Annotated in this window: 85 protein-coding genes and 12 pseudogenes (1 of these 97 cut by a window edge); 38 read left to right on the top strand and 59 right to left on the bottom strand. The window is 67.6% G+C overall.

Annotated elements, in window-relative coordinates:
• Nucleotides 1–372 (top strand): hypothetical protein (locus AB5J50_RS50845; protein ID WP_369265261.1); only part of this gene is annotated, 372 nt, incomplete at its 5' end.
• A gap of 509 nt (nucleotides 373–881) precedes the next feature.
• Nucleotides 882–1,082 (top strand): hypothetical protein, encoded by a 201-nt coding sequence (locus AB5J50_RS50840; protein WP_369265753.1) that lies wholly within the window; start codon nucleotides 882–884, stop codon nucleotides 1,080–1,082.
• Here the strand turns inward: AB5J50_RS50840 and AB5J50_RS50835 are convergent.
• Nucleotides 986–1,330: a hypothetical protein gene (locus AB5J50_RS50835; protein ID WP_369265748.1), complete on the bottom strand. Its 345-nt coding sequence runs from the start codon at nucleotides 1,328–1,330 to the stop codon at nucleotides 986–988. The genes AB5J50_RS50840 and AB5J50_RS50835 overlap by 97 nt on opposite strands.
• Before the next feature lie 147 nt (nucleotides 1,331–1,477).
• Here AB5J50_RS50835 and AB5J50_RS50830 point away from each other — a divergent pair.
• Nucleotides 1,478–1,633: pseudogene (locus AB5J50_RS50830) on the top strand (IS110 family transposase); the annotation flags it as partial.
• A gap of 319 nt (nucleotides 1,634–1,952) precedes the next feature.
• Complete coding sequence (locus AB5J50_RS50825) at nucleotides 1,953–2,129, top strand: hypothetical protein (protein WP_369253717.1); 177 nt, start codon at nucleotides 1,953–1,955, stop codon at nucleotides 2,127–2,129.
• Nucleotides 2,130–2,391: 262 nt separating this feature from the next.
• On the opposite strand, the gene AB5J50_RS50820 is transcribed toward AB5J50_RS50825, so the two are convergent.
• Both AB5J50_RS50820 and AB5J50_RS50815 read right to left on the bottom strand, forming a co-directional pair.
• Nucleotides 2,392–2,601 (bottom strand): zinc-ribbon domain-containing protein, encoded by a 210-nt coding sequence (locus tag AB5J50_RS50820; RefSeq protein WP_369265260.1) that lies wholly within the window; start codon nucleotides 2,599–2,601, stop codon nucleotides 2,392–2,394.
• Nucleotides 2,580–3,191, bottom strand: a complete 612-nt coding sequence (locus AB5J50_RS50815; RefSeq protein ID WP_369265259.1) for a zinc-ribbon domain-containing protein — start codon at nucleotides 3,189–3,191, stop codon at nucleotides 2,580–2,582. Before AB5J50_RS50815 ends, AB5J50_RS50820 begins: the two co-directional genes overlap by 22 nt.
• Before the next feature lie 201 nt (nucleotides 3,192–3,392).
• Here AB5J50_RS50815 and AB5J50_RS50810 point away from each other — a divergent pair, with 201 nt between their 5' ends.
• On the top strand, nucleotides 3,393–4,280 hold the full coding sequence (locus tag AB5J50_RS50810; protein ID WP_369253723.1) for a hypothetical protein: 888 nt from the start codon (nucleotides 3,393–3,395) through the stop codon (nucleotides 4,278–4,280).
• A gap of 338 nt (nucleotides 4,281–4,618) precedes the next feature.
• Here the strand turns inward: AB5J50_RS50810 and AB5J50_RS50805 are convergent, their stop codons facing one another.
• From AB5J50_RS50805 to AB5J50_RS50795, 3 genes and pseudogenes are all read right to left on the bottom strand, one after another.
• Nucleotides 4,619–8,977, bottom strand: coding sequence for a hypothetical protein (locus AB5J50_RS50805; RefSeq protein ID WP_369265258.1), 4,359 nt, complete (start codon nucleotides 8,975–8,977; stop codon nucleotides 4,619–4,621).
• A gap of 411 nt (nucleotides 8,978–9,388) precedes the next feature.
• Nucleotides 9,389–10,312 carry a hypothetical protein gene (locus AB5J50_RS50800; protein ID WP_369265257.1) on the bottom strand — a complete coding sequence of 308 codons (924 nt, stop codon included), beginning with the start codon at nucleotides 10,310–10,312 and terminating at the stop codon, nucleotides 9,389–9,391.
• 470 nt (nucleotides 10,313–10,782) lie between these two features.
• Nucleotides 10,783–10,973 (bottom strand): annotated as a pseudogene (locus AB5J50_RS50795) (2-(5'-triphosphoribosyl)-3'-dephospho CoA synthase); the annotation flags it as partial.
• A gap of 613 nt (nucleotides 10,974–11,586) precedes the next feature.
• Here AB5J50_RS50795 and AB5J50_RS50790 point away from each other — a divergent pair.
• Nucleotides 11,587–13,005: a DUF2637 domain-containing protein gene (locus tag AB5J50_RS50790; protein WP_369265256.1), complete on the top strand. Its 1,419-nt coding sequence runs from the start codon at nucleotides 11,587–11,589 to the stop codon at nucleotides 13,003–13,005.
• A gap of 67 nt (nucleotides 13,006–13,072) precedes the next feature.
• On the opposite strand, the gene AB5J50_RS50785 is transcribed toward AB5J50_RS50790, so the two are convergent.
• Entirely contained in the window at nucleotides 13,073–13,663 is a 591-nt protein-coding gene (locus tag AB5J50_RS50785; RefSeq protein WP_369265255.1) for an N-acetyltransferase, read from the bottom strand.
• Between the two features lie 255 nt (nucleotides 13,664–13,918).
• Here AB5J50_RS50785 and AB5J50_RS50780 point away from each other — a divergent pair, with 255 nt between their 5' ends.
• From AB5J50_RS50780 to AB5J50_RS50770, 3 genes and pseudogenes are all read left to right on the top strand, one after another.
• Complete coding sequence (locus tag AB5J50_RS50780) at nucleotides 13,919–14,233, top strand: CU044_2847 family protein (protein WP_369265254.1); 315 nt, start codon at nucleotides 13,919–13,921, stop codon at nucleotides 14,231–14,233.
• A gap of 4 nt (nucleotides 14,234–14,237) precedes the next feature.
• A complete protein-coding gene (locus AB5J50_RS50775) occupies nucleotides 14,238–18,650 on the top strand; it encodes a trypsin-like peptidase domain-containing protein (protein WP_369265253.1) in 4,413 nt (1,470 codons plus the stop codon).
• Nucleotides 18,651–18,962: 312 nt separating this feature from the next.
• Nucleotides 18,963–19,155 (top strand): annotated as a pseudogene (locus tag AB5J50_RS50770) (IS5/IS1182 family transposase); the annotation flags it as partial.
• A 70-nt stretch (nucleotides 19,156–19,225) separates the two neighbouring features.
• On the opposite strand, the gene AB5J50_RS50765 reads toward AB5J50_RS50770, so the two are convergent.
• The gene (locus tag AB5J50_RS50765; RefSeq protein ID WP_369265252.1) at nucleotides 19,226–19,711 is read right to left on the bottom strand and encodes a TrmO family methyltransferase; all 486 of its coding nucleotides are present in this window, start codon (nucleotides 19,709–19,711) and stop codon (nucleotides 19,226–19,228) included.
• 39 nt (nucleotides 19,712–19,750) lie between these two features.
• Here AB5J50_RS50765 and AB5J50_RS50760 point away from each other — a divergent pair, with 39 nt between their 5' ends.
• Nucleotides 19,751–20,020, top strand: a complete 270-nt coding sequence (locus AB5J50_RS50760; RefSeq protein ID WP_369265251.1) for a hypothetical protein — start codon at nucleotides 19,751–19,753, stop codon at nucleotides 20,018–20,020.
• Nucleotides 20,021–20,052: 32 nt separating this feature from the next.
• Here AB5J50_RS50760 and AB5J50_RS50755 read toward each other — a convergent pair whose 3' ends face one another.
• The 12 genes from AB5J50_RS50755 to AB5J50_RS50700 form a co-directional block, all read right to left on the bottom strand.
• A complete protein-coding gene (locus AB5J50_RS50755) occupies nucleotides 20,053–21,060 on the bottom strand; it encodes an NAD(P)H-dependent glycerol-3-phosphate dehydrogenase (protein ID WP_369265250.1) in 1,008 nt (335 codons plus the stop codon).
• A 190-nt stretch (nucleotides 21,061–21,250) separates the two neighbouring features.
• Complete coding sequence (locus AB5J50_RS50750) at nucleotides 21,251–21,886, bottom strand: class I SAM-dependent methyltransferase (RefSeq protein WP_369265249.1); 636 nt, start codon at nucleotides 21,884–21,886, stop codon at nucleotides 21,251–21,253.
• Complete coding sequence (locus tag AB5J50_RS50745) at nucleotides 21,883–23,013, bottom strand: YcaO-like family protein (RefSeq protein WP_369265248.1); 1,131 nt, start codon at nucleotides 23,011–23,013, stop codon at nucleotides 21,883–21,885. Before AB5J50_RS50745 ends, AB5J50_RS50750 begins: the two co-directional genes overlap by 4 nt.
• 28 nt (nucleotides 23,014–23,041) lie before the next feature.
• Nucleotides 23,042–24,277, bottom strand: a complete 1,236-nt coding sequence (locus AB5J50_RS50740) for a TfuA-like protein (protein WP_369265247.1) — start codon at nucleotides 24,275–24,277, stop codon at nucleotides 23,042–23,044.
• Nucleotides 24,278–24,440: 163 nt separating this feature from the next.
• The gene (locus AB5J50_RS50735; protein WP_369265246.1) at nucleotides 24,441–24,563 is read right to left on the bottom strand and encodes a hypothetical protein; all 123 of its coding nucleotides are present in this window, start codon (nucleotides 24,561–24,563) and stop codon (nucleotides 24,441–24,443) included.
• 174 nt (nucleotides 24,564–24,737) lie between these two features.
• Entirely contained in the window at nucleotides 24,738–25,601 is an 864-nt protein-coding gene (locus tag AB5J50_RS50730; RefSeq protein WP_369265245.1) for a class I SAM-dependent methyltransferase, read from the bottom strand.
• On the bottom strand, nucleotides 25,598–25,807 hold the full coding sequence (locus AB5J50_RS50725) for a hypothetical protein (RefSeq protein WP_369265244.1): 210 nt from the start codon (nucleotides 25,805–25,807) through the stop codon (nucleotides 25,598–25,600). The genes AB5J50_RS50730 and AB5J50_RS50725 overlap by 4 nt, the downstream gene beginning before the upstream one ends.
• 5 nt (nucleotides 25,808–25,812) lie before the next feature.
• A complete protein-coding gene (locus AB5J50_RS50720) occupies nucleotides 25,813–25,935 on the bottom strand; it encodes a hypothetical protein (protein WP_369265243.1) in 123 nt (40 codons plus the stop codon).
• A complete protein-coding gene (locus AB5J50_RS50715; RefSeq protein WP_369265242.1) occupies nucleotides 25,932–26,447 on the bottom strand; it encodes a hypothetical protein in 516 nt (171 codons plus the stop codon). Before AB5J50_RS50715 ends, AB5J50_RS50720 begins: the two co-directional genes overlap by 4 nt.
• Complete coding sequence (locus tag AB5J50_RS50710; RefSeq protein ID WP_369265241.1) at nucleotides 26,444–27,310, bottom strand: ATP-binding protein; 867 nt, start codon at nucleotides 27,308–27,310, stop codon at nucleotides 26,444–26,446. The genes AB5J50_RS50715 and AB5J50_RS50710 overlap by 4 nt, the downstream gene beginning before the upstream one ends.
• Nucleotides 27,311–27,336: 26 nt before the next feature.
• Complete coding sequence (locus AB5J50_RS50705; protein WP_369265240.1) at nucleotides 27,337–27,738, bottom strand: hypothetical protein; 402 nt, start codon at nucleotides 27,736–27,738, stop codon at nucleotides 27,337–27,339.
• A gap of 91 nt (nucleotides 27,739–27,829) precedes the next feature.
• Complete coding sequence (locus tag AB5J50_RS50700; protein WP_369265239.1) at nucleotides 27,830–29,050, bottom strand: helix-turn-helix domain-containing protein; 1,221 nt, start codon at nucleotides 29,048–29,050, stop codon at nucleotides 27,830–27,832.
• Between the two features lie 131 nt (nucleotides 29,051–29,181).
• Between AB5J50_RS50700 and AB5J50_RS50695 the strand changes: the two genes are divergently transcribed.
• Nucleotides 29,182–29,856 (top strand): HAD family hydrolase, encoded by a 675-nt coding sequence (locus tag AB5J50_RS50695; protein WP_369265238.1) that lies wholly within the window; start codon nucleotides 29,182–29,184, stop codon nucleotides 29,854–29,856.
• Between the two features lie 215 nt (nucleotides 29,857–30,071).
• Here AB5J50_RS50695 and AB5J50_RS50690 read toward each other — a convergent pair whose 3' ends face one another.
• Both AB5J50_RS50690 and AB5J50_RS50685 read right to left on the bottom strand, forming a co-directional pair.
• On the bottom strand, nucleotides 30,072–30,467 hold the full coding sequence (locus AB5J50_RS50690; protein ID WP_369264915.1) for a GNAT family N-acetyltransferase: 396 nt from the start codon (nucleotides 30,465–30,467) through the stop codon (nucleotides 30,072–30,074).
• Between the two features lie 39 nt (nucleotides 30,468–30,506).
• Entirely contained in the window at nucleotides 30,507–32,105 is a 1,599-nt protein-coding gene (locus tag AB5J50_RS50685; RefSeq protein WP_369264916.1) for an ISL3 family transposase, read from the bottom strand.
• 372 nt (nucleotides 32,106–32,477) lie between these two features.
• Between AB5J50_RS50685 and AB5J50_RS50680 the strand changes: the two genes are divergently transcribed.
• Nucleotides 32,478–32,747, top strand: coding sequence for a transposase family protein (locus tag AB5J50_RS50680; protein ID WP_369265237.1), 270 nt, complete (start codon nucleotides 32,478–32,480; stop codon nucleotides 32,745–32,747).
• Nucleotides 32,748–32,815: 68 nt separating this feature from the next.
• Here the strand turns inward: AB5J50_RS50680 and AB5J50_RS50675 are convergent, their stop codons facing one another.
• The 4 genes from AB5J50_RS50675 to AB5J50_RS50660 are packed head-to-tail and all read right to left on the bottom strand — an operon-like array spanning nucleotide 32,816 to nucleotide 36,124.
• Nucleotides 32,816–32,971, bottom strand: coding sequence for a hypothetical protein (locus AB5J50_RS50675; RefSeq protein WP_369265236.1), 156 nt, complete (start codon nucleotides 32,969–32,971; stop codon nucleotides 32,816–32,818).
• A gap of 12 nt (nucleotides 32,972–32,983) precedes the next feature.
• Complete coding sequence (locus AB5J50_RS50670) at nucleotides 32,984–33,592, bottom strand: tetratricopeptide repeat protein (protein ID WP_369265235.1); 609 nt, start codon at nucleotides 33,590–33,592, stop codon at nucleotides 32,984–32,986.
• A gap of 60 nt (nucleotides 33,593–33,652) precedes the next feature.
• Entirely contained in the window at nucleotides 33,653–35,695 is a 2,043-nt protein-coding gene (locus AB5J50_RS50665) for a tetratricopeptide repeat protein (protein WP_369265234.1), read from the bottom strand.
• 3 nt (nucleotides 35,696–35,698) lie between these two features.
• Entirely contained in the window at nucleotides 35,699–36,124 is a 426-nt protein-coding gene (locus AB5J50_RS50660; protein ID WP_369265233.1) for a hypothetical protein, read from the bottom strand.
• A 199-nt stretch (nucleotides 36,125–36,323) separates the two neighbouring features.
• Between AB5J50_RS50660 and AB5J50_RS50655 the strand changes: the two genes are divergently transcribed.
• The 3 genes from AB5J50_RS50655 (at nucleotide 36,324) to AB5J50_RS50645 (ending at nucleotide 39,016) form a co-directional block, all read left to right on the top strand.
• Nucleotides 36,324–37,838 (top strand): ISL3 family transposase, encoded by a 1,515-nt coding sequence (locus AB5J50_RS50655; RefSeq protein ID WP_369265232.1) that lies wholly within the window; start codon nucleotides 36,324–36,326, stop codon nucleotides 37,836–37,838.
• Between the two features lie 393 nt (nucleotides 37,839–38,231).
• A complete protein-coding gene (locus tag AB5J50_RS50650; RefSeq protein WP_369244424.1) occupies nucleotides 38,232–38,381 on the top strand; it encodes a hypothetical protein in 150 nt (49 codons plus the stop codon).
• A gap of 149 nt (nucleotides 38,382–38,530) precedes the next feature.
• A complete protein-coding gene (locus tag AB5J50_RS50645) occupies nucleotides 38,531–39,016 on the top strand; it encodes a GNAT family N-acetyltransferase (RefSeq protein ID WP_369265746.1) in 486 nt (161 codons plus the stop codon).
• An 82-nt stretch (nucleotides 39,017–39,098) separates the two neighbouring features.
• Here AB5J50_RS50645 and AB5J50_RS50640 read toward each other — a convergent pair.
• From AB5J50_RS50640 to AB5J50_RS50625, 4 genes and pseudogenes are all read right to left on the bottom strand, one after another.
• A pseudogene (locus AB5J50_RS50640) lies at nucleotides 39,099–39,210 on the bottom strand (ATP-binding protein); the annotation flags it as partial.
• A gap of 5 nt (nucleotides 39,211–39,215) precedes the next feature.
• Nucleotides 39,216–39,581 (bottom strand): hypothetical protein, encoded by a 366-nt coding sequence (locus tag AB5J50_RS50635; protein ID WP_369265231.1) that lies wholly within the window; start codon nucleotides 39,579–39,581, stop codon nucleotides 39,216–39,218.
• A gap of 47 nt (nucleotides 39,582–39,628) precedes the next feature.
• Entirely contained in the window at nucleotides 39,629–39,784 is a 156-nt protein-coding gene (locus AB5J50_RS50630) for a hypothetical protein (protein WP_369265230.1), read from the bottom strand.
• Nucleotides 39,785–41,234: 1,450 nt separating this feature from the next.
• A complete protein-coding gene (locus AB5J50_RS50625) occupies nucleotides 41,235–41,423 on the bottom strand; it encodes a hypothetical protein (RefSeq protein WP_369265229.1) in 189 nt (62 codons plus the stop codon).
• 45 nt (nucleotides 41,424–41,468) lie between these two features.
• Between AB5J50_RS50625 and AB5J50_RS50620 the strand changes: the two genes are divergently transcribed.
• The 6 genes from AB5J50_RS50620 to AB5J50_RS50595 all read left to right on the top strand — a co-directional run bounded on the left by AB5J50_RS50620 (nucleotide 41,469) and on the right by AB5J50_RS50595 (nucleotide 46,200).
• Nucleotides 41,469–41,693 (top strand): MarR family transcriptional regulator, encoded by a 225-nt coding sequence (locus AB5J50_RS50620; protein ID WP_369265228.1) that lies wholly within the window; start codon nucleotides 41,469–41,471, stop codon nucleotides 41,691–41,693.
• Entirely contained in the window at nucleotides 41,693–41,896 is a 204-nt protein-coding gene (locus AB5J50_RS50615; RefSeq protein ID WP_369265227.1) for a hypothetical protein, read from the top strand. Before AB5J50_RS50620 ends, AB5J50_RS50615 begins: the two co-directional genes overlap by 1 nt.
• Before the next feature lie 90 nt (nucleotides 41,897–41,986).
• Nucleotides 41,987–42,433, top strand: coding sequence for a hypothetical protein (locus AB5J50_RS50610; RefSeq protein ID WP_369265226.1), 447 nt, complete (start codon nucleotides 41,987–41,989; stop codon nucleotides 42,431–42,433).
• Nucleotides 42,434–42,791: 358 nt separating this feature from the next.
• Nucleotides 42,792–43,259 (top strand): hypothetical protein, encoded by a 468-nt coding sequence (locus AB5J50_RS50605; protein ID WP_369265225.1) that lies wholly within the window; start codon nucleotides 42,792–42,794, stop codon nucleotides 43,257–43,259.
• 122 nt (nucleotides 43,260–43,381) lie between these two features.
• Entirely contained in the window at nucleotides 43,382–45,766 is a 2,385-nt protein-coding gene (fxsT, locus tag AB5J50_RS50600; RefSeq protein WP_369265224.1) for an FxSxx-COOH system tetratricopeptide repeat protein, read from the top strand.
• A complete protein-coding gene (locus tag AB5J50_RS50595) occupies nucleotides 45,763–46,200 on the top strand; it encodes a hypothetical protein (protein ID WP_369265223.1) in 438 nt (145 codons plus the stop codon). Before fxsT ends, AB5J50_RS50595 begins: the two co-directional genes overlap by 4 nt.
• An 865-nt stretch (nucleotides 46,201–47,065) precedes the next feature.
• Here the strand turns inward: AB5J50_RS50595 and AB5J50_RS50590 are convergent.
• From AB5J50_RS50590 to AB5J50_RS50580, 3 genes are all read right to left on the bottom strand, one after another.
• Complete coding sequence (locus AB5J50_RS50590) at nucleotides 47,066–47,344, bottom strand: hypothetical protein (RefSeq protein WP_369265221.1); 279 nt, start codon at nucleotides 47,342–47,344, stop codon at nucleotides 47,066–47,068.
• A 123-nt stretch (nucleotides 47,345–47,467) separates the two neighbouring features.
• A complete protein-coding gene (locus tag AB5J50_RS50585) occupies nucleotides 47,468–48,070 on the bottom strand; it encodes a hypothetical protein (protein WP_369265220.1) in 603 nt (200 codons plus the stop codon).
• Nucleotides 48,071–48,420: 350 nt separating this feature from the next.
• Nucleotides 48,421–49,170 (bottom strand): transposase family protein, encoded by a 750-nt coding sequence (locus tag AB5J50_RS50580; protein WP_369265219.1) that lies wholly within the window; start codon nucleotides 49,168–49,170, stop codon nucleotides 48,421–48,423.
• 604 nt (nucleotides 49,171–49,774) lie between these two features.
• Between AB5J50_RS50580 and AB5J50_RS50575 the strand changes: the two genes are divergently transcribed.
• The gene (locus AB5J50_RS50575; RefSeq protein WP_369265218.1) at nucleotides 49,775–50,293 is read left to right on the top strand and encodes a hypothetical protein; all 519 of its coding nucleotides are present in this window, start codon (nucleotides 49,775–49,777) and stop codon (nucleotides 50,291–50,293) included.
• Between the two features lie 294 nt (nucleotides 50,294–50,587).
• On the opposite strand, the gene AB5J50_RS50570 is transcribed toward AB5J50_RS50575, so the two are convergent.
• On the bottom strand, nucleotides 50,588–51,778 hold the full coding sequence (locus AB5J50_RS50570; RefSeq protein WP_369265217.1) for a DUF6236 family protein: 1,191 nt from the start codon (nucleotides 51,776–51,778) through the stop codon (nucleotides 50,588–50,590).
• A gap of 749 nt (nucleotides 51,779–52,527) precedes the next feature.
• On the opposite strand from AB5J50_RS50570, the pseudogene AB5J50_RS50565 reads away from it, so the two are divergent.
• A pseudogene (locus AB5J50_RS50565) lies at nucleotides 52,528–53,679 on the top strand (IS256 family transposase); the annotation flags it as partial.
• Nucleotides 53,680–53,794: 115 nt separating this feature from the next.
• Here the strand turns inward: AB5J50_RS50565 and AB5J50_RS50560 are convergent.
• Nucleotides 53,795–54,098, bottom strand: a pseudogene (locus AB5J50_RS50560) (transposase family protein); the annotation flags it as partial.
• 144 nt (nucleotides 54,099–54,242) lie between these two features.
• Here AB5J50_RS50560 and AB5J50_RS50555 point away from each other — a divergent pair.
• Nucleotides 54,243–54,989 carry a VWA domain-containing protein gene (locus AB5J50_RS50555; protein ID WP_369265216.1) on the top strand — a complete coding sequence of 249 codons (747 nt, stop codon included), beginning with the start codon at nucleotides 54,243–54,245 and terminating at the stop codon, nucleotides 54,987–54,989.
• Nucleotides 54,990–55,180: 191 nt separating this feature from the next.
• Here the strand turns inward: AB5J50_RS50555 and AB5J50_RS50550 are convergent, their stop codons facing one another.
• The 3 genes from AB5J50_RS50550 to AB5J50_RS50540 form a co-directional block, all read right to left on the bottom strand.
• Nucleotides 55,181–56,320: a methyltransferase domain-containing protein gene (locus tag AB5J50_RS50550; RefSeq protein WP_369265215.1), complete on the bottom strand. Its 1,140-nt coding sequence runs from the start codon at nucleotides 56,318–56,320 to the stop codon at nucleotides 55,181–55,183.
• 10 nt (nucleotides 56,321–56,330) lie between these two features.
• Entirely contained in the window at nucleotides 56,331–57,197 is an 867-nt protein-coding gene (locus tag AB5J50_RS50545; RefSeq protein ID WP_369265214.1) for a radical SAM/SPASM domain-containing protein, read from the bottom strand.
• Between the two features lie 284 nt (nucleotides 57,198–57,481).
• The gene (locus AB5J50_RS50540; RefSeq protein WP_369265213.1) at nucleotides 57,482–57,766 is read right to left on the bottom strand and encodes a hypothetical protein; all 285 of its coding nucleotides are present in this window, start codon (nucleotides 57,764–57,766) and stop codon (nucleotides 57,482–57,484) included.
• Between the two features lie 93 nt (nucleotides 57,767–57,859).
• Between AB5J50_RS50540 and AB5J50_RS50535 the strand changes: the two genes are divergently transcribed.
• Nucleotides 57,860–58,660: a Scr1 family TA system antitoxin-like transcriptional regulator gene (locus AB5J50_RS50535; protein ID WP_369265212.1), complete on the top strand. Its 801-nt coding sequence runs from the start codon at nucleotides 57,860–57,862 to the stop codon at nucleotides 58,658–58,660.
• Nucleotides 58,653–58,853, top strand: coding sequence for a DUF397 domain-containing protein (locus tag AB5J50_RS50530; protein WP_369265211.1), 201 nt, complete (start codon nucleotides 58,653–58,655; stop codon nucleotides 58,851–58,853). Before AB5J50_RS50535 ends, AB5J50_RS50530 begins: the two co-directional genes overlap by 8 nt.
• 294 nt (nucleotides 58,854–59,147) lie before the next feature.
• Here AB5J50_RS50530 and AB5J50_RS50525 read toward each other — a convergent pair.
• The 4 genes and pseudogenes from AB5J50_RS50525 to AB5J50_RS50510 form a co-directional block, all read right to left on the bottom strand.
• A pseudogene (locus AB5J50_RS50525) lies at nucleotides 59,148–59,693 on the bottom strand (DUF3710 domain-containing protein); the annotation flags it as partial.
• Between the two features lie 186 nt (nucleotides 59,694–59,879).
• A pseudogene (locus tag AB5J50_RS50520) lies at nucleotides 59,880–60,671 on the bottom strand (caspase domain-containing protein); the annotation flags it as partial.
• The gene (locus AB5J50_RS50515) at nucleotides 60,583–61,044 is read right to left on the bottom strand and encodes a hypothetical protein (protein WP_369265210.1); all 462 of its coding nucleotides are present in this window, start codon (nucleotides 61,042–61,044) and stop codon (nucleotides 60,583–60,585) included. The pseudogene AB5J50_RS50520 and the gene AB5J50_RS50515, both read right to left, overlap by 89 nt.
• Before the next feature lie 156 nt (nucleotides 61,045–61,200).
• Nucleotides 61,201–62,381, bottom strand: a protein-coding gene (locus AB5J50_RS50510) for an IS3 family transposase (protein ID WP_369265209.1) whose coding sequence is annotated in 2 segments (ribosomal slippage) — nucleotides 61,201–62,114 and nucleotides 62,114–62,381 — 1,182 coding nt in all. Because the reading frame shifts where the segments join, the coding sequence is not laid out codon by codon here.
• 221 nt (nucleotides 62,382–62,602) lie between these two features.
• Between AB5J50_RS50510 and AB5J50_RS50505 the strand changes: the two genes are divergently transcribed.
• Entirely contained in the window at nucleotides 62,603–63,394 is a 792-nt protein-coding gene (locus tag AB5J50_RS50505) for a DUF4277 domain-containing protein (protein ID WP_369265208.1), read from the top strand.
• 7 nt (nucleotides 63,395–63,401) lie between these two features.
• Here the strand turns inward: AB5J50_RS50505 and AB5J50_RS50500 are convergent, their stop codons facing one another.
• The 7 genes from AB5J50_RS50500 to AB5J50_RS50470 form a co-directional block, all read right to left on the bottom strand.
• Nucleotides 63,402–65,141, bottom strand: a complete 1,740-nt coding sequence (locus tag AB5J50_RS50500; RefSeq protein WP_369265207.1) for an MOSC domain-containing protein — start codon at nucleotides 65,139–65,141, stop codon at nucleotides 63,402–63,404.
• 305 nt (nucleotides 65,142–65,446) lie between these two features.
• Nucleotides 65,447–66,313: an alpha/beta fold hydrolase gene (locus tag AB5J50_RS50495; protein WP_266638199.1), complete on the bottom strand. Its 867-nt coding sequence runs from the start codon at nucleotides 66,311–66,313 to the stop codon at nucleotides 65,447–65,449.
• 825 nt (nucleotides 66,314–67,138) lie between these two features.
• Nucleotides 67,139–67,966, bottom strand: coding sequence for an alpha/beta fold hydrolase (locus AB5J50_RS50490; RefSeq protein WP_369265206.1), 828 nt, complete (start codon nucleotides 67,964–67,966; stop codon nucleotides 67,139–67,141).
• A 262-nt stretch (nucleotides 67,967–68,228) separates the two neighbouring features.
• A complete protein-coding gene (locus AB5J50_RS50485) occupies nucleotides 68,229–68,627 on the bottom strand; it encodes a nuclear transport factor 2 family protein (RefSeq protein ID WP_266656211.1) in 399 nt (132 codons plus the stop codon).
• A 303-nt stretch (nucleotides 68,628–68,930) separates the two neighbouring features.
• The gene (locus AB5J50_RS50480; RefSeq protein ID WP_266656213.1) at nucleotides 68,931–69,056 is read right to left on the bottom strand and encodes a hypothetical protein; all 126 of its coding nucleotides are present in this window, start codon (nucleotides 69,054–69,056) and stop codon (nucleotides 68,931–68,933) included.
• 87 nt (nucleotides 69,057–69,143) lie between these two features.
• A complete protein-coding gene (locus AB5J50_RS50475) occupies nucleotides 69,144–69,602 on the bottom strand; it encodes a nuclear transport factor 2 family protein (protein WP_266638202.1) in 459 nt (152 codons plus the stop codon).
• Between the two features lie 388 nt (nucleotides 69,603–69,990).
• Entirely contained in the window at nucleotides 69,991–70,725 is a 735-nt protein-coding gene (locus tag AB5J50_RS50470) for an SDR family NAD(P)-dependent oxidoreductase (RefSeq protein ID WP_369265205.1), read from the bottom strand.
• Between the two features lie 88 nt (nucleotides 70,726–70,813).
• Between AB5J50_RS50470 and AB5J50_RS50465 the strand changes: the two genes are divergently transcribed.
• The 3 genes and pseudogenes from AB5J50_RS50465 to AB5J50_RS50455 form a co-directional block, all read left to right on the top strand.
• A complete protein-coding gene (locus tag AB5J50_RS50465; RefSeq protein WP_369265204.1) occupies nucleotides 70,814–71,410 on the top strand; it encodes a TetR/AcrR family transcriptional regulator in 597 nt (198 codons plus the stop codon).
• A 268-nt stretch (nucleotides 71,411–71,678) separates the two neighbouring features.
• A pseudogene (locus AB5J50_RS50460) lies at nucleotides 71,679–72,172 on the top strand (trans-aconitate 2-methyltransferase); the annotation flags it as partial.
• A 265-nt stretch (nucleotides 72,173–72,437) separates the two neighbouring features.
• A pseudogene (locus AB5J50_RS50455) lies at nucleotides 72,438–73,448 on the top strand (IS701 family transposase); the annotation flags it as partial.
• Between the two features lie 369 nt (nucleotides 73,449–73,817).
• On the opposite strand, the gene AB5J50_RS50450 reads toward AB5J50_RS50455, so the two are convergent.
• From AB5J50_RS50450 to AB5J50_RS50430, 5 genes and pseudogenes are all read right to left on the bottom strand, one after another.
• Nucleotides 73,818–74,585: a transposase gene (locus AB5J50_RS50450; RefSeq protein WP_369265203.1), complete on the bottom strand. Its 768-nt coding sequence runs from the start codon at nucleotides 74,583–74,585 to the stop codon at nucleotides 73,818–73,820.
• A 35-nt stretch (nucleotides 74,586–74,620) separates the two neighbouring features.
• Nucleotides 74,621–74,950, bottom strand: coding sequence for a hypothetical protein (locus tag AB5J50_RS50445; protein WP_369262155.1), 330 nt, complete (start codon nucleotides 74,948–74,950; stop codon nucleotides 74,621–74,623).
• A 100-nt stretch (nucleotides 74,951–75,050) separates the two neighbouring features.
• Nucleotides 75,051–75,737 (bottom strand): annotated as a pseudogene (locus AB5J50_RS50440) (ISAzo13 family transposase); the annotation flags it as partial.
• 18 nt (nucleotides 75,738–75,755) lie between these two features.
• Nucleotides 75,756–77,114, bottom strand: coding sequence for an IS4 family transposase (locus AB5J50_RS50435; RefSeq protein ID WP_369265202.1), 1,359 nt, complete (start codon nucleotides 77,112–77,114; stop codon nucleotides 75,756–75,758).
• Nucleotides 77,115–77,183: 69 nt separating this feature from the next.
• Nucleotides 77,184–78,134: pseudogene (locus AB5J50_RS50430) on the bottom strand (ISAzo13 family transposase); the annotation flags it as partial.
• A 138-nt stretch (nucleotides 78,135–78,272) separates the two neighbouring features.
• On the opposite strand from AB5J50_RS50430, the gene AB5J50_RS50425 reads away from it, so the two are divergent.
• The 4 genes from AB5J50_RS50425 (at nucleotide 78,273) to AB5J50_RS50410 (ending at nucleotide 86,003) form a co-directional block, all read left to right on the top strand.
• Nucleotides 78,273–79,523 (top strand): IS701 family transposase, encoded by a 1,251-nt coding sequence (locus tag AB5J50_RS50425; protein WP_369265201.1) that lies wholly within the window; start codon nucleotides 78,273–78,275, stop codon nucleotides 79,521–79,523.
• 246 nt (nucleotides 79,524–79,769) lie between these two features.
• Nucleotides 79,770–80,159 carry a trypco2 family protein gene (locus AB5J50_RS50420; RefSeq protein WP_369265200.1) on the top strand — a complete coding sequence of 130 codons (390 nt, stop codon included), beginning with the start codon at nucleotides 79,770–79,772 and terminating at the stop codon, nucleotides 80,157–80,159.
• A 35-nt stretch (nucleotides 80,160–80,194) separates the two neighbouring features.
• Nucleotides 80,195–85,432 carry an AAA family ATPase gene (locus AB5J50_RS50415; RefSeq protein WP_369265199.1) on the top strand — a complete coding sequence of 1,746 codons (5,238 nt, stop codon included), beginning with the start codon at nucleotides 80,195–80,197 and terminating at the stop codon, nucleotides 85,430–85,432.
• Between the two features lie 268 nt (nucleotides 85,433–85,700).
• On the top strand, nucleotides 85,701–86,003 hold the full coding sequence (locus tag AB5J50_RS50410; RefSeq protein WP_369265198.1) for a hypothetical protein: 303 nt from the start codon (nucleotides 85,701–85,703) through the stop codon (nucleotides 86,001–86,003).
• 109 nt (nucleotides 86,004–86,112) lie between these two features.
• On the opposite strand, the gene AB5J50_RS50405 is transcribed toward AB5J50_RS50410, so the two are convergent.
• Together AB5J50_RS50405 and AB5J50_RS50400 are read right to left on the bottom strand one after the other, a co-directional pair.
• Entirely contained in the window at nucleotides 86,113–86,382 is a 270-nt protein-coding gene (locus AB5J50_RS50405) for a hypothetical protein (RefSeq protein ID WP_369265197.1), read from the bottom strand.
• The gene (locus AB5J50_RS50400) at nucleotides 86,379–86,588 is read right to left on the bottom strand and encodes a hypothetical protein (RefSeq protein ID WP_369265196.1); all 210 of its coding nucleotides are present in this window, start codon (nucleotides 86,586–86,588) and stop codon (nucleotides 86,379–86,381) included. Before AB5J50_RS50400 ends, AB5J50_RS50405 begins: the two co-directional genes overlap by 4 nt.
• A 378-nt stretch (nucleotides 86,589–86,966) precedes the next feature.
• On the opposite strand from AB5J50_RS50400, the gene AB5J50_RS50395 reads away from it, so the two are divergent.
• On the top strand, nucleotides 86,967–90,560 hold the full coding sequence (locus AB5J50_RS50395) for a choice-of-anchor D domain-containing protein (protein WP_369265195.1): 3,594 nt from the start codon (nucleotides 86,967–86,969) through the stop codon (nucleotides 90,558–90,560).
• Nucleotides 90,561–90,605: 45 nt separating this feature from the next.
• Here AB5J50_RS50395 and AB5J50_RS50390 read toward each other — a convergent pair whose 3' ends face one another.
• The gene (locus AB5J50_RS50390) at nucleotides 90,606–91,058 is read right to left on the bottom strand and encodes a hypothetical protein (RefSeq protein WP_369265194.1); all 453 of its coding nucleotides are present in this window, start codon (nucleotides 91,056–91,058) and stop codon (nucleotides 90,606–90,608) included.
• A gap of 206 nt (nucleotides 91,059–91,264) precedes the next feature.
• Between AB5J50_RS50390 and AB5J50_RS50385 the strand changes: the two genes are divergently transcribed.
• The gene (locus AB5J50_RS50385) at nucleotides 91,265–91,645 is read left to right on the top strand and encodes a hypothetical protein (RefSeq protein WP_369265193.1); all 381 of its coding nucleotides are present in this window, start codon (nucleotides 91,265–91,267) and stop codon (nucleotides 91,643–91,645) included.
• A 154-nt stretch (nucleotides 91,646–91,799) separates the two neighbouring features.
• Here AB5J50_RS50385 and AB5J50_RS50380 read toward each other — a convergent pair whose 3' ends face one another.
• Complete coding sequence (locus AB5J50_RS50380; protein WP_369265192.1) at nucleotides 91,800–93,239, bottom strand: NF041680 family putative transposase; 1,440 nt, start codon at nucleotides 93,237–93,239, stop codon at nucleotides 91,800–91,802.
• Between the two features lie 157 nt (nucleotides 93,240–93,396).
• Nucleotides 93,397–94,041: a hypothetical protein gene (locus tag AB5J50_RS50375; protein ID WP_369265191.1), complete on the bottom strand. Its 645-nt coding sequence runs from the start codon at nucleotides 94,039–94,041 to the stop codon at nucleotides 93,397–93,399.
• A 392-nt stretch (nucleotides 94,042–94,433) separates the two neighbouring features.
• Between AB5J50_RS50375 and AB5J50_RS50370 the strand changes: the two genes are divergently transcribed.
• Both AB5J50_RS50370 and AB5J50_RS50365 read left to right on the top strand, forming a co-directional pair.
• Entirely contained in the window at nucleotides 94,434–94,853 is a 420-nt protein-coding gene (locus AB5J50_RS50370; RefSeq protein ID WP_369253779.1) for a hypothetical protein, read from the top strand.
• Nucleotides 94,854–94,896: 43 nt separating this feature from the next.
• Nucleotides 94,897–94,930, top strand: partial view of a transposase gene (locus AB5J50_RS50365; protein ID WP_369265190.1) — the 5' portion only. Its footprint extends 734 nt past the window's final position; only the first 34 of its 768 coding nucleotides appear in the window; the start codon lies at nucleotides 94,897–94,899; its stop codon lies beyond the right edge, outside the window.

The raw sequence follows: 94,930 nt of genomic DNA, 5'->3' as shown, positions 1-94,930 counted from the left end.
CCCGGTCTGCGGGCCGACCCCGTGATCACGTTGGAGACGATGGACCTCGAGGTGAGCCCCAAGCGGCTGCGCCTCCTGACCGCGATGCGTCACGACTCCCGCCTCGGCGCGGGCGCGGTCTCCCTTCTGATCCTGGCCGCGATACTCGGATGCGCGGCCAGCATCGGCGCCCTGGCCAATTGGGTGGGCGTGGGCCCGATGGGCTGCATGATCGCTGCCGGTGCGGCCGCTGTCGTGGCCATCGGGGTGATCATCTTCGTCTTCACGAGCAAGGGCGCCAACCACGCTCCGGAGACCAGGCCTCCGGTCGGCAAACCGGCCAGGGCCTCCAAGGCCGTCAAGAAACGCAAGAACCGCAAGCGCCGCCGGTAAAGCACCATCCCGGCAGGTGGGGCCGGAGCAGCGTCCGCTGCTCCGGCCCCACCTGCTTTTGCGTGCGCGTCGCACAACGGCCGCGACGGCGCCGGTCGGGCACCTTTGGGGCCGACCGTCCCTGGCCAACGCCATCGCCCTCCCCGCACGTCACAGTCGACAGGCCCATCGCCACCGACTGGCACGCCGACCCCGCCCCCTTCCCCGACTGACCCCCCGAGCCGGGCACCTCGACTGCGCCCGGTGACGGCCACACCGCCGGCCGGGAGTGCGTCGGTGATGAAGACCGGGGCGGCCGGCTCCCCGCCCAGCAGTCGCCTGCTGCCCACATTGGGCACCGTGATGTCGGGTGTGATGAACGGGAAGATCCTGAAGTGGTCCGCTGCCTGCTCGGCCGGGCTGCTCACCGCCGGGACGTCCAGGTGGCGGGCGATCGCCTCGGCGATCCCGCGCACCGTGATGCCCTCTTCGATCGCGGCGTACAGTCGCCGGCGTAGCCGGACGCGCCCGTGTCGCAGGCGATCCCGATCCGCCTGGGGATGAAGCCGGTCCTGTCCCGCGTGCTGTGCGTGACCGGCGGGGTCGCGACGAGCGCGGTCCGCGCCGCGTTCGGTTACCCCGGAGATCGCGCGGGCGACGGCAGAGCGGGGGCCGGCGTCGATCGCCGCGTCGCGCTCAGCGTCGCCGATGGGTCCGGCCAGCGCCGATGAGCGCCTTGCCCGTGCCGACCAGCACCTCGCCGAGCACTTGCGCTGTGGCCAGGTCGGCGGCCAGCGCGTCGGCGAACCTGCCGACGTCGATGGTGTTGTTTGTACGCGAGGTGGATGATCGCGTCGGTTCCGGCCGCGGCCTCGCATAGACCGTCCAGGTCGTCGACGTCGCCGCGGCGCGCCTCGGTACCCATGGCGTTGAAGGCGTCGGACCGTGCGAGGCCGACAACTTCGTGACCGGCCTGCATCAGCTCGGGCACCATCCGATGTGGCGGCCAGCACCGGTGACGATCCACGGCGAACATGCCCTAGAGGCGGCAACCCGCAGCGAACGCGGTGTTCCTGTCCGCGTTCGCTGCCCTGGCCGGCCGGGGCGCCTCCCGCGGCGGGCCCAGGATCCCGCCTCCCGCACCTACTGCGACCGATGCCGGGCCTGCGGAAAGACCTACGCCCAAGTCCTCCTCAGCCTCGCCCCCCACCGCGTCAGCGTGCTGTTCGCCATGCTCCGCGACGGCGCCTTCTACGAACCCAGAACCCCGCGCCTCGCTTAGCGAAGGGCACAGAAGCTCCCCGGTGAGCAGGGTCAGTACCCGATCCGGGCCACCCGCTCGCGCTCAGGGCGATCGGCGTGCGCGACGTCCGCGCCTCGGCGAAGTGGTACGGCGGCTCCGTCGGGGCTCTCGGTCAGCACCGGTCTCGCCGGCCGGGCACCGCGAAGCCCTCGGCCGTGTCGGTGACGCAGCCGAAGCACGGCCCGGTGGTCCGCGGCCGAACGGAGGGACGCCGCGTACCGTGCCCTGCGAGCCGATGAGCCTCACCTCCTGTTCGTTGTGTCGGCCTTCTGGCGCGGTCGCGCAAGTGTTTTCACATGTGAAGCACGAAGCGCCCTGCGCAGGAGTCGCGGTCCCCGGCGACCACGATCTCGTCCTCTACAACCACCCCCGTCACGACCGGGTCCGCACCAGCGGTGACAGCGTCTTTGCGGATCTGTCCGCGATTCCCGACGACATCCACTTCGTGGCCGTGATCACCAAGCATCGATCTTGAAGCCCAACCCACCGCTGTCTTCGGTCAGCGCGCGGAGATCATCGAACCCTCCGGCACCCGTCTGTCCTTCGAACCGACCCTCTTCGTCTCGGGCGAAAGCGTCACCATCGCCATCGAGATCTATCGGCACGGTGCGGACTGAACAGCGTGTGATGTCGGCCAGGGCTACGACACCGGCCTGGCAGGCCCTCACGGACTACAGACATCATCGAGGCCTGACGCCGGTGTCCGTGCGTGTGTGTGGGAACTCGGCCTGCCGGGATCACGGCCGGGGGCGGCTCTTGCGCGGCGGGTGGCACACCGGGCAGCGTTTGCCGGTCCCGCCGCGGCGGGAGCGCTGATCGGGCGTGGCTTCCCAACGTCCCGGGCAGCCGGGCTTGGAGCAGGCCCATCGGCACGGTTTGGTGGAGCTCGGCCTCAGTTCCTTCCCGGTCAAGTTCGGTTCGTCGATCACTGCCTGCTGTGGGTCCATTCCGGGTCCAAATCGATGAGCAGGCCCGGGTCCAGCCCGGGCAAGTACAGGTCGAAGCGGTCCTGACCGCGCCCGGGCAGGCGGAGGCGGTGGTCCAGTTCCACGCTGAGCCCGGAGGCGGGCTCGACGAGTATGGCGACGTTGCACTCGAAGGGGGAGCGGGCATGGCCGGTGCAGTCCGGGCACCCGCGTCCATTGGTGCGGTTGGCGAGCGTCGCCGGCCAGAAATGCCCTTGAGCGCACTCCCACTCGCACAGGTCATGAGACTGCGGGCACAGGGTGTCCGGACCACGCTCGGGACGGCTGAGGTTGCGGCGGAACTGCCGTGTCAGAGCAGGATTCAGATCGGCCAGCGATTCTCCCGGACCGGGGGCCCGGTTGCGGCGCTTCCAGCACTCAGGGCACCCCGAGGGTTTGACGGTACGGGTCCGAAGCTGCAACCGGGCGGGCCACTGGTGACCGCATCCTTCCGCCGGGCAGCGCCACTGGCACCGGTCCGTGGAGGACAGCGGCATGTCTTCCAGCGCCATACCCGGGCTGGACAGGTTGGACACGAACTCGACCTTCAGCCGAGCCCGAACTGCAGCCACCTCGGTAGCACTTCGCCGTTTACCCATGGCTGCAGATCCTGACAGCCGTCACTGACAATGGCCGTCCATGGGCCGGGTGTGCTGCCGGGTACCCACAGCGGCTGGAGAGAGCCAAGTCCCGTACCGAGGAAGCACGTTCGTGTCCGGGTGATTTCATGTAATGGGCAGACTGCAGGTACATGCCGTGTTAAAGATGCCTGTGTGCGTGTAACACGGGTGCTGATTGAAGGCTTCAGAGGTTGGGGACACCTTGATGTGCGTCCCGGCAGCCATGTGTTGGTGGCGGGGGTCCCCCGTGCAGGACGCACCGACCTGATCACCGCTCTTGCCCGGGTCCTGGATCCGGATGCCGCGCGTGGCGCCGCACTGTCCGATCTGCATCAGCGGCCGGTCATCCCCGACGGCGCCGACTCTGCACCGGCTGAAGCGGACGATGACGTGGCCGAGGGACGGGCAGAAGCCGTCGTTGAAGCCGCCCCAGCCGCCGATGTTGTCGGCGCGGAAGGTGCGGCAGAAGAGGACGCGTCTGGCGACAACGGCGCCACACCGCGAGCTCCCTCTGCGGTGCTGCAGCGGGTGAAGGCCGCCCAGGTCGAGGTGACACTGACCGATTTCGATCCCGATGTGCAGCAGTTGCTCGATGGGGTCCTGGAGCCACTGGAGGACTCCGGGTGCGCGAGTGAGGATCCTGATGCGTCGGCGGATGCTCCGCTGTGCGCGCGGCTGGCCTATCGCCTGAGCTATGACGAGGAAGCCGAGACGCTGGAGTCGGTGGTGTACTTCCCGGCGCGCAGCAACCCGGCGCTCGGCCAGTACTCCCGGGTTCCGGCCGCCACCCGGCGGATGCTGCCGGTGGTCACCCTCGATGCCGGCCAGCCCGTGCAGTTGCGTGCCGGTGCTGGCTTGCGGCGCATCCTCGACGAGCGGGACGCCAAGGCCGGTGCTGCGGCGTTTGATGCGCTGGCCCAGGCCGTCGCGAAGGCCGTGTCAGCACTGTCGGCCACCCCGGCTGTGGCTGAAGCCGTCAACACGGTACTCGTGGTCGGCCGGGACAGGGGAACGGCTCGGCGACGCCCCGGTCCCCGCTGAGCAGGTCGGCTTTCGCGCCGAGGATGGGTCGGTGGCCGCGTTGCTGCGAACCCTGCGCGCAGCGCTGGATCTGGACGCAGGCGGCATGCTGGGGCTAGCACAACACGACAGCACGGTCAGCGCGGTGTTGTCCATGGCCGAGACGATCTTGCTGGCCACAGTAGCCCGGAGCAGTGGTGCTGGCAGATGACTTTGGTGACCAGTTAAATACTCCTGCCACCGAGCATCTGGCGGCCCTGCTGCGCGCCCGCTCCGGGCAGGTGTGGCTGTCCAACCCGGGGCCGGAGGCCGCTCGGGACTCCGAGCCCACCGAGGTCGTTAGCGAGGCTCTTCCTCGCCTACAGCGTAGCGTTGCGTTGGCTCCTGCCAAGTACCTGGGGGGTCCATTGGAAATGAGCTACCTCGCGACCGTAGCAGACGACAAATCCCGCATCCGTTGCCGAAATGCACCGTCCTTCGGCTGGCAGCGCCAATTGCCACACCTGCTGTCCGTTTTCCAGATTCCAGACAATGGCCGTGCGGTCTTCGCTGACGGTGACGACTGCGAGAGTGCCCTCCGGCAATGCCAGGGTGGCTAGGTCGTTCACCGGACCGTTGTGGCCTCTGAGGGTGTGGATGCGCTCGCCGTTGTCCAGGTTCCAGACGATGGTGGTGCCGTCATCTCCGGCGGTGACGGCTGCGAGGATGTTTGTAGGCAACTTCAAGGCGGCCACGGTGCGCACCGGCTTCACGTGGCCGCCCTCGAGGGTGCGGATGCAGTCACCGTTGTCCAGGTCCCAGATCATGGCAGTGCCGTCGCTGTGGGCGGTGACTGCCACAGGCGGGCCGTGACGCGGCATCAAGGTGGCTACGGCATTCACCGACGTCTTACGGCTCTTGAGGGTGTGAATGCACTCCCCGTTGGCCAGATTCGAGACGATGGCGGTGCCATCGTCACTAGCCGTGACTGCCACCCGAGCATCATCACGAATCCCGGTGGCAACATCATTCAGCCTGGCGGAGTGGCCCGGGAGAGCTCGGATGCGCTGTCCGGTGTCCAGGTCCCAGACGATGGCGATGCGATCATCATGAGCAGTTACCGCCACCCGGGTTTCGCCGTTCAACACCGAGGTGGCTACCGCGCGCACCGAACGCGCGTGGCCTTCGAGACGTCCGAGGCGCTGGCCGTTGTCCAAGTTCCAGATGATGGCCCTTTCGTCGTCGCTGGCAGTGACCGCCACGCGGGTGCCGTCACGCAGCGCTCCAGTGGCGACTCCGTGCACGAACTTCGTGTGGCCTTCGAGCGCGCAGCGGGGTTCGTTGGTGTCCAAGTTCCACACGATGGCAGTGCGGTCGTCGCTGACGGTGATCGCCAGGGGTGTGCCATTGGGGAGCTCCGAAGTGGCTACGGCGGTCACGGACTTTGTGTGTGCTTCGAGGGCACGCCTGCATTGGCCAGAGTCCATGTCCCAGACGATCGCGGTGTGATCGGCGCTGACAGTGACTGCTACAGGTGTACCGTCGCTCAGTTGAGTGGTGGCGACACCATTCAGCGACTCCTGGTGCCCTTCGAGGGTATGGATGCGCCGCCTGTTGTTCAGGTTCCAGACGATGGCGGTCCGCTTGTCGGTGGTGGTGACCGCCGCGGGGACGCGGTCAGGAAGTACTGCGGTGGCCACGGCATGCACCCACCTGGAGGGAACCTCGAGGGTGCGGCGGCGTCTGCAGTTGTCCAGCTTCCAGACGAGGGTAGCGCCGTCGGCACTGGCGGTAACCGCAACCCGGATGCCGTTCGGCTGCACCAAGGTGGCCACGGCCACTACTGATTTCTCGTGTTCTTCAAAGGAACCTCGAGATCTTCCGGTATCCAGGTTCCAGACGATCGCGGTGTGATCGTCGCTGGCAGTGACCGCCACCGGAGTGCCGTCAGTGAGTACCGCGGTGGCCACGGCGTTCACCGAGTTGGAGTGGCCTTCGAGAGTGTGAACTCGCTGTCCGGTAACCAGATTCCACACGATGGCAGTACCGTCGCCGCTGGCAGTGACCGCCACCGGAGTGCCGTCAGTGAGTACCGCGGTGGCCACGGCGTTCACCCAGTTGGAGTGGCCTTCGAGAGTGTGAACTCGCTGTCCGGTAACCAGATTCCACACGATGGCAGTACCGTCGCCGCTGGCAGTGACCGCCACCGGAGTGCCGTCGCGTAGCTCCAAAGTGGCCACGGCGATTACCCATTGCCTGTGGCCCTTGAGGATGTGGAGGAGGGCTGGATCTGCGGTTCGGTTGGTGGCCCATCGCGGTTCGGCCAGGTTGGTCCGGTCTGCTATTGGGAGGGTGGCGAAGGTGTGAGCCAACTGGGGTTGCTGCCAGCAGACTGCATCGAGAGCCAGGAGGTCGCGGCGTGCTTTGCGTTGGTGGCGCTCGGGGTGGTGTGCGGTGGTGGTGCGGTAGATGCGGGCGTGGAGGATTGCCTGTTCGGTGGCGGCGTGGTGGAGGTGGGGTGTGAGCGTGTCGGGTTCAGCGCGTAGGAGGTAGCACGGGTTTTCGAGGAGTTGGTCGAGTGCCTCGGCGTTAACGGCGGCGGCGTGATCGGCTGCGTGCCGTAGGAGGTAGGGGTGGGCCTGGGCCCAGTTGTGCGAGGCAGTGTCAAGCAGCGCGGTGTAAAGGGTGGCCGGGTCGGTGAGAGGGGCGGTGTGGTCGGTGAGTGCTTGGTGGAAGTAGCGGTAAAGGAGGCGACGGTCGGTATCGGGGGTGGTGCGCAGGTAGAACGCGGCTTTCGTGAGGGCACGACGAGTGTTCTTGAGGTTTGGCGGTAGCTGCTGCTGGGCGCGCTCGGGTGCATGTGCGCAGGCGGCTTCGTGGATGAGCTCAAGGGGCATACCTTGGCCGCGGGCCTGGCCAAGGACGGCGAGAACCGGATCCGTCCAGGGCTCGGCGCTGGCGAGCGTTCTTTGCTCGAGATCGAAGACCTCGGTAATGCTGCGGGGCGGGTCCACGATCGCTTCCGGGCAGGCCAGGAGATGGTTGGCATACAAGGCAGCGACGAGGAAGGCTCCGCTGTCGCTGTATCGCGCGAGCTGGTCGGCTATGCGGTCGAGTTCGTCGGGCGTGCAGCGCCGATCTAGGAGCCGATCGAGGTACTCGCGAAGGTCGCAGGCGAGGTGAGCAAAGTCGTCTTCGTTGACGGGATCGAGATCGAGGACGCGGTCGCGGTGTTGGACAAGCTGCTGGTGCAGGGTAGGCAAGGTGTCCCACCACGGGCGGGTGCCGATAGTGACGCGGCAACCGGAGCGCGGCCCGCCCCCGGTCGTGCCTGACAGCGGGAACAGGAGTTGGTCGAGGATGATGGCGGGATCAGCCGCCTCGTCCAGCGCATCAACGATCACAAGTACGTCACCAACGTTGTCTAGGCGACGCATGAGGGCTTCTGGGGTGTTGGGCACGGGCTGGGCGTGCCGACCGGTGTCGCAGTCATGATCGTCGTCGGGTTCGCCGCCGGGTGTCGCCGCAGGGGCAGATGCGAGCTGAAGGTCGAGCTGCCTGTGCAGTGTCTCGGTAACTTGTTCGAGGTCGCGCTGGCGGGCGTGGACGGCGAGCACGACGTCGGGCTGGTGGGGGCGGAACGTAGTGACGACCGAGCGGACCTTGGCCCGCAGCGGCTCAGGAATTTCCGGGTGGGTCATGCAGGTGATCACACCGAGCAGGGCAGATTTACCGCTGCCCGGGCTTCCGATGGCGACCAGCAATCGATCCTGGGTTCCGTCAGTGTTGTCTATCCACGCCCTGATGCGCTCGAGCTCGGCCTTGCGGCCAGAGAACTGGATGGCATCGGCGCGGGCGTTGCCTGCGGCGTGGGCGGCGAAGTGCAGCGGGTCCAGGCCCGGGTCGCAGTTTAGAGCGAACTCCAGGAGTGAGTTACGGAGTCTGGCTACCAGCTGTGCGTGGGGGTCGGTGCTATGGGTCGGATTAGGGAGGAACGGCTGGGGTTCCGATACGGCCTGCGCGTGCGGGGTACGGACGACGGACTGACCCAGTCCTTTGTCCGCGCGATCGGACCGCTTCATCTCCCGGTCGATTGCTTTAGCGAGGGTGTCGACGGGGACGTACTCCTGGTCGGGAGAAACATCAAGGAGACCCTCGGCGAGGCGATCCAGGACACTGGTGGCGGCGGTAGTGAAGCGCGCGCCGTAGGTGATCTGGTCGCCGGCGCAGGCCGCGATCACCCAGAGGTTGCGGTGGGCATCCTGAGGCCGTTGAGCGAGCTGTTCCTGGAAGTACTGCTCGGTGATGGCATGGCCGCCCCCGCACACGTCCAACAAGAGCAGCACCGGTCGTCCGCCTTCCTCGGCAGTCTCCAGGAGATGGGTGAAGGGCAGGCACGTATCGCCAAGGGCCTCCGGGTCGCCGCCCTTGCAGACCAGATACAGGACGCCACTGGCCGACGCCCGGATGCCGTGTCCAGCAAAATGCATGATCAGCGGCTCACTGCGGGAAGCGTCACGCAGGTCTTTCCAGGCCTTGCGTAGAGCGTCGCCGTCGGGCTCCTCCAACGGTGCGCTAGCGAAGATCACGCCGTTGTCTTGCAGCGAGCGGGCAAGTTTTTCCACGGCGTCGCGAACGGCGGGAAGCGGCCCGAAGATGACCCGTCCAGCAGCTCGGTCCTCCTCGGTAAGGTATGCCTCGGGGAAGTCGCCCACTCCTGCCACCAGCGCCCGCACCATGGGTCTCAGCCTCCTCACGGTCGATGCTTTTAACGCATCGCTCGCTGCCGCGAGCCGGACATGAAAAGTCGGGGACTCGATCGGTCGTGTCGCCAGCCAGGCGTAGACCGCTGAACTACTCGTATCGTTTCGGGCGCGCTGCTGGCTGCGGTCCGGTTACCCCGATCATTTCAACGGTAGGACGCTGGCCTGGGATGCTGCACCTTCGCGCCCAAGCGACTGGGGCATCGGCACCGTGCAGACCCGTGGCCATCGTGAGACGCCCATCGTCCACGCATCGGCGGCCAAGCTTGCATTTCGCGGAGCCGCAAGCAGAGGCCTTCCGCGAGTGTGGTGATCGTGGTGGGCGACGCTGCATGCCTTGGCGAAGAGTCCTGAGGACCGTGTTTCCTTTCCACCCCAAGGCGTCGATCACTGCTCGTTGCCGTTCGATTCTGGAGGGTCATCGCCTGGGTAATCCAGGTATGCGGTGAGGGCAGTCGCCGTCAGCCCATCGGCGAGGTACCCGCCGAAGGCGTGGAATCCCAGGCCGGTGTCCGTGGTCTCATCTTGATCAATGGGGAACACGTCTGAGAGCCCCGGTGGGATCGCGACGATATCGCCGACATCTGCGATGTTCACCCACCGCCGCACACCGGCGGGCCGTGTCCCCCGCCCGGCACGCAGTGCGGGGTCCAAACGCCGTGCCAGCCCCGGCAGTCCCAGGGGGGAGCCCACCGTCAGCAACAGCTCAACGTCCAGATCCGAATAGGCCTCATCGAGGAGGGTTTCGTAGACGACGACGGAGCCGAGCGAGTGTGCAACTACAACGGTCGGTCGATAGTCGCGGATCGTCTTGCCCACGCGCTCGCGTGTGAGCCTGCGCCTATCAGGCCAGGCAGTGTATGCCTCAACGTCTCGCAGAAGCGCGACCATGATGCGTTCCAGCACACCCACCGTATGCTCTTGCATCGTCTGAGCCAGCCAGCCGCCACGCTTCCTGACCAGCCATCCCAGCATCTGGCGCAACGGTACAAGCCCGATATTCTGGGGGTCTTGGGGCGAAAAGGCGCCTGCTTCCGCCAGCCATTCAGCGGCCTCAGCACGCTGTTTGCGTGTGAGGTCCTCGAAACGCGGATCGACATCGGTGGCGTGCGCCTGGGCGGGCGGCTCGGTACGGAGCAGGTCTGCGTAGTAAGCCATCACCACCTCGGGACTCGCTTGCCCCAGCCGTGCCTTAGCCAGTCCTTCCGCCAGCTTCGGACGACACTCCTTGGCTTTGAGGCACGCTGCCTTCTCGGGCGTCGCCCCCGGGACGTGGTTGAAGATCCCGTGCACCAAGACCACCGGCTTCATCCCATGCCCCCTTCCGAGCAGGCGGCTCCTGACCGGGATGTAGACCAGGACTCCGTTCTCCCAGCTTCCCTGGAGCAGGGGAGCCACGCTCGTCGTACACGCTGGCCTCTCGCTGGGTAGGGTGCAGGAATCACGCCAGCGGCCCTGCAAGACGTATGGGCGGGGCCTGGACGTCGGCTGGGCGCACGGCAACTGCGGCCAGCACAGTGTCCGGCGAGGCCGTCAGGTGCAGGCCGCTGTCCAGATGGATCGGCCACTTCGGCGCCACGTGCGCGGATGACACCTCACCATCAACGAAGCCACGCGCATCCGCGCGCAACGGAGACCGTCTTCCCCCCCAAGGCGCCACAGCGAGCAGTTCAGCTCACATTCCTCGTCAACGAACATCGTGCCCGGAAAATCCCGCCGGCCATGGAGCCGCACCTACGGCACTGACTCAGTGCTGGTCTGATGCGGCCCGGGCCGCATCAGAGGAGGGCGTCGAGCCGGGCGTACGGTTCGGGCGCCCCAGCCGAGCGGACGCTGGCGAGCGGGTTCAACACCCGTCGCACGTGCGGGAATCCGGCGCGCGTCTCACCCCGCGCCCCGGCGGCACCGTACTTCGCCGAGACGGACGACCCCGAGGCGGCCGCCGGTTGGCGTGCGCCGCGATCCGCTTGGCGCCTGGGCCTAACGCACGGCTCAAGCAGTTACATGGTGTGGGTACAAGCCCCCCGCCACGTGAGGTCGGTCGTCTCGGAGACCACGTCGCAGGACGCGGATGTCGCCGCCGTCGAGGGAGTGGGAGATCTGAGGCCGCGCTAGCCGTCGGGCTGGTCCTGCAGAAGCTGGACAGCAGCCGCAGGCCCCGGCCAGGGCGTAATCCACACCTCGGACTACTCAAGGCACGATCGCCCTGGACTTTGGCCAGTGCTTCGCAACCTCATCAGTCCGGCCATCAAAAGCGCTTGAGAGGACGCATTCCCGGGCGGTGACCCGCCAGCGGATCCCAACGCCACTCCCCCGACGCCATCACATAAGCGTTCTCACTGCAAATGCGGCAGTCTCATCCAACCTGCACGATTGCAGGTCATACGGCCCGCACAGGTTCCAAAGTCCGTCGCAACCTATCTGCGGCACCGCAGGCCAGAGGCGCACAACAACCGCAACCCCGATGAAACCTCACACCGCATCCAGCAGGTCAACCGGACGCTCGATGTCTCACTGGAATTCGAGACAGAACAACTCATCAACCACGTCCTGCACCCAACCGACGGCAGACAAGCACACGGCCTATGACCAAGCCAGTACGCCTCGGCCGGGCACACCGTCTGCTGATCGCGACGGTCGTCGCCGGTGCGCTCGTCATCGCGGGAATCGGCTTCGCCGGTTCATACGCAACCGTCCGTGAGCTCGCCATCAAGAAGGGCTTCGGGAACTTCTCGTACGTCTTCCCGATCGGTATCGACGCGGGCATCTGCGTCCTGCTGGCCCTGGACCTGCTCCTCACCTGGATCCGCATCCCCCTCCCGCTGCTGCGCCAGACGGCGTGGCTGCTGACCCTCGCGACGATCGCGTTCAACGGCGCGGCCACCTGGCCGGACCCGCTGGGCGTCGGCATGCACGCCGTCATCCCAGTCCTGTTCGTAGTCTCGGTCGAGGCGGCCCGCCACGCGATCGGCCGCATCGCCGACATCACCGCCGACAAGCACATGGAAGGCGTCCGCCTCACCCGCTGGCTGCTCTCCCCCATCCCGACGTTCCTCCTCTGGCGCCGCATGAAACTGTGGGAGCTGCGCTCCTACGAGCAGGTCATCAAGCTGGAACAGGACCGTCTCGTCTACCAGGCCCGCCTCCACTCCCGCTTCGGCCGCGCCTGGCGCCGCAAGGCCCCCGTGGAGTCCCTGATGCCCCTGCGCCTGGCACGCTACGGCGTCCCCCTGGCCAAAACGGCACCCTCGGGCCTGACAGCGGCGGGCATCGAACCCGCGCTGGCTGCAGGCGCATCCTCCCCCACGGCAGGCGGCAACGACCCATCCATGAAGAGCAACCCCCCGCCCAACCCGGTGCCCGAGGCTGCAGGCCCGCCACAGCACAGCCCCTCCCCCACCGACAGCCGAGCGCGGCCGGCGGAGCATCACATACCCCCAACGGCCTCGCGATTCCACCGCTTGCACACCAACGAACACAACAACTCGACCGCGGCCGATCCCCCTCTCACCAATGGCCAGCAGACAACACCCGCCGCTGCCTGGGCTCCCCCTGCGCAACAAGAACCCAGCCCGAAAGAGGACCACTTCGCGCCCATCGAAAAGAGGCACGAAGACAACGAGGCAACTCAGGCCGGTGAACTGAGCCCGGTCGACCGCTACTACATGGCCTGGCACGACTTCCAGCAACAGCACCAAAGAGAACCAGACGGCAGCGAACTCTCGGCCCGCCTCGCAGAAAACGGGATCCTGGACCGGGAAAACCAGCCGATCAAACCAAGAACGCTAGCCCGCTACTTCCTCCAATTCCGCATCTACACAACGTGGGCTCAGCACCGCACCATCACCGACAACCCATCCATCGACCAACTCGCCAAAGAACTCGCCCAGCGCGGCATCACCGCCCAATACAACAAACCCATCCACACAACCAACCTGGAAAAACACCTCAGCAGCTTCGAACGCCGCTGGCAGACACTCACCGCCCGCCAACACACATATTGATCTCCCCCTGTACGACCGGACACTGGACGAAGGGCCCCTTCTCACGTGTGCGAGAAGGGGCCCTTCGTCATCTGTGGACCAACGGGAGGACGAGAGCGTCGTACAGTGGCGCGTCCGGGAAGGGCAGCACCTCACCGAGCCACTCGTAGCCCCAAGCCTCATAAAGTGCGCGCACCTTGGGATGGTCTCGCTCAACGAGCAGCGTCACCCGCTCCTCGGGCCGCCCCTGCAGCAGCTCGTCATGGATCTGTCGTGCGGCGCCGGTACCGCGAACCTTCTCGACGACCATGAGCTCAGAGAGCGCGAATGTCCGGGCCCCGGTCTCGCTGGTCGCACCATCGGCGGCCGGCGTGCGCAAGCCGCTCCACCAGCGAGTGGTTTCCTGCAGCGTGCAACCGTAGGCGTAGCCAATCGGGCTGTCGTCGAGGTAGCCGACGACAGCGGCGAAGCCGGGTATTTCGGTGTTCCATCCGAGCCGCTCGTCGAACCGCGCGACGCTGCGGAAGTCCGCACCGAGCCGGTGTGGTCGGCTCAGGGGCAGGCGGTGAAGCGGCCGTCCCAGTACAGTCCGCCGCCGAAAGCGAGGAGCGGGACCGGGGCGCCGCTTGGCCTTCGGCGGCGGACTCTGTGGGAGGCCGGCATTCTCCTTGCGAGTCATAACCGGGGCGCCAGAAGGGCTCAGACAGGGCGTCATGCAGCCAGGGGAGTGGACCCGACCACAGAGAAGCGATCAGGCATCGCTGTTTCATGCGTGATCGGCTAAGACATTCGATGTGGTCAGACTCCCACTCAAGGCCTGGCCCTCGCTTTCGTTGCGGCACTGCTGTCGTACAGCGCTCGGTGCGGCATATGTCAGACATGAGATTGGTGGCCGGGATCGCTGGTGACCCAGACGACAGGCGGAGGAGGCGTCTTGGCACCGCTAATGCGTATTCCGTTGGAGGGCGGCGGCTGCGTTCTGGTCGAGGCACCCACAGCAGTGGAAGGGCCGGTCAAGGCCGGCCGTATCGGCGATGCCATTCACGAGGCAACGGGCACTCTGCAGCAAGCCCTGGAACCGGTCACCGAGGCTGCGCGCGCGGCACTGGACCGGCTGCGTAAGGCCCGGCCCGACGACGTGACGGTCGAGTTCGGGGTCGACCTCGCCTTCGCGACCGGGGCCGTGATCACTAGGAGCCAGGCCGGCTGCCACCGGAAGGTGACCGTGTCCTGGAAGAGCCCGGCCTGATCCCATGAACGGCGCGCAAGAGAGTTCGTACGACGGCATGGCGTCGGATCTGCCCGCTGCCGTGGCCAAGGTCCTCGGGCCGGACGGCAGAGCGGCCGGTGCCGGGTTTCTGGTGGCCGAGGGCGTGCTGGTCACCTGTGCGCACGTCGTCCAGGCCGCGGGGGGCGGGCCCGGGCAGCAGGTGCAGCTGGCGTTCCCTCACGTGGAGGGTGCAGACGGGCTGGAGGGGCTCGTTGTGGACCGGCTATGGCGTGTCCCCGAGGACGAGGACGTCGCCGTCGTCCGGCTGGGCAGAACGCTGCCCGGCATGCGGACGCTGCCGCTGGGCTCGGCCAAGGGGTGCCGGGGTCACGACGTGCGTTCGTTCGGGTTTCCCGCCCAGGCCCCGTCGGAGGGACACTACGGCTTCGGCAAGGCGGGGGAGCTGCTGCCGGCCTCCGCGAGGAGAGGCGCGCATCTGCAGCTGACCGACGCCAATGACCTCACGACCGGGTTCAGTGGCGGGCCGGTGCTGGATGAGGTGACTGGCCTGGTCCTCGGCATGCTCACCGAGATCACCGCCCCGGACGCATACGAGCGGGGACAGGGGGTTGCCTACGTCACTCCGACGCAGGTCCTGCGGCAGATCATCCCAGAACTGGCCGAGAAGGAGGTATGCCCCTACCTGGGACTGGAGCCGTTCACCGCCGACCACGCACAATGGTTCCACGGCCGGAAGGACGCAGTACGGCAGGTTGTGACCAACCTGGCCCTGCAGCGACGGCTGACTCTGCTGCTCGGGCCATCCGGATCGGGCAAATCGTCCCTTATCCAGGCCGGGGTGCTTCGTGCCCTGGCGGAGGGGGAGCTGCCGGGCAGCGACCTGTGGCTGCCCGTCCTCGTGCGGCCCAGGCAGGATCTGCTCGCCGAGATCGGGCGCGCCGGACTCCCCGGGGCCGCCGCCGACGGGATCGCCGCGGCAGCCACCCGCAGGCTGGCGACCGAGCCTGCATATCAGCGCATCTTGCTGGTCATCGATCAGTTTGAAGAACTCTTCATCCAGACGACCAACGGTCGATTGCAGCTCCGCATGGCCGCCGCCGACCAAATCACCGCAGCGACCGAATCGGACGCCAAGCTCAGCGTGATCCTGGTCATGCGCGACGACTTCTATCCCCAACTGGCCGCCCTGGCACCCAAGCTGCTGGACTTGGCAATGCCCGGGCTGCTGAACGTACCCGGCACCCTGAGCCAGCACGACCTGCACGACATCATCACCCTGCCCGCCCGCGACGTGGGACTTCGTTTCCAGCCAGGACTACCCGAACAGATCATCACCGACGTCCTGGCCAGCGCCCCGGAGGCGGCCGTGACCCGTCAGGCCTCCGTCACCGCGCTGCCCCTGCTGGAGCTGACGCTCCGCCAGTTGTGGCGCCGACGGAAGGACGGCTTCCTCACTCACGAGGCCTACCGGCGCATCGGAGCGGTCAGCGGCAGCATTACCACCTGGTGCGACAGCGCGCTGACTGAACTTGCTCCCGATCACCGGCCCATCGCCCGGCGGGTTTTGATCTCACTTGTGCACCCGGCCGACCCCAGCCGCAACGTCCCCCCCGTACGTGCACAGGTCCCCATCAACGACCTGCGCGACCTGGCCACCGACCCCGGTCACACACCTGGCGGCGCCAAAGCCGTCGACGACGTCATCGCCGCCCTCACACACCATCGCATCATCACCACTCAAACCCTCCGCACGTCCCAGGACGTCGATGAGCCTGGCGGGCGGCCGGCGGCTGAACTGATCCATGAGGCTCTTATCCGTGACTGGGGCGCACTGCGCGCCTGGGTCGACCAGGACCACCGGTTCCAGGACTGGCTCAACCGCACCCGCGACCGGCAGGCCCGCTGGGCTGCGGAAAAGAACCCGGGAGACCTGCTCGGCGGAACAGCACTCGCGGAAGGCCTTGACTGGTCACGGCAGCGTCGAGTACCGGACGACGTCGCAGCGTTCCTCTCAGCCAGCAAGCAACGCCAGCAGGCCGTCACTCGGCGCACCAGACGCATCAACTCGGTCCTTGCGTCCCTCCTGGTCATCGCACTCATCGCCGCAGCGGGCGTCCTCTGGCAATGGCGGACGGCAGTCGACGAACGACAGGCCGCCCTGCACCGCCTGTCCCAACAGCTTGCCGCCCAGTCCACTGGGCTGATCAGTACAAACCCGGAGCTCGCTTCGCTGCTGGCCATTCAGGCTTACCGCACGAGCCCCACTTCCGAAGCCATCTCAGTCCTGCAAACTGCCGCGGCGCTCCCGCCGAATCGGCCCTTGAGCAGCGACTACTCGGTGGATTCGGTCGCATTCAGTCCGGACGGCCGTATCCTCGGCACCGTCAGTGACACGGTGCGGCTGCGGGATGTGGCTACCGGCAAGCCCGTCATCAGTCTGAAGGGAGACCCGAGTGGGATTCGTTCGGTGGCGTTCAACCGCGATGGGACGGTGGCTACCGGCGGTTGGGACAACATCGCACACGTGTGGGATGGCCACACTGGCGAGATCCGTAGAAACCTGAAAGGGCATACCGGGGCAGTGAATTCGGTGGCGTTCAGTCCTGATGGCCACACGCTCGCCACCGGCAGCGCCGACCACACAGTGCGGCTTTGGGATGTCGTAACTGGCAGGCTCATCAGGATCCTGAGGGGCCACACGGGCGAGGTGTATTCGGTGGCGTTCAGCCGCGACGGCCACACCCTCGCAACGGGCAGCGCCGACTCCACGGCGCGGCTGTGGAATGTAGGCACTGGCAAGCCCATCGGCACCCTGATCGGGCACTTCGGCCCGGTGTATTCGGTGGCCTTCAGTCCTGATAAGCGCACCCTCGCCACCGGCAGCGCCGACAAGACAGTGAGGCTCTGGGGTGTCGCCAGCGGTACGACCCGCACCGCCCTGATCGGGCACACGGGCGAGGTGTACTCGGTGGCGTTCAGTCCTGATGGCCACACGCTCGCCACCGGCAGCGCCGACCTCACAGTGCGGCTTTGGGATGTCGCCAGCGGTACGACCCGCACCACCCTGGCCGGGCACACAGGCGAGGTGTACTCGGTGGCGTTCAGTCCTGATGGGCGCGCTTTCGCCTCGGGCAGTGCCGACATGACAGCAAAGCTCTGGGACCTGGGCGCTGTAGCGACCCGCACCATTTTGTCCGGGCATACCGACGCTGTGGATGCGGTGGCGTTCAGTCCCGACGGCCGCACCCTCGCCACCGGCAGCGCCGACCTCACAGTGCGGCTTTGGGATGTCGCCAGCGGTACGACCCGCACCACCCTGGCCGGGCACACAGGCGAGGTGTACTCGGTGGCGTTCAGTCCTGATGGGCGCGCTTTCGCCTCGGGCAGTGCCGACATGACAGCAAAGCTCTGGGACCTGGGCGCTGTAGCGACCCGCACCATTTTGTCCGGGCATACCGACGCTGTGGATGCGGTGGCGTTCAGTCCCGACGGCCGCACCCTCGCCACCGGCAGCGCCGACCTCACAGTGCGGCTTTCGGATGTCGCCACCGGTGCGACCCGCGTCAAACTGGCCGGGCACACGGACAGGGTGGATGCGGTGGCGTTCAGTCCCGATGGGCGTTCGCTTGCCACGGGCAGCGCCGACGAGACAGTTCGGCTGTGGGATGTCAGCACGGGCAAAGCCCGTAGCGTCCTCACCGGCCACACCGACGCCGTGGATGCGGTGGCGTTCAGTCCCGATGGGCGTTCGCTTGCCACGGGCAGCGCCGACAAGACAGTTCGGCTGTGGGATGTCAGCACGGGCAAAACCCGTAGCGTCCTCACCGGCCACACCGACGCCGTGGATGCGGTGGCGTTCAGTCCTGACGGCCGCACCCTCGCTACGGGCAGCGCCGACAAGACAGCGAAGCTCTGGGATCTGGGCACTGGCAGACTTAACACCACTGCCCTGACGGGGCACACTGACGCAGTGGATTCGGTGGCGTTCAGTGCCGACGGCCGCGCGCTCGCCACCGCCAGCGTTGACCACACGGTGCGATTGTGGGACGTGGGCACTGGCAAGCTCCGCACAGCCCTGATCGGGCATACCGGCGCTGTGGATGCGGTGGCGTTCAGTCCCAACGGCCGCACCCTCGCCTCCGCCAGCGCAGACTTCACGGTGCGGCTATGGGATCCGGGCACTGGTGTGCCCCGCACCGTCTTGTCCGGTCATACCGGCACTGTGGATGCGGTGGCCTTCAGTCCCTACGGCAGCACCCTCGCCTCCGCCAGCACTGACAAGACCGTGCGGTTGTGGAATGTAGTCCTCTCCACACCCACGGGTGCGATCCAAAAGATTTGCCGCACCGTCCGCCGTGACCTCACCACTCAGGAGCGAAACACATATCTGCCAGGCCGATCAGTGACGCCCTCATGTCCAACCCAGCACCACTAGGCCGTCTTGTTTGGGTCAGCCGGTCGTTGGTCCGAGTGTGCCGATAACCGATGCGCAGTAGGCGCGAACCGAGCCGTTACTCCCGGACCGGACGCAGAAGCGCGGTGGCCGGCGGAGGGATTACATGGAGGCGATCGACGCAATCGCCTTCAAGGTCCAGACCGGACATAGTGGGCCCACCTGCCGGAGAGGTACGGCAACCGACGAGGTGTCTCCAACCGGTTGCGGATGTAGGCCGTCGACCGCACCTGGGAGCGGGTCTTCACCGCGCTGATGGCCCAGGCCGACGCTGATGAGGACCTGACCTGGGCCGTGTCGGTGGACTCCACGATGGTGCGAGCTCACCAGCACGCGGCCGGGGCCCGCAAAAAGGGGCCCCGGCCGACGAACCGGCCGACCATGCCATCGGCCGGTCCCGCGGCGGGTTGACCGTCAAGATCCACCTCGCAGCCGATGCCCGCTGCCGCCCCTCCCGTTCGTTCTCACCGCCGGACAGGCCGGCGATGCGTCGCGGCCCACAGATCCCAGGTGAACGTCGGAGTCAACACGCGGTCCAGGCACCCACCGGCACTTGCTCAGCTCTCGCGCACATCCCTCCAGTAGTCCTGGAGCATCTCGGTCGGCCACGAGGGCTGTGTGACAGGGCCGCGAGGGAGCATCTCCTTGAACACGGCCACGAAGTCGACGATCGGTGTGCCGTCGACGGCGTCGAGGTCCGTCACGTGGAGGTCGCACCCGTCCACTCCGAGCAGGCGCGGGAATGACGTCGCGATCCGGGCGGGGCGCCGGTGGTTGCGGTGTACGAACGTTCCGGTCGCCGGCCACTCCGGGTTGTTGCGAGGGCTGCGGGCATGCAGCGCGACGTCGCTGGGCGAGCCCTCGGAGAAGTACCAGGTGACCTGGAGGTGCGAGAACTCCTCGATCCCCTTCAACGTGTCGAGGGGGTAGTCCGGGCGCAGCCGGATGATGGATTCCACGCCGCCCTGGAAGTCGTCGCCGACCTTCAGGTGGCCCCCGACAACCGTGGCGACGATCGGCACCTCGATGGACTGTGCGGTCACAACTGCCCCTTCTTCCCCTCCAGATGGGATGTCCGGTACGTGTCCGCACCGCGCACCCCCATCGTCATGGCGCGGTCAGGCTACTCGCCTCAGCACGGCCTTGGCTCGTTCGTCAGCGGCAGCGAGGTCACCTTCGACCACGCGACGTTCAGCGGCAGCGAGGTCACCTTCGGCGGTGCGGAATTCAGCCGCGGCACGGTCACCTTTGACCGCGCGGCGTTCAGCGGCGGAACAGTCACCTTCGACCACGCGGTGTTCCTCGGGACCGCGTTTGTCTGGGGCTTTTGCCGTGCTTCTCGCCTCCCCTGACGGCGTACCTGACGGGTACGCACCCGCACCGGTCAGATGCCGTAGCGCTCCGGTTTGGGGGTGCGGGACATGAGCTGGCTCGCGGCGTCTAGGACGGTGATGTGGCCGTCGATGACCGCGGCGACGACTTCGGTGATCGGCATCTCGACGGCGTTGCGGCGGGCCAGATCGAGGACGGCTTTGCAGGACTTGACGCCCTCGGCGGTCTGGCGGGTAGCGGCCGTGGCTTCGGCAACGGTCATGCCCTGACCAAGGTGTTCGCCGAACGTGCGATTGCGGGACAGCGGCGAGGCGCATGTGGCGTGGAGATCGCCGACGCCGGACAGTCCGGAGAAGGTGAGCGGGTCGGCGCCGAGGCTCTCACCAAGGCGGGCAGTCTCGGCAAGGCCGCGGGTGATCAGGAGGGATTTGGCGTTGGCGCCGAGTCCCATACCGGTGGCGAGACCGACAGCGAGCGCGATGACGTTCTTCACGGCCCCGCCGAGCTCGCAGCCGGCGACGTCGGTGGCGGTGTAGGGCCGGAAGTACGAGGTGAGGCAGGCGGCTTGAAGCGTCTTGGCGGCAGTCTCGTCGGTGCAGGCGATCACGGAGGCGGCGGGCTGTCGGGCGGCGATCTCGCGGGCGAGATTGGGGCCGGAGATGACCGCGACGCGCTCTTCGGGGATGCCGGTCACCTCGGTGATGACCTGACTCATGCGCAGCCCGGTGCCGGTCTCGATGCCCTTCATGAGGCTGACCACCACAGCACTGTTGGGGATGAGGGGTGCCCAGGCGGTCAGGTTGGCGCGCAGTGTCTGGGCGGGGATGGACACGATGACGTGGCCGGCGCCGTCCAGGGCCTCGCCCGCGTCGGTGGTCGCGCGGAGCGAGTTGGGGAGGGCGACGTTCGGCAGGTAGGCCGGGTTGTGGTGGTGGGTGTTGATGGCGTCGGCGATCTCCGGCCGCCGGGCGTGCACCGTGACGGCGTTGCCGGCGTCGGCCATCACCATCGCCATGGTGGTACCCCATGATCCGGCGGACAGCACCGCGATCCGGTTCATCCTGCTCTTTCTCCTTCAATGGTGTCCGGCGAGCCTAACTGGCAGCCGAGGGAGCGGGTGGTGCGGGACGCAGCGTGACGACGACGGCGCGGCGGTCATCGAGGCGGGGCAGCATGCGGTGGGCCTCGGCCAGCATGTTGTCGGTTTGGTCGTGACCGACCTCGCGGCGCAGTTCGTCTTCGTGGCTGATCTAGAGCCGGTATACCCGGCGCCACAGCTCCGGTTCGTCCCGCCGTCTGTCGATGCACTCGATCGTGAATCCCGCCGCACGTGCCTGTGATCCGATGGCGTGGCGGACACCGACGGGCAGGACGCGGGTCATGACGGCGCGACCGCCAGGGGCGAGGACGCGGTGGAACTCTGTGAGAGCCGCGACGCGATCACTGGCGTTGAAGAGGGCGTCGACGCACACCAGGCCTTGAACGTGCCCGTCGGGTAGTCCGGTGGATTCCAGGCTGCCGACACGGAATCGGGCGTGGTCGATCGGGACGAAGTCGTGCCGGCGCTCGGTGGCGAGCCGGACGGCGGTGGCCGAGATGTCGATGCCGACGAGCTGCACGTTCAGGGCGCGGGCCAGCCACAGGCCGACGCCGCCGGTGCCGCAGCCGATGTCGGCGAGGACCTGGCCGGGACGTAGCTGCAGGCGGCCGGCCAGGGCGCCCAGGAGCGTCCAGTCGCAGGAGCTGTTGGGGGCAACTTCGGCCGGGTAGGCGTCGCCCATCGCCTGCGCGTACAGCCGGGAGACGAGGGGGCTGGCGGCGCGGGCGGCGTGGAATTCGTCGTAGTGCGCGGCCTGTTCGAGTTCGCGGTCGGTGAAGGCGGTCATCGCGCAATCGCCCTCCGCGTGCGTGAGCGGGCGCCAGGCGCGACGACCTTCACTGCGGCGAGTGGCTCGTCTGGGCCGGACAGGGTGACCGCGATCGGCTCGTGGCCGGTGACGGCCTCAATGCGTGTGGCGACGTCCTCGACCTGCTTGGCGAAGGTGCTCTCGGCTGCGGCGGCTCCGTTCGCCGGTTTCCAAGGGGTCATGGCGGCCGCGGTCTGCGGAGTCGGCAGGCTCGTGTCGAAGACTTCGTCGCGGGAGGCGAGGTCGTCGCGGGTGCCCGCGATGCACGTGAGGCGGGACTGCGCGGCCTCGGTGATGGCCCGGGTCAGCGCGATGGCCGCATCGGTGTGGCAGCCCGAGCCGGCGAACCAGGCCGGGTAGTCCTCGGACCACAGGTACGCCAGGCACACCGGGATGCCGTACCGGCCCTCCACCACGGCCAGTTCGAGCAGGACGTGCCGGTCCTGGAGGCGGTCGATGAGGGCGCGGGCGTACGGGTCGTCGACAGTGACCTGGTCGACGAGGTGGCGCAGGGCGCCGTCGGCGGTCTCGTCCGTGTGGAGCACGTCGCGCTCGATGACTTCGTACATGGCGTGCAGCAGCGCCTCCTCAGGGGTGTTGCCGCAGGCGAGTCCGGTGCTGGTGGTGCGCAGGACGTGGGGGGTCCACATCGTGCGGGGTGCCCGGGAGATGAGGGACGTGGGCACGAGCATGGGCCGGCCGGTGGTGAGGCCGGTGCCGGCCGTCCATTCCAGCGGGAGGTACGCGAGGCCGGGGTGAGCAACGCGGAGGGGCAGGGAGAGCAGTGGGTAAGGCGGGTTGAGGTCCTGGGCGGTGCCGTACTGATCGACGGGTAAGGGCTGTTCGGCGTGCCACAGCTCAATCGCCTCCATGGTGGCCGAGATCGCGGCGAGGCGGTCGGTGGCGCCTTTGCCCTGGGATGCGGCGAGGGTGTGGGCTCCGGGGCGGATCGCGGTCCACACGGGCAGGCCGAGGTGGTCGAGGCCGGTCAGGTCGGCGACGCGGGTGATGCCGTAGCGGGGCAGGCGGGGGGCGAGGACGCCCCAGGTGTCGTCCGGGGTGCGGGCGCGGACGGTTCCGTTGAGCCGGATCGTGTCAGTGGGCATCGGTGACTGCCTCCATCGCGGTGCAGGCCTAGATCTGGTCGTCGAGGACTCCGGCCATGAAGATCTTCACGGTGTCAATGGCGTGCGCGGCGCTGCGGAAGCCGCGGGCGGCGGCCGCGTCGTCCAGGGCGGCGGGCGGGCACCGCCACAGCTGCTGGAGGGTGCGCTGGGCCTCGGTGTCCTTGATGGTCTCGGGCAGGAAGCCGGGGATCGTGTGTCGGGTGTCGTCGTTGGCGGCGAGGTAGCGGGCCAGGGACGTGCGGTCGGGGGCGCTCTCGTTCGCCAGGAGCCGCTTCACGGTGTTCTCGTCCTGCACGTCGACGGGGATGCGGAAGACGACGTGGAGGGGCGGTGTGCTGGTGGCGTTGCCGGTCAGGCGGGCCATCCGCTCGGGCAGCGGCATCCCTGGCTCGCCGTCGTCGGGGTGGACAGAGAGTTGGTCGAGGTGGTCGTGCCACACCTGGGGGAAGTCGGGGTCGAAGATCTGCTGGTAGGCGATGCGCAGCGCGGTGGGCAGTTCCAGGCCGTCAACGTGCTCGGTCGCGAAGTGCGCGTGCCAGCGCCGGAAGTACGGTGTGTCCCAGTGCAGGGCGTCCGCCCGGGCCTGGAGCGCCGGCTCCAGGCCGGACAGGGCGGCGCGCAGGGCCTTGAGAGCGTCGAGACGCTTGAGGTCGCCGAAGTACGGGTCCACGGTGCGCCGTTCGCCGATCCAGACGGTGAGGGCGGTGGCGTGGTGGCTGCGGCAGATGGCCCGGACTGCGGATTCGGTGCGCTGCGGGTAGTACACCGCGCGGAACTCTTCCAGCAGCACGGTGGCCATGGCGGCGGAGACGACGCCGTCCTGCTGGGCGAGGTCGAGGACGTAGCGGAGGTTGACGAGCGGCCACGTCAGCGCCTGCCGGTCACCGTCGGGCGCTTGGCCGACGGCCACCTCGTCGTCGCCGGTGAGTTCGCCGCTCAGATATCGGCGAAAGATGCCGCCGACGCCGCGCATGCCGAAGCGGTGCAGTTCGGCGGCGCGCAGGGCGCCGATGCTCGCGGCACCCAGCACTCGTATACCTCGCGCGAGGGCGGCGAGGATCTCTTTGTGCCGCAGGGCGGCCGCCTGGTGGTAGAGGCCGTCGATGAGGACCACCGTGTCGGTGTCGGCGATCGCATGGTCGAACAGATCGCCGTGGCGCACCGGGGGCAGCCGGCGTACGGAGGGGTCGCTGAATAACAGTTCGTCGGGGTGCAGGGTGGGCCCGACGTAGACATGGATCATGAGGGGCTTCCGTTCGGGGTTGGGAGAGGGAAGTGCCCCTCGGATCTGCTCCGAGGGGCACTTCCGTGGTGCCGGGGCCCGGACCCGGCGGATGTCACACGGGTGGCGCCGCCAGGCCGGGCTGACACCTCAGATCAGCCCTCGCACGATGGCGAGGAGCGCGTCAGGGACCTTCGTCCTCGACGTCCTCGATGCGTACGGCGCTGGTCTGCTCGGTGAGCGTGGTGACCGTCTCTGCGCGCACGGGCCTGGCCTGTGCGGCGAGTTCCGACTTCGAGCGATCCATGGCTTCCTCCCCTCTTCTTCTTGTGCGGCAGTCGCGAGCGGGCGCTCGCGACTGGTGATGCCACGGACCGGTGCGGACCGGATCCGCCTGCCCGTCCTTGCGGACGGGAGGTCTGGTCGTGCCGGCCGCGCCGCCGCCTGCCGGCCAAGGAAGGGGAGCCTGACGGCGGCGCGGTCATCCGCTGACCTGGGGCGAGGATGAACAGGCCAGCGGGGTCGGGGAAGCGAGGCGGCCGCCGAGCACGCCCGCGCGTGCCCCTTGGCCGGCTGACCGGCCCCCGGTCTCGGGTGGGGAGCCAAGGCCGGAACCCGGCGCCGGGGCGCAGCTCTCGGGGGAGCGAGCATCGCCGCCGGCGCCAGGCGTCTGGACACCTCCCCCGTGACCGTCGGGCGGCCCGGGGATGGTGTGGCCGTAGCCGCGCAGCACGATGACGTGGCGCTGCTGGCTGAGTTGGTGCGTCTCGCGGTGGGCCCAGCCGGAGCCGATCGCGGCGGCCTGTGGTTGGGTGAGTCCGCGACGGAACGCCTCGACAGCGGTATCCGGCCCGGCTTCGTCGGTGGGCTTGCCATCGGTGCTCCGCGGGGCGGGGCGGACGCGGACGAGGGCGTAGAAGGTCCCGGTGGGCTTGAGCCAGCGGCCCACGTCCGTCAGCAGGCGTCCGTGTTCCAGGAACGGAAAGGCGTACCTGCAGGTGACCAAATCGAGGCTGCCCGGCTCCAGTTCGCGCGGGATCGGCTCGGCGTTGATGTCCCACTGGGCGTAGGACAGTCCGTCACCCAGGCCGGCGGCAGTGGCTTGCCGCAGCGCTTCGGCGGAGAAGTCGTAGCCCGTCACGCTCAGGCCCCAGGCGCCGAGCTGCCGCGTCCATTGGCCAATACCGCAGCCGAGGTCGACAGCCCTCATACCCGGTCGCGGCCGGACTTCGCGGTGGAAGTGCTCGGCCTCCTTGTCGCTGACAACCTGAGGGTGACCGGTGGTGAACCAGCGGTCCCAGTCCGCTGCCGACAGCCTGGGGGCACTCTGCGCTGGGGCGCTCATGTGTCGGTCTCCGTCGCCTCGTCGAGGACGCGGCGCAGCCGAGCCACGTCGAAACGCCTGCCGACGACCTCGCCGGCGGGCACGCCGAACAGGTTCACCGGCGAGGGCTCGTCGGGCAGCTCAGGCATGAGCGCGGACAGTGCAACCTGCGGATCACGGGTCCGCAGCCGCTCGGGCGGCAAGCGGTGGGGGGATGCCTCAGCCATGGCTCTCAACTTCCGTACAGGACAGCGGGGACAATGAATCCGACGACCGCGAGGACGATGAGGAGCTGGAGGGCCCACTGGCGCCAGCCCCAGCCGCGCTCGTCCATCCGCCGGATCGGGCCCTTCACCGGGACTCCGGGATGATCAGGTCGACGAACGAGAAGTGGTCGCCGAACCACAGCAGTTCACGCTCGTACAAGGCATCGTCCGGGCTGATCACATCGCGAGAAACGGCGATCACGCCGTCCGCAGCCCCCTGGCGCAGAAGGAGCCGAACGGCCAGCCATCCGTTGCGGTCCTGCGGTGCGGGAGCGCCGTCCAGGCGGGAAGCCGTGTCGTGGAACTCGTGCCTGACGTCCCAGACGCCCTCGGCGTACGTGCGCAGCCGTGCGAAGTCCGGTTCAGGGTCGCTGTTGGAGATGGCCAGCGTGTAGAGGATCACGCGGAGTGTGCGGGTGCGGCTGGGCCCTTCCACGGCAGTGCGCAACAGGTTCTTGCGTAACCGCATCAGCCGCAGCCGGGGGTCGGGCTGGACACGGTTCTGGGCCTGGTTCATCCACCGGGTCATCTCGTTGTCCTGGTCAATCCAGCCCGGGGCGCCGCCTGCTGCTGTGGCACCGAGCGGCGGGAGATGGGTCATGCGGGCACCTCCCCCGGCAGCAGGTGGGCCCGGACCGTCTTGCCGCGCCCGTTCTCGGAGAGGATCCAGCTCACGTCCGCCCCGAGCCGGCGGACGTCCCACAGGCCGCTCCCCTTCTCGCCGCGGATGGCGGCCGCGCAGTCGGGGAACTCGGGACTCGGGTCGCCGACATCGATGAGCAGCTCGTCCTTCTCGGTGACGGCCAGGCGCACGTCTATGTGCGCGCTCGTCCCGTCGACGGGAGCGGCGTGGACGACGGCATTCTTCGCGAGCCTTGCCAGGACCTCGACTGCGGCGGCGTTGTTCCCAGTCCAGTTCAGCAGGGTCAGACGCGTGTAGGCGTCCGTGCGGACCTGCCGCAGGCTCTCCGGGCGCAGCGTGTACGAGCGGGCCCAGTGGCGGTCGACGGGTGCGCAGATGGGGCTGGGGGTCGTGTCGGTCAGGCCGTTGAAGTCGCTGTGCAGGCGTGTGTTGCCGTGCCGTCCGGCGTGGGGATACGCGGCGAATGCCGGGAGCCCGAGGAGCCACACCCGTAGTGCGGTCCGGTCTCCGGGGTGCCAGGCGATCTCCTGCTCGGCGGGGGCAACGAGACCAGTGTCTTCGCCATTCGTGAGGATCTGCTCGACCGTGCGCCAGCCGGTGCGGCGGTAGCGCGGTACGTCGAGCGGCGCCAGGTCGTACACCTCCTGCACGACCGTCCAGCCCTGCCGGAAAGCGAAGTCGCTCAGCACCGTCAGCGCGCTGAGCGCGATCTTCGAGTCGCAGCTGCTGGTGTAGAGCACCACACGGGCATGGCCGGGGACCGTGCCGACGACCTTGTGGGACGGGGCGGCGGGGGTCGCGATGGGGGTGGCATGGGTCATGCCCTCAACTCCAGGATTCGGGGAGGTCACGGCTTGCCTCCCTCGTCATCCGATGTCGCCGACGGACCCCAAGCTGCCTCCAGCTCTCGGCGCAGTTCGGCGGCCTGGGTGAGTCCGTGCGAGCGCTGGATCAGCCAGAACGGGCCAGGCGGCGCCTCCTTGTGATCCGGTGGCAGCAACACGGTCATCCCTCGGCCGAATGCCATCGTCTGCGGCATCCGCCAGCCAGCAGCGGCGCCCACCGGGACGAAGAAGTACAGCGAAGGGGCGGCCGGGTACGGGTCCACCGTGATCGCGCCGGGATCGCTCATGTTCTCGATCGCCCGTAGGCCGAGGAACCGGGACACCTTGATGACGTCCCAGTCGATGCCGGCGAGCGCGAGGCGCATCTCGGCCGCGCACGCGAGCCCTGCCAAGTCCTTGATCATCCGCTACCCGTCCTTCACTGCGATGGCGTGAAGGTACGGCCGGTCTGGCGCAGCGGACGGAACTGAGAGTTCTGCGGAACTGTGGGTTCAGTCAGACGAGTTGGAGACGCTCGGCAAGCCCGGTGACCTGGCGGCGGAAGGTGGGGCGGACTCGCTTCTGCAGCCCCAGGACGATGTCCCGGGCGAGGGGACTTCGTGTGAAGTCCTCGGGAGCGAGGTCTTCGAGACCGAGCAGGTGGACGAGGACGGCGGCGTCTTCGCGGCGCAGATCGTGGCAGCGGGCCGCTTCCAGCCCGAACGTGAACTGCCGTTCCCGGCTCGGCAGTCGGCTGGTGTCGACCTGGTCCGCCACGCGCAGCCCCTCAGTGGCCTCGCCCGCGAGCATCTCGATGCTCATCGCGTGCAACGCAACGTTGGTGGGGCCGAACACCGTCCAGTGTGCGTTTCCCTCCCCCGCCATCTGGGCAAGAGGGACGGCGCGCTGTTCCAGGCGCCGACGGGCCTCCCACCAGTTGCGGCGGCGGGCGTCGGAGACGACGGCGACCAGTTCGAGGGCGCCCTCGACCGCGCGAGACTCGGCTGTGGCGGGGGCCCGGCGCAACTGCTCGACGGCCAGGAGCGCGACCGCCTTGGCCTCTTCGACGGCGCTGGGCTCGCTGTGGGAGAGCAGGACGTGGCCGAGGTTCCATGACGCGGTGGCGATCCGGACGGGGTCGTCGGCGTCCTCGGCCGCGCGCATCGCGCGGTCGGCGACCATGAGAGAGAGGTCGAGACGGCCGGTCCTACGGCAGTACGAGCGCAGTAAGCCGTACAGGTCGGCGGCCACACGCAGCACTTCGCGCCGCGCGGCGGGATCGCTGCCGTGCCGGTGTGCTCGTACGGCGTACTCGACGTCGGCGATGAGGCTGGGCAGGATCTGAGCTGCCTTCGTGAACCGATCCTTGGAGGCCTGCCAGATCTGCCAGGCCTGCTCGACCCGCTCGCGCAGCAGCGCGGGGTGTGCCGGAGCAGTGTTGCGTGCGGGCCCGTGTCCCATCAGGGCACGGGCGACCTCCGGCGCTGCGGTGTGGGGCGCCGCGGGTTCCTCGATCGGGTCCTCGGTGAGCAGGGCGGCTACGGGCACGCCCAGCTCAGCGGCGAGGCGGACCAGCACTTCGGCAGAGGGAGTCTTCTCGCCAGCCTCGATCAGGCGGAGGTAGCGCTCGGTGATGCCGCACAGCCCTGCGACGACGGCGACGGAGCGGTTGCCGTTCGCGCGCCGGTAGTGCTTGGTCCTGCGGCCGATGGGCAGGCTCGGCGAAGTCGACGTCACGTCCGCCCCCTTTCCCGGGCATCTCTCGTACCGTCAGCGTAGGACGCAGACAGCGGCAGCACGTACGGTCTGCACGCGTTCGCGTGACATCTTGGGAGCCGGTCACGGCTGGGGAGTTGGGGAGGCACATCATGGCCCGACTGGTCCTGTGGGACATCGACCACACCTTGATCGACACGCGAGGTGTGGGCCGCGAGCTCTCGGCCGCCGCCTTCGCGCGGACCACCGGTCAGCCAATGCGCGAGCAGGCGAAGATCGACGGCATCACGGAACAGGTGATCTTCCGGGAGACCGCCCGGCTTCACGGCCTGGCCACCAGCCGGCCGGACTTCGAGCGCTTCGCTCACGCCCTCACCGAGGAACACCTCAAGCACATCAATGACCTGCGAGAACGCGGACACGCTCTGCCAGGCGCGGCCGCTGCCCTGGACGCCCTCGACGCCGATGGCGTCCGGCAGACCGTGGTGACCGGCAACGTCCGCGCCGTCGCCGAGATCAAGCTCCAGGTGTTCGGCATCGACAGCCGCATCCTGTGGGACCTGGGCGCCTACGGAGAGGACAACGACGCGCGCGCCGAGCTCGTCCGCCTGTCCCTGCAGCACGCGCACGTGAGCGCCGAGACCGCCGTGCTAATCGGCGACACTCCGGCGGACGTCGAGGGTGCCCACGCCAACGGGGTACGGGTGATCGCGGTGGCCTCGGGGCGCAGCGATGAGACCACCCTTCGGGACGCCGGCGCCGAGACAGTTCTCTCCGACCTGCGCGACACCGAGCTGCTCGTCAAGCTCGTACGCAACGACGCTTGATCAACCGGTCCCGCTGGCGTACACGGGCCAGCTGAGTACGGCCTACGCACCGAACTCATCGAGCAGCTGGCCGCATAACTCTCAATGGGCTCTGGTCCACTTCCTGTGGTGCAGTTACTCCCGGTGACGTCTGAGATTGGGTCAGGGGTCTGGCGAGGGCTTGCTGATACTGCTTCTGACCCTGTGCATCCTGGCCCAGAGCCTGGTCCACCCTGCTACAGGGCGATCAGTCCGGCTGTCGTCTCCTTGAAGCCGCAGGCATCGAAGTAGAACGAACGAAGGTGCTCCTCGAAGTCAACGTGGAGCCACTCGCACTTCGCGGCACGAGCTTCGTGAGCAGCAGCTGCGACCAGCGCGCCTCCAACACCGCTCCGCTTGCGATGCTGGGCGACCACCGTGTCCAGGACGAAGGCGTGAACTCCGCCGTCCCAGACCACGTTGACGAAGCCGATCAGCGAGCCGTCTTCCCAAGCGCAGACCCAGCCGAGGCTGTGGCGTTCAAGTCGTTCTCGCCAGGCAGTCTGAGTGACCGGGTGGCCGAAGCCGCCAGCATGCAGCGCGTTGAGGGCGGTGTTGTCGAAGTCGCCCCGCCACTCGTACTCGATCGTCACTCCTCGATCGTAGAGTCCGGGCCAGGTCCAGCAATCAAATTACGGAGCGAGGAGAACTCGCTTGCGGAGGAGTTCGAAACCAGCGCGGCCGAACATCTGACGCTTGAGCATCTTGATCCGGTTGACGTGGCCTTCGACGACGCCTGAGTTCCAGGGGAGTGTGAGGCCGGCGATGACGGCGTCGAGGTCGCGTTCGAGGTGCTGGGCGAAGTGCCGGAGGCTGGGCAGTTCGGTAGTGGAGGTGGCCGCTTCGATCCAGGTCGGCAACTGGTCGCCTTGGAGGTGGGCGACCATGTGGCCGAAGGAACGCACGTGCTCGGAGAGTGCTGTCAGTTCGGGGCAGTTGGCCAGGACGGCTTTGAGCTGGAGGCGGTCGACTTCGGGCAGGGCGTCGGGGTGGGTGAGGATCCAGCGCGTGACGGCGCGGGCCGACGGCGGGCGGGGGCCGACCGGTTGGGGCTTGCCGCGAAGCGTCCTGCTGACGTAGTCGCGGACGCTGGCGTAGCCGCGGGGATAGCCCTGTTCCTTGATCTCCTCCCATAGTTTCCAGGCGTTGGTGCAGCCTTCCTGCCAGCGCTGATCGAGGTAGGGCTTGTAGGCATCGAGCCTGGTCGCACGGTTTTGCCACTGACCGGTGAACATCTCCTCCGGGCTGGTGGCGCGGGAGAAGCGCAGGATCGTGTTGAGGGTCATCCCGAGCTGCCGGGCGACGGACCGCTTACTGTGGCCGGCGGCGAGGAGAGCGTGGATGGTGGCGTGCTTGGTGCGGGTGCGCTCGGCGAACCGGTGCCCTGTCGGCCAGGGCGATGACGTGGTTGGCTCTGGTTCCTCCTGGGGTTCCTCCGGCTGTTCCGGCGCGGGACGTAAGCAGCTGCGGTGCCGGTAGACGCACTTCTCGGCGGCTTCGCCCAGGTTGTGCCAGAGATGCCACCGGTCGGCGACCTGGAGAGCCTGCGGGGCTCCGCGGGTCGCGCCCTCGGCAAAGAAGGGAGCCCGGTCACGGCAGACGATCTCGATGCCGGGCCGCTCGGCGAGCCAGGCCGCGAGCGTGTCCGCCTCCCGGTCCGGAAGAAGGTCGACCGGTCGACGTGTCTCGACGTCGACGAGCACGGTTCCGTAGACACGGCCCTTGCGCTGGGCGTACTCGTCCACGCCGACCACACGGGGTGCTGCGGTGGCGGGGTCCGGAAGCGAGGCGATCAGCCTCAGCAGGGTGTTCCGGCTGACCGAAACCCTGAAGGCGTCCGTCATCCGGGCGCCGGCTCGGCCCGCGAGCGCAAGACCGACCGACACCAGCGTCGACCGTAGCCGCTCGGTCCGTCGCCCGAACCTGCGAGTGAGGCCCGGTACTTGCTCAGCGAAGGTCTTGCGCTCGCAGGATTCTTCCTCGCAGACGAACCGCCGCACCCGCAACGACACCACCACGAACTTGCCCGCCGTCGGCAGATCACGAGGGAATCGCAGGTAGGAGCCGTGTATTCGCCCTGACCGACATCCACATCCCGGACAGGCCGCCTTCCCTGCGGTCGTACGGGCCCCGACTCGCACGACCGCGTCGGTCACCTCGACCGACTCCACCAACACGCCCTCGACCGAGGAAAACAGCAGCTCGTTCAACTCCGGCAGCACTTCGTTCACGGCGAAGGACTGTCGACCACGCCACCAACCAGCCGGGCGATTTTCGGGCGAACTCACCCTCCATCACACGGAGATCAACAGTCACCTTGCGTATGCATCCACAGGAAGTGGACCAGAGCCCCTCAACGAGAGTCGTTTGTCCATAAGTTCGGATGTCATCCGCGGGCCTGTTGATCTCCGAATGTCGGTGAGCTTTGGGTTCTGGCACAGATCTTGGGGAGTCGTCGCGGAAAGTCACCTCGGTGTTCGATTGTGAGAGGCGGCAGTGTGTGAGACCGCGTGCGCCTTGCCGTATGGCATCCGAAAGTCACGCTTCGTCAAGTCTCTCGTCGTCGCTGCCGTGGTCGGCCGTGGACGGTGATGGTGCTGGTCATGCTGACCAACGCATCATTCTGGGACTCGCTCGTGTTTGACGGAATCGACGACGTGGATGTCGAGGCGGTGACGGCCACGTTCGGCACGGTCGAGGTGGCAGCAAGAGGTCGGGCGGCTGGGGCGCCGTGTCCGGACTGCGGCCGCTTCTCGGACCGGGTGCACGACCGCTATCACCGTAGGTTGAAGGACCTTCCGCTCGCTGATGATGAGGATCCTTGGAATCGGCCAGGGTCGCTCTTCCCTTCACATCGTTGGATCTTGAAATGAGTGGGGAAGCTGAGGGGCGAAGAGCACGTGTGAGGGCCCGGCGGCCGAAGGCCGCCGGGCCCTGGTGATCAGTACGCGATCGTCACTGACTGGACGAACGCGCTCACCAGACTCGGCATCGCCTGAGGCAGCATGCAGAGCGGCGGTTGTTCAGAAGGCAGATGCTCCGTCAGGCGAACCTGGCCGCCGTCCTTTTCCGGCTGAACGGTCGGGATTTCACCCACCGCTGGGGATCGTCAGCCCGCACTACCTGAGTTCACAGCACATTGCTGCTGCCAGCGGGCGAGGTTGTTGCGGGTGGTGAGGGTGTAGGGGTGGTCGGGGCCCAGCACCCGCACCATGTGCTCCAGCAGGTCGGCGAAGGCCGCTGCCGCGCCGGCCGCATCTCCGGCCTCCCCCCGCCAGTCGGCGAGGTTGCTTCGGGTGGCGAGGGTGTGGGGGTGGTCGGGGCCCAGCACTCGGATCGTGTGCTCCAGCAGGTCGGCGAAGGCCGCTGCCGCGCCGGCCGCATCTCCGGCGTGCCCCCGCCAGTGGGCGAGGTTGCTGCGGGCGGTGAGGGTGTCGGGGTGGTCGGGGCCCAGCACCCGCACCGCGTGCTCCAGCAGGTCGGCGAAGGCCGCTGCCGCGCCGGCCGCATCTCCGGCGTGCCCCCGCCAGTGGGCGAGGTTGCTGCGGGCGGTGAGGGTGTCGGGGTGGTCGGGGCCCAGCACCCGCACCGCGTGCTCCAGCAGGTCGGCGAAGGCCGCTGCCGCGCCGGCCGCATCTCCGGCGTGCCCCCGCCAGTGGGCGAGGTTGTTGCGGGCGGTGAGGGTTTCGGGGTGGTCCGGGCCCAGCACCCGCACCATGTGCTCCAGCAGGTCGGCGAAGGCCGCTGCCGCGCCGGCCGCATCTCCGGCCTCCCCCCGCTAGGAGGCGAGGCTGCTGCGGGTGGTGAGGGTGTCGGGGTGGTCGGGGCCCAGCACCCGCACCGTGAGCTCCAGCAGGTCGGCGGTCGCCGCCGCAGCCCCGGCCACGTCTCCGGCCTCCCCCCGCCAGTGGGCGAGGTTGCTGCGGGTGGTGAGGGTGTCGGGGTGGTCGGGGCCCAACACCCGCACCCGATCGGCGAGCAAGTCGGCGAAGGCTGCTGCCGCACCGGCCGCATCTCCGGCGTGCCCCCGCCAGGAGGCGAGGTTGTTGCGGGCGGTGAGGGTTTCGGGGTGGTCCGGGCCCAGCACCCGCACCATGTGCTCCAGCAGGTCGGCGAAGGCCGCTGCCGCGCCGGCCGCATCTCCGGCCTCCCCCCGCCAGTCGGCGAGGCTGCTTCGGGTGGCGAGGGTGTCGGGGTGGTCGGGGCCCTGCACCCGCTCCCGATCGGCGAGCAGGTCGGCGGTCGCCGCCGCAGCCCCGGCCACGTCTCCGGCCTCCCCCCGCCAACGGGCGAGGTTGTAGCGGGCGGTGAGGGTGTCGGGGTGGTCGGGGCCGAGGTGGTGGCGGGTGGTGCCGGCCAACTGCTGGAAGTGGGCGATGGCGGCAGCGACCTGGCCGGATGTGCCCAGGCTGTTGCCGGCCCGGAACAGCACCGAGTGGGCGTCCGGCTGGTGGAGGGCGGTTTCGACGCAGGCGGTCAGGGCGGTGGTGCAGGCCCGCAGTGCCTGAATGAGGTCCGTGTCGCGTTCGGGGTCAGGCCAGGCAGCTGTCAGGGAGTCGGCGGCCGCGTGCGCGGCCTGCTCGTGCCGGCTGGGGGTGAGCATGTCGCGGGTGGCGCGCTGGACCATCTGGTGGACGCGCACCGCCGCGCTCGAATCGCCCGGCTCGCCCGTGCGGGCGGGGGCGTGGAGGAGACTGAGGCGGTGCAGCGCCCGCAGCGCACCGTGTGCGTCGTCGGCACTCACCTTTTGCTCCTGCGCTGCGCCGGGGCTGGTGGGGGTGCGGTGAGCTGCGAGGTAGCTCAGGGCGGGTGAGCAGGTCAGGACGTCGGCGGGGATGCCGTTGGGGTCGAGGTAGGAGGCGAGTTGGAGCATGGGGCGGGCCAGGCCGGCGGGGCGCAGCCGGTCGGCGTATTCCACGGACAGCGACCAGGCCGCGGCCATGGTCCGGCTCTGGCCGTCGGGCAGGACCTCGGGGCTCAGCCGGGCCAGGCTCTGCGCCCGGTCGGCCAGCAGGGTCCGGTAGGCGGCGCAGCTGGTGCCTGCGTCGATCATGTATGCGGCGGCCTGCGACAGGGCCAGCGGCAGGCAGCCCAGATCCTGGGCCAGTGCGGCGATATCGGCGGGAGGTTCGGTGCGCTCGTCGGTGGCCAGTGCGGTGTTGAGGTAGTCGGTGGCCTCGGCGGGGGTGAACTCTCCCACCTCGATGCGTTGGCGGCCGGGGGTGAACAGGGCGGCATCGCGGCGGCGGGTGGTGGCCAGGGTCCGGCCGTGCGGGCTGGCGGGCGGCCACAGGCCGCCCAGGTCGACCGGGTCGGCGATGCCGTCCAAGACCACCAGCCACCGGCATGGCCGCGGTTCGGGTTTCGGCTCCAGCCAGGCCAGGAACCGGGCGGCGGCTTCGTCGGGGTCCTCGACGGCGATGCCCAGCACCTCCGTTGCTGCCTGGGCGTAGAGGGCCACGACCGCGGTGCGGGTGCCGGCCGTGACCCACACCAGCACATCCAGCTCACCTGCGGACCATGTGGTGCGGACGTAGTCCGCGGCCAGCTGTGTCTTGCCGACCCCGCCCAGACCGGCCAGCACTCCCCCCGGCAGCACCGGCCGCGCGGGGCCGACCACCGTGGTTCCGCCGCCCGCCAGCATCTGCTGCAGCCGTGCCGCCTCGGCGCGGTCTTGGAAGCAGCCCGCCCGTGGCGGGAGCACGCCGACCTGATGCGGCCATGCGGCCCGCGCCGGTGGCGCACTGTGGAAGTGGTTGTGCTGGGTGTTGTGGTCACCGTCCTGTTTCGCCGTCGGCCCGGCATAGCTGTCACCGGCCACGGGTCAGGAACCGAACGTGTTGTGCTGCGTGTTGTAGTCGCCCAACTGGATTGCGGTGGGGCCATGGAAGGTGTTGCCGTAGACCGCACGCGCACCGGGCTCGGCCGCCGCGGCGGCGGCCTCCACCTCCGCCACCGCCTTCTCCAGCGCCGCAGCGAAGCCGGGGTCCTGCTCGGCCTGTTCTTCCAGGGCCAGGCGAAGGCGCGTGCGGGTCCGCTCCGTTGGCCCGTCCTGACCGGAGCCGGCCTCGGTGAGGGCCTGCTCCAGCGCGGGATCCGCGCCCAGCCGGGTCACCACGACGTCGTGCAGGCGGTCGACGCCCGCATCCAGTGCCTGGTCGACCGCGCCGTCGGCACGGCCGGCCACCCGGCGTGCCTTGCGCACGGCCCACGCGATGACGTAGCCGACCGCCAACTCCACACCCGTCACAACAACCCCCCGCCCTGGCAATCGGTCCACTACCGACCGTAGACCCCCCCCATCAGGCCAGGGGGCGAAATCACCCATCCGCACTGCTTGGAGGACGACGTCGCACTCATCCCCACTCGCGCCAGACGCAGGGGCGTGGAACCCCCGGGGCGTCGGGGCGCGAGCTGTTCCGGGTTGCCGACGAAATGAAGGCTCCGGAGTGACGGAACGCCGGGTCACTCGTCGCCCCACGCGCTCCGGAGTTCAACGGAGCGGGGAGATCCATCGAGCAGGTCTGGGGTCACTAGAAATCACCGGGTGGCCGTTTCCATCGAGCGCCATCGCTGAACAGGGCTTCGTGATTCGGCTGACGGTCCGGCGTTTTATGTGTGGGGTGGGGGACTGTCCGCGTCGGACGTTCGCCGAGCCGTTCTCCAGGTTGACAGTCCCGTACGCACGGTTCACCACCCGGCTCAACCACGTCCTGGAGCGAGTGGGGCTCGCGCTGGCCGGGCGGGCCGGTGCTCGGCTGGCTGCTCAGCTGGGCTTCGGCGCGGGACGGATGACCTTGTTACGCAGGGTCATGGCACTGCCCGATCCGCAGTTCAGCACGCCGCGTGTGCTGGGCGTGGACGACTTCGCGATCCGGCGCGGCCAAACCTACTCCACCGTCTTGACCAGCGTCGAAGACCATCGCGTGGTCGATGTCCTCCCGACACGTGCAGCCGGGCCGCTGGCCGCGTGGCTGGTCCGTCACCCAGGAGTGGAGATCATCTGCCGGGACCGGGCAGGCGCCTACGCCGAGGGGGCCCGGCGCGGCGCCCCCGACGCTCTGCAGGTCGCTGACCGGTTTCACTTGTGGCAGGGCCTCGGCCGGGCCGTGGAGACCTGTGTCGCCGCCCACCGAGACTGTCTGCGCAGCCCGTCGACCAGCGGCACACTGCCGGAGGCGACCTGCCCGGAGTCCGGCCGGCCGCTGAGCGGCTCGGGACCTCTCGGCCGGCGGGCCGAACGTAAGAAGGCCGCGCACACCCTGGTCCACGAGATGCTCGCCCAAGGCCACTCACGCCGGGCGATCGCCCGGCACCTGGGCTGGGGCCTGAACACCGTACTCCGGTACGCGAGCGCCACGCGCTGGCAGGACACCATCCGCGACAACCGTCCCCGACCCAGCAGGCTGGACCCCTACAAGCCCTATCTGGAGCGCCGATTCGCCGAGGGATGCACCAGCGTCACCCGCCTACACAGCGAACTCGTTGCCAACAACGCGCCCGTCACCTACCAGATGGTCCGCGCCCACGTCGCCACCCTCCGCGGGGCTCCGACCGGCGCGCCGCCCCGGCCTCCGACGGTGCGCCAGATGACCGGCTGGCTCACCCGGCACCCCACCGCGCTGAGCGAGGACGACCGTGCTGGCCTGAAGGATGTCCTGGCACGCTGCCCCGAACTGGACACGGCTGCCGGGCATGTCCGTGACTTCGGCGAGATACTCAGCGACCGTCTGGGAGCCAGGCTCCCTGCCTGGATCGACGCGGTCGACGCCAGCCAACTACCCGGCCTCATCGGCTTCGCACTCCACCTGCTCCGAGACCTCGACGCAGTGACAGCAGGACTCACCCTCGACTGGAGCTCCGGCAGCATCGAGGGGGCGGTAAATCGCATCAAGAAGATCAAGAGGCAGCTCTACGGACGAGCCGGATTCGAACTACTCCGCAAGATGATCCTGCTCCAATAGCAACCCGAGACGCCACCCAAGATCTACGCCGGGACCGAGATGCAGGAACACCTGCTGCGGCGGGCGTGCGGATCGAGGCCCAGGTAGGTGCCCAGCCGTGGCAGGATGGTCTCATGTTGATCCGAAAGGGCGATGCCGCGTAGGCGTCCCAAGGCCGTCCGCGCAGAGCGGTGCCGGCCACGATGGCAGTGTCCGGTCCTGAAGGTCCACGGTGTCTCCGCGCGGACTCGTGCAGCGATCCGCAGGGTCGAAGACCAAGAGATGTGGCCCAACGCGGTCGCTAACGCGCTCTCTCGTATCGAGTGGGCTTTCGAGCAACCTGGCCGATACCTGGATGCCTCCGCGTTCTGCTCGCCCGGGATAAACGATGCCCGTGATGACCTGGAGTGGGCGATGCGGCACCTTCCTCTGGGAGCCAAGCGGGACTTGGGCCGACTGATCACGCGCATCGATGAGGAATTCGAGCGCCGCACTTTGCCTGAACCCAACTACATCGAGTTGGCGACGTTCGGCTGGTGGTGGACCAGAATGCGTGAACGCTGACGTGCCTGGAGCTCGTGTACCTTCCCTCCAATCGAACACACCGTCACTCTCCGCGACAGCTCCCCAAGATCTGTGCCAGAACCGAGCTTTGATGTCACTCGGGTGCGTGTACAGAGCGTCGATAGAGTGTTGCCGTGCCGTATCCGCCGATGCCGCCCCAACTCGAAACCGCTCGACTGACGTTGCGGCCGTGGACCGAGTCCGACGTCGATGCCCATCGCACGCTCGTCGCCGAACGGGGTGATGGCATGCCATCAATCGAGCACAACCGGCGGATGATCGATGATCAGCGCGCTGCATCGGCACTGACAGGGACTGCTCTGCTGGCCGTCATCCGCCGCGATGTGGGCGACTTCATCGGGTATTGCGGACTCACCGTCGGTCGGGCTTCCGTCGACGAGCCCGAGATCGCGTACGAGTTGTTCCAGCGAGTGCACGGACAGGGCTATGCAACTGAGGTGGCCTCCGCCGTGCTCGACGCCGCGATCACGACCGGGCGGAAGCGGCTCTGGTCGACAGTGCGTCCCTGGAACGCGCCATCGTTTCGCGTCCTCGAAAAGCTCAGGTTCGAGCGCGACCACGTCTCGGCAGATGACCGTGGCGCACTGGTGTGGCTCACTCGCTCCCTGCCGTAAGAGGCACGTTTCCGTCGCCTGAATGCGCCGGACACGTAACCCTGGCGGGCCAGATCACCTGAGGCGAGAAGCGCCGGGGCGGGGTCAGACTCTCCTTGGAGGCGATGGCGACGCTGTTCTTCTCCTCAACGTTCAGTCAGGACCTGGAACAGCAGCTCAGCACCCCTGCGATCAAGCTCCATATAGCCGAGTTCTTGTCTCAAGAGTTCCGTTTCGCGAGGTATAGCAGGGCATGGGGGCGTCCGGACCACGTGGAGTCAGGCGGGCCGACGTAGACCTCGGTGATGATCTCTGACCGTTGTTCAGGTCCGCCGCCGAGGAAGGCCTCGAGCTCGAAGGCAATGTCGTCGAGGTCTTCGTCCACTTCGGCGTTGCGGCCGGCGACGGCGAAGTGAAGGACGACGGCGTCTGGTCGAGGTTCCACGGCGATGCCGAGAACGTCGTGGCCGATCAGTCCGAGAGCTGCCTGGCCTGCCTGGAGTAGCAGGTAGTTCCTCCGCAGCAACACGTGCACCTCGGCCGCCGTGAGATGCGGGTTGTAGTACTGCTCGGCAGGGTGATCCATTCCGGAAGGGTATCGATTCACCCAGTGACCACGGGCTTTGTGTCGGGTCACGCGGTGGCTTCGAGTGCTGCTGAGACGTCGTCGCTGAGTTCTTCGGCACGGGCAAGTGCGCTGCGCAGTGGGGCGAGCACGGGATACGGGTCGGCGAGAGTGGCTTCGTCCAGCGGGTCGTACCGCACCGGGCAGGTGGGCGTCACAGACACGGTGGTCTCCTTCTCACGCGGTAGAGGGACCGGAACGGGTTGCGGAGCACGATGTGCATCAGTGGTCGTACGTCATGGCGGACCCCCCTTTCGGCCTCGGGCGGGACAGTCGCCGTGTGCTGCGGCATCACGAGAATGGGCTCAACTGTTCGAGTTCGCCGACCAGTTGAGGAGGTCCCGTGGGGGTCCTGCCTTCGTGAAGGAGTCACGAGTCCTTTGCGCTGAGTGATTGGATGGAGACGTGGAAGAGACCACCGGTCACCCGCCGCCGCTCGGCGGAATCTGCGTTCGGGGATCGACGAAGCACGGGTGCGTAAATGGCAGCGCGGCGTCCGACCCAGCGTGGAATCCCAGATCTACATCGCCGAAGGACTCGGCTGGCCTGCGGACATCGCCCGCGCCGACGACTTGCCGAACTGGCTGCCGCTCACCGCCAACGGGGTGGTCCCCTAGGCCCCCACAGCTCCGTGCCCGCCCTGAGAGAGGTCCAGCGAACAGCGATGGAACGCCGCACCTTCCTGACGATCTCCGGCGCCGCCCTGTCCGCCCTGGCCGCGGACTGGGCAGGCGGCCCTGCAGCCGCGCTCGCCCAGGCCAACGACGGCAAACCGATCGGCGAAGACCTCGTCGCCTTCCTGGAGAGCTCCACTCGGCACCTCGCCGGCCTGTCCACCGAGCAGCGTCAGCACATCCCCGCGCTACTGGACGGCCACCTCGCCACGGTGACTGAACTGCTCGAAAACGGCCGCTACACGCCTGCCCTCGGGCTGCGCCTGCACACCCTGGCGGCCTCCCTCTCCCAGACTGTGGCCTGGCACGCCTTCGACCTCCGCCGCCACACCCACGCGAGCCAGAGCTGGGTCGCAGGCCTGCACAACGCCCACGCTGCAGGGGATCACGATATGGGCGCCGGACTTTTAGGCGACCTCGCCTACCAGGCTGCCCGGCGCCGCGATCACACCACCGCAGCCAACATCCTCAACTACGCCCTGACCCGCGTTCAGAATCCCGCCGCCCGCTGCCTCCTCCAGCTGCGCCTCGCCCGCACCCTCGCCGCACGAGGCGACCGGAGTGAACGCAGCGCCGTACTACGAGCCCTCACCGCGGCCGAGCACCACCTCAACGACGCTGGTGCCGACCGGCCCGCCTGGTGCGCCTGGTGCGCCTGGGTATCCGAGGCCGACCTCGCCGTCGACTCCGGACAAGCCCTCCTGGACCTCGGCGATACCAGCCGCGCCCATCAACTCATCAGCGAAGGCGAACGCCTACTGCCACCCGTCCGGGACAAGACGAAAGGCGTCTTCCTCGCCTACCGCGCCGCGAGCTACCTCGATCTGAAGGAACCCGAACCCGCCGCAGCCGCCGCCACCCAGTCCCTGCTCCTGGCCCGCCGCATCGGAGCACCCCGCTGCGCCCGCCTCGTCGACGACCTGCTCCCCCGCTTCAAGTCCTACCAGGACATTGTGAGCCCCTGCTCCATGAGCCAGTCCGGCGCGGGTGGACGTGCGTCGATGCCGCGCTGCCGCTCGGCTTCCCGCTGCTCGGCTGCCACGATCTGCTTCCGGACCCGGTCGAGGGTATGGGCGAGCCAGGTCTCCAGGATGCGGAGTCTGGGCAGGTCGGGCGGGAGGTCTTGCATGCTTCCAGTTTGCGCCATAATTCGAACACACACTCTAATCGCTGTATGGTCAGACATCGCGTCGCGCATCTCACCGACACCCAGGAGCGGATCCTCCGCTGTATCCGCGAGGCCATCACCGACCGAGGCGAGGCGCCGACCGTGCAGGAGATCGGGGAGCGGGTCGGCATGCGCAGCCGCGCCTCCGTGCACTACCAGCTGGGGGAGCTGGAGACGAAGGGTGCGATCGTGCGGGAGCGGGGCCGGCGCCGCGGGATTCGGCTCGCGTGATGGGAGGCCAGCGCTACCACCTGACCCTCGATGGCCGTTCCGCAATGCACGGCTGGTGGGGACGCGAGGCGACCGCGCGGCACCAGTTCGCCAGCTGGATCGGCGAGCGCGGCAGGCCCGGCGCCCGCATCGTCCTCGTGGACGAGCAGGAGCACCGGGTCCTCGCGTCCTGGTCCGACGAGGCGGACCACCTGCCAGACTGACCGTGCCCCTTGCTTCCACCCCCGTCGGCGAGGGGCACCTCGTTGTCAGTGGCGGCTCGTACAGTGGTTCCATCATCCGACCGTGTACAAGTGGCCAAGTCGGGTTCGCAGTTGCTGCCGCCCTTGCCGAGCGTGGAACCCCGGCGAGGGCGCTGCTCTAGGGAGGGTGTCACGCCGAACTTCAAGACCCTCGCCGAGCTGGCCTCCTGGCATGAGCAGCAAGCCGACCCGCTCGCACGCCCTCAGCGGCGCGTGGCCGTGCTCCTTGAGCACCAGGAGTCTGCGGTTCTTCTGCGTCGCATGATCGGTAACCGCGCCTTGGTCGACCCGAACCGGCTCACCCTCGCTGGCCCGCTGCCCCTGGAAGCGCCTGGCCTGTGGTGCGAGCGCCACGGCTACCGCTGCATTTCCAGCCGGGGAGCTGTCGGTGTCATCGCACAGCGCGGCAGCGAGCTGCCAGTCGCCGCGACCCTTGGGGACACTCTGGTGTGGGACGGGAAGCAGATCACTGTGAAGGATGCCGGGCGGCCTGCATGAGCGCCATCTCCATCGTGCACCGGTACAGGCCCGCCTGCTCGGCGTGCGCGGTCAAGGCCGCGGGCATGAAAGAGCCCCTGGGCACCACCCCAGAGGGGCATGCTGGCTGCACCCTCGAAGGCTTACGTCAGCACCATCACCGTAGCTGCGAGCCGGGCCTACGACTCCTCAGCCTTGGGGAGTTCGGCGGGGATCCCTAAGAGGAGGACGCCGCCCGCCTCTCCCACTTCTTCCGGCACCCCGACGACGGTGCACCGCCACCATTCTTCGGCCGCTCGTTCGGCCGGAAGTACTGCTGGCGGAGGGCTGTTGTGAGTACGGTCTGAGGCATTGTCAGTGATGCTTCGGAGGGGGCTCAATGACGGGAATTGAGATCGCGGTCGGGTACGTGTTCGCGTGGGCGGTCCGCAAGGCACAGCGGGTGGCCGGGCGGGCGGACGCGGAGGTCGACAGGGGACTGGACGCAGGGATGGACCGGCTGCACGACCTGGTCGTGCGCAGGCTCGGCTCCGACCCTGCGCTGCAACGCGCGGAGGAGGAAGCGGCCGCCGGGCAGGCGGAGCCCAGCCTGCGCACGCGGCAACGCCTGGAGCTGGCTCTGGAGGAGGCCGTCGAGAGCGACACGGAGTTCGCTTGCGCCCTGCTCAAGGCGGTGGAGGAGCTGCAGGCCCGGCCCGGCGCAGCAGACGGGGTGTCGGCCGGAGACGGCGGACAGGCCGTTCGCGGAGACGTCGACATCCGAGCCGATGGAGGCTCGGCAGCCGCGCTGCGCATGGGGGACGTGATCGTCGGAAACCCTCCGCGTCCGGGGGCGCCTCAGGGCTGAGCGCACCCGGCGCTGTACAGGCCCCGCACATTACCGCGCACACGGCCGTCTACGCCGGCCATCAGAGTCTGGCCGTCGGCCACGCCGACCAGGTCAACTTCCATGGCCCGCCGCGACGCCCGGTGTCCTGGCCGCACCAGGTCGGGGTCCTTCCCCGGCAGGCCGACTGCTTCCAGCACCGCAGAGCGGTCGAGGAACTCCAAGAGGCGGTGGCCGACGGGGGCACGGCGGTGCTGAGCCAGGTGCTGGCCGGGCCCGGCGGGGTCGGCAAGACCCAGCTCGCCGCCCACCACGCCCGCCACAACTGGGCGAAACGTACGGTGGATCTGATGGTGTGGGTAACTGCCACCACTCGCGAAGCGATCACCGCGGCGTACGCCCAGGCCGCCGTGGAGATCCTCGACGCCGATCCGGCTGCTCCGGAACAAGCCGCGCAGGCATTCCTGGCTTTTCTCGAACCCAAGCAGCCCGCCAACAGCGGCAGCGACAGCCCTCGATGGCTCATCGTCCTGGACGACGTGGCCGACCCCGCCGACCTGCGCGGCCTGTGGCCTCCCGCCAGCCCCCGAGGCCGCACCCTGGTCACCACCCGCCGCCGTGACGCCGCCCTGACCGGCCCCGGGCGACGCCTGATCAAGCTCGGCCTGTTCACCTCAAAGGAAGCCACCGCCTACCTCACCGCGACTCTGACAGCCCACGGCCGCTACGAGCCTGCCGGGGAGCTCGCGGCCCTGGCCGACGACCTCGGACACCTACCGCTGGCCTTGGCCCAGGCGGCCGCCTACGTCATCGACGCCGGATTGGACTGCGGCACCTACCGCACGCTGCTGGCCGACCGATCCCGCGCCCTCGCTGATGTGCTGCCCGACTCCAGCGGGCTGCCCGACGACCAGGCCACCACCGCGGCCGCCGCGTGGTCCCTGTCGATCGAACGTGCCGACACGATGCGCCCTGTCGGCCTGGCCCGCCTGATGCTGCAGCTCACCTCGATGCTCGACCCCAACGGCATCCCCCACGCCGCCCTGACCAGCCCACCCGTCCTCACCTACCTCACCGGACACCGCCCCCAGCCACCGGATACCGGTAAGGCGCAGGGGCGACTGCGGCGATGGCCATGGAGCAGGCAACCGAAACGGATACTCCTTGCGTCCGAGGAAGCCGAGGGTGCGCTGCAGGCCCTGTACCGCCTCAGCCTGATCGACTACGCCCCCAGCACCCCCCACCGGGCCGTGCGCGTCCACCAGCTCATCCAGCGTGGCGTCCGCGATCCTCTCCCGGCCGACCAACACGACCAGCTAGCCCGTACTGCCGCCGACGCCCTGATCGCGGCCTGGCCTGACATCGAACGTGACACCGACCTCGCCCAGGCCCTGCGCGCCAATACCTCCGCGCTCGCCAGCCACGCCGCGGACGCCTTGCATCGGCCCAAGGCACACCTGGTGCTGTACAAGATCGGTAACAGTTTTGGCAACGCTGGCCAGGTCATCGCCGCCCGCGACTACTATCAGCATTTCGTCGAAACAACCCGCTACCACCTTGGCGCCGACCACCTCGACACCCTGGTCGCCCGGTCCAATCTCGCCAGGTGGCGTGGGGACGCGGGAGACGCGGCCGGCGCCGCGACCGCATTCGCCGACGTGCTGGACGACTTGGTGCGGGTGCTGGGCTCGGACCACCCCGACACCTTGGCCGCCCGGCATGGCCTCGCTCTCTGGCGGGGGGAGGCGGGGGACGCGTTCGGTGCTGTCAGCGCATACACCGACCTGCTGGACGACATGGTGCGGGTGCTGGGACCCGATGACACGGGCGCCCTTACCGCACGCAGCAACCTCGCCTACTGGCGGGGCCATTTGGGAGACGTGGCCGGCGCCGCAGCCGCGTGCGCGGACCTGCTGGAGCATCAGCTGAGGGTGCTGGGACCCGACCACCCCTCCACCCTCAGCACCCGCCACAACCTCGCGGGGTGGCGGGGGGAGGCGGGGGACGCGGCCGGCGCCGCGACCGCATTCGCCAACCTGCTGGAGGACATGGTGCGGGTGCTGGGCTCGGACCACCCCATCACTCTCTCCACCCGGGGTGGTGTCGCCAGGTGGCGGGGGGAAATGGGAGACGTGGCCGGCGCCGCAGCCGCGTACGCCGACCTGCTGGAGCATCAGCTGAGGGTGCTGGGACCCGACCACCCCTCCACCCTCAGCACCCGCCACAACCTCGCGGGGTGGCGGGGGGAGGCGGGGGACGCGACCGGCGCCGCGACCGCATTCGCCAACCTGCTGGAGGACATGGTGCGGGCGCTCGGCCCGGACCACCCCGACGCCCTCTCCACCCGGCGCAACCTCGCCCACTTCCGGGGGGAAGCGGGGGACGTGGCCGGCGCCGCAGCCGCGTACGCCGACCTGCTCGACGACTGCATGCGGGCGCTCGGCCCGGACCACCCCATCACTCTCTCCACCCGGCACAACCTCGCCCACTGGCGGTTTGTAGCAGCGAACGGTAACGATCGTTTGTGATACACGAAGGCGCCTTCGGCTGGCTCGGCCGCCACCACCGCGTCGAAGGTGACGTGTGGTGGGTCCAGGGCGACATGGACCGCGCGGCCGCTGCGTATGAAGCGGCCCGCAGCGAGGTAGAGGAGCACGGCGTCGCCGACGAACGCGCCCACCGCCAAGCCGAGCACGCCTTCGTCCTCGCCTTCACCGACCCCGCTCTCGCCGACGACGAACTCGACCTTGCCCAGCAGCTGCTGGCTGAGCTCGACGTGCAAGCTACCGCCTTCACCACCCGGATCTCCACCCTCGTACGCGACGCTGACGCGAACGTCGACGACTGGGCCCGCGCGCTGCGCACCGACATCCACACCACCGGACTGGAGTACGCCGAACTCACCCAGGATCTCGCCCTCGCCTTCCACCACACTGTCTGCGGCGCACGCTGCTCCTCGTAGCACGGGATCGACGAAATCCGCACGAAGCTCCTCGGACTGCTGTCGGTGGTGAACGGGGCGGGCATCGGACTGCTGCTCAGCAACAAGACACCAGCTGCGGAGCGGTTCTGGACGCCGGTGCTCCTTGGCGAACAACAGCAGGCGCTCCCTTGGCGCAGGTCCTGGTAGCCCTCCTGGGAGGGGTAGCGGCCACCCTCAAGGAGCTCGAAGTGTCTCCAGGCTGCGCAGATGTCGGGCCCGAGGTCTTCGATGATCCTCAGGGACCAGTCGAGCGGCGCGTCCATCGTGGCTGTGGCAATCCGTGGCATGGCGTTGAACCGGCCCTGGGGCAGTCGCTCGACCAGGACGTCGATGGGGGTGCCGTTCCACGGGACGGCGGTGGCCAGCCGGCACTCGGCGGGCAGATGCTCGCTGTAGGCCCACAGGGCGCGGACCGCGTTGAGCAGCTGGTACTTGGCGCCGTCGCTCGCAGACAGGGCGCGTACGTGCTCGAGGTACGCATCGAGCAGCCCGTCGTCGACTTCGCTCAGCTGCTCAGCGTCGTGGTGCTCCAGCCCGATGGCAAAGGCCCGCAGGCGTATGAACCAGATCTTGATGTTGCCGCAGATGGCCTGGTCATGGGTCTTCTGGCCGCTCATGACGACGGGGTGGGGGTGGTCCAAGGTGGCGAGGACGAAGCACTTGAACTGGTCGGCCACCGTGGGCGGGTAGGTCTTCCAGTGCAGGTTGATCGCGTCGACGTGGCGGTCCGGGCGGGCGGGTGTCAGGGGCCAGATGCCGTCGTCGAAGGCGGCTATCTCCAACGAGGGAGTGCCGCGGTGTACAGGGTGGCCGCGCAGGACAAAGGTGTCGCCGGCGGGCCAGGTCATCTCGTCCGAGGTCTGGGCGCGCATTGCTGCTTCGCGGGCCGGCATCGAGGATCCATCCTTGCGTCCGCGAGTTCGTCGGCCAGCTGCCGGTTTCGGTCCGTCATGCGCGCTCGCACCTCGACGCCGAACGCGCCGAGCAGACCCTCGACCAGATCCGCGAACACCTCCCACAGCTCCGGCCGCACGAACAGATGCCCCAACCCGCCAGCGAGCGAAGCGAGTTCCTCGGCCCACCCCTCCACGTGCTCAGGCGCCACACCGACCAGCATGACCACTCAAGAACAGCAACGATCACCAGACACAAGATCTGATGCTGTAGTACTGGTCGCGATTCCTATGTCGCGCTTCTGATTTGGGGTTGGCATTCATAGGCGGTAATTGAGTCGACGTGAGTGTTTTCATTGCAGGGCGGTAGGTGCCGGTCGAATGCAGTTGAGATCGCGCTGATATACGTCTCCCAGTACGTCAACAACCTGTAGGCGAACATCGATCCTGGATAGACGCCCTACGGCGTTGGCCCCTAAGGCGAGAATTTCCATTCCTTGCCTTGTGTCTGTAGTCATGGGTATGGAGGCGCCTGAACCGATATGTGCGAGGAAGTAGTCGTCCATCCAAACGAGGCCGGCTCTATTTAGCGCACCGACGGCTTCTTGCCAGGAACACCAGCCGGTGGGAACCTCAGTGCCACTGGATTGGGTTTGATTGACCTGTAGTCGATAGCGCACAGAGCGCACCACAGAACGGCCGCCGCCGCCATTGACAATGCGGACGGTGCGCTTCGGTTCCGCGAGTGCATCGCTTCTCCACGGACCTGCCGTCCAGCTGAGGACTGGGTGCATGGTCATTGACAGTTGGGCGCGAGTCACAATGACACCGACAAGCAATGTGACGATCGCTGCGCATGTCGAGGGTTCGAGCAGTGCGAAGCGCCACGGCCACTCGGTGCGTAAATCTTTATCGAGATTGACCTTCACAGTCTCCCAAATCAGGTCAATGAACACGAGCCCGAGGAGTAGCCGCGGCAAAAGGAAAGTACTGCGGCTCGTTGAAATCCTTCGTTGATCCCATAGTGAACCGTCCACGCATCCCCCAGGTTTCGCAGTCCCCTGGTCTCAATCATCAAGCGCCCCGTGTGGTACAGGCAAGGAGCTGTCAGTCACAGCAGTCCTTCATCTGTGGGCAGAAGCCGCAACAACTGTCACGGAGCGGATACTGACGATGTAGTTGGGGGTCAGGGCATCGCCGCAGTCGTGGCTTGCGTGGGTTGGCCCGATATGTGCCGGTGGTGGCCCAGATGCGGGGCAGGCACGACTTTCCAAGATCATGTGGGTGATGAGCCCAGTGAGCTCTTTCAGCGTTGCCGCTCCAGGGTGAGGACGGCCGCGGCGATTGACGTCATTCGATTCGGGCTGCATCGCGCTCTGCGGAAGATCCGCCAGGACTTCAGACGGGCGACTCCGCCCTCGACCGGGGCCCGCGCCTTCGACAGCGCTCGGTTGACGGTCTGTTGGGTGAGCGTCAGCTCGCCTCCCGCGGGCCGTCTGGCCGGTGTGGTCACCCACGCGCCGGCACCGATGTAGGCGCGATCGGCCAGGATCGGCGCCCCCTGGCGCTCGCAGATCCTGATGATCCGATGGGCACGGGCCGCGGTCAGATCATGGCAACGCCCCGGCAGGGCCGGTGACAACCACAGCACCTCGCCGCGAGGGTCCGTGACCACCTGCACGTTCACCCCATGGCGACGGTGCTTGGCCGAGTAGTCGGCGCGACCGTCGCCGAGGCGGTCGCACTCAGCCAGGGTGCCGTCGAGCAGGACGAACTCGGGGTCTGCCTCGCGCAGAGCACGCAACAGACCGGGCGCGCGGGCGGCCAGGAGATCGATGACCGCGGTGGTGTAGGCGTGCGCGGTGCCGACCGAGATGCCGAACCCCGCGGCGATCTGCGCGAGCGGCTCGTGCTTGCGCAGGTACACCAGAGCGACCAGGGCACGCTGGTGCGGCGGGAGCTTGCAGCGGCGGTCACCCTCGCGGGTGACGATGAGCATGGTGACCCACTCGATGAGCGCGTGGGGCAGGTCGAGTGCGGCAGGATGTGGCACCAACAAGGCTCCTGCGCCGATGGGTTGAGACTTCGAACACCTCCCTCAACGGCACGGGAGCCTTGTACGTTGTGGCCACGGCGCCTGTCACTCGATCGGTGGCCACGCTGAAAGAGCTCAGTGTCTTCTCCCAGCCCCTCATCCCACTCCCCCCAGCGTGTGTCTCTGCCCGTATGCATTCGCCGACCGTAGACGCCAAAGCCGGACCGCACGGGACGAAGCGACAGCCGCGCCATCCCGACGCCCACCTTCGGCGCCACCACCGACCCCGTCGCCCGGGAGAGAGCCGCCCGTGACCTGCAGAACGCCCTCACCGAGGCGATCGCAGCACCCCTCACCCAGGCCAAAGCCGTCCGACAGCAGGCCGTGCTTGAACTGCGCCAGACCCTCACCCTGGACAAGGTCGCGAAGCGACTCGACTTGTCCGTCCCGCGCGTCGACCAACTGGTCAAGGGCAAGTAGCGTCGACTCCGTCGCATGAACCGTGCGCCCTTCGGCCCGACCCCGTGAATACGCTTCGAGACGTATGGCTGCCGCACGACCGGTACGGGACGGTTGACGCTCCACGACGCAACCACGGGAGCCAATTCCGCTGCGGGGGAAGCAGATGCCCATAGGTGAAGCATTGACGCTGCTCGGATTGCTGTTGACATTCCTCTCCGTCGGTTTTACTGGACGTCAACTTCAGCGGTCAAGGCAGACCACTCAAGCGGAATTTCTCTTCAACATCACTACATGGTTCCTGGACGACCAATCGGTACGTGAGCTCTACTACAAGCTCGACTATGCCACCTGGACGTTCGACGAAAATGCATTTACAGGCAGTATTGATGAGCCCCACCTGGACAAGCTTTTGTATATTTTGAACCTAGTCGACCAGCTAGCCGAGTCGGGGCAAATAAATAAATCCGGGCTTCGGATATTGGAGTTTGAAGCGTCGCGAGTCCTCCATAATCCAGAAGTGCAAAAATACTTCGAATGGCTAGACAAGGAATATCGCCGGGTCGGCCGACCGGGCCCTGCATACTCTGGCGCACGTCGCTGGTCAGAGCGCCTTCGGACTTCAGGAATCGCCGACGGTACTGCAACGACGTTTACTAGTGAACGGCCGAGTGTAGGGTCCTGAACGGGACTTACGTGGCTCATTCGGCCCCCGCAATTTGGGACCGCTGTGCTGCTGATATGCAGTCCCGCCTGAGACTGTGAAGCACAATCCGAGATCCGACAGCAACGGACTTGTAGCGTCTCATGCACCGCTTCATATGTGGACGTTCTGGCCTGGACATCCCTTTGGGTGTCTCCCGCCGAGACACCCAAGACCTGTCTCATCCTCGTGCCATATCCTTCGCCTCAAGGCCACGCAGGTCTCCGCGCCCCTTTGGCACGCCTGTGTCGTTAGGGGTGCCTGTTGGCATCGTGATCACTGGCGACGGAAGAGTGCCTGGGCCATTCTGGAGACCATTCCCGGTGACAGCCCCTCCCGGATGCCCAACGGATACCCCACGGGGGATGCCCCCTGCAGCTCAGCTGCCTGCAAGCGACTTGCCCGCACCGAGCCGAGCAGACAGAACGCCAGAGCCCCTGAAGCGGCCACTGCCGGCGGACCACCGAGCATCTCTGCGCCAGCTCCAATCACGGCAGACGGAGCCAAATCCTTCAAGCTCAGCACTGCCCGGACAGGCTCCAGCTTTGCCCGGCGCACTGCCTTCTCCAGCTCCCGCAGCCTCGGCTCGACGTATCCCTCGGCAAGAACCTCAAACTTGGCTGAACGTACCCGCTCATCCTCGGTCGCCGCCGCATCTGCGAGATACTCGGACAGCGAATTGACGAACTCCCGGAACGCCCGGAGCTCGCCCAACAACTCCCCTCGAACCTTGAGCAAGCGTTTCAGTGGCAACCGTTCAATGCCAGCTGGAACCACCGTGTGCAGCACGGTCAGAGCAAAAGCCTCAGCGACGCTGCCCGCATCAGGCACATTGCGCCCATTGTCGCCCTCCTCAAGAAGAACCCTCGCCAGCGTCTGAACCGTCCAGCCATTCAGCACGGCATGCTCTTCTGGACGATCAGTGATCGTCTGCATGCCGTTACGTCGGGCGAGCTCATCGGCGAGAGCGCACTGGTACACCAAAGCCACTTGAGGGTGAAGTCCGAGCCACGGGTAATCACTGACATCATTGGTCGCAACCGCGAGGCCTGCAGTAAGAAGTTGATCTGTTAACCCGGCCCCGACGCGAGAGAAGTGCAACCACCCGAGGTGGCTGAGTTCGTCAGGTACGGACATGTGGAGCGGGTACCCGTCCTCGCCCGTCTCAAGGTCCACTACGACTCGCCCCTGGGCCAGGATCTCGTCTGGCAACCTGTACCGGGCCGTGAGCTCTGCGTAGCGCTCTCTGAGTAGTTGGGCGAAGTAGGTCTTGATATCCATGTCGTGCGGAGGCTCGAGATCCAGAAGCAAGCCCTGATCAACGAGCTCCTCAATACCCCGGGTGTCGCGGGGACAAAAGCCCTGGGGCACGATGCGGCCGATCTTTGACCAGTACAGCAGCGCAAGTCGCAGCCAGGACTCGTTCCGAATCTCTGGATGCGGGTAGTACAACCAGATCTCAGCCATTTCGCCCTCCTCAAGACTTATAGTCGCATCGGAGGCGGTGATGTCGTCGCGGAGGCGCGCAATCTCGGCGAGGGCGCGCTCCAGGCGGCGGTAGCCCCGCTTGGCGAGCAGACAGTCAGCCGGTGAAGGCGTCACCGAAACTGGGCGCCGAGGTGGCGCGGCTGGCGTAACGACCTCGACGACACACGGGCGTTGATCGCTGTGTCGGCCGCGTTCCAGCCGCAGCAAGAGCGACCAGGACCCCGCCACCTGGCAGCCGCTGGCCTCCGCCTACCGCTGCCAGTACGCCAGCGACTGGATCGCCGACAAGACCCAGTTGGGCCTCGCGGTCGACCCCGTCGAACATGCAGTCCGGGCAAGTGACCTCGTACACGCGCCACGGACGCGGCATCGCCCTTTGCTTGGCCTTCCGCTCATCCACGATCGGCTGCAACCGCTCATCGTGGGGGCACTCGCGCACCGCGCTGACGTCAGCCCCCTCGGCGAGAACGCAGTCCTTGCCCTGGCCCGCGTGGCAGCGCGGACAGCTTCTCTGGATCCAGTACCGGCGAGCCACCTGCTTGTACAGCGGCCTCGACGGCACGTACACGCCGTCAGCCGGATGGCGTCCCGCGTGATGGTGTACCTGATCGACGTTGAGTAGTGCGCCGGTGTGCTCCGGCTGGTGGCGTCCACTCCCTGCGCATAAGGCGGCCGCGGTGCAACTTTCCCTGGTGAACGCCGAGTTCATCTACGAGAGGAGGTGCCCGGTGGGTATGTCCCAGTCTGAACTGCTCCGTCTTCTGGAGTCACTGCGTTCGGTCGAGGGACTCGAACTCGTTCGCAGCATTGCCGAGCGGATGGTGCAGGAGCTGATCGAAGCGGAGGCCGCGGCAAAGATCGGAGCCGAGTGGAACGAGCACACCGAGAATCGCACCAACTACCGCAACGGGCACCGGGAGAAGACGCTGACCACGCAGGCCGGCGACCTTGAGCTGGGCATCCCCAAGCTGCGGGCCGGCAGCTTCTTCCCCAGCCTGCTGCAGCGGCGGCGCCGTATCGACCAGGCCCTTTACGCGGTCATCATGGAGGCATACGTGCACGGGGTGTCCACCCGCAGCGTGGATGACCTGGTCGTGGCCCTGGGGGCGGACACCGGGATCTCCAAGAGCGAGGTCTCGCGGATCTGTGCCGCCCTGGACGAGCAGTTGACCGCCTTTCGCACCCGCTCGCTGGACCACACCCGCTTCCCCTGCCTCTACCTCGACGCCACCTACTGCAAAGCGAGGATCAACCACCAGATCGCCTCCCGGGCCGTGGTGATCGCCACCGGTATCACCGAGGACGGCGGCCGGGAGGTCCTCGGTGTGATGGTCGGCGACAGCGAGACCGAGGCGTTCTGGACCGAGTTCCTGCGTCACCTGCGTGAACGTGGCCTGAGCGGGGTCCGCCTGGTCCTCGCCGACCACCACAGCGGCTTGGTCGCCGCGATCCGCAAGGTGATGATCGGCGCCGCCTACCAAAGATGTCGGGTCCACTTTCTACGGAATGTCTTCGGCGTGATCCCTAAGGACGCCGGTGAGATGGTCGCCGCGACGATCCGCACGATCTTCGCCCAGACCGGCGAGAGAGCGGTCCGGACCCAGGTCGACACCGTCGCCGACATGCTCGGCGCCCAGTTCCCCAAGGTCAGGGAGATGCTGCTGGAGGCGAAAGACGACCTGACCGCTTTCGCCGTCTTCCCGGAGCGGCACTGGAAGAAGATCCAGTCGACGAACCCGCTGGAGCGGATCAACCGGGAGATCAAACGCCGGACCGACGTCGTCCAGGTCTTCCCCAACGACGACGCGCTGCTGCGGCTGGTCACCGCCGTGCTCTTCGAGATGCACGACGAATGGATCGCCTTCCCTCGCCGCTACCTCCCCTAAGGCAGCATGGACGAGATCTACCGCGAACTCCCCGAAAGCACCCCCGCGCTACCCAACACCCCGAACACGCCCACCAGTTGATCCACTACACCATCACAAGGGACACGATCTGGTAGGCACGGCCAGCGAGTACGGGGACACCCTGTCGTTCGCAGATCCGGATGATCCGATGGGTGCGGGCCCCGGTCAGGTCGTCACACCGGCCCGGTGCTGCGGGCGGACAGCCACAGCAGACGACCGGCCGGATCCGTCACGACCTGCACGTTCACCCCGTGCCGACGGTATTTGGCGAAGTAGTCGGCCTGGCCGTCGCCGAGGCGATCGCACTCGGCGCGGGAGCCGTCCAGCAGGATGTAGTGGCGACCGCTCTCGCGCAGGACCCTGAGCAGGCTCGGTGCCCGGTCGGCGAGCAGGCGTCCAACACCGGACTCTGATTCGGCACCGTGCCATTGCCTCACTGGTCGGCGTATCCCCGCGGCCGGGCCTGAACAGCAGAAAGAAGAATCGAACTGGGCGAAGGTTGCACCTTGTTGGGGGCGATGGATCACCATGAAGGAGTGATCGCGACGAACCGCGGTGAGCGCACCGCAGCAATCAGCCTGTCCAAGGTGCGGGAGCGGGCCCCGGACCTGGTCAGCCTGTACAAGTCGGCGGGCGCAAGTGTGCGCAGCCACGGGATGGAGGGGATACGGGCCGCGGTGTACCTGGTGCTGGACCGTTCCGGGTCGATGAGGCCCTACTACAAGGACGGCACCATGCAGCATCTCGCTGAGCAGGTTCTCTCGCTGTCCGCCCACCTCGACGACGACGGCAGCGTGCCGGTGGTGTTCTTCTCCACCGACGTCGACGGATCCACCGACCTCAGGCTCGGTGGCCACCGCGGCCGCATCAACAAGCTCCACGAGAACCTCGGCCATATGGGGCGCACGAACTACCACTGGGCCATGGACGAGGTCATCGACCACTACATGGCATCCGGCAGCCGCTCCCCCGCCCTCGTCATCTTCCAGACAGACGGTGGCCCCACCAGCAAACTCGCCGCCGAGCGCTACCTGTGCAAGGCCGCCCGGCTCCCCCTGTTCTGGCAATTCATCGGCTTCGGCGATCCTGACGACAACGAGTTCACGTTCCTGCGCAAACTCGATACCCTCGCCGTCCCGGCCCGCCGCATCGTCGACAACGCCGGCTTCTTCCACGCCGGCCGCAACCCACGGACCGTCGACGACCAACTGCTCTTCGACCAACTGCTGCAGGAATTCCCCGACTGGCTGACCGCCGCCCGCAACGCCCATGTCATGCAGTGACGTACTGGCGCTCGAACGCTGCACCAGCGCAAGCAGAACTGGCATGGCCGCCGGCGAGCGCGCTCAAGGCCCTCTCCGCGGCCCGTGGCGGGGTCTTCGCCAAGTCCCCGCGGGTGTCGGCGGCAATCGCCAAGCCTGTCGGCACGGCCTCGTCGAGCTCGCGCGCTAATCGCGAGGGCCGATCTGCTTGGTCAGACGCCCAGCGATGCCGTCCACTTTCCTCGGGACAGATGGCACACTCCGTCCGGAGTGATCTCCAGGCGGCTGCCGTACAGCGGCAGTTGGCCCTCTGCATTGAGGCGGTTGCGGATCCGCTCCAGTTCGTTCCACAAGCGCCGGGGGCCGCCCTGGTGAACTTCCGGGGGGGCCAGCCATTCAGCCGTCGCACGGGCCCATGAGCCGTCCGTGTGCACCAGGCAGGCGGTCCGGCGACGCCCGTTTTCCTCATAGTGCAGCTCCACCCCCGGCGTGGTGACCTCCAGCATGGAACGCAGTTCCCACGCTGCGCTCACGTCGAGGACGGGGTATCGGCCCGCCGTCACCTCGTCGCCCTCGGCCTGCCGGGCGTGCGCGAGCAGGGCGTCAGGGCCAGGGGTGTAGTCGGTGCTGTGCCGGGTCTTCATGAAGCCCGCCCAGTCCCGTTCCACCTGCCCCACCGCCCCGCCGTTCTCCGCTTTCCACGCGGTGAGGATCAGCGACGTATTCGCGAGGGTCGTCACCAGGCGTCCGCCGGGGCGCAGAGCCCGCAGCACGGGCACCAGCCCACGGCCCGGCTCCAGGGCCACCGTCGCGATGATCCGGTCGTAGGTGCCGGGAATCGCACGGGTGGCGTCCATGGCGAAGAACTGCGGATACAGGCCCATGCGAGCCAGCCGGCCGGCCGCCGCATCGGTCAGGTACGGGTCGACGTCCACGCTTGTCACGTGCCGGCTCCCCAGGCGCTGCGCCGCATAGGCGGCCAAGCCGCCAGCTCCCGTGCCCAGGTCGAGCAGGTCCAGGCCCTGCGTGAGACGAGCGTGCCGCAGGAAGCGGACCACGAGGCTGGGCAGCGTCGCCGACGAGGTCGGCAGACCGGTCGGCTTCTCGTCACCTAGGGCGTGGTCGGCGTGCAGAGCGCCGATGCTCGTCACCAAGGACGTGTCGCAGTAGGCCGCCGCCAACCACGCCTCGAGGTCGCAGGGGCCGTCGCGCAGCACCCACTCCCCCGCCACCTGCTGCCACCAGCGCGGCACAAGTTCGTGGCGGGGGACGGCGGCCACGGGCTCACGCCACCGCGAGACGCGGTCAGTGACCTCGTCGGCGAGTCTCGCCGCGTGCTCTTCCCAGTCCACGCCGCTCCTCCTAGTACGCGGGGTTGCACGCCTCGGTGTTCGCCGGATCGCAGTCACCCGAGTCGTCCGGCGTGCAGGCGGCCTGCGAGCGGGGCGGAATGCCGGCGATCGTGTCCGCCCACTGCGGACTTCCCAGGATGTCAGCCAACCGCCGCTCACGGACGTTGCCCGTGGGCAGGAACCGCGACAGCACGCACCCGGACAGGTCACCGTTGGGCAGCACGGCCGCCCGTCCCCGCCCGCAGTTCCCGCACAGCTCATCCACGCTCGGAGCCTGGCCCGGCCACCCGGCCCGTCCGATGGCCCGCGCACGGTCGGTCTTGATCTGGGACACGCCCATGGAGACCAATTCCTCACGGGCTTCGGCAACGTGCTGACCGAGAAGGACCTCGACGATGCCGGCGCGTACGGTGATGCCGCGCCGGACGGCCTCACGGATGTTGCACCGGGTTCGTGTGTAGCTGCCCGTCCGGCCCGTGATCTTGTCGTGTTCGGCTGGGTCGTTGCTGTAATAGCTGGTCGCCAGCGTGACGCCGTTCCGTTCGAACACCTCCCACCACGTATCCCGCACGTGGAAGAGATTGCTGTAGACCTGCACGCGCAGTCCCAAGGACAGGGCGAGATATGTGTACTGGATCCAGTGCGGGTTGAGAGTCGGCTCACCGCCGATGAGCTGGACTTGGCCAATCCCCAGCGCCGCAGCGTCGACGATGACCGTCTGCCAGTCGGCAGGGGTCATGGTGCCGTGCGTCGCCCGCGGACTGGACTCGGACAGGCAGTGTGAACAGGTGAGTTGGCACTTTCCGGTGATCTCCAGCTCCAGCACGTTGATCCCCGCGAAGGGTTTCGGAACCGGGGCGTCGATGAGCGTGGTCATGGGCAGTACTCCTCGTTTTGCCGGGATGTGTGGGATGCCAGTGACGGGCCTTGCGAACGGCCCCGGTCGCCCTCCGCCCTCGAGGCGACCGGGGCAGCGGTGGTGCCCGCCTTCGCCGGGACAGGGGAAGACCACCGGCGAAGGCGGCGATCAGGGCGAGGACGCAGCAAAAGCGACCGCCACGCCGACAATGAAGCCGCAGGAAACCGAGATCACGACGAGGAACAGGGGCCCCGCGAAGCGCCCTACCCAGCCCGCCGCCCGCCCCGCTGTGCAACGCCCGTTCACAGTCCCTGCCCCGCCCTCGCGTTGGCCGCCTCGACGCCGGCGCTGAGCCGTTGCGCCGCAGTGGCCGGACGGATCTGGTCGGGGTCTGCCTGCCACTCACGGCCACCGCCCACCGGGCGCAGCATGGCGTAGGGTCCGGCCATGTCCCGGTACTCACCCACCTTGCGGGTCGCCGGGTCGTACATCAGCGTCCCGCGCTGAAGGACCGTCGAGTCCGTCTCCGTCTGCCGTGCCATCACCACTCCGTACGCCTCGGTGTCCGGCTGTACCCAGTCGGGCAATCACGTTGTGTATGACCAGCGTTGAGCGGCGAAGCGTAGGCTCGCCAGTAGGTGCCAGGTGACAAGTGATTTGTCGCAAGGGGGAGTTAATCCATGGCCAGTACTTACGGTGATTGGCTCAGGCAGCAGCGCGAGGCAGCCGGGCTCACCCAGCAGGACTTGGCTGTCGCCGCGGTGATGACGCGCTCGCATATTTCACACATCGAGGCGGGGCGCCGCGTCCCCTCCAAGGAGGACGCAAATCGGCTTGATCGAGCCCTGAACACCGGAAACGTGCTCAGCAGCTTCCGGCCGGATGAGAACAGCAGACCAGTCGGAAGTCACTTCGAGGTCGCTCGGGAGTTCGAGCAACAAGCCACGATGATCCGTGAGTTCGCGTTGTCGTACATGCCCGGAATCCTTCAGACCGAAAGGTATGCGCACGCGGTTCTGCGCGGGGCGGCGTTCCCTCCCTTGAGCGGCGAAGAACGTGACAAGGCCGTTGTCACACGGCTTGAGCGGTCAGAGATCCTCGCCAATCCGGCAAGCCCCGTGGTCTGGGCATTGCTGGACGAGGCGGTATTACGTCGCCCTATCGGCGGGTCCGACGTCATGGCGGAACAGATCCTGCGCGTCGTTCGCCTGGTCGAGACCGAGCGCATACGTGTCCACGTGATGCCGTTCAGCCTGGGCGCTCACCCACTGCTGCAGAGCCTCGTGACGCTGATGTGGTTCGAGGACCAGCCGCCGGTGGCCTACGTTGAAGGCCTGCACACAGGCAAGGTGCACGATGCCCCCGCCATGGTCGAACGGTTCCAGGGCGCCTACGATCTCGCGCTAGGCGATGCACTGCCGCTGAAAGAGTCACTTGCCCTGATGAGGGCGACAGCGAAGGATTACGGACACCATGACTGAGCACCTCATTTCGGACGCTTCGAGGCTGAGCGGCTGGCGCAAGTCGTCCTACAGCGGAGGCGATGAAGGCAGTTGCGTTGAGGTACTGGACGCATACCCGGTCGGCGTTCCCGTCCGTGACTCCAAGGTCAAGACCGGTCCGGCCCTGGTCTTCGGGCACCCCGCATGGGCGGCGTTCGTCGAGGCCCTCTGACCGGTCCACAAGCAGCAGGGAAGCCTCTTCGAGGGACTTGCCTGCTGTACGCGATGCGTGACGCCGGCAGCGGTCACAGGTGATCTTTCAGGCGCGGGTGGCGTCTTCGGGCCAGAGCATCCTGACGGGCACTCCCTTCTACCGCGCGTACGTGACGACGTCGGCTGTGCCGCCGTAGCCGCGGGCGGGCTGGCCGTCCCGGACCGCGAGGAGTTCGCCGACCTGGTCCACGAGGAGCGAGCCGGCCGAAATTTCGTACAGGAAGCAGCCCTCCGGGAGGGAAGTTGCGGCTCACTCCTTCATGCCCTCGGGGACCATCTGCGCGTCGTTCGGCAGCTTCAGGACGATCGGGGTGCGGGGAGCCATCGGCTTCTCTCCGCGGACGACGACCGTGTCCCGGAAGATCTGCTCGAGCAGAGCCGCGACCTGCGGCTGCACCGCGCCCTGCCCGGAGATCACTGCGCGCAGGAACCAGCGGGGGCCGTCCACACCGACGAACCGCACGACCTGGAAACCACCCGTCCCATCCGGCAGCTGCACCGGCACCTGCGCACGCAGCTCCCAGCCCAGCGGGCCCTCAACCTCGTCAATGACACCGCCCTGCCCGGTGATGCCGGAGGCGATCTCCTCACGCACCTCGCCCCAGATGCCCTCGCGCTCGGGAGCGGCGAAGGCCTGCAGCTGGATGGCGCTGTCCTTGAGGACCACGGTCGCCGCGACGATCGCGTCGCCCGCGACCTCGACCCGCAGCTCCATACCGTCCACCCCGGGCACGAAAAGACCACCCAGATCCACCCGGCCCTCGGCCGGATCGCGGACCTCGGAGATGTCCCACGGGCCGTGCCGCTGGGCCCCGGTGGCTTTGCCGGACCGGCGGGTTTGCCCTCCGTCCGGTGAGGTGAGTGGTTCGCCGGCCACGGCAGGAGTGGTGTCGTCCGAACTCGCCGCCGGCGCGGTGATGTTTGTGGGTGTGACAGCGTTGAGGTCCGCGTACGCCACCACCACCCTGTACTCCAGTTCGGCCCACATCTGCGGTCGTTGTTTGACCCGGGCGGCGTGCAGCCGCTCGTAGACGTAGTCGTACAGGTCGTGCACGCTCACTAGGCCGTCCCGGTTGCCGTCCGCCTCGCCCGAGCGCAGCCCGTCGATGATGGCGCCCGTGAAACGGGACGGTTCGGGTTCCAGCTCGCTGAGGTGGTTGCCCTCCCAGGCGTATTCGGTACGGTTGGTCGCCGTCAGCACCGCGCGGCCGTGCCCGGCCAGTTCATCATTGACATGCACCGCCGTGTCGCCCTTACTGCCGGGCAGGAACGCACCGCTGTAGCAGCAGTCCAGCAGCAGCACGATCGACCTGGCACGGCTGCGGCGCATCTGCGTGTGCAAGAACGCAGCCGCGACGCCCGTAGAGGCAAGCAGCTTCCGGTCGGTGTCCCGGGCCGCGAAAAACAGCTCACCGCTGTCGTTCTTGATGCCATGACACGACAGGTGCAGCAGCAAAAGGTCTTCTCTGCTGCGGTCAAGGAAGAACCCCTCGATCTCACGGTTCACCTCGTGATGGCGCCCGTCGACAACGGTGCGCACCTCGAAGTCACCGATCCGAGGATCTCGGAGAACCCCGGCCAGACCCTCGGCATCCCGCACCGGAGAACGCAGCTGCTGCAGACCGGGATGATCGTAACGGCCCGTGGCAATGAGCAGAGCAAAACGGCCCCCAGACACAACAGTGACCTCAAACTCCCCCAGCCGAACCGGGATCCGGTACCGGTCCAGGCGGGGCCTGGGACGCGGCTCCCGCTGCGGGCTCCGGCGCCGACGCATGCCGGGCAATGAAGGCATCAATCAACCGACGCTGGTCTGCCGAAGAGACCGCCTCCACCTCCAGGCTGTCCTCGCCGACCGTGATATTCACCGTCCGTACCGGCCGGTGCTCGATCCACGACTCCAGCAGCCGCACCACACTGCGCATCGCGAACGGCGCCACCGTCACCACCAACGCGCCCAAGGCAAACACCTCACCCGGCTTGGCCCCCTCAGGGGCCACCCCCGAACGCTCCAACACGACACCGTCAACCTCAAGTTCCAGCACTCGCTCCCGCAACTCAAGCGTGTACGACTCCAGTTCCTCCCGGTCACTGTCCGCACCACCCCTGAGCACCAGACTCAGCCACTGCACCGTACCGTCATCCGTCAAGATCCCCACCCCCACACAACTGACGCACGATCAGCGTAACCAAAACCGGCCCCCGCAACGCCCGGCGCGGCACCGGACCTCAACGCATTCCGCGGAGAGCGACGCTACGGGCCCACCCGTGCAGGGGGCCTTCCCCGTGATCGTGGACACCGGTTGTCATGCGGCGGTGGCCAGCGTAGTTGATCGCTGTTCGTAGGTGATCGGGCTGATCTGGCCGAGGCGGGAGTGCCGTCGGTGGGTGTTGTAGCGGGTCGCCCAGCGGAAGACCGCGAGACGGGCCTCACTGGCCCCGTTCCACCGCTTGCGGCCCTGGAGCGTCTCGCGCTTCATGGTCGCGTTCAGACTCTCCGCGGCGGCATTGTCCGCACTTGTGCCGACCGCGCCGCGCGACCTGGTCACGCCCAGCTCCGAGCAGACCTGGGCGAACTCCTTCGACACATATTGCGCCCCGTTGTCGCTGTGAAATATCGCCCCGTGCAGACCGTCCCGGCCGCGGGCCCTCGCTGCGGCCCTGAGCGCGTCGGTGACCAGCGAGGTCCGCATGTGGTCGGCGATCGACCAGCCCGTCAGGCGTTTCGAGCACAGGTCCAACACCGTTGCCAGATAAAGGAATTGGCCGTTTCCGATTGGGAGATAGGTGATGTCTCCCACGTACTTGGTGTTCGGCTCCTGGGCAGCAAGGCCCCGCTGGAGCAGGTCCGGCACCGGTGTCGCTGACGGCTCGGGAATGGTGGTGCGGACCTTCTTGCGCAGGTGCAGCCCGACGATGTGGAACTTGCGCATGACGCGCTCGACCCGCTTGTGATTGACCGGCCTCCCGGCCTCCTTCAGCTCGGCGGTGATGCGCGGAACCCCATAGGTGCCGTCCGATTCCTGATGGATCCGGTTGATGTGCTCGGCGAGCTCGGCATCCGCCCTCGCCCGGCCGGCCCGCGCGGATGCGCCAGCCAGCCACCGGCAGAAGCCGGAACGCGAGACCGCGAGTATCCGGCACAGCCGCTTGACGCCGAAGGCGCCACGGTGATCCTCGACGAACTGGAAGCGGCTGCTCACCAACTGGTCTCCGCCGCAAAATACTTCGCGGCCCTCCGCAGGATCTCCCGCTCGAGCTCGAGTTCCTTCACCCGCGCCCGCAGCTGCCGGTTCTCCTTCTCCATCGCGGTGGCCTCCACCGCCCCGGGCCGGGCACCCTGCTCGGCATCCCGCACCCACGTGCGGAGCGTCTCGTGGTTGACGCCCAGGTCCTTGGCCACCGACGCGTACGCCCCACCCGGGCGCGAGTGATACAGCGCGACGGCATCGGCCCGGAACTCAGGCGAGTACTTCGACGTCCCCAACGGGAACTCCTGTCCTATGGATCATCACGATCCAATGATCAGGGTGTCCACGCTCAAGGGGAAACGCCCCAGGTCTACTGCTGTCCGTCTAGACCCGGATTGCGCACGTGCCTCGTTCGGTTGGAACGGGGGAATGTGCGGTGCCGGATGGGTGGTCTGTTCGTTGATGTGATGTGTCGATGATTTCGCGTGCCAAGCGGCCACGGGTGCACCGTCCACGGATGAACGTGGAGATTGCACCGGTGGTGGAGAGGCGTCTAGGCGCTCTGCCTGCCTCTGCCGAGTTTCTGCGCCGGCTGGACGTGGTCGGGATCATCGACGAGCTGTGCCCGGTCCGTGAGGTTGCGCATCTGACCCACGGGCAGGTCATCGAGGTGCTGGTCGCCAACCGGCTGTCCGCGCCCGCACCGCTGGTGCGGGTCGGTGACTGGGCCCGTGACTGGGCCGTCGAGGAGGTCTTCGGGATCGAGGCGGACCTGCTCAACGACGACCGCATCGGCCGAGCGTTGGACGCCATCGCGCCCGAGCTGGAGCACATCGTCGGCACCGTCGGCGCGAGCGCGATCGCCGAGTTCGGCATCGATGTCTCGCGCCTGCACTGGGACATGACCAGCATCTCCCTGCATGGCGCCTACGAGAGGCCGGAAGAGGGGTTCCCGCAGGTCAAGTACGGTCACCCCAAGGACCGCCGGGCGGATTTGAAGCAGATCCAGGCCGGGATCGCGGCGCATCTCGCGGACCTGGCCACCGCCCGAAAGGTCATCGCCGAACTCGCGCCGACCGGCGACGGAGGCGAGCTCGATCCGCCCGCGCAGGCCACTGCCTACCAGGCCATCGTGAACGCCTTCAACCAGCACCCCGACCAGGCGTTCCGGGTCCGTGAACTGCACGAACTCCTCGGCATGCCCACCGACGACCCGGTCATGAACGTCACCCGCAGCCGCCTCGGACGCCTCACCCGCCAAGGCTTCCTCACCCAACCCGGACGAGGCCGCTACCAGAAACGGACTTAACGACCTCTCACAGGTCCACGACAACGCCTCCAGCGGGCTTGGAGCAGCAGATGAGGATGTTGCCCTCGGCCGGAGGCTCGACGGGGTCGGGTGAGTAGTCGACGGCACCGGACATCAGGGCGAGTTCACAGGTGTGGCAGACCCCGGTGCGGCAGGACCATTGGACGGGGACGTCGCAGGCTTCGGCGAGTTCGAGCAGGGACTCCTGGGCGTCGTTCCAGGGAACGGTGAGTCCGCTGCGGGCGAAGGAGACCTCCGGTCCGGTGCCGGGCGGGCCCGCGGGCTGGTGGGGCGCGGGCCCGGTTGCCGAGCCCTTGATCCCGGGGGTGATGGCGGGGCCCGCGCCGAAGATCTCAGTGTGGACGCGGGAGGCGTCGAGACCGCAGTCCACGAGCGCGGAGGTGAGGCTGTCCATGAATGCGGTGGGGCCGCACAGGTACGCGTCGGCATCGGTGGGTAGGCCGAGCCGGCGGACGGGCTCGGCCGAGAGGCGGCCTGCTTCCGCGTAGTCCACGCCAAGGTGGTCGTCGTCGGCAGGCCTGCTGTAGTAGACGGTCGACCGGGCTTTGGGGAGGCTGGCGATCAGGTCGCGACTCTCCTGGGCGAAGGGGTGCTCGCTGCCGTCACGGGCTCCGTGCAGCCACCACACCTGGCGGGTGGAGCGGTCATGCGCGAGGGCGTGCAGCATGGCCAGGACGGGGGTGACGCCGACCCCGGCCGACAGCAGCACCACCGGGTTGTCACCGTCGGCCAGGCAGAAGGTGCCGCGGGGCGCGGCGGCCTCCAGGTGGTCGCCGACTCGGATGTGGGCGCGCAGCTCGTTGCTGGCGGCGCCGTGCGGTTCGACCTTCACGCTGATCCGGTACGCGCCGGTGCCCGGCTCGCCGGACAGGGAGTAGCTGCGGATCAGGGGTGGCACGTCTCCCTCGGGCTGGACTTTGACGGTGATGAACTGCCCCGGCAGCGCGGCCGGGAGCGCGGAGCCGTCCATGGCGGCCAGGTGCAGGGAGAACACGGTGCGGCTCTCGGGCTGGATATGCGTGACCGTCAGCGGGCGGAAGCCCGGCCAGGCAGGCGGCGGTGCAGTGGCCGCCGCATTCAGCCCTGCGCTGCCCGACCCGCCGCCGTCGCCGTCGGACTGGTCCAGAAGGATCTTCATGGAGCCTTGCCAGCCGGGGCTGAGCGCGGGGATCCGAAGCGCGCGTTCGACCTGTTCGCGGGTGTGGCTGGGCAGGTAGAGCACCCGGTCGATCTCCTCGACGGTCATCGCCTCGGGCCCGGTGGAGACCTTGACGATCTCCTGCCCGGCCTCGACCTCGCCCTCCTCGACGACGCGGAGGTAGAAGCCGGGGCGGTGGTGAGCCACCAGCAGTGCCGCCATCTGCGGTTCACCCATGCGCAGCCCCACCCGGTAGCAGGTCACCCGGGGCTGGGTCACCTCGAACAGCGCGTCCCCGATGCGGTAGCGGTCCCCGATGCAGACCTCGTCGTCGGGCAGCCCCTCCACGGTGAAGTTCTCGCCGAAGTTCCCGGGGGCCAGGTCCTCGCGCCCCAGCTCGTTCGCCCAGAAGCGGTAGGAGTCGAGCTGGTAGACCAGCACCGCCCGCTGCTCACCGCCGTGCCCGCCCAGATCTCCCTGGCCGTCCCCGTCGATGTTCAGCCGCCGCACCATCCGAGGTCCGGCAACGGTCTGCTTGTAGACGCCGGTGTGCACGGTCTTTCCGTGCCAGGGGACGTCTTTCGGCATTCCGATATTCACTGCTGTCAACGTGGCCACCACGCCACCTCTCTTGTGGCGCCTCCCACGCCGATCCGACTGGGAAGCCCGTGGTATCAGCTTCTGGCCCCTGGCCGCCGTGTCGATCGGGGCAGCCCGTTGTCGGCATCGGCCTGTGTCCCCGGGCACCAAGCACTGCCTCACGCCGAAAGAACCTGCGACGGCCAGCCTGCCATCGGCCGCCTGAACCGGGCCGTGATCCGCACATACTATCCGCCATGTGCACATCACATTCAACCGGATATCGGCGGGAGGCGTGCGGGTCTCGACACGATTCAGGTCAGGACGCGTCCGAGGAATCCGTGGATGTATCCGCTGATGGCGTCCAGGTGCGTCTCCAGGGCGAAGTGCCCAGCAGGCAGCAGGTGGATTTCCGCCTCCGGCAGGTCACGGGAGAACGCCCGCGCGCCGTCCGGCCCGAAGATCTCGTCCCCCTGGCCCCATACCGCGAGCAGGGGCACCTGGCTGGTGCGGAAGTACTCCTGCAGCTTCGGGTACCCCTCGATATTCTTCGGGTAGTCGCGGAACAGCGTCAGCTGGATCTCATCGTTGCCCGGCCGTTCCAGCAGGAGCTGGTCGAGGGTCCAGGTGTCGGGGCTGACCAGGCTGGTGTCGGGGGCGCCGTTCTCGTACTGCCAACGGGTCGTACTCGGGCTGAATTTGGCCCGTGCGCCCGGCTCCGTGTCGCGGCCTGGATTGGTGGCGTACGCGAACAGGTCGTCCCAGAAGGGCTTGGCGAATCCTTCCATGTAGGCGTTGCCGCTCTGCGAGATGATCGCGCTGACGTCGAAGGAAGGGTCGAGCGCAAGGCGCCAGCCGATCGGTGCTCCGTAGTCGTGCACATACATGGCGAAGCGGTTCATGCCTAGGTGGTTGAGCAGTCCGGCGGTGATTCCTGCGAGGTTGTCGAAGGTGTAGTCGAATGCGTCCACCTTGGGCATGGCGGAGTGGCCGTATCCGATGTGGTCGGTGGCGATCACGTGATAATCGTCGGCCAGCGCGGGGACGAGATGGCGGAACATGTGCGAGCTGCTCGGGAATCCGTGCAGCAGCAGCACGACCGGAGCGTCGCTGGGGCCGGCCTCGCGGTAGAAGACTTCTTGGCCCTTGATGGTTGCTGTCTTGTGTCGCGTGGGAAGCACATCGACCTCCGGGCGCCCGTGGGCGCGGAACTGCGTCAACTCCGCCCGTGTAAAACCCGGCTGGACACGACCAAGGTCAGGACGGTCGCCGTGGAGGCTCGGGAACCATTTTCCCTCGGCGGCGTGGTGCCTCGCGGCAGATGGCGCCGGTTGCCACCTTCCTCACGCTAGACCTGACCCGCAGGGAGGGCAACGCAGCAGAACCAATAAATGGGATCACGGAATTCACGCGCAGCTCGCTGAATCACGGGTACCAACACATTACGGAACACAATCACAGCAGAGAGTCACAGCAATGTCGCGAGTCGTTGTCTCTGCGGGATCTCCCGGCGGTAGGCCCGACATCCCTGACGTCAGCCAGGAATACCGCAATGACGTATAGCCGTTCCCGTCCGGCTTCCTACCGCGAGGTCGAGTTGGCCGCCCAGCACTGTGCTGGATTCCGTGAAAGCGCGGACCGCACCCAATCATTAGTGACGCACTTCTCCGCGGCGCCGCGGGATTCCTTGCCGATCTGCGATTCCTGGTCATCTGGGCGGCCCCTGCTGAGCGCCCAGACCCTCACCGCGGCCGGCGCGCTGTGCGGGCTGCCGCGTACAGCATCGGTGGCTCGACGGCTACCGCCGACTTCCCCCCTGTATCGGAGCTTGGTGTCAATGTCCGTCGAAACAGCGGCAATCGTGCCGCTACTGGGCGTCAGACCAGGATTCCACCGCGCCCCTGAACGGGACCCCGGCCGCCGTCCGGCACCGCACACGACACCCGCGGCGGGCCTGTGCTCACGGTGTCATCCGGGGCCTGGCTGGCGCCCGGGGTCTCGTACGTTCAGCCGCGGGCGAAGGCCAGCAAGTCGGCGTCGAAGACGTCCTTGAACGGAGCGACCATCGACAGGCCGTGCGGGGCCCCGGGGTACACCTTGAACGTGTTGTCCTTGACGATCTTCGAGGACTTCTCACCGGCCGCGACGATGGGCACGATCTGGTCGTCGTCACCGTGCGCGATGAGCGTAGGGAAGTCGAAGCGTTGCAGGTCCTCGGTCAGATCGGTCTCCGAGAATGCCTTGATGCAGTCGTAGGAACCCTTGATCCCCACTTGAAGCGACCACAGCCAGAACGCGTCACGGGTGCTCTGGGACACCTGGTGACCCTCGCGGTTCGCGCCGTAGAAGGGGGCACTCAGGTCCTGGTAGAACTGCGAACGGTCGGTCGCCACGCCCTTGCGGATCTCGTCGAACACCTCCCGCGGCAGCCCCTCGGGGTTGGCGTCTGTCTTGAGCATCAGCGGCGGGATCGCGCTGAGCAGGACCGCTTTGGCGACCCGGTTGCTGCCGTGGCGGCCGACATAGCGCGTAACCTCGCCACCCCCGGTGGAGTGCCCGACAAGAATGACATCACGCAGGTCGAGGGCTTCGATCAGCTGCGCCAGGTCATCGGCATAGGTGTCCAGGTCGTTGCCGTTCCAGGTCTGCCCGGAGCGCCCGTGGCCGCGGCGGTCGTGGGCGATGGCGCGGAATCCGTTGTCGGCCATCAATTGGGTCTGGGGGTCCCAGGCGTCGGCGTTCAGCGGCCAGCCATGGCTGAAGACCACGGGCTGTCCGGTACCCCAGTCCTTGTAGAAGATCTCGGTATTGTCCCTGGTGGTGATGAAAGGCATCGCATGCCCCTCTCGATCGAATCGACGTGAGGTGCCGCAGCCCCGTGCGGTCTGACTCGTCGGGAGAACGTGGGCGTCAGCTCGCATGAGGCCATCGGTGCCGTCAACTCGATTGGTCGGTAAGTCGAGCCGGTACCTGGGGAAGGCGCACGATGTGCCGGGCGATCGCTGAGCGCCTCGCGCCTTCACGCTACCCGCCGCACCGAATTCACGCGCGCCCAGGCGCAGGCCCCCGCGCTCATCCCCGTACGGCCGAGGCCGCTCACTCGGCGTATGCCTCGGCTACCGCGAGGGTGTCCTCATATAGATGCAGCTTGACGATCTTGTCGCCTGCCACCTGAAGGTGCATTGCGATGGGCGTCATGAACGTCCGGCCGGTGCCCTTCGCGACTCGGGTGAACCGTCCCAGCATGACCGCGTGGTCACCGTCGACGAGGAGCGCCTCAATATCGTCAACGTTCTTCTCGGGCACGATGTTCGCCCCCAGCGTCCTGAAATAGTCGGCTACCTCGCTGCGCTTGGTGCGCGGCCCCGTCCAGGGCAGCGACGCCGACCCGGGAACGTACCAGTCGATGTCGTCGGCGAAGACCTCTGCGACTTTGTCCGGGTCTCCGCCTGCCAGCAGGCCGAAGAATTTCTCGACGACGTCTCGGGTAGTCATGATCAAAACCTTTCTGGAGAACATGCGACGTCAATGTCGTTTCGCATGACTGTTGGTAGGGGGGTGGGGTCTGCCGTTTCCTGGGAAGGAGCCTGCCGCACCCGCTCGCCGCTTACCGGGCAGAGTCGGCCATGGTGAATTACAGGCGGAGGCTCTCGGCCATCGCGTCGCGCCACTGTGCAGTCCCACGAGCGCCACACGCCCAACACCGGGATATCGGGTCCAGTCCGTTGGTCTTTGCCGGGCCCGGGGCGGACTCCAGCAGCCGCTTGGTCAGCTGCTGCAACAGCCCGCCCTCGCCTGTCAGCTGGAGTCCCTCGGCCCCGGCCCGGCCACCAGCTCGTCGATCAGCTGGTCGTCCACGGACTTCGACGGTTGCAGCACAGCCGCCTCGGTGGTCTCGGGCTCGGTCACGTTCTCGCCGGCCATCGGTGCATCTTCCTTGATCAGGAGTTACACCGAACGTTTTACAGTCCTGAAGATCGCGATCTGCAACTGAGTAGTAGAGGCTGTTGACTACAGGCTGGCGATGCTGTCCTGCACCGACTTGCCCCAAGCCACACCTTCGGCGTGGGTGTTGGCGAAGTCCGGGTCCACGTAGATGTGGACTCTCTTGATGAGTTCACCCTCGAACTCGAACACGTTGCAGAACAGGCCGAAGGAGGAAACGCCGTCAGGGAATTCGATACCTGATGCCGTTGTGCCCCGTTCGGCGCCCTCGACGGTCACGTAGTTCCCGGATGACAGCACGGTGAAGCGGTCGAACTCGTGCTGGAGTGACGCGATTCCGCGGCCGAGACCCTGAGCGAACGCACCGATCTGCGCCTTCCCGTTGGCGATGCCGAACTTCGGGTAGAACATTTGCGCATCGTCCGTGAAGAGGTCGATGACCGCCGGGTTGCCGGCGTCCGCCATGTGGAAGTAGTCGATGACAATCTCTTCGCGACGCTTCTGAATATCGCTGGTGCCGTTCACTTTTCCTCCTGGTACGTGGTGTGTGGTGCGCTCTCTCGCTGGTATTCCCCCGTCGGCCATATTCGCCGTACCGGGTGGCTGCTTCTGCAGGTGCCGCCGGGTCCACTGAGGTGGTCGCCCCCGCGGGCCGGGTCCCGGGCGCCCCAAGAGGGGTATTCCGCTCGTGTTGCCGGGGCCGCCCGTCGAGCCGGTATCGGGCTGGCGTTCGGCGTAGGCAAGGCCGCTGGGGCCGCGAAGCCCCGCCCACGGTCGGGCTCGCGGCGCACCGGGTGCGGCCGCCAATCCTTCCACCTGGTCGTCACGGGAACGTTGGCAAGCGGCCAGGCCCGAGGGCAGAGCTGCCCGGTGAGCCGGGTGCGCGGTATGCCCTGCGGGTGAGGGGGTGCGGTCAGACCTGGGCCTGGCCTCCGTCGACAAACCAGTCGGCGCCGTTGACGAAGCTGGAGGCGTCCGAGGCCAGGAATGTCGCCACGGCGGCGATCTCGTCCGGGTGGCCGATCCTGCCGAGCGGCACCTCCGAGGCGAGCTGGCGGAGGTCCGGGCCTACGGCGCCGACCAGTCCCGGGGTCTCGGTCGGGCCGGGGCTCAGCACGTTCACCCGGAACTTCCGTTCCTGCGCGCTGAGCGCCCAGCTGCGCACCAGGTTGCGTACTGCTGCCTTCGACGCGCCGTAGATTTCCAGGCCCGGTCCGGGGCGGAGGGTGTTGGTCGATCCTGTCACTACGATCGAGGCGCCCTCCGACAGCAGAGGCAGCGCCTTCTGCACGGTGAAGATCGTGCCCTTCACGTTCGTGCCGAAGGTGGCGTCGATGGCTTCCTCGGTGATCTCGCCGAGACGCTCGGGAACAGCGCTGCCGGCGTTGGCGACAAGCACGTCGATGCGCCCCGCCTCTTCGCGCACGACCGAGTAAAGGTGATCGAGGTCCGCCTGCACCGAAACGTCGGCCCTCACTCCGGTGGCCGCCGGCCCGATCTCGGCGACGGCCGCGTCGAGCGGCTCTTGACGGCGGCCGGCCAGGAACACCCGTGCCCCTTCCTCGGCGAACCGCCTGGCGATGGCAAGCCCAATGCCGCTGTTGGCCCCAGTGACCACCGCCACCTTGCCCGCGAGTACTCCCGTCATGACGCGCCCACTCCTCAGTTCTTGACTCGTTCGTCCATAACGCTAAACGTTATGGACGAACGAGTCAAGAACGCGTAGGCTTGTCCCCATGGCACGACCTCGGAAGTTCGACGAGCAGCAGGTACTGGACACCGCCCGGGAGCGGTTCTGGTCGGGTGGGTACGCCGCCACGCGCATGGAAGACATCGCCGAGGCAACGGGGCTCGGCAAAGGCAGCCTGTACGGCGCGTTCGGCGGAAAGCAGGAGCTGTTCCACCGCGTGTTCGACGACTACTGCGGCTCCGTCGTCGACGCTGTGGGCCGGCAGTTGCGCGGCCACGACGCGGACGCCTACGCGCGGCTGTCCGCCCACGTGCACGCGGTGGCGGCGGCCACCGCCGCAGACACCGCCCACCGCGGATGCCTGCTGGCCAAGGGCGCCGCCGAGCTAGCCGAACACGACAAGACGGTGGCCAAGCGGGCACGCGCGGCCATCGAGGCGCTGCGCGCGCTACTGGAGGGCGACATCGCGGCCTGCCAGCGCAATGGCGATATTGCCGCGGACGCGGATCCGGGAAAGCTGGCTGCGCTAGTGCTCGCCGTACTGCGCGGCATTGAAGCGCTGGGTAAGGCCGGAGCGAGCGAGGAGACGCTGGCCGATATAGCCTGGACAGCCCTTGCTGTTCTGCCCCGCCCCGCTCATTGACGGCCCCGCCCGGCGAGAGCGGGGCGGGGCAGGTGGCGGAACTCATCCCGTCACAGCAAGCCAACCGCTTCGACTGCGAATACGGCGCCCAGGCCGTCCTGCTCAGCCGGGGACGGACGTTGGTGCGCGATCTCGGCCCGGGGGCGGATTCGAGCCACCGGCCCCGCAACTCGGGCCGCTCGAAGGCGATCTGCACCCCGTAACACCAGGGTCCGTCCGGCCTGCGCCAGGGTGATGCGTCGACCAGCCTCGATCCGCACCCCAGGAGGAGTTAGCCTGCGGAACGGGCCAGTGAACCCCAAGGCTGCCGCGCGGGCGCAGTCGGTGACGGCTGTCGACGCGGCAGCCTTGGTGTTGGCCCTCGCCCGTGCGCGCACCGCATCCCCCACCGTCCAGTTCCTTGAGGCCGACCTGTTCGAGTGGCAGCCGCCACGACGATACGACACCGTGTTCTTCGCCTTCTGGCTCTCGCATGTCCCGCCGACGCGGTTGCCCGACTTCTGGAACACCGTCGCCACCGCGCTTGCGCCGGGCGGCAAAGCGATCTTCATCGACGACGACCCCGCCGCAGCCGCAGAGGAGAGAGTCCTCGCGAACCAGCCGGCCCCGGCGGCTCTGCGCCGGCTCGATGACGGCAGCCTGTACCGCATCGTGAAGGTATTCCACGATGTCCGGACACTCACGGACGACTTCACGGCGTTGGGGTGGTCGGTCCGGATCTGGCCCATGGGCTGCAACTTCATCGGCATTGCAGAACCACCGACCACCCCAGGCTTAGTACTCCAGCAGCGGTTCGCTATCTGGCCTGGTCAGAGGCGTCGTCCGGAGTGTAGTTGGCTGATGGCGTGTCAGGGGCGGTCTTGCCGGGACGCCCCTCCAATGAGTGGACCGAGAACTGTCTGGGCTGCGATCCGGGCAGCCTCCCAGCGTGATCGACGACCTTGCGGACGCGACCTGGGACCGTGAACTCGACGACCTCTTCCTCCGTATCGGCCACCGCTTCAGCCGCGCCGACCTACGCCGCCGCATGCGGGACTACGTCCGCGCCCTGCTCGGCCCGGTGGGCCGCAAGAACGGCTGGCAGCTGGCCGAATACGCCGGCCACCGCACCCCCGACGGCCTGCAACGGCTGCTGAACGGGGCCACCTGGAATGCCGACAACGTCCGCGACGACCTGCAGACATACGTCGCCGACAAGCTCGGCGAGGACGGCGGGGTGCTCATCCTCGACGACACCCGCTTCGTCAAGAAGGGCACCACCTCCGCGGGCGTCCAGCGCCAGTACTCCGGCACCGCCGGCCGCACCGAGAACTGCCAGATCGGCGTCTTCGCCGCCTACGCCACCACCCGCGGCCGGGCCCTGGTCGACCGCGAGCTGTATCTGCCCAAGTCCTGGACCAACGACCGCCGGCGCTGCCGCGCCGCGAAGATCCCCGACGAGCGGACCTTCGCCACCAAGGGAGAGCTCGCCAAGGCGATCGTGCTGCGCGCACTCGCCTCGCCACTGCCGATCGCCTGGGTGACCGCCGACTCCGCCTACGGCCAGGAATGGCGCTTCCGCCGCCTGCTGGAAGAGACCGCCCTCGGCTACGTCCTGGCCGTCCCCAAGTCCCAGCAGGTGCCGCGTTTTGGCCGCATCGACTACCTGTTCACCCAGGCACCCAACGAGGCGTGGGAGAAACGCTCGTGCGGCGACGGCGCCAAGGGCCCGCGCGTCTACCACTGGGCGGCCGTCCAGATCCCCGCGATCGAGGACTTCGACGGAGACAGACCCACACACCAACGCTGGGCACTGGCCCGCCGCAGCATCAGCAGACCCGACGAGATCGCCTACTACCTCGGCTATGCCCCGCAGGACACCGACGTCAACCGACTGGTGCAAGTCGCCGGGAGGCGGTGGGCGATCGAGGAATGCTTCCAGGCCGCAAAGAACGAATGCGGCCTGGACCAGTACGAAGTCCGCCGCTACGTCGGCTGGATGCGGCACGTCACCCTGGCCATGCTCGCCCATGCCTTTCTCGCTGCCACGGCGGCCCAGGCGGCCGCAAAAGGGGATGCAGAAACGGTTCCGGCACCCTGGTTCCGCTCACCGTGGCAGAAGTCCGCCGGCTCTTGGCAACTCGCCCCGCACCCCGGCCCCCTCGGCCGCTTCGCATTCACGCGGTGAGCTGGTCGCAGTGGCGGCGCAGGCACCAGGCCGTTGCCCGTCACTGCCACTACCGGCGACGAGTCCACTCATTGGAGGGGCGTTCCGGCAAGACCGCCCCTGACACGCCATCAGCCAACTACACTCCGGACGACGCCTCTGACCAGGCCAGATAGCGAACCGCTGCTGGAGTACTAAGGCTTGTCCCGTAACGATCTTGGAGTAGGGAAAGGCAAGGTCGTCTGCAGGGGGCTTGCTCGCCTATCCGGCGAGGGCCAGGTTGTGCAGGCGGGCGATGCCGAGCATGGCGTGATGGACGCCGTCTCCTTTGAGGCGGCAGTCGCGGAGGATCTTCCAGCTCTTCATGCGGGCGAAGGTGTGCTCGACACGGGCCCTGACCTGCTTGTGCGATCGGTTGTGCTCCTCCTTCCATGTCTGGAGTTCCTCGCCTTTGCGGCGCCGGTGTGGAATGAGCAGGCCGGTCCCTTGATAGCCGCCGTCGGCGATGGTCATGGTGTTGCCGACGGCGGCCTTGGCGCCGGATTCCTCCCAGCCGCGGGAGTCGTGGCGGTTGCCCGGCAGGGGCCGGCCGACCACGACGACCAGGCGGGTGTCAGCGTCGATGACGACCTGATGGGCCGTGGAATAGCGATAGTTCTTCGACTGCTCCGCCACTGTGTGGTCGCGGGTGGGCACCAGGGTGCCGTCCACGATCAGCACGGTGTTCTTCCGGAACCGCTGGCGCGGCCGCATTGCGAGGAGTGGCCCAAGGTGGGCAATGATCCGGTCCGCTGCCGACTTCGAAACCCCGAATAGTGGTGCAAGTTGCCGCAGCGTCAGGTTCGTTCGCCAGTACGCAGTGAGCAGGAGCACCCGGTCGGCCAGAGGAAGACCCCAGGGTCGGCCCGTGCGGGCATCGTCGACGCCTTCACGCCGGAGTGCGTTCACCGGTTTGGTGAAGGATCTCGGGCTGAGCCCACTGAACGGGCCTATCCAGGACGGTTCCGCTGCAGTGATCACTTGAGGCACGCGGCGAGGATCTCACCACAAGCGAGTGACACAGGTCAGTCCTGTGAGCCTCTCTCCACGAGCAGGGCCCGCAGCCGCCTCACCTCAGCGATCAGGCGGGGTACGTCCTGACGCGCCCATGCGATGAAGTCGAGATCCGCATCCAACTGCTGGTCCGGACCGAGGATTTGCCGAGCGCCGACGATCCGGTTGACATAGATCTCGTCATCTTCCTCGCCGTGGTCAGGATCGACCTGGATGAAGCTCTCGCCACCTGTTGCTCCGCGCGTCTCCAGCCAGGGCACCCAAGGCCCCGGCGATGCGGCTGCAGCGCGCTCGGCCATCGCATCAAGGTCGGTTTCGGAGAGTGCCTCGTCCGTGGACATGCCCAGATCATTCATCCCAGTCAACCCGCAGTCCATAGCCCGGAACTGACGCCTCAACAGTCACTCCCGTTACGGGACAGCCCTTAGGGCTCGCAGATCATTAACACGTCGTCTTGATCTTGTTGTGGGGCTCGCCGGTTTGGGTGAGGACACGAGCTTGGAGGGCCGTGAGGACGACGGGTGGTGTCGTCGCGGGTGGGATGACGATGCCGTGTGCCTCGAGCAGTTTCCTGTTCTTCAGGAGGGTGCGGTGCATCGCGGTCCGGCTGCTGCCGAACAGCACGGCGAGAGGTTCCGCGGCCAGGGCGACTCGCATATGGAGCACGGTGGCCAGGACCTGTTCGGGGAAGGCCAGCCGGGGCGGACGACCGCGCCGGGTATCGCCATCGAGGGCCAAAGTCCCTGTGAGGACGTCCAGTTGTTGCCGGGACATGCCGGTCAGGGCGGGATCGGACAGCAGGGCCTGGTCCCACTGCGGGGCCGGTGCCTGCGGAGCCCGGGCCGCCGGGACGGCAGGGCAGGGCTGCGGGTGCAGGGCATAGTTCCAGTCGCCGTGGAAGGCGTGCCGGGTCAGCGGCAGTGCCGCCATCTCCGCGTCATCGATACGGACTCCGGTGGGATAGGTGTTGGTGTCGAGTGCGGCGCTTACGTGCAGCCCGGTGCGGGTGGTGGTCGCAGCGATGGACTGGACGATGACTTCGTGGCTGGTCAGCGGGCGGCCGCGCCAGTTCATGGTGATGTGCGAGAAGAGCCGGTGCTCGATCTTGTTCCACTTCGATGTGCCGGGCCAATGCCGTTGCTTCAGTCACTGAACTATGGCTGGTTGCAACGTGATGACCTTGGCTGTGACTCGCCGTGTTGGCCGCCGGTCCCGGGTGTTGATCCGGTAGGACAGCTTCGAGGAGTACTTCGAGTCCGGCCGTTTGAGGTGCCGGTCTGCCTCACGCAGGCGCCTGGCACCGTTGTCGAGCTTGCGCTGCATCTTCGCCGCCAGCACGGCCAGGAATCTTTTGATCTTCGTGGGTGTGTTCGCGCACTGGCGGACCACACTGCGCCGCGCGTGCTTGAGGACTTTGACGAACGAGACCCGGTCCGGATCGATCCCGTTGTCGTCGGCCAGACCCACGATGATCTGCGTGAGGCAGTGGTGCACGACCAGATGAGCCCAGACCTCCTGCCGCACCAGATCCGGGTCTCCCGAGCGCAGGACTTCGGCCGGCCCGCGCTGAAACGTCTTGATCTGCCGGAATGCCGACTCCGCTTCCCACCTCGAGTGATAGAGCTCTGCCAGCTCCGCCGCCGGATAGGCAGCCGGATCCAACAGGTCGGTCAACAGCCTGACTACCTCGCCGCCGTCGACGCGGTACTCGATCACCCGGACCATCACCCCGCCGGGATGCGCACCTTTCTGCCCGGCCAGGTTCATCCTCGCCAGGTAGGTACCGTCGGGCAAATGCTGGACCGGACGAGCCGCGACGCTTGAACGGGCCCGGATCAGCAGATGTGCCCCGGCCCCGGTGTACGCCTTCCATAACGCCACCCCAGGAAGGCCCCGGTCCATGATGACCAGCATCCCGACGGCCGAGTCGGCCATCTTGACCGCCAACTCCGGCTCGCCGCCGTTGAACCCGCCCACCGCCGCGTCAATCTGCGCGTGCGTGCCGCACTCGGTCAGGGTCACCACCCGCGTCTGCGGGAACCCCGCGGGCTGGCTGTTCTTGACCGGCCCTCCGAACGTGGCCCGGTAGGCCGTCGTATCCGGCGCATCCAGCACGAACCCGTCCACCGCAGCCAGACGCATCCCACGGTAGAAGGCTCTCCCCAGGCCGACAGGAGCCAACGGGCCAGCCAGCTCGCGGAACATGGTTTCCAGGACCAGCGGCCCCAGGCGCCTCCGCGCCCGCGTAAACGAGGACTTGTTGGGGATGCTCCCGCTCAACTCAGCGATTCTGCCGACCAGTTGCTCCGCCACGTCGTCGTAGGAGTCCTGCTGGAACAGGGCCAGGGCGAGCGTGAAGTAGACCATGAACCCGGCCGGCAGGGCGCCGGGCTTCTTGTCGCGAACTCCGCACTTCTCCAGCACGTCGGCGACGAGCTCCGGGGTCACCCATCGGGTCACCACCCCCAGCCGCACATGATCGGATAACCCCACCCACGGATGCATGCCGGGTCCAACGACCGCGCTCCTGCAACGTCACCGTGGACTGCTTGGCACACTCAAGCAACGGCATTGTGTGCCGGGCGGCAGATGACACACGGTGATCGTCAGCCCGGTTTCGGCGGCGAGCCGGGCGAGTTCGAGTTTCCAGGCCCGGGTGCGGTAGCCGTTGGAGCCGCCCGCGTCGGCGGTGATCAGCAGTCGTGCTGCCTGCGGGTAGGCGTCCTGGCCCTGGCCGTGCCACCAGCGGCGGATCGACTCGACCGCGAACGCAGCGGTGTCGTGATCGGTGCCGACGTTGACCCAGCCGGTGTCCGCCGCCAGATCGTAGATCCCGTAAGGGACGGCCTTGCCCAGCTGCGGGTCGGCGAAGTCATGCACGTTCACCGGTACCGGCTCACCCGTCGGCCGCCACTGGCGGCCGTTGTTCTTGAACTCGCCGACGAGCTCTTTCTTCTTGGTGTCCACGCTGATGACCGGCTGGCCGGCGTCTCGGTGCGCGCGGGCCTGCTCGTTGAGGTAGCGGAACTGGGCATCCCGGTCCGGGTGTTGGCTGCCCTCGATTGTCTTGGCGTTGGCCTGCAGGCTGAAGCCTTCCTGCCGCAGCAGGTCGGCGACGGTGTCGGCACTGACGCGGTGCCCGGCCCGGGTCAGCTCCTGTGCAAGCGTGCGGGTGGACTTCACTGTCCACCGCAGCGGCGACATCGGGTCACCCCGCACATCCGGCTCAACCAGCGCCAACAGTGCCGGCCGCAGCCCCGGATTCAGATCCGCGACTCGTTTGCGCCCTCCGCCCGGACGCCGCACCCGCCCCAGAGGCTCCTCACCGGCCTCGAGTTCGAACACGCCTTTGCGGACCGTCGTCTCGCTGACCGCAGCGGCCTGTGCCACGGCTCGGACACCACCGTGCCCCAGCGCCCGGGCCTCCGCAGCCATCAACAGCCGACGCTGCCGCTCGTCCAGATGCGGGAGCAACACCGCGAACTTCACGGCGAGTTGGTCACAAGTCTCATCCGGGATGCGCATACCACACCAACGAGCCTCAGGACGGGAAGCAACACCTTGATTCCCCGCAAGCCCTTAGTAGGGCTTGGTCATCTTCATTCATGAGTGGCGTGTCTGTTGGTGTGCGGGTGTCGTTGGGGTGGTGTGACACCTGAGGAGATGGCCGGGGTCCGGGAGGATCTGGAGGCGTTCGCGGCGGAGTTGTTCGACGGGTTCTTCCGTGCGGATCAACGGCGGTGGGGGCAGGCGTATGTGCGCGGCTTGTTGCTGGAAGGGCGGCGCAAGTCGGTGGAGCCGATGGCGGCCCGCCTCGGTGAGGACGGCAACCGCCAGGCGCTGGCGCATTTCATCACCTCGAGCCCGTGGGATCCGGCGCATGTGCGGGCCCGGCTGGCCTGGAGGATGCAGGACGCGATCGGGGCGGAGGCCCTGATCGTCGACGACACAGGCTTTTTGAAGGACGGGGACGCCTCGGCATGTGTGTCGCGGCAGTACACCGGCACCGCGGGCAAGGTCACCATATGTCAGGTGGGGGTGTCGCTGCACGTGGCGCACGATCATGCCTCGGCTGCGGTGAACTGGCGGCTGTTCCTGCCCGCGTCCTGGGATCCGACCTCTCCGGAGGCGGACCCGGACAAGGTCGCCCGCCGCAGTCGCTGCGGCATCCCCGCACAGGCAGGACATGTGGAGAAGTGGCAGCTGGCCCTGGACATGATCGACGAGACCCGGTCGTGGGGCATCGAAGTCCCCCTGGTCGTCGCGGACGCCGGCTACGGTGATGCCGCCGCCTTCCGCCTGGGCCTGGAGGAACGCAACCTGCCCTATGCGGTGGGCATTTCCTCCCGCCACACCGCCCATCCGGCCGACGCCCGGCCCGTCCGGCCCGCCTATGCGGGCACCGGCCGGCCACCGAAGATGCAGTATCCCGAGCCTGCACAGACCATGAAAGACCTGACCATCGCGGCCGGGAGGACGGCCGCGAGACCGGTGTCCTGGCGGGAAGGCTCCCGCCCTGGCAAGGGCCAAAGCGGCTTCAAGCGCATGTACTCGAGGTTCGTCGCTCTGCGCGTGCAGCCCGCGGGACGCGGCATCCGCAAGACCAAAGACACTCCGGAACTGCCCGAACGCTGGCTGCTGGCCGAATGGCCGGCCACCGAGCCCGAGCCGGTGCAGTTCTGGCTCTCGAACATGCCCTCCGGGATGCCGCTGACCACGCTGGTGCGGCTGGCAAAACTGCGCTGGCGCATTGAGCACGACTACCGCGAGATGAAACAGGCCCTGGGCCTGGCCCACTTCGAAGGCCGCACCTGGGGCGGCTGGCACCACCACGTCACCCTCGTTTCCGCCGCCCACGCCTTCTGCATACTGCAACGACTGGCACACCACCCAAAAGACACAGCGCCAGCCTGAGCCTCTACCAGGTCGTCCGCGAACTACAGACACTCCTCGCCACCTGGGCCGGCGCCTGCCCCACCTGCCACCGCGACATACCCACATCCATACGAACCTGACCAAGCCCTACTAGGGGCTGATCCTTTTCGTATCCGATAGCGCGCACGAGCCGCTTGAGGACACTATGTGCATGGAGTGCCGGTGACGGCGATGATTGCGCCATAAGGACGGTCCGTCCATGGCTCTGATCCGAGGAGGCGTGCCATGGCCGATCAGGCTCCCGCACCACCTGGCGGAGTTCCACTGGCCGATGCCATCGCTGCCTTGAGAGCGGAACTATTCCAGGCCTGGCTCGATGCGGATAACCAGCAGCTGAGGTTTCGCGTCTCACCGGTCGAACTCACGCTGCAGACCGCCGTGACATGGACGGGCAAGGGAACAGCCGGCATCAAGTGGTGGCTGTTGGACATAGGTGCAGAGGCATCCCGCGCCGGCACGACCACGCAGACGATCAAGCTCTCGCTCGATCCCGTCACCCTCGACGCCGCCGGCAACGTGGTCTCGGTGTTCATTGACGCTCCCGACGTATCCGCGGGAGCAGGGCAGCCGGAATGCGGTTCATCCGCGGAACCTTCTTTCGACACCCCGGGATGACCCCAAACCCGTTGTTCCGAGGAGGTCCGTGAGAGGTGGACGTCGATCGGGCAGTCCTCATCCGGTACGAGCGTGGCGGGGCACCGCGCCGGGGATCCGGGCTGCGTGTGTCGCAGCACTACGTACTGACAGCCGATCATTGCGCGGAAGGATCGCAGCACAGGATCGTGGTCGGCGGTGAGGAGCACCGGGCGACCGTTCACAGCAGGAGCGGGAGCCGCGACATCGACATCGCGCTGCTGGTGGCCCCGTCGCTGCCGCCGGTGCCGCCGTTGCGGTGTGCGCGGATCGATCGTGCACAGACGCACAAGCTCGAGGGCTGCCAAGCCCTCGGATATCCGAGCTGGAAAGGCACGCCCGAACGACCACTGCTGGCCCAGACTAGTGGTTTCGTTCCTACGGCGGAGGACGCCGACCCGCGCTCGGCGCCAAACGCGATCCGGCTCATGACCTTGAAGGTCACCGATCCGGAGGCCGATGGCCATCCCATTCCCGAGGGCAGTCTTGATGCGCCCCACAGCCAGTGGGCGGGCATGTCGGGCGCGGTCCTCGTCACACCTGATGACGTGGTCATCGGGGTTATCCGTAGCCACGCCCACGCAGAAGGTGGCCGCTCGTTGACCGCCGTCCCGCTGGAGGCGATCAACCACCTTCCCGGGCCTGTGGCCGCGAATATGTGGGATGCGCTCGGCGTCAAGGCGGGGAGCCTTCCGCTGCTCCCTCCGCCCGACGACATCCTGCAACGTGGACTAGCTCTCGGAGGGCGGTGGCCCGCCCGGACCGGGCCGGTACAGCCGGGAGGTCCCATTGCGACGGATCAACAGCACTGGGACGCCCACGCCCGAGGGGTCGAGAACGCGGCGAGACGCGGAAGCTACTTCACCGGCCGCGAAGCGCTCCTCTCCGACCTCCGCGCCTGGCTGACGCTTGCTTCCTCGGCGGAGCAGAACCTCGCCGTGATCACCGGCCGCCCCGGATCGGGAAAATCCGCAGTCCTGGCGCACGTGGTGACCTCGTCCCCGAACTGGGCACCTGACCCCGCTGCCGAGCAGACGGAGCGGACGCCAGCGTCAGGTGCGGCGCTCACCGTCGACGTCGCCGTCAACATGCGGGGCAAGCACCTCGGCGACGTGCTTGCTGAGGTCTCGACCGTCCTCGGGCTCACCAGCGGAGACGGCAGCCTCACCATGACGGAGCTGGTGGACGCCGTCCTGGAAACGCAACGCCCCCTTCTCCTGGCGCTGGACGGCCTCGATGAGTCGGCGGACCCGGTCGGCGTAGCGTCGGCTCTGCGCACACTCGCCGCACAGACGGGGGACACGGGCCTCCGCATCCTCCTCGCCACGCGGGAGGGCCGGGGGAACCTGATCAAGACCGCACTGGGGTCACGCGCGACCTGGTTCGATGTCGACGACCCCAAGTACATCGACGTGCACACCCTCGCCGAGTACGCGGCCCACCGCCTATTGGAACAGGGAGTCGCACCGGAAAGGAGGAGGACTCCCTACGCGGCCGCGCCCGAACTGGTGCCACAGATTTCCCAGGCGCTCGCCGAGGCGGCGTACCCGTCCTTTCTGTTCTGCCAACTGCTGACCAGGCTCCTCGTGAAGCGCAGGCAAGCCACATCGGACTCACACCTGATCAGTGAAGGCATTCCGGCCGACCTCGCCGGGGGGCTGCAGGAGCTGCTTGAGTCGCTGCCGGACTGGACGCGGGCGATCGACGTCCTGATACCGCTCGCACATGCACGCGGGGACGGTCTGCAGCCCGGGTCTGTATGGGCCAACCTCGCCTCGGCGCTGTCCTCCAACCGGAACGAGCGCTACACCGCCGCCGACGTCCTCGCCGTCCTCGCCGACGCCAGCGACTTCGTGGTCGCAGTGGGACAACCGGACGGCCGTGAAAGCTACCGCCTGTACCACCAGCTCGTGTCGGACCACGTCCGCGCTCTCGGCGAGGAACGGCTCAGTCGGCTCGGGACGAACTCCGACACGATCTTCACTGAAATCCTGCTGCAGAGCATCCCCGTCGTCGAGGGCCGACGAGAGTGGGATGAGTGCTCGCCGTATGTGCGCTCCCACCTGGCCGAGCACGCGTTACGAGCCGAGCGGCTACCGGAACTCCTGGACGACTGGGGCTTCCTCACGGTCGCTGAGCCCAATGGGCTTCTCGAAGCGATCGAGGAATCGCAGTTCCACCGCCTCCCCTCGGTCGTCCTGTACCGAAGAGCCTTCCATCGGCTGTCCACGAGCACCCGGCCAGAACGGGCGAGCCATCTGCAACTTGAGGCGATGGTCACCGGAGATGACCGGTCTGCAGCCGAGTTGACGTCCCGCACCGCCGGTGCCCCCTGGGCCCCGATCTGGGCGCGCGGCTCGCCGAATGCCATGAACGTCGTCCTCGGTGATCACAGAAGCGAGATCCGCGGCCTCGAGGCGGCGTCGGCCGAGGACTCAACTCTCATCCTTTCCCTGGCGAATGACGGGTCCGTGGCGCGATGGGACCTCGAACGTGGTCAGGCGTACGGCGAGGTACTGGTCGGCGAGGCGCGGATGCGGGCCATGACAGTGGAGGAACTTGAGGGGCGAGCGATTGTGGTGGCCTGCGGCGATGAAGGACGCGTCCATACCTGGGATGTCGCCGCAGGAAGCCCGCTCCGGGCATTCCGGGCCGGGACGTCCAGCCTCTGCGCCATAGCGGCCGGCCGCTTCAAGGGGCGGCCAATCGTAGCAGCGGCCACCGATGACGGGAGCGTGCACGTCCACTTCCTGGATACCGGGGATCCGGTTCGGGACCCGCTCGTGCAGCCACCCCAGAATCGAGTGTCGTACCAGCCCGGGATCGACCGAGAGCCGATCACGTTCTATGTGAAGGCACTTGTCTGCCGCGAGGTCGACGGCTGGCCCCTGCTGTTCGTGGCAGAGACCGGCGTGCCGAACGGCCGGCTGACGTGCTGGGACCTCCGCAACGGTGGGAGCCGGACCTACACGGTCGGGTATCTCGATTCGGGGCTCTATGACGGTGTCGACTGCGTCGATGTGGTTCAGCTCGCCCCAGATCGGTGGGTTGTGGCGGCGAACGGCGGTCCGTGGGGAGGCGAAGAAATCCAGCTGATCGACATGCGCGACGGAGCTGTGCTGCGTACCTTCTCCGGCCATCTGGGCAAGATCACCTCCCTACGCTTCGCCAAGGTGGGGACCTCGGTCTCACTGGTCTCGAGCAGTAAAGACGGCACGGCCCGACTGTGGGACGTGGACGGCGGCGTGGAGCTGACCGACCACGTCGACATTGGTGAGGCGAACGAGGCGGTCCTGCTGACACGGCGACGTGGACGTCCCGTCGTGCTCTCGGCAGGGAAGGGCGGACGGATCCACGCGTGGGATCTCCCGAGCGGGAAGTCCCACGATCAGCCGCTCCGCGGCCACGACGGATCAGTGACCTCGGTCGCGGCCCTGTCCGTGGGCGGCGCGGCAACCGTCGTGTCCGGCGGAAGCGATGGATCAGTGCGTTTCTGGAAGCCCGACCAGCCGGAGGACGTGATCGTCGCCGAAGCCACGCACCTAGATGGTGTTCGATCATTGGCGGTCTACGACGGGCATGATCACCCACGGGTCGTCACTGTGGGCGGCGGCGTCGTGCGGACCTGGGATCCGCAGAACGGGACGTGCCTACTCACGGTTCAGGTGGAGGGACGGCCCAGAGCGGTCATCGGTCTCCGTCTGGACGGAGGAGAGATCATCGCAATCGGGGGCGGGGCCGGCGCAGCCCACATCAACGATCGCGGCTACCTGATCCTGCTTGACGGGACGAACGGGACCAAGGTCCTCCCAAGGCTCCAGGCTGGAGATGCCGAAGTTACCTCGCTAACCGCCTGCACGTGGCGGCGCCAGCGCTGCCTCGCAGTGGCAGACGCCAACGGGACGATCACGGTGTGGAGCCTCAAGCGCCAGCGGGTCCTCGACACCTTCACGATCGGCCCAGCAGTGAAGCGCGACCCGAACGGGCCTTTCCTTGTCGCCTCCACCACTTTGGACAGGGGCGACATCCTCGTCTGCGCCCCTCGTCGCGGGAAGATCAGGATGTGGGATCTCGGCAAACGACGCCCAGTCCCCGTAGACGTCGCGCTGGACGGTGACGCGTCGGTCGAGCAGTTGCTGCTCACCCGCCTGTCAGGAGACCTTGCGGCGGTGGTGGCGTTTTATCAATCGGTCTACATCTATGGGCTGCCCTCGGGGAGGCAACTGACCAGGCCCCTGATCGGCCACAGTCGCCGGATCACGTCGATCGGGGCGTGGCAGGCCGCCAGCGGCGATGTCACCATCATCTCGGGCAGCGCGGATGCCACCGTCCGGACGTGGCCACTGAGTGCAGACGAGCGCCGCCGGACCAGGGATGTGACCAAGCTGTCGAACCTGAGCCGCGCCGGGGAGCCGCGCATCGCATCGGTGAGCTCCGACGGGCAAATCCTCTTGTGGAACGCCGCCGACGGTCGCCCGCTGCACATCTTCGCGCAGGGCGGGGAGCGCCATTCCTTCATCGACTCGGTGCGCCTGGTCGAGAGCTCGCAGGGGACTCTGCTGCTCGCCTCCTCGTTCTTTATCGCGAAGGTGTCGGCCTGGAACGTGGAGACGACAGAACGCGTGGGCATCGACATCGACTGCCCCCCGTACCTGCGCAATCCGTTTGAAGCGGTGGAACTCCGCGGGCGCCTGCTCGTCTTCACGCTCTCGGAAAGCCTGCAATCCATTGAGGTCAGGGATCTACTCACCGGTGAGCAGATCTGTCCGGCGCTGTCCGGGCACGGCGCTCCGATTTCGGCGATGCGCGTCTTCGCCCAAGGAGCCGGCCGGTTCCTGGTTTCCGGTGACGACAGCGGCCGACTCATGTGCTGGGACCTCCTGAGCGGAGCCACCGACGCCGTGGTGACCAGTAATCTGCACGGGTCTGGCATCCGAGCGATCGAAACGCTGCAGTGGGCAGGTGAAACGACAGTGGCCTCGGCGGACATCAGTGGAGAGATTCGCCTCTCGAGTGGCTGGCGCCTAAGGAATGGGCGCACGATCGGGAGGAATTTCCGGGCGGTCGGCATGGCCGATTCCCCCGACGGATCGCGGTTGGCTGTCATGGACGAGAGCGGGAGCCTGTTCGTGGCCTCCGACTCGACTGGCATGGTCTCGATCAGCTTCGCATCACGGATGAGCAGCATCTCCTGGCTCGACGAGCACAAGCTCGTCGTGGGAGGCCGCCTCGGCTTGTTCACCTTGCGCGTATGACTGCAGGGCCGTGGCGTCGCAGATCGCGGATTGCTCAGGATCTTCGGGCGGTCCTTCGCCGACGCCCAACGGAAGGCGGCTCAGCGCCTGCCACCCCAACGCCACCTTTGTAGTGTTCACCGCGGGCGGCTCCGGCACGCCCCTCCCCCGTCTGTCCGTCGACGCCGGGCGCCGACGGCAGCGGTTACCGGGTACAAAGCGGCTGATCAAAGCCTGCGCGGCGGCGATAGCGGTGAGTACCGCCTGCACCGCCCGCCCCTGAGCGACCGTGGCCGCGGCTCCCGTGTATGCCACCGCGCAGCGCATCGGGGGCCGCCCCCTCGTGTGCGATGCCACCGCCGTCGCCTCGCATCAGGGCACCGTCGCACACATGCTGTTGGACGGCACGGGCTGTGGGCTGACCGAGCAGCCGGAAATCATCGTGATCTGCGAGCGCCTCGACACCGCCCCGCTGTGGCTTCAGGGCGTGCGGGACGGGGAGTTGGACGATTCGATGCTCGAACGCTTCGCTCAGCTGTGGAAGTTCGGGTGCGACACCCCACGATCGCCGCAGCCGTCGAAGGCGCGCTGATGGCCCAGTGACGATCGCCGGCCTGCTGCGGGTGATCACCGCAGTGCCCGGATGGCGCGAGCGCGTATCAAACGGGGTGCGCCTCGTCTACGACGGCAGCTGCCTCGTGCTATCCATGGCCGACCGGCCCGACAAGGTGGTCGCGCGAGCGGACACCGTTCTTGTCCGCTTCGATCCAGTGCCAGAACTTGTCGCGGGTGTAGCCGGTCCGGCTTTCGTCCTGGAGAGGCAGCGCCGCCAGGGCGTCGCGGACCGGCAGGGTGATGGTGTCACCGGGCACGTGTCGCTGGAAGGCCGCCGCGGGTGCCGGGGCCGGGAGAACGGCGTGGGCGGCGGCTGGAGGGAAGAGGACGGCGAACACAGACAGCGCGGCGGTCACGGCTGCGGTGCGGGGAGGCGCATGGAGGTTACCTCCCGAAGATCACAAAACGGTCGTGATCTTCGCAGCGGGAGCAGCACCCGCGCCGCCTGCCGTACCGCTGCCGTCTCATGGTCGGTCTGCTCCTTGACGGCCCGCAGGAGCTTCTTATCGGAGATGAGCGCCATGGACGCGTCCTGGTTCTTGCCGAACTTCTGCACGCGCATGGAGTCCCTGTCTTCTTGGAGTACGTGATCTTGCCGACGGAGCCGGACTTTACGAACTGGGGTCGGCCGGGCGGACACCAAGCTCGAGTGCTCCGTCTGCTTGATGAACTCCGCGACATCTCGGCTCCCTGGGCCAGCGTGAAGACCACGCCGTTTTGGCTGCCGTTCGCGCCGCGGCTGCTCGCGGCGGGGCGCGCCGCTGCCCCGTCCGCGCGCCTGGCCGGCGGCCCGGACGGGCCTCACGCTGCGTCACTCTCATGACCCCCCTCCGGACGGAATGCTCGAAATCATCGGATTGACACCCATCCATGGTGGTGGTCCGCTTCGGAAGTATCGCGGATGTCCGATAGGAAATATCGGATCCTATGGGGGCCAGCCATGAGCGTTCTTCCCGACCTACAACCGGAACTGGCAGCGCAGGACCCGGCAGCGGCCCCGAGCGTGCGTGCCTTACGGGCCGCCACGTACATCCCCACCGGCTCTACCCCGTGGGCCGTGCTGATGTGCAAGTTCTCCGACGTCGCCGACCAACCGCAAGCCCTGGCGTTCTTCGCGGACTTCCTCACCACGGCTGGCGACGGGAAGGGCGGCATGGCCGACTACTGGCGGGACATGTCCGGCGGGGCGGTCACGCTGGACGGGTCCGCGGTGTTCGGCTGGTTCACACTCGGCCTCTCGCTGGAGACCGCCAAGGGCTGGACGTGGCCCGGGGCTCGTATCGATCTGATGCGCGCGTGTGTGGCGGCGGCCGACGGGGCGGTCGACTTAAGCGCGTTCCAGGGCGTCATCGCCGTGCTCAACGCGCAGATTGACTCTGGGTCCTCGGGGCGTCGAGAGCTGCAAGTCGGCAGCGGGTGGCGGGAGTTCGGTCTGGTCAATCTCGACCCCGGGGCTTGGAACAACGCCTTCGCCGCGCACGAGATGGGGCACGGCTACGGTCTGCCGCACTCCTTCAGCGACGAACCCACCGTCATGGAGTACGGCGACGGCTGGGACATCATGAGCGCGATGACGTTCGGCGGGAAGTTTCCCACCTTCATCCATCCCGTCTTCGGCCGCAGCGGGCCGGCCCTGTGTGGCGTCTACCGGGACCGGCTCGGCTGGATTCCCAGCAGCGAGCGCCTCGACCTGTCGTCGTTCGGTCCCGGTGCGACGCTTACGATCAGCGCGCTCGACAAGGCACCGCCCGGGATCCGGCTGGTACGGATCTGGCTCGGCTTCTCCACCCAGTACTACGCCGTGGAACTGCGCATGCCCCGGGGAACCGGCTGGGACCAGGGCATCGACCGGGCCGGTGTGCTGGTGCGCCGCGTGCAGAACGGGGTCTCGTACCTAAGGCAGTCGACCAGCGGGATCCAGGACATGCAGCCGGGCGACTCCTTCATCGACGCGCACGAAAACCTCGCGGTCAGCGTGCTCGGGTTCGACGCCAAGGAACGGACCGCCACCGTGCACATCGGCCCGCGGCCGCCGGTCAACCTCATCACCCGTGCCGCGCTGACGCCGCTGCCGAACGCGGCCGGCTGGCACAACTCGGACGTCGAGGTCCGGCTGACCGGCACTGCCGCCGTGGGCAGCGGGGCGACCCGCATCACCTACAGCGCGACCGGCGCCGACGCCATGGCCCCCGCCACTGTCACCGGACCGGCCGTCTCCGTCACCGTGACCAAGCAGGGCAGCACCACGCTCTGCTACGCCGCCGAGGACAACACCGGAGCGGGCGAACTGCCAAGGACTCTGCGGATCGACATCGACAAAACCCGTCCGAAGACCACTCGGACGGTCACGTCCCCCGCCCCCGGCCAGGTCGACATCGAACTGAACGGCGCCGACCCCTCGTCGGACGCGTCGCAGTCGTCCGGCTTCAAGAGCCTTACGTACGAGGCTGTGGGGGCCAACCCGCTGCCGCCCACGACCAGTACCCAGCCGAGGGTCCGGCTCAGCATCACCGCGCCCGGCCAGACCACTGTCTTCTACTGGTCGACCGACCGGGCCGACAACACGGAGGGTCCGCACACCCTGGACCTACGCCCCGTGCCGCAAGTGACGCCGGACAGTCTCACCTTCGTCGCCGTGCCCGGCACCGTGAGTGCGCCGCAGACCCTGCTGCTGCGCAACCTGGGCGAGACCACTCTCGCCATCAGCGGGATCGACACAACCGACTCCGCCTTCGCCCTCACCCACGGCAGCCTGCCGCGCTGCGGGAACACGCTCGCCCCCGGCGCCACCTGCGCCATCGACATCATGTTCGCCCCGCCGGCCGCCACCGTCCACCAAGCCGCGCTGCTGCTGTCGACGGACTTCCCCGACCGGACGATCGAGATCCCGCTGACCGGCACCGGTGTCCGGCCCCGGCTGGAGTTCAGCCCGGCCAGGCCGGACGGGCTCACCTTCCCGGCCACCCGGATCGGGCACCTGTCACCGCCCCGGACCGTGACCCTACGCAACGCCGGACCCGTGCCCCTGACCATCACCGATGTCGTCGCGGGCGACGACTTTTTCGTCGTACGCACTGGCTGCGCGGTCTACCCGCGCACCCTGGCACCGGGCCAGAGCTGCGACGTGGACGTCGCGGTCCGGCCTCGGGGGCCCGGACCCCGTACGGGAGCTCTCGCGGTGGAATCCAACGCCGAAGGTGGCCGACAGTTGCTGCCGCTGACGGGCGAGGGGATCGCCGAGCCCGAGCTCACGGCCGTCCCCGCCGCCCTGTCCTTCGGTCCGCAGCCCGCGGGGACGGCCGGAACGCCGCAGTGGATCGAGCTGACCAACACCGGACACGCCGAACTGCGCCTGCTCGGCCCCTCGTTCACCCGCGCCCACGCGGCCGACTTCTCGATCACCGACGCAGGGCGGCTGCCCGACGCGGGAGTGGACCTGGAGCCCGAGCGGTCGACCCGTGTCCAAGTGGCCTTTCGCCCGGCGGACTTGGGACCCCGGGCCGCCCAACTCCTCCTGGCCACCAATGTTCCTGGCCCCGCCCAAGGCATCCCGGTGAGCGGTGTGGGGGTCGCCGCCCCCGCCGTCGTACTCGACCCGACGAGCATCGACTTCGGCCCGCAGCCCGTGGGAACGCCCGGCCCCACCACGACCGTCACGCTCCTCAACAACAGCCCCGCGCCGGTCGAGATACGGACCACCGAACTGACCGGAGGCACCGCCGCCGACTTCGCGGTGACCTCGGCGCCCGGGGACACCTGCGGCGCCGCGCCGATACCGGCGGGCGGGAGCTGCCGCGCCGCCGTGACCTTCACCCCGGCCGCCGTCGGCAGCAGGTCCAGCGTGCTCGCGTTGACCGACGCCGCAGGCCTGCGGTACGAGGTCCCGCTGTCCGGCACCGGCTCCGGAGCACTGATCACCTTCGAGCCCGCCACCCTCGACTTCGGCGCCCTGCCACCCGGCGGCACGGAACGGCGCGACCTCACAATACGCAGCACCGGGAACGCCGTCCTCGTCATCGACGCCCTGCAGACCACGGGTGACTTCCTGAACGGACCCGGCTGCGTCGGCGGTCTCCGTCCCGGCCGCGACTGCATGGTCAGGGTCGTCTTCCGGCCCACGGGCGAGGGCCCGCGCACCGGCGAACTCACCGTCACGAGCAACGCGGTCGGCGGCCCGTACCGGCTGCCGCTGACGGGCACGGGCCTGGTCCCGGCCATCGGCATCACACCCGACGCCCTCACCTTCGGGGCCCAGGACGTGGGTACGACGAGCCGGCCACAGCCCGTGACGGTGTCCAGCACCGGCTCGGCCTCGCTCAGCATCACCGAGGTGACCCTGACCGGGCCGGACACCGCCGACTTCCGCCTCCAGGACAGCTGCGGATGGCAGCGCCACATGCCCGGCACGCAGTGCGTCGTCGAAGTCGTGTTCGCCCCGACCGCCCCGGGCCCGCGCACGGCCACCCTCACCCTCACAGACGACGCCCCCGGCAGCCCGCACACGGTCCAACTCTCGGGCGAGGGCCACGCATAAGTCCTGGACGGGCAGAGCGGCCAGGGCGTGGCGGACTCCACGCACTCAGGATGCCGTCGGACGGTTCGCGGAAGGAGCGGTCGTCTGCCGAGGGAGATTTGCCGTCCCGGCTCGCAGTGCAGATCCGAGATGCTGGAGACCAGCCACCACGCCCTGCACGCGTGAGTGAACAGCGCAGTAGGTGTTGATCCACTTGGCCAGTGCGGTGATGTCCTTGATCGTTGTGGCGCTGGTCCGCACGCGCCCGGCAACGTGGTGGCGCTGATGATTGGCCGATTTGAGCGGGTGTGCGAACAGGTACGGCTCGTCAGCCGGCTGGCAGCGTTCCAGGATGGCGACGGCTCGTGCGACGGGAGCGGTGACAATCCAGGTGGCGGCCGCGCCATGGACGCCGTCGCCCTTGAAGGCCAGTCCGTGAAGCCGGTAGCTGTCAGCGGTCACGTAATTCCCCACGATCTGCATGACCAGCGTCAGGTAATTCCCCACCCCCGTGGTCACAGCTCCCCACCGGGGTGCTGACCATCGATGGTGCTACGGACCGCGCTCGAACTGGCGTGAGAAACCGTCTTGGGAACCCTCTTGATCACGCCGACGCTGCCATCTCTTCCGCAGAGGCTCGGGCGCTCGTCTAGGCTGACACGGTGGGGTTTGAGCTGCGGGAACGGTGGGGCGCACGGCCGTTGTGGGCGAGATGCGTTCTCGCTGTGTACTTGATCGGTCTCACCGAGGGCACGGGTTCTCACATCGCAGATCTGGTCCGCGGCGGCATCCACGCCTATGCGTCGTTTCCTCAGGTCCCTCTGCAGGTGTTCTTCGTCAGCTTGGTGATCCTCGATCCGCTGGCTGCCGTGCTGGTGGGGCTTGTGCGGCGGGAAGGGATCTGGCTGGCAAATGCCGTGATGGTGATGGACGTCAGCGCGAACTGGTGGGGAAACCGGCACTGGCTGCGGGATGACCCTGCGCAGCTCCTCTTGCTGTTGCCCATCACTCTCTTCGGTCTGTTCGTCGTTGCGTTCGCGGTCCCCTTGCATCGCACGGTTGCCGGGGCAGCGAGCAGGCCGCAGGCGGCCCTGCCGTCTGTCTGACGGCTCACGATGATCAACGGCTGTTGCCGGTCCCAGGGCCGCATGCACCGCTTCCGATATTCCCTGTTTCGGGTTGTTTGAGTCTCTGTCGGATCTTCCTTGTGAATCGGTCGGGTTCCCCATGGGCATGCCGGTGCCGGGTTGAGCTTGTTCCTTAACGTCGAGCTTGATCGCGTTCGATCAGCGTCTCGGGTCGTTTGATGGTTTTCCCCACGTCGTAGCGGGTGGCGGGGTGGCGGTTCTTCGAGCCTGGGGGCCGCCCGGGGCCGGGCCGTGTGGGTTTGGGAACTCTGGCCGGATTGGTCAGGCGGGGCCGGATGTTCCGGAATGCTCGGCGGACCCGGGTCGGGGTCATGGTGGTGCCGGGGCGGGTGCTCTTCTCCCATGGCTTGCGCTGGTCAGTGGCGGCGGGGGCCGCAAGGCGGAGCTGGGTGTGGACGGCGATCACGAGCCAGGTCCAGCGGTCGGCCGCCAGCGGGTTCCGCAGGCGCGGACGCGTCCAGCCCAGGTCCTGTTTGAAGTAGCGAAAGGTGTGCTCCAGGTCGAATCTACGCAGGTAGCAGGACCAGGCTTGGTCCACGTCGGTGGTGGTGGCACCGGTTTTCGAGGACCACAGCCACAGTGGTGGTGCGTCACGATCGCCGGGCAGGCGGTCGACTTTCAGGCGGATCAGAGTGCCCTCGACCAGGGGGAGTTCGCCGTCGTGGTCGAGCCAGGAGGAGCGGTGGGTGAGCCGGGGGTGGACCCTGTCCCAGGCTTGGGCCTGGGCTTTTCCATAGCGCTCGGTGTCGTTGAGTGTCACCAGTGCGGGCACGGGCCAGGTATCCGGCTTGGCCAGCCGCAGTTCCGCGCCGTGCTTCGGCGTGCGTCCCAAGGGTTGGTAGGTGAAGGACAGCGGCCGCGGCGGAACCCTCAGCACTCGGTCGGAGCGTAGACGGCCGACCAGTTCGACGGGCAGGTCCCGCAGCACCCAGGCCAGGCGGGTCACGTCGTAGCCAGCGTCCATCACCACCAGCATCTCCGGGTCGCCGGTCAGCCACTGGCCTTCGCGCACCAGGCGCTCGACCACCGCGCGTAGCTGGGTGGCGGTGACGGCGGTGGCGTCGTCCTCGGGGCCCAGGCGAACCGCGTCCAGGACGGCAGTCCACGACGATGGGCCCGGGGACAGGGCGGCGACCAGGGAATAGGGCCAGCCCGGGATGATCTGGGCGGTGCTGCGGGAGCGGCCGTGGACGTGGCAGAACAGTCGCTCCGGTGAGCAGGCCGCGTCGCTGCGCAACCACGGAGATACGTCAACGCTCAGCACGATCCTTCCACTCTCGAAGCGCGGCAGCGGCAGGCCGGTCAGCAGGTCGCGGAGTCGATCGGTGTCCAGGCGGCCGTCATTCAAAGCCGCGTAGAAGGAGCCGTATCCGCGGCGGTGTTCAGCGGTCAGCGACAGCTCCACCGGTGTGCGGGCCGGGCCGTCCGCACACAGCAAGGCGTCCGTCAGGTCGAAGAATGCGTCTGCCCGAGCCGTCAGGCAGTTGTAGAAGTTCGCTCGAAAGCTCGACAGCTCTGCGAGCGGTTCCCGATCATCGCCGGGTTCCGGCACTTTCACTCCCCAGGGCCCTGCGTGAACCACTGCAGTTCCTCGCAGTTCCAGGATTACGAGGCGGACGGCCGCATGTCTGCTGGTCACCCGATCGGGTGACCCCGCGCTCGCAGCAGCACAGGCCTGCCGGACGAGCTGAACCGAGCTTGACCAAGCGTCAGCAGTATCCGTCGAGCCTGGTGCTGCCCTTCGGTGCGAGGCTCGGCCAGGGGCGCCCAGCGCTCTCCGCAGCGACAGAGCGAAGCAGGTCGAGAAGAGTGCAACCGGGGTAGCCCTGAAAGCTCCGGAAGGCGGTGCGGTAGTAGCAACTCCAGTAGCTCACGATCCGGCGCTGAGTCCGGGCGAAGAAGGCCGGGTTGGCCACGATGAACTCCCCGTAGGCGATGCGGCGACTGTCCCCAGGGGTGCCAAGGCCGCGAAGTTCATCTCTGATGTCGACCAGGATCTCCAGGACGTACTCGCCGACCAATTGCACGACGAACGGAATGACCCACGGGTCCCCAGCACTGAGGATCTGCGCCAGATGGCGCTGTCTGATCCGGCCGTCACAGTGCCGTGAATACAGACAGTGCAGAATCTGCCGCTGACGCAACGAGAGGCCAGCAACCGATTCCGGCGGCGGCTCGTCGTTGTAGACACGTCCCGGAATGGAGACCTGCTGGCCCTGCACCATGGCCGAAAACGGTGCGATCGGCCGATGCCGAGGTGCAGGCATGACCGCCAGCACTGCTTGGACGTCATCGACGAGCTCGGCCGGGAACGCCGATGACAACAGGTCTTGGGGGCTGGAGAGCGGCTGCACGGGTCGAGCTTATGTGCAGGCCAGCAGTCGAGATGATCACCCCGATGTTAAGGAACAAGTTGAGTGCCTGTGTCAGGTCCTTGCATGACAAGTTGACTGCGTCAGTGACAACTAACTGTTGCGGGTCAGGACGTTGGTGACGTGAGTTGTTGGCAGATCAGATGGTGAGCAAGTTGCGCCGTCGCGAGCAGGTCCTCGCGAGATGTGTCGCCGTTGGATCGCACTGACAATCCGTGCCAGACGCATTGGACGAGCCCGGTCAGGACCGCTGCGTTGGTGCCGGCAGCTAAGGGCTGTCCCGTAACGATCTTGGCCGGTTGGGGTTAGAGCCCCCGCACACGGGTGACCGAGTCCTGATGACAGGATGATTGCCCCGACGAACCCGAGGGGCCATGTCCGTGCACACGCCTGCCGACTACCTCGAACTGGCGCGTGCCGAGAACGACAGCGCCGTTCTGCATCGACTCGCGCGTTGTCCGTACCCCTTTGTCTGGCAGGCGCTGGCCGCCAATCCCGCCACGGCGCTTGGCACTCTGCTGGAGCTGAGCACGGCCCAAGACAGTGCCTGGAACGACAACAGGCTCCTTCGCCTGCTGGCGGAGCATCCGAGCGCGAACCGAATAGTGCTGCGAGCCGTCCGTGACGCCGTGGCGGCGAAGCTCGCCGAGGGCGAACGGCCCTATGCCGCGGTGCTTGCGCTGGCAGGACGGACGGAACTTGCGGCGGCAGAAGTGCGACAACTCGGGGCTCTTCGTGGAGCTTCTGCGCGTCTGCGCAGTCGGCTTGAACAGCACCTCGAGCTCCGCACCTGATCCAATGCCCACCGCGGTCGGCTCCGGATGGAACGATCTTGCTGTGACTTCAGTGATCACGGCGTCGGAGCCGTCCT

The sequence above is a fragment of the Streptomyces sp. R35 genome (genome assembly GCF_041053035.1).
Lineage (GTDB): Bacteria > Actinomycetota > Actinomycetes > Streptomycetales > Streptomycetaceae > Streptomyces > Streptomyces lutosisoli.
This window is presented reverse-complemented; position numbering and strand designations above follow the sequence as displayed.

Bases quoted from the DNA above. Each gene is read 5' to 3' on its own strand.
- AB5J50_RS50835 (WP_369265748.1), bottom strand. From the start codon at position 1,330: ATGCAGGCCGGTCACGAAGTTGTCGGCCTCGCACGGTCCGACGCCTTC.
- AB5J50_RS50820 (WP_369265260.1), bottom strand. From the start codon at position 2,601: ATGGACCCACAGCAGGCAGTGATCGACGAACCGAACTTGACCGGGAAG.
- AB5J50_RS50805 (WP_369265258.1), bottom strand. From the start codon at position 8,977: ATGGTGCGGGCGCTGGTGGCAGGAGTGGGCGACTTCCCCGAGGCATAC.
- AB5J50_RS50800 (WP_369265257.1), bottom strand. From the start codon at position 10,312: ATGAAGCCGGTGGTCTTGGTGCACGGGATCTTCAACCACGTCCCGGGG.
- AB5J50_RS50790 (WP_369265256.1), top strand. From the start codon at position 11,587: ATGACCAAGCCAGTACGCCTCGGCCGGGCACACCGTCTGCTGATCGCG.
- AB5J50_RS50785 (WP_369265255.1), bottom strand. From the start codon at position 13,663: ATGACTCGCAAGGAGAATGCCGGCCTCCCACAGAGTCCGCCGCCGAAG.
- AB5J50_RS50775 (WP_369265253.1), top strand. From the start codon at position 14,238: ATGAACGGCGCGCAAGAGAGTTCGTACGACGGCATGGCGTCGGATCTG.
- AB5J50_RS50755 (WP_369265250.1), bottom strand. From the start codon at position 21,060: ATGAACCGGATCGCGGTGCTGTCCGCCGGATCATGGGGTACCACCATG.
- AB5J50_RS50750 (WP_369265249.1), bottom strand. From the start codon at position 21,886: ATGACCGCCTTCACCGACCGCGAACTCGAACAGGCCGCGCACTACGAC.
- AB5J50_RS50745 (WP_369265248.1), bottom strand. From the start codon at position 23,013: ATGCCCACTGACACGATCCGGCTCAACGGAACCGTCCGCGCCCGCACC.
- AB5J50_RS50740 (WP_369265247.1), bottom strand. From the start codon at position 24,277: ATGATCCATGTCTACGTCGGGCCCACCCTGCACCCCGACGAACTGTTA.
- AB5J50_RS50735 (WP_369265246.1), bottom strand. From the start codon at position 24,563: ATGGATCGCTCGAAGTCGGAACTCGCCGCACAGGCCAGGCCCGTGCGC.
- AB5J50_RS50730 (WP_369265245.1), bottom strand. From the start codon at position 25,601: ATGAGCGCCCCAGCGCAGAGTGCCCCCAGGCTGTCGGCAGCGGACTGG.
- AB5J50_RS50725 (WP_369265244.1), bottom strand. From the start codon at position 25,807: ATGGCTGAGGCATCCCCCCACCGCTTGCCGCCCGAGCGGCTGCGGACC.
- AB5J50_RS50715 (WP_369265242.1), bottom strand. From the start codon at position 26,447: ATGACCCATCTCCCGCCGCTCGGTGCCACAGCAGCAGGCGGCGCCCCG.
- AB5J50_RS50710 (WP_369265241.1), bottom strand. From the start codon at position 27,310: ATGACCCATGCCACCCCCATCGCGACCCCCGCCGCCCCGTCCCACAAG.
- AB5J50_RS50705 (WP_369265240.1), bottom strand. From the start codon at position 27,738: ATGATCAAGGACTTGGCAGGGCTCGCGTGCGCGGCCGAGATGCGCCTC.
- AB5J50_RS50695 (WP_369265238.1), top strand. From the start codon at position 29,182: ATGGCCCGACTGGTCCTGTGGGACATCGACCACACCTTGATCGACACG.
- AB5J50_RS50680 (WP_369265237.1), top strand. From the start codon at position 32,478: ATGCTGACCAACGCATCATTCTGGGACTCGCTCGTGTTTGACGGAATC.
- AB5J50_RS50670 (WP_369265235.1), bottom strand. From the start codon at position 33,592: ATGGTGCGGGTGCTGGGCCCGGACCACCCCGAAACCCTCACCGCCCGC.
- AB5J50_RS50650 (WP_369244424.1), top strand. From the start codon at position 38,232: ATGCGGCACCTTCCTCTGGGAGCCAAGCGGGACTTGGGCCGACTGATC.
- AB5J50_RS50645 (WP_369265746.1), top strand. From the start codon at position 38,531: ATGCCGCCCCAACTCGAAACCGCTCGACTGACGTTGCGGCCGTGGACC.
- AB5J50_RS50635 (WP_369265231.1), bottom strand. From the start codon at position 39,581: ATGGATCACCCTGCCGAGCAGTACTACAACCCGCATCTCACGGCGGCC.
- AB5J50_RS50625 (WP_369265229.1), bottom strand. From the start codon at position 41,423: ATGCAAGACCTCCCGCCCGACCTGCCCAGACTCCGCATCCTGGAGACC.
- AB5J50_RS50620 (WP_369265228.1), top strand. From the start codon at position 41,469: ATGGTCAGACATCGCGTCGCGCATCTCACCGACACCCAGGAGCGGATC.
- AB5J50_RS50615 (WP_369265227.1), top strand. From the start codon at position 41,693: ATGGGAGGCCAGCGCTACCACCTGACCCTCGATGGCCGTTCCGCAATG.
- AB5J50_RS50605 (WP_369265225.1), top strand. From the start codon at position 42,792: ATGACGGGAATTGAGATCGCGGTCGGGTACGTGTTCGCGTGGGCGGTC.
- AB5J50_RS50575 (WP_369265218.1), top strand. From the start codon at position 49,775: ATGCCCATAGGTGAAGCATTGACGCTGCTCGGATTGCTGTTGACATTC.
- AB5J50_RS50570 (WP_369265217.1), bottom strand. From the start codon at position 51,778: ATGGCTGAGATCTGGTTGTACTACCCGCATCCAGAGATTCGGAACGAG.
- AB5J50_RS50545 (WP_369265214.1), bottom strand. From the start codon at position 57,197: ATGACCACGCTCATCGACGCCCCGGTTCCGAAACCCTTCGCGGGGATC.
- AB5J50_RS50535 (WP_369265212.1), top strand. From the start codon at position 57,860: ATGGCCAGTACTTACGGTGATTGGCTCAGGCAGCAGCGCGAGGCAGCC.
- AB5J50_RS50530 (WP_369265211.1), top strand. From the start codon at position 58,653: ATGACTGAGCACCTCATTTCGGACGCTTCGAGGCTGAGCGGCTGGCGC.
- AB5J50_RS50505 (WP_369265208.1), top strand. From the start codon at position 62,603: ATGAACGTGGAGATTGCACCGGTGGTGGAGAGGCGTCTAGGCGCTCTG.
- AB5J50_RS50500 (WP_369265207.1), bottom strand. From the start codon at position 65,141: ATGCCGAAAGACGTCCCCTGGCACGGAAAGACCGTGCACACCGGCGTC.
- AB5J50_RS50490 (WP_369265206.1), bottom strand. From the start codon at position 67,966: ATGCCTTTCATCACCACCAGGGACAATACCGAGATCTTCTACAAGGAC.
- AB5J50_RS50485 (WP_266656211.1), bottom strand. From the start codon at position 68,627: ATGACTACCCGAGACGTCGTCGAGAAATTCTTCGGCCTGCTGGCAGGC.
- AB5J50_RS50480 (WP_266656213.1), bottom strand. From the start codon at position 69,056: ATGGCCGGCGAGAACGTGACCGAGCCCGAGACCACCGAGGCGGCTGTG.
- AB5J50_RS50470 (WP_369265205.1), bottom strand. From the start codon at position 70,725: ATGACGGGAGTACTCGCGGGCAAGGTGGCGGTGGTCACTGGGGCCAAC.
- AB5J50_RS50465 (WP_369265204.1), top strand. From the start codon at position 70,814: ATGGCACGACCTCGGAAGTTCGACGAGCAGCAGGTACTGGACACCGCC.
- AB5J50_RS50445 (WP_369262155.1), bottom strand. From the start codon at position 74,950: ATGTCCACGGACGAGGCACTCTCCGAAACCGACCTTGATGCGATGGCC.
- AB5J50_RS50435 (WP_369265202.1), bottom strand. From the start codon at position 77,114: ATGCATCCGTGGGTGGGGTTATCCGATCATGTGCGGCTGGGGGTGGTG.
- AB5J50_RS50425 (WP_369265201.1), top strand. From the start codon at position 78,273: ATGGCCGGGGTCCGGGAGGATCTGGAGGCGTTCGCGGCGGAGTTGTTC.
- AB5J50_RS50420 (WP_369265200.1), top strand. From the start codon at position 79,770: ATGGCCGATCAGGCTCCCGCACCACCTGGCGGAGTTCCACTGGCCGAT.
- AB5J50_RS50400 (WP_369265196.1), bottom strand. From the start codon at position 86,588: ATGCGCGTGCAGAAGTTCGGCAAGAACCAGGACGCGTCCATGGCGCTC.
- AB5J50_RS50395 (WP_369265195.1), top strand. From the start codon at position 86,967: ATGAGCGTTCTTCCCGACCTACAACCGGAACTGGCAGCGCAGGACCCG.
- AB5J50_RS50370 (WP_369253779.1), top strand. From the start codon at position 94,434: ATGTCCGTGCACACGCCTGCCGACTACCTCGAACTGGCGCGTGCCGAG.